The following is a 115,343-nucleotide window of genomic DNA, read 5'->3' on the forward strand; positions in this document are numbered from 1 at the left end:
AATTTTCTTTTCACAGGCTTTAACTTATAGTTTACGTGTGCTTCGTGCGTTCTCTCTCTTTGACTAATAAGCCGCCACCATTCTCTAAATATTCCTCAATGCCTTCAGCAGCCCGATATGCCAAGGCACCTGCAGTAGCAGTCGGGTTTGGAGCACCAAAATGCGGGAAAGCAGAAGCTCCTACGACGAACAAATTATCCATATCCCACATCTGCAAATAATTGTTCACTGCCGATGTGTCCGGAGAGTCCCCCATGATCGCCCCTCCGCTGCTATGTTGAAAAGTAAACCCAGTACTTTCCACCTCAAAGCGATCCATCTCCTCATTAGGTTCGATGATATCTGCTCCCATCTCTTCCAACATTTCTACACATAGATCGATACCAAAGTTAAATAGGCTTCGGTCGTGATCTGAAAAATCATAGGTCATGCGAATTAATGGGTCTCCATCACTGTCTGTATAGGTTGGATCAAGATCTAAATAATGATCTTGGTAAGGCATCGAATTAAACATAAAGTTTACAACTAAAGAACGATTGGCATAATATAACGATTTCTCCTTGAATTCCCGTCCCCAATTCGGGGTTCCATTTGGTACCTCATTATTTGTCATAGGGTTCGCTCCCCCTTGCTGATACCTCACCATGCCACCATGGATAAAATCCTCATCCGTATGGTCAAAATTGTCCCCGACAAAGTCATCATAAACGATGCCTAAAGCACCTGCACCCATATGCAAGTTAAACTTTTGATCTTCAAAAAAACCAATAGCAGCACAACTGGAATCCGGACCATGGTGATCTGTAAAATTTTTGCCAATCACACCTTCACCGGTTTCCGGGTCATACGGATCCCCAATTTCAGACAATAACAACAACCGTACATTATTAAACGTATAACTCGTCAAAACGACGATATCTGCAGGTTGTTCGAACTCTTCTCCAGTTTCCAGATCGGTAAATAACACGCCGGTGGCTTGATCACCTTCGTACAAAATTCGTGTCACATTTGATCCTGTGCGAAGTTCAAAGTTACCCGTCTCTTGAGCCGTTGGGATCACAGTAATAACAGGATCCGATTTTGCCGCAAAGTCGCAGCCATAATTTGCGCAAAAAGAACAATATTGACAAGCATAAATCGTTTGTCCATCCGGATTTTCATAGGTTTCCGAAATATTTGCCGAAGGTAATCTATACGGATGGTAGCCAAGATTATCAGCCGCTTCCCTAAACATACGCATTGGATACGATTCCTTCAATGGCGGTGTCGGATAAGGATTGGATCGCTCCGGACCGAACGATCCTTCTTCACCGGAGATCCCGGCTGTCTGTTCAAAACGATCATAATACGGTTCTAATTCATCGTACGTAATTCCCCAATCTTGGATGGTCATACCCTCGGGGATTTTTTCTTCTCCATACCTGTCTACGGTTTGACTGTAAATTTCAAAGTCATAGGGGAGGTACCGCCAAGTCTGTCCTGCCCAATGCTTGCCCCCACCGCCAGTATGGGTTCCATTTCTCAAATTGCTATTTTCACGAATCGGTAAAGCTTCCATATCTTGATTGTTACGATACGTAACTGTATCATTGGAAAGGCTATGCATCAATCCAATTCTCGAATCATATTTCAATTGATCTTTGCTATGAAGGTAGTCATCAACGGTTACTTCTCCGCCTCGTTCTAAACCTACAACTTGATAGCCGGCTTTGGAAAGTTCAGCTGCAATAATACCGCCGGTCCAACCGACACCAACTGTCACAACATCAACTTTATCCAATTGTGTTGGCATAATGCTGTCCTCCTTAGTTAGTATGATGATCGCTAATACTGATAGGATCCATCACGATAAATTCTTCTTCCTCAATTTCATTCATATATGACATAACAGGTCCCGGATACTCCTTCATGCGCCATCCATCCATATTTCGATTCCCACCATAGAGCGGGTCAGAATATGCTCCTTGTAACGTTCCTTGCAAAAGCATGTTAAAAAATGTTGGAGAGGTAACGCCTCTCATGTCTACTTCACCGTCTTCAAATGCTGATAAAATTTCATTTTGTTGTTCTTCTTCAAGATCAGCAAATGCTTCTCCGAATCCGTCTTGACTTACTTCATTGATTTGACGAACGCCCTGAAGAAAGATTTGTCCTCTTGTTAAAGCAGACTGAAACCCTTGACTATCTTCGCCCTGACTAAAAGGTCCCTGCATGTATTCATGAATGTTATCCCCCCATGAGCCAGCCAACTGCCGATCAATAAAATAAGGGACACCTAAACCAATGGCTCCCGGTCCGTTGTCATCTTCAGGGAATATTCTTTCCGTTGCCGCACTTAGCACATTAAAATCTGCGTCACGGGTAAAGAACATTCTCGCTTCATCAACACGATTCGTATCACCCTCTTCATCCGTGGCACCGCCGGTGTCCGTTTGCGTACCGGTTTGCCACTGATTGCCGAGAATGCCGCCAAGCAGTCCGCCCCCGACGATACCGCCGGTGACGAGCCCGGTATTTTTAATAAACGTCCGGCGACTGATTCCGGAATCGCCGTTGGTGTTGTTGTCGGTGTTATTGTTATCCGCCATCGTTTCACTCCTTTATTGTTCAGGCTTTATAAGTATATTGGTTCGTATTGTGCTTAGTTTTGTTAAAATCATACATCCCAGCCAGTATTTTTTGGAAGAATACATAAGGAGCAGGGAAAGCTTTATAAAAAGGGAGGTCTCAATCGTGGGCAAAAAATTATTGTACGGAGTTTTATCCGGGATGTTGTCATTTGCATTGTTAGTCGCATGCAACGGAGGTGGCGATGTAGATGACAGCGATATGAACGACGATATGCAAAATAATGACGAGCCGCAAGAGGACATGGAAGATATCAATATGGAAAACGATCGGCATGGCGGTGCTGGAGCTACGGAACAATCTCCGGGAGACGTTATTAATTAGAAAACTTAGCTTTTTGCCAAGCTTTTAAGGCGAAAAGCCTTAGGCCAACTTATGTAGGTAAAAATTTTTTACTTTCTTACCTACTAAAAAAAAGTTGAACAAAATCGAGATAATGGAAATTGAAACACAAGCGGGAAGGAGGATGATCTCCTCCTTCCCGCTTCAATGCGTTCTAATTTATTCCACTAGAATGTTTACATATATATTTTTGAAATTTCTCGAAGAATGCGATAGAATAATAGCAAACAAGCATTCCCGTCCGGGAGGTTGCAACGATGAGCGAGAACTTGTTGCGACAAATATTGTCTGAAGTACAAGGCTTTAAACCTGCTTCTCCGTAAAACTGCCATATGAAAAGACATATTAACCGTCTCATACATGTAGGCCAACGACTGAAACAAAACCTCTTTTTTAAGCGGACACACTGCCTCTTTGGATAAACTCCAAACTATTTTCTCCTTAATGAAACCCGGTCCCCTCGCTCGTTCCCTTTATTCTACAACTACGCCCTCTGGTGCTTCTGTGGCCGCAACGATGACAGCCCCTTTATCCAGTTCACTTTCCAGTTGCTTTGCTTCTGTCTCTGAAAAACCCAGCTTCTCCAATTTCGCCCTTAATTCATCTTCTTTTTTGCGAAAGATGTTTTTCACGGAAACCCCGAATCCTGTTTCATCCACCCCCACCTTATTAGCACCTGCCCGGTTTGCAACTCTATCTGTATGCTCGTCATCATGGGTAATCACGTAAATGTTATCCGTATTTACCTGTGTTTTCAGTTTTTTTATGGCGCGAACCGCTTCATCGTCGCTCATATATTCTTTGAATATAGGTTTCTGCATCTTTATCCCTCTCCTTTTAGATTGGTCATGATCTCTTTACCCGTCCCAAAATTTATACAAACACCTTCTTTTGCCTCACGTTTAAATGGAATGATTAGAGGGGATAGTTTAATTAACGTTAGCGAAAAGGAAATATATCATATGTCTTGGACAGAGTTTCTGATTCTTAGCATTTTACTTTTAAATATCTTTCTTGGCCTTGTCATTATTTTTCATGAACGTAAAAGTGCACAAGCCACGTGGGCATGGTTGATGGTTTTACTATTTCTGCCTGTGGCCGGGCTGATCTTTTATTTTATTTTTGGAAGAGAACTGAAAAACAACCCTTGGAATGAAAACTCCCTATTTAAAACGAATGCGCTGCTTCGCTATCAGCGAGAGGCGTTTGCAAAACGCACGCTTATTCGAAACACACCGAGCTTTGAGGGGCTGGAGGGCTTAATTTATATGCACCTTACCCACAACCATGCCCCGCTGACACATGCCCGATCGGTTGATTTGTTAACCGACGGAAAAGAAAAATTTGAAGCGTTATTTGAAGATATCCGCTCAGCGCAAGATTATGTTCACCTGCAGTACTTTGCCATTAATACCGATGAATTGGGCGGAAATTTCATTCGGCTGCTGACGGAAAAAGCGAGACAAGGAGTAGAAGTGATGTTGCTTGTCGATGGGCTTGGTTCTTATAAGCTAACGAATCGCTATTTAAAGAATTACCTCAATGCCGGCGGCAAAGTCAAGAGGTTCTTTCCCCCGAGATCCATGTTCTCGTATGGCAGTCTCAATCACCGCAACCACCGCAAGATCGGGATTATTGATGATGGCATCGCTTACATGGGCGGCTTTAATATCGGAGATAAATACACGACTGAAAACGATAATCTCGGGTATTGGCGTGATTCTCATCTGCGTATCACTGGAAGTGCCGTTCATCACCTCCATGACCAGTTTATTTCCGATTGGAATAAAGGGAGAAAAGTTGGATCTCACGAATTTCACAGTTATCAAGTGCCGGTTTTTTCCTCTTTAAATAGTGGCGTCCCTATGCAAATTGTGGCGAGCGGGCCGGGGCTCGAACACAATCAAGTGAAAAATGGATTTGTCCGGATGATTCAAAAGGCCAAGCACTATATCTATATCCAAACCCCTTATTTTATCCCTGATTTTGGTCTGTTCGATAACTTACGGGTCGCCATCCTAAGCGGCATCGATGTGAAAATAATGATTCCGAATAAACCCGATCACCCTTTTATCTATTGGGCGACGTACTTTTATATCGGTGAGCTCATTAAACTCGGTGCCACTGTATATATTTATGATCATGGGTTTATACACGCGAAAACGATGGTCGTAGATGATCAAGTAAGCACACTCGGAACAACAAATATGGATGAGAGAAGTGTCCGTCTAAATTTCGAGGTCAACACATTTATGTACGATGAAGCAATGGCCTTGCGTATGAAAGAAACATTCCAACATGACCTTGCCCATTGCCGCAAACTCCCCCTTGAAGAGTACGAACAGCGTTCTACATGGATTCGTATAAAAGAGAACTTCTCGAAGTTGTTGTCTCCATTGTTATAGTTTACGGGGGACGGTTTTCCCTTATGGTGCTGTCGATTCCTTTGTGAAATATTTGAAAGGAATATGATCCTATGGTTTCTTTCTGTATTTTTGACGGAGGTGATGGAGATTGACTTATTATGCATCCCCCTTATCGGATTTACGGGTGCTATTGTAGCAGGGATTTATCATATTTGGATCATTGGCGTATAACGGGGTATGGCAACGATTCCTGTATTTTCGGTCCATTTGCTTAAATTCAGCCGATAATAGTTCAAGGATTATCTAAAATACTTGCTGCCATGACAATGAGATTCTATACTTTTTTTGACTATAGGGAGTATTCCGAGATACGTGCAAAAATATAACACAGTGTGATGGAAACCTTGAAATCGGTACTGTAAGCAATGCGTCTGGGACATAACCCTGTAAAAATGAATAAACCGCGTGAAATCAAATTTTAAAACCTTGATTCCACGCGGTTTTATTTTTTGTTCTAACATCAATTAGTTTATACCTTCTGTTCCAGCCTTATTTTCCATATTCCCTTGTGTTCAGTCTATGATTTTGTCAACGCCGAATAGGATCTTCTTTACCTTTCTCAACCAACCATTCCGTACTTCTTTCTACCAACCCGAGGGTTAAAAAGCCATTGCCTTCTGCTTGATTCGCATAACCAATGGGGGTTGTCCGTCGAATTAACTGAGCGTAGATTTCTGCTTCTGAAAGGGATCGTTCAAAATCACGTTCAGCCATGTTGATCAGCATAGCTACGCCACCTGCGACATGGGGGGTAGACATGGAGGTTCCTGTTAACTCGGCATACTCCCCATTGATATACGTGGATAAAATGTTTACACCGGGAGCAACGAGGTCGATTTCATCATTCGTATTCGTAAATTCAGTGGTTTCCAGATCAAAGTTTACGGCGCCTACGGCGATCGTTTCGTTATAAGCACCGGGATATGCAAACTCATCTGTGTTCTCTTCGCCATCTCCTTCATTACCGGCTGCGCACACAACAGAAACCTCTTGCTCAACCGCATATTGAATGACGTCATGGAGTTGTTCAACGTCTTCAGGGCTTCCGAGCGACATCGTGATGACCCGAACCCGTTCTTCGTTGGGTCCTCTCCAATCGACCGCATAACGAACGGCTTCAATGATCCATTCCATCTGACCACTGCCATCCTCACTTAAAGCTTTTAAAATACAAAGATCCGCTCGAGGCGCAACACCTAAAACGCCATTCCCGGTCTTTGTAGCAGCAACTGTCCCAGCCACATGGGTACCATGTCCATTATTATCCGAAAAATTAGTTTCATCCCCGTTGTAATCAGTCGTGAAGTTTCTTCCTCCAATAATTCTTTCTTGCAAATCAGGATGATCCGTTTGACAACCCGTGTCAATGACCGCTATGACCTGCCCTTCACCTTTTTCTTCAGCCTCCCACAACATCGGAGCCTCGACCATTTCAATGCCTGTCGGTACTTCAGATGACGTCGTCACAACTCTTTCACGTTTAAAAGGAATCAGACGAGCTTTTTTCATCATTAACGCCTCCTTAACTATGGGTTATAGTATGTATTCCCACTTTCCTTTCAATAAAAACGTAAATTTGGTAAATTTAAGAATTTAGTGAACAATTCCATGTTGGTTTTATGGGTGTAGAACCAACATTTATGCACAGATACCAATGTAAATATGAACCATATGATCTTCCTAGTGCAGCCTGTCGAAAAAAAGCGGTCACACCAACGATCGGAAGACCGGATTAGGGCTTCAAACTGGGGTCAGTGATCGATTGGATTAAACCGCCACAGCCCGAATTAAGGTATCAAAGGCTATCGTCAATGACCGAATGGTTTCTTGCGAAGCAGGCTCCCCGGTCGCCATGAAACAGTTCATGGCGACCGAACACGAAAGCCAATCTCTCATTCGGTCGCCATGAGGCAGCCATGCCGACCGAATATCTTTGATACAAGCCTTTTCGGTCACCATGAAGCGGCTATGACGCCCGAACGCTTTCGATTCAGGCCATTACGGTCGTCATAAAACGGTTATGGCGACCGAACACGAGAACCGACCACTTTCTCGGTCGCCATGACGCGGTAAATTGTCCGTTAGGGAGCCAGAAGCGTTGCCGACCGAACTTCTGCCAACTGTCTCCATGATTAGGTAATTAAGCCACCTTGCACTAGTGATCCTATCTTTTTTAATACACCTTAATTCAATATACTATTTCTATTATGAATTTTTTCTATCCAAAAATGAAGGCAGCGCCCTGTTCCCGGCACTGCCTTTTCCGTTATTCACTGCTGTACTTTGTCCCGTAACGCTCTTTTCAAAAACTTTCCTACTGACGTTTTTGGGATTTCGTCCATGAACAACACGTCGTCCGGAAGCCACCATTTTGCAAATTGTGGTCGGAGGAAATCGTTAATGTCGTCTTTTGAGATCGATACTTTATCGCCATCTTTGACGACCACACATGCCACGGGGCGTTCTTGCCATTTCGGATCGGCCACCGCTACCACTGCCGCTTCCTGTACAGCATCATGGGCCATAATCGCGTTTTCCAACTCTACCGACGAAATCCACTCGCCCCCGCTTTTGATCAAATCTTTCGTGCGATCAACAATATTGATGGACCCTTCCTCATCAATGGTCACAACATCGCCGGTGTAGAGCCATCCATCCTGAAAAGCTTCCTCGCTGCGATTATCGTTATGATATTCATCGGCAATCCACGGGCCGCGAATGAGCAGTTCGCCCATGTCCTCCCCGTCCCATTTGATATCGCCGTTTTCATTGATCGCTTTGATATCGATGCCCGGAACCGCCATTCCCTGTGTCGAGCGAACATCCATCCGTTCGGCTTCAGGGAGCTCCTGTTGATGGCTTTTCAGACGGGATAGGGTCACAAGAGGCGTCGTTTCCGTCATCCCGTAAGCATGAACGAAAGGAATGTTGTATTCCTTTTCAAATTTCTCGATCATTCCTTTTGGTGCTGCGGAACCTCCGCAAAGGACCGCGCGCAAGCTGCTCATATCATAATTTTCTTGTTCCAACACTTGCAACAACCCGAGCCAAATCGTGGGAACGCCGGCAGTGATCGTTACGCCTTCACTTTGAATCAGTTCTGCTATCAACTTAGGTGTAAAGTTCGGTCCCGGCAACACTTGCTTTGATCCAAACCATGTCGACGAAAAAGGCATTCCCCATGCGTTAACATGAAACATGGGCACGACAGGCATACTGACATCATCCTCGGATGCCGCGGCCGAGTCGGCCAAGCCGAGGGACAATGTGTGCAACGCAATCCCCCGATGGGAATAGACGACGCCTTTCGGCAATCCTGTCGTCGCCGATGTATAGCACATCGCTGCCGGTTCATTTTCATCGATATCCTGTAAAAATTCGTACGTTTCGTCGCCGTCGCGGATGAGTGCTTCATAAGAATATATCGGCGCTAGCGACGTTTCCGGAAGCTCATCCTTGTCGGTCATCACCACGAACGTATGCACAGACGTGAGCTTATCCTTGACCCTCTCGATCAAAGGCAACAAGTCTTCATCAATCAAGAGCACACGGTCTTCGGCATGGTTAATGACGTGTACGAGGTGCTCTTCCGGAAGACGGATATTGATCATATGGATGATGCCGCCCATCCCGGGGACGCCGAAATACGCTTCCAAATGGCGATGGTGGTTCCACGCAAAAGAGCCGACACGTTCGCCTCTTTGCACACCGAACTTTTCAAGAACGCTCGCCAATGCGCGCGTGCGTTTGCCAATATCCCTGTATGTCAGACGATGCGTCGTATCCAATGTCCTGGAAACCACTTCCTTTTTCGGAAAATATGTTTCCGCGCGCTCCAACATTGGCGCTACCAATAGTTGTGTATTCATCATTGCTGATCACTCCCCTTTATAGTCATCGTTTAGTTCTGCCAATAGTTCATCCGTATGTTCCCCGAGCCGAGGTCCCTTTGAGTGAATAGACGCCGGACTTTCGGATAACTTAATCGGAGAACCGATGTGTTGTGCGCCATTTACGCTTTGGACCATCTCCCTTTCAAGCACGTGGGGATCACGTGTGACTTCTTCCATCGTCAGCAGCGGCGCCACACAAGCCTCTCGATCTTGAAACACGTCCATCCATTCCGATAAATCTTTTTCGGAAATAACGGCTTGGATCTCCGCTTTTAAGCGATGTTGCTCGGCTACTGAAGCATACTGCAGTGGGATCAATGATTCTTTTCCGACCCCTTCGCAAAACGCTTTCCAAAACTTCGGCTCCAATGCACCGACGGACAACCAGCGCCCATCTTTCGTTTCATAAACTTCGTAACAGGCATTTCTGCCGGCAAGCGGCAACTCCTCTTTTTGAACCGACTGTTTTTTTACAAAATGTTCCGGAAGGATGGTTTGCAGCCAAGCGATCACCCCGTCCAGCATGGATATATCGACCATTTGTCCGCGTCCGGTTTGCCTTTTTTCTAACAACGCGAGTAAAATGCCTGCGATAGCAGGAAGGGCGCCACCACCTATGTCCGCGATTTGAACGGAAGGGATCGACGGCTTTTCATACGTTTTGCCCATTAAGTGAAGAATGCCGGCGTAACTAAGATAATTAATATCATGGCCGGAGTACTGTGCGTAAGGCCCGGTTTGCCCGTAGCCGGTTATCGCGCAAAAAATAAGTCCGGGGTTGATATCTTTCAATGTTTCATAGCCGATGCCGAGCCTGTCCATGACACCGGGCCGAAAGGATTCAATCACCACATCGGCCGTCTTGGCCATTTTTAAAAAAGTGTCTTTTCCTTCTTCCGTTTTTAAATCAAGCGTGACGCTCTTTTTATTGCGATTCAAAGAATGAAAAAGTGCGCCATTTTCATCGACTATCGGCGGCATTACGCGCGCGTAATCGCCCACGTTCGTTTCTTCAATTTTAATCACTTCAGCACCAAAATCGGCGAGTAGCATCGTCGCGTAAGGACCGGGTAGAAGACGTGTGAGGTCAAGTACGCGTACATTACCGAGTGTATTGGACATGTCTTTCCCTTCTTTATCATTAAGTCTCTTTCAAGGCTTCACGCATTTTATATTTTTGTAATTTTCCTGAAGCATTACGCGGCAATTCCTCTACCACTTGTAGCTTTCGTGGAATCTTGAACGCGGCCATTTCATCACGACAGAACTCTTCCAGTTCCGCAAGGGTTATCGTCTCTCCCGGTTTGGGGGCAACAACGGCGGTCACAACCTCTCCCCATGTAGGGTCCGGTGTACCGACCACTCCGGCCTCCAATATTTTCGCATGTCCGTAAAGAACGTTTTCCACTTCCACTGTATAGACGTTTTCTCCGCCGGAAATGATCATATCCTTGCTTCGGTCAACGAGAGTGATGTATCCTTCTTGGTCACGCACGGTTAAATCACCGGTATGAAGCCACCCATCTACAATGGTGGTTGCTGTCGCTTCCGGTTTCTTATAATATTCCTTCATAATGGGATCCCCTCGCAAGAGGAGCTCCCCGACTACTCCGTCTGCTGCCTCCGATCCGTTCTCGTTTGCCACTTTCGTCTCTACAAATAGCATAGGGTAACGGCCGGACTTTCCAATGTGATCTTTATGATCTTCCGGCATAAGACCGATTCCACTCGGTCCTCCTTCCGTTAACCCACATAAATTGTAAAATTGGTTTGTATTAAATAACTTCATACTTTGGCGTACAACATCAGGAGCCATCGGTGCTGCGCCATATCCGCACAATTTGATTGAATCAAGTTCATATTCGTCTGCATTCGGCACTTGCAACAAATAGGAATACATCGTCGGAATTCCAAAGAAAAAGGTAATCCGGTGTTTTTCGATCATTTCAAGTACGGTTGTAGGATCAAAATCACGAAGAATGACGTGTGTCGCTCCTACATAAAGCCCTTGCAACAAAAAGAGATTTAACTGGGCAGAGTGAAACAATGGCGCCACATGAAGATGGGTTTCATTCGCGTGCAAACCCATCAGTCCCGTTACGCCTTGGGAAATGTACAAGATTCGTTTGTGATCAAATAGCGCGCCTTTCGGAAGCCCTGTTGTCCCAGAGGTATAAAGGATTTCAAAATCATCATCTTCGTCTATACGTACATTAGGTTCTTCATCTGACGCGTGAAAGACATTCTCAAATGAAAGATGCTTGTCTAGCTTTGCTGTCGGCACGGAAACAACATCACGTATCCCGGAAATGGAAGCGCTTGCTTCGTTGATAATTTTTTCGAACTCCTCGTCACAAACGACTGTAACTGTGTCCGACTGTTCCAAAATATATTGAACTTCATTCCCGATGAGCCGAAAGTTAATAGGCACAAGGACAGCACCAAGCTTTGCTGCTCCATAAAAGGCAATCACAAAATCATCTGAGTTTTTCATCATCAAGGCTACTTTGTCACCTTTGTGCACCCCTAACTGCGTCAAACCATTTGCGAAACGATTAATGCGTTGATTCAGTTCCCAATAGGTGTATGTTCGATCATTATAAATCAAAGCCATTTTCTCCGGGTGGCGACGAACGTTTTGAACAAAAACGGAAATGAGATTCATGTTTTGCCCCTCCCCCGCGTTAGATTGTTTATCTCAGCTTCCTCCCTAGACACTCCCTTTACAAGTATATTCTGAACATATACGATTATCCTCACGCTAATGGAGTCGTTATGCTCTTATCCTAGCAGTTTGTTGATAAATGGACAAGAGTATTTTCGACTGTCCCTCCCGGACAGGCTCTTCCTTCTCTTGCCTATATAAACTGCGAAAAAAAACAGCCCAAAATGGGCTGTTTTAAGCGAATGAAAGCTTACTGTTTTTCTTCTCCTTCAATCTCGACCTCTTCGTCCGGGAGCGATTGCTCGAATTCCTCGCGTTTTTCTTCAAGTTCACGCTTGGATTCTTCCTGGAAATCGGGTTCAAACTCTTGTTGTTTGCTCTCCAGACGTAATATATCGTACTCATTGCTTAACGCTTTAACGAGTGATATAGCCAACAGTATCACGACGAACGAGAATGGGAATGCGGCAATGAGCATCGCCATCTCCAAGGCTTCCAGACCACCGGAAAATAGAAGGACAGAAGCTGTTCCTGCAAGGATCACGCCCCAAATGATTTTAATGTTCAGGGGTGGATTAAGCCTTCCGCCGGTCGTAAGCATGCCTAGCACAAATGTCCCTGCATCGGCAGACGTCACAAAGAACGAGGCAATCAGCAACACGGCTATGCCGATTACAAGGGTTGCCAGTGGGAGATTTTCCAGAAACGCGAATAGGGCAACTTCGTCCCCTTGCGCTCCCACGAGGTCATATAACTGTCCTCCCAACGATTGATCCATCTCGATGCCGGCGACACCTAAAACCGCGAACCAAATCGCGCTAAACACGAACGGGACTGCCGTAACCCCGATGACAAATTCCCGGATGGTTCTACCCTTGGATACCCGGGCAATAAACGTTCCGACGAACGCCGACCAACCAATCCACCAAGCCCAGTAAAAGAGTGTCCAATCATTTAGAAAGTCCCGCTCTCCTGTGAAGGCATTCATGTCAAACGTCATGCTGGGCAGGTTTTGTAAATAATTCCCTGTTGTCGTCATAAACGAATCAACCATCTGCACCGTTGATCCGAGCACGAATACAAAAATCATCAAACCGATTGCTACAATGATGTTCATCCAGCTTAAATAACGGATCCCCCGATCGACACCGCTGACCGCCGAGGTAATAAAAAGGACGGTTATGATCAGAACGACGAGCAGCTGCGTCATGATAGTGTTCTCTATGCCATCAAAACTAAAGCTTAAGCCGGCGGTAATCTGCGTCGCGCCCAAACCTAGGGAAGTGGCAATACCAAAGATGGTGCCGAATACGGCCAACACATCAACCGCTTGTCCCCAGCCGCCTTTTGCCCGATCCCCCAATATCGGGGTGAGTGCAGAGCTTATCAAGATCGGCGCCTGATGCCTGAATTTAAAATACGCGAGGACCAAGCCAACAACGGCATATGTAGCCCACGGATGGATTCCCCAATGGAACAACGTATGTTGCAGCGATTCTTCCGCTGCTGCCATCGAACCGGGATCTTCCGATGGCGGAGCGTGAAAATGCGTCAACGGTTCCGTAACACCGAAGAATACGAGACCGACGCCCATTCCCGCTGTAAAGAGAAAGGCAAACCATGTAAAATAACTGTATTCCGGTTTCTCATCCGGTTTTCCGAGTGTAATCCTTCCATAAGGACTTACCACCATAAAGATGGCAAAAAGGACAAAGAACGTCATGACTAGCATATAAAACCAGCCAAGGTTTGAAGCTATAAAACCATCGATAAACCCAAGTACAGTTTCAACATTCTCGGGTAAAAAGGTACCCCATAGTATAAAAACCGTCGCGATGGCTACGGCCACCCAAAATACGGGCGTTAATTTACTATTTTTCTTTTGCATCCTAAATCCTCCTGACTTAAGTATGACGAAAACTCTACCTAGTGTATAACATCCACATGAAAACCTTCAAGGATTTCTTCCCAAAAAATGTCGAAAGTATGCATTTAAAATCAAAATTACGGATATATTATATAAATTAAAACAAGGCTAGTCACAATATGCGGCAACAGGAATAGGAATAATTTAAAACTTATGCTACTTCCTTCCTTGGCGGTTTTTTTATAATCCCCATCCATCTTCTTTTTATGCCGGTGTTCATCTTTAATGGTAATGAGGCTCACAAATCCTAAGATAACAATCCCCACCATCGCGATCCAACCGGAAATCGTATACACATGGCTAATCTTTTGCGTAACGAGTGAAAATACGACAATAAGCAGCCACAAAGTGAGGCCGCTTAAAAACCAATTGCGTTTTTTCCCCATATCCAATCCTCCGCCCCAAGTGCCTATTTTCGCTCCTGCAAGTCTGCCATAGACCCGCCTTTTCAGCCTATGCAGTTTTTATGTAGTTCAACTGCCCTTTCACTATCTAATTGTTCATCATACATTATTACTGATACATGTTGAAAGGGGGATTAAAATGTACGGAGCAGGCGGAGGATTTGCGCTCATTGTTGTGCTGTTCATCCTTCTGATCATTGTAGGAACATCGTTTGGCGGAGGAAAAGGTTACGGCGGCTATGGTTATGGCGGCGGTTTTTGCTAATCATTAGCCGCTCAACGTATAAAACTCCCACTGGTCAAGTGGGAGTTTATCTTCTCTTATACCATTTGACGATCCCAAAATCGATGGGCGGCAATCGCTTCGATGAACGGTTGGACAAAATCCGTATTATTATCTCCCTGCACGACGCCCACTCCATCGGCCAAGTTTATTTTTTTCAGCCAATGTAAACCCTCATTGCTTGCCGCTATTGGCTTGAAGTGCTCAAATGCTTGCCTCATAAACTTGGTCGCGCCTCTTTCAAACATGGCATCGGCATTTTTCCCTCCATCTACATAGACCGCATCAAACACGACCGAAGCATCGGTTTGAAAGGTATGCTTGGCCTCGACCTTACTGTCGCCCACCCCCGTGATCGGACCGATTTTGTCACTTAAAACCCTTGGATCGACGCCCGCTGCCGCCAAACCGTCGATCATGGCTTCCACTTTTTGGCCGTCATAGCCATCAGCGACAATAATTGCGACTCTACGCGTCTGCGCACTTTTCGTCGTATTCGCCTGACTGAGGGCTGACGATTGTTTCGTTACACTGGAACCTCCGGAAGTTGGCGGCGTGCTTCCAATCGTTTCGGCAAAGGCCGCGGTCATATCCACGTCCACATTGGCAAACATGTCAACGATTCTTTGCTTGACGTCTTTGCTTTTCACTTTGCCGACCTCAAAACGGAACGCATCAATAATATGCTGTTTTTCCGGTTCGCTCATGCTGTTCCAGAACAATTTTGCTTGCGAGAAATGGTCCTTGAAACTATCGCTGCGCGCGCGTATTTTATGCCCGTCGACTTTTTCTTGATAATGGCCATAACCCCCTTCTTCTTCGCTGACCGTGTAAGGGGAGCTGTTGGCTAACGCGTTTCGATGGTGGGCGACGTTCCCTACATTGATCGTCTGGCGCATAAACCCTTCGCGTTGATTATTAAAAAATGGACATACCGGTCGGTTTATCGGAATTTCGTGATGATTCGGGCTGCCGAAACGAAGGATTTGCGTATCCAAGTACGAAAAAAGACGGCCTTGCAACAACGGATCATTGGTAAAGTCAATGCCCGGAACAATATTAGCCGGATGAAAAGCTACCTGCTCCGTTTCTGCGAAAAAATTGTCAACATTGTGGTTCAACGTCATTTTTCCGATCATGCGCACCGGCACATCTTCTTCCGGCCAAATCTTCGTGGGATCGAGAATATCAAAATCAAACGCGAACTCATCTTTTTCATCAATGATCTGCACGCCTAGCTCAAACTCCGCGGGATTGCCCAAGTTAATATTGTCCCACAAGTCGCGACGGTTAAAATCAGGATCTGCCCCGCCGATGATTTCCGCTTCCTCCCAAGAAAGGGAGTGAACACCGAGAACAGGTTTCCAATGGAATTTTACAAAAGAACCTTTCCCTTCCTCATTGACGAATCGAAACGTGTTCACACCGAAACCTTCCATCATCCGAAAACTTCTCGGGATGGCACGGTCGCTCATGAGCCACATAATCATATGGGCGCACTCCTGATTTTGCGAGACCCAATCCCAAAACGTATCGTGGGCAGCGGTCGCCTGCGGGATTTCATTATCAGGTTCCGGCTTAATCGCGTGCACAATGTCCGGGAATTTAATCGCATCCTGAATAAAAAAAACCGGCATATTATTGGCCACCAAATCGTAGTTGCCTTCTTCTGTGTAAAATTTCGTCGCGAACCCGCGCACGTCACGCGCAGTATCTTTCGAGCCCCGTTGGCCGACGACCGTTGAAAATCGGACGAATACAGGCGTTTTCACGCTTGGATCCTGCAAAAACTTTGCCTTCGTAAACGGCTTCATCGATTCGTAGACTTCAAATTCGCCATGGGCGGCAAATCCGCGCGCGTGCACAACCCGTTCCGGCGTACGCTCATTGTCAAAATGAGTAACTTTCTCTCGGAAATGGAAATCATCCATAATCGTCGGACCGCGCTCTCCCGCTTTTAAAGAAAATTCATCCTCGCTCATTTTCAAACCTTGATTTGTCGTCAATGGCTTGTCCCGATTATCATAACTCCGAAACGCTTCCAGCTGTTCATTTTTGCTGTTTTCGCTAAAATTTTGTTCTTCCTCATTGATGTTCTTTTTATCCGCCACGTTGACACGCTCCCTTCCTTAGTAAAGCGCAAGCGTCCTTCGTCAAACGAGGCGCCTGCGCTGGACTTCACTCGACTATATCGTTTGTTGTTTCAAGACCGGATATATGGCTCCTACATTTTGAATATCCATGGCAGGGGCAGGCGCAAGTGGATAGTATCCCTTGTTCACCATGTATTGCCAAATATCATAGGAATGATGGCTACTATTTAAAAAGCAGTTCTCAAAAAACGTACGCAATTCCGGGTTCGCGCATTCTGTGGCTGCCTTTGCATAATTTGTGGCTGCTGCTTTTTGATTGAGCAAATAAGCCGTCGCGATTTCCCGATCATTCGGTTGTTGTTCCGTCAAACGCATTTCCACCGGGGGGAGTGGATTAACCGGCGTTTCGGTATAACTCGTTAAATTCGGCGTATACGTGTCCGGTTGAAACGTAGAGATATCGGGGGTGGAAGCGTCTTGTAAAAACTCCACCTTCATATTATAATCGTCAACATGCATCGGAAAATGTTGGGTTAGCATTTGCTGTAATTCCGGGTCTTGGGCTTGTTTCATCCAAGTCGACATACAAGAAACGGTGTTGAAACAACTCATGGTAAGTTCGCTTAATTCATGGAATTCATGTCCGGCTAATTGCATATACTTTTTCCTCCAAATGTCATAAATTATTTCGCAAACTTAGGCTATCCGTGCATATATGGATTTATTCATCCTTTATGAGGCGTCCATAAACTGAGAACAAGAGGGCTTCATACGCGTTTATCGGCCCTCTCATTCGCGCTTATCGAGCCGACGTTCAAGTTCGGCAATCTGCTGCTGTAACGCTTCTATTTTGGCATCCGTATCAGAGTTAGAGCTGGAGTTCGGGTTACCATTAGGTTCATCGAGGCCTGTAGGAAGTGGGATGTCCCCATTTATACCATTTTCATCGGGGTCCTCCGTCACTTCTTCCCTTTGCAGTTCCCGATACGCTATGCTGGCAGCTGAAAATTGGAGTCCTTCCCCGAGGACAGCCAACAATTGCCCAAAATATTCCAATTTAACGATAAGCGATTCGGGATCCTGTTCCTCGTTCGTTGTTTGCGTTTGCGGAGGGTGCCAACCATACATGGAAGAATAAGAACGTTTCCTGCCACCGAACACCATCATCACCTCGAATCCGCCCATTAGGTAGGGATTGCTGAACAACTGGCAGATATCAGCTGAAGCCGGGATGCCGCTTCCATGGCTTCGCTTTTTCGCGGACGAACGGTCAAGCCTCCTCGCGCAAAACCGGCGCTGCGGAGTCTTGACGCGTCCGTTTTTCCGCTGGAGTCCCGCCATTGCAGCGTCATCCCTTCGTATGTTTCCAGACGTGCAAGGGTTTTCTGCTTTTAGGATAGATTTCCGTGCATCCAGTTTTGACAACATCAACGGAAAATGCTTATGTGCCAATCTTTTTCCGTTATTCAGCAGCCCCTAGGTATATATCCCATTGTATGTAGGCATGCATGAAAAAGTGTACGTCAAACTGCACACTAAGGAGAGCCCATATAAGCGTCTGACTACGGGTCGTACTCGCTTAGGCCCTCCTTCACCGGTCTTCGAGCCGTCGCTCAAGCTCGGTAATCTGTTGTTGCATTGCTTCCATTTGTTGCGCCATCATTGTGATGGCATCTGTATCGGGATTACGGTTGGGGTCGGGGTTCGGTTCATCGAGCGGGGTAGCATCGAATTGTTGTAGTTCTCGAAGTGCTATACGGGCAGCTGATAACGAAATCCCACTACCGAGGAGAAATAACACTTGCGAAATGTATTGCATTTTTAGGATCAATGATTCGGAATCCCGCACACCGCTCATTGGTTGCGAGGACTGCTGTCCGTACTCGGAAGCGTAAGGCTGCCTATCATCGAACACCATCATCACCTCAAATTATCTGCCATTAGGTATTTATCCCATTGTATGTAGGCATTTATGAAAAAGTGTACACCCGGAATGACAGTCAAAACAGGAGGGAAAATAGATGTGCGGCCGCTTTACGTTATTCGATCAAATCAAAGCCATCCAAAAACGCTTCGGCATTAATGTCAGTAAATTGGACGAAGCAACACCCAGCTTTAATATCGCCCCCTCGCAATCTGTTATCGCGATCATTAATGATGGAGAGCGAAACAGGCTAGGTCAACTGCGTTGGGGACTCATCCCTTTTTGGGCAAAAGACACAAAAATCGGCTATAAAATGATTAATGCACGCGCGGAAACGATAACAGAAAAAAGCAGCTTTAAACACGCCTTCATCCGCAGGCGATGCCTCATTCCCGCGAATGGGTTTTATGAATGGAAAACCGTCAATGGACAAAAACAACCGTACCTTATTCAACTGAAAGGGGAAGGATTATTCGGATTCGCAGGCTTATGGGAGAAATGGACAGACGGGGAAGAAACCATTTTTTCTTGTGCGATTATTACGACCGAGGCAAATGAAATGATGAGCGACATTCACCACCGCATGCCCGTCATTGTTAAAAAGGAAGAAGAAGCATCATGGCTGGATCCAAACATTCAAGATCCAAACACACTCAAGCAATTTCTTCTTCCCATTGACTCAGACGAAATGAAAGCTTATGCGGTCTCCGCAGACGTCAACAGCGCGAAAAACAACCACGAGGGATTGCTGAATTCGCTATAAACGTGAATGTCAGGCTGTGCGATCGACCACCTCTTGGGATCGATCGCTGAATAGATTCCGTCGTCCCGGGCGCCGTGAAGTCCCATGACGACCGTATTCGATCAGGGTAGGCCTTTTCAGGCACCATAAAGCTCTCTTGGTGACCGTATTCGTGTCGGGACAGCCCTTTTCAGGCGTCATGAAGCTCTCTTGGTGACCGTATTCGTGCGGGACAGCCTTTTTCAGGTGCCATAAAGCTCCCTTGGCGACCGTATTCGTGCAGGGCAGCCCTTTTCAGGCGTCATGAAGCTCTCTTGGTGACCGTATTCGTGCGGGGCAGCCTTTTTCGGGCGTCATAAAGCTCTCATGACGACCGTATTCGTGCGGGGCAGCCTTTTTCAGGCGTCATAAAGCTCCCATGGCGACCGTATTCAATCGGAACACCCTTTTCAGGTGCCATGAAGGACTCCCTGTTCTATACGTCAGCCCTTTATCACTGTATGTTTTTGAATAAATTCCCTCAACTCTTCAACCGTAAGCCCTATTTTTTAGCCTCGCGCATGATTTTCACCCAATCTTCTTCCGCCCTTTCGCGATCCCTATTCATACGTACACCTTCCTCTGCGTATTTTTTATCTATCCATGGCTTGCGAGCGGATTAAAAAAATAAAAATTATGAATACAATTCGGCGTCTATTATCCCCTATATTGTTTTTTACTAAACCGATAGTCACCTATCCTATAGTATAGGCCTAAGCCTTCCCCGAAAAATGTAAAGCAACACGACGAAAACAGATTTATTTTCGATAAATTTGCATATTTCCGTGCTGAAAAAGGAGCCTCGCGTGGGCTCCTCTTTTTTAATCCGAATCTTCTTCGACAATATCCTGTTCTGCATCGAGTTCGTAATCCGCCCCTTCGGAATAGTCATTTGCCGCGTCCCAAAGAAGGAATTCGTAGATGCCATTATCATAAAGCGCCTGGATTTGCGCCTCTACTTCATCTGCGCCGTATTCCATCCAGTCGCCATCCTGCAAATAGGAAGCTGTGAAGTCCTGAAGCCAAGGCCTGGAGATTGGTGGATCTTCCATATCATCCATTAGTTCATTTTCCAGTTGGGCGTATTCGTCAACAATATTATACGGCTCAAGATCGGGTTGATCGATACCAAAATGCGGCGTCCAATGGCTCGGATAAATCATCGATGACATAATATCAACGTTTTCGGCGATTTCAGTGAAGTTTTGTCCAATGCCCGGGGTTTCCTCTACCGTTGCCGCGTAACCGAAAATATCACCCGAAACTTTTACCCCATAAGGCCTTAACTCTTCACGGGCATATTCAACAAAATCGGTGACAGCCGCTACGCGGTTTTGGATATTATCCTCGCCGGATTCGGCATAATTCCCTTCGCTATATTCGAGGTCATCATCGCGATTTTCAAATCCTTCCGGAAAACGTATATAATCGAGCTGTATTTCTTTAAAACCAGCTTCAGCCGCTTTTTTTGCCACTTCAATATTGTACTCCCATACTTCTTCATCGAACGGATTGACAAATGATTCGCCGCTGCTGTTTGACCACACGTCCCCGTTTTCCAAAAAGGAAAGCTCCGGCTCTTCCTCGGCCAACTCTGTATCTTTGAAAACGACGAGACGAGCGATGGGATAAATGTCGTTTTCCTCAAAAGTATCCATCATCCCCTCCATATCGTCGATGATTTCATTGGTATTGGCCTGGACACGCTCATCGTCTGAACCCGTGTCATAGGTAACAAACCCGTGATCATCCTTAACGTCAACCACAATGCTGTTCAAGGACGTTTCGTTGACAAAATTGACGAGATCATCAGCATTATCGCCCCCCATGGAATGGGCCGTCGAGAAAATCCCCTTGACCCCGTCTTCCGGGTATTCGATCTCAACACCGCTGTCATACGTGAAACGATCGGGAATTAAGTGTGGAAGCGCGAGCAAGTCATCGTCGTTTAGTTCAAATAACGCTTCTTCCTCTTCTGCCTCTTCCTCGCCATTCTCTTGTTCTTCCTCGTTTTCATCTGCAGCAACCGGATCATGATAGCCGCTGAAAGCAACCGTTCCGGCCAATAAAGCGATGGTTATTTTTTTGCTCATGAGCTCGCCTCCTCCGATATTTCGACGTCTTCAAGTGCGGCTTCCGTTGTGAGCAGCTCATCATGAATGCTTTCAAGCAGCTCGTGAACGTCTTCCTGGGCCTCGTTGACGGTTTCAATCCCATCAGCAAGAAATTCGAAATCGCTATCCTCGCCTAATCCGCTGAAATAGTCGTCTTGGGTCTGAAGTTCCGAGCCGTATGTTTCCACAAATTCGTTCAACTCATTATGTAAGGAAGCGGTTTGTTCATTTAACTGTTCCAATTCGTCCATGGGCAGCTCTTCACTGTCTCCATCTTCGAGCACCGTCGCTATGATATCATTTTCCATCTGCATGGCTTGCGCGGAATCGTTGATCGCTGCCAAATGGGATTCTCTTTCTTCAAGATTTGCGAACACTTGAGCTTCCCGTGCTGAAAAAAGTTCAGCCTCGTTTTCTGCCAAGTCTTCTTCAAATCCCTCTAGCATCTCTTCCTCTTGAGCCAATATCTCATTGATGTAAGCGATGACATTATCTTTTTGATTTTCTATTTCAGCCACCGACGACGTAGCATCTTCGATACCGACTGATTCGCTGCAGCCTGCAAGCGAAACAGCACCGATCGTGATGGCGGCCGTTTGCACCCATCTTTTCAATGGACCCCCTCCTTTTTCTATTAAAAAACTTAAGTCTAGTATATCAGCTTTACATTAATTACTAAATGATTTCTCTAACTTTTTTTTACCTACGATCGGCTTTATAATGGTATATAATGCTGTTTATCCGAATAAAGATTGATCGATCACGAAATGGGAGGGAACGATGCAAAAGTGGTATTATTTAGTTGATGACGGAGAAGTCATTGGACCATTCGCAGACATTGAAATGATCGAATTATATACAGGAGAAAAAATTCATAGCGAAACGTACGTCTGGAATGAACATTTGGATGAATGGCTTTATTTCCGTGATTCACCCCTTTTTAACGAGGAATGGAAAGAAAACGAACCAGAACCCGAACATCAAAAGATTCGGGAAGCATCGAGCCGCATCTCTTTTCGGGAACTGTTCTCGGAAGTACCCAAAAAGCATGCCGGAGGCAACTCCGAACGGGAATCTTCATTGCCACGCCCATGGATATTTTCCCGCGTCTTGCTTGTCATGATGCTCACGGCGGCCGCCCTTTTTTCTATGGCCTATCTATTCTATCTCCCCCAGTTTTTACCTGGGATCCTGATCGTCAGCGCTTTTTCTATTCCTTTCGCGCTCGTTGTCTTTTTTTGGGAAATAATCTCCCCGAAAAACGTACACCTTTATGACCTCGGGCAAATGTTTTTTATCGGCAGTCTCGTCGCGTTAGTTCTCATGCAAATCTTGTACAATTTGTTTCCATTGGGAGAATGGCGCATCCCCGGGGCAATTTTGATCGCCATCATCATGACACTAGGCAAATTAGCGCTCATCGCTGTATTTCTTCATCGATTGAACACACGCTATTATGTAAACGGATTGTTAATCGGTGCCACCATAGGCGCTGCGTTCGCCATTTTTGAGTCGTTGGGACACGCATTTCACGCATATGCATCCGGAGGATATGGCGAAATCCTGGACACACTGGCCTTGCACGGATGGTCAGCAGCCGGCTCCCACACGATTTGGGGAAGCCTCATCGGAGGGGCGCTCGCTTTCGTAAAACGAAACGATTCACTGAAAAAAAACCATTTCACCGACCCGGGCTTTTTAAAGTTACTTACGATCCCGGTTGTTTTGCACGCGGCTTGGAACATTTCTCTTCTTACCGATTATTATGTTTTGCTATTGATTGCATTAAGCGTCATTGTCTGGGTGTTTATTTTTCGGGGGATTCAACGAGATCTGGGCGAAAAACAGCGGGAGGTGGAAAGCTAGCCATGAAGATTTACGTAGACGCGGATGCTTGTCCGGTTAAAGATATTATTATTGAAGCGGGGCGCGCCGCAAATATTCCCGTTGTCTTGGTGAAAAGTTTCAACCATTACTCACCGGAAGAACAACCTCCCGGCGTCGAAACGGTTTACGTTGATACCGGCGCGGATGCTGCGGATTATCGCATCATGCAACTGGCCGACACCCATGATCTTATCGTGACGCAAGATTACGGTTTGGCTGCCCTTGGACTGGCGAAAAATTGCACGGTTCTCCATCATAACGGCTTCGTCTATTCGAATGAAAACATCGAACAATTACTAAGCAGTCGCCATGCCCAAGCAAAAATACGGCGAAGCGGCCAAAAAACCAAAGGGCCGAAATTGTTCACCGACGAAGACCGCGAGCGATTCAGAGCGACGTTGGAAGAAGCGCTTGATTCGTAAGGGCTGGGGCCATGAAACACTTCATGACGACTGAAACGGGTCGCGCTTTATTGCTTCGGGCACCATGAATGCTTCATGGCGACTGAAACGGGCCGTGCTTTCTTGCTTCGGGCACCATGATCGCTCCATGACGACTGAAACGGGCCGCACTTTCTTGCTTCGGGCACCATGAATGTTTCATGGCGACTGAAACGGGCCGCGCTTTATTGCTTCGGGCACCATGAACGCTCCATGGCGACTGAAATGGGTCGCGCCTTCGGTATAGTCCATATAATTGTGTAAAAAGAAAAAGGGTCAAGTCGACTCCCGTGTTACAATGTTTTCAGCGAAAAAAACAAACAGGAGGAATCGACAATGACCCAGTTCCATCTTACCCTAAACGCGGATCAATTAAAAGAAGAGCTCATGAATTCAGACATGAGTGCCGTCGCGAAATCCTCGATGGTCCTCGTCCTGAATCAAATCATGGAGCAGGAGCGCGATGATTACTTACAAGCAGCAGCCTATGAACGCAATGGCGCGCGTGTGGACTATCGAAACGGCTATTACGAACGTGATTACACGATGTCTTTTGGGAAAGTCACACTGACCGTTCCACGCACGCGCAACGGCGAATTCTCTCCCTCTGTGTTTGAGAAATATGCACGTTCCGAACAAGCCTTTCTCTTAGCGATGTTGGAGATGGTCGTTAACGGCGTATCCACGCGGAAAGTCACGAAGGCTGTGGAAGAGCTTTGCGGCGAGCGTGTGTCCAAATCTTTCGTGTCCTCGCTCACCGAAAAATTAGACCCGGTCGTCAACGAATGGGCCCAGCGCCCTTTGAACGTGAATGCCTACAGGTATGTCTACGCCGATGCCATGTATATTAAAGTCCGTGAGGATCAAAAGGTCGTCTCCAAAGCCGTTTATATCGCGCTCGGGGTCAATGACCAAAACAAACGGGAAATCATTGGTCTTCAAGTGAATCATGCCGAATCCAAAGAGGGATGGTTTCAATTCTTTCAATCGCTTCAAGCCAGGGGTCTGGCATCGCCACAATTGGTGATTTCCGATGCGCACGAAGGCCTGAAACAGGCCATTCAACAAGCGTTTGTTGGAACCTCGTGGCAACGGTGCACGGTTCATTTTAAGCGAAACTTGTTTGAACACATCCCCAAAAAAGGTTCAGAAGGCTTTCGTTCGCTCGTTAAGGAGCTCTTAAACGGGAGTTCTCCTGCAAGAGCCCGCCAGTTACGCACCGAGATCTTTGATCAATACGAGGGCGTCAAAGGTTATGAAAAAGCGTTAGAGAAACTCGATGAAGGATTTGAAGATGCGATTCAATTTATGAATGAACCCATCGCTTATCATGACCAATTGCGCACGACAAACAATCTCGAAGGGATAAATTCCGAGGTTCGCCGCCGCGAGCAAGTCATTCGGATTTTTCCAAATACCCAATCCGCCTTTCGATTAATTGGAGCGTTGCTCAAGGAACATGAAGAAAGCCTTGATCGTGGTAACCGAACGTTTTTAAAAGGAAAACCAACCGATTTGTAAGCAAATGAAAAGGCAAGAAAGCAAGGGTGATTCAGCAAAATTTTCCTTCTAGGGCGCCCGCGGGCGCCCTAGAAGGAAACACCCCAAGTTCAAAACCTATCTCCCACTCGCTGATTCATTGTGATACTTTTACACATAATTAAGGACTTGACTCGCGCCTTCTTGTTTCGGGAACCATGATCGCCAATCCATGGCGACAGACGCCAGTAAAGTTGGCGAGATCGCGGAATGGCGCCGTCGTTGCTCGAGTTAGACCTATACACCGTATCTTTATCAGCCGAAACCCCCTCAATATCAGCCAAATTTTGCAATATATCAGCCAAAAATATTCATATATCAGCTATTTTCCCACTAGCGACCCATGCCCATCTCATAGCGCCCCCAACTAAAAAAACGAGGCGTCCACGCCTCGTTTTTTCCTAATACGTTTGTTCTACGTTGTACATCTCATCGTTTTCCAATTCAATAAAGAGTTCCAATCTGTAAATGTCATCTTCATTAAGGTCTAATGCGGAAATTAACTCTTGGGCCATTTCCTCATCATCCTGTTGAGTATCAAGCTGAACGTTTCCGAGTATCTCTTCGATCTCTTCTCTCGCTTCGTCCCCTTCACGCTCATCATCGTCTTTTTCTACTTCGGCATCCACCTCGTCATTCTCCGCCTCATACTCGAACTCCCACTCGGTATCGTCCGTAAATTGGATTTCCAATTCCAATTCACGCACCCCTTTGTCAAGGGCCGTCTCTCCGTCACCAGCGCCATCTTCCCCGTTCATATCATCCATACCATCCATTTCATCTTGCCTATTCGCATCATCGCCAACCATATCGTTGCTTAAATCCTCGGTCATGTCCCCATTATCAGCATTATCCGTCGCTTCGCCGTTTCCATTTCCGTTCATATCACCGTTTTCATTCATCCCGTCGTCCCCATTTTGATCGTCAGCAGTTCCACAAGCAGAAAGCAAAAGCGCAAGGCCAAAGGTTGTCATTATTTTCCACTGCATAGAATTGTATCCTCCTTCTAAGTATGGGTGTAGGCTCTCGCTTAGCTTGCCCGCTCCCCACAAACTTAAACAACATTTCTATGCAGTTTCCTAATTTTTTTATTGCGCCGCAACGACCGAACGAACAGAGATGAGCAATGCCGGTAAATCTTCCATGCCCGCCTCATCGGCATGGCGATCCACACGAACCCCATATTCCTGCAAAAGCCGGCGCGTCTCCAATCCGACACAAACCACCGTTTTATCCGAACACCAAACCGCCAGCGCATCATCCAATTTCTGCGAAAAGGCATGCACTTGATCGGGCACCGTAAACAACACCGTATTAATCCAATCATCGGCAACCAACCGTGAAAACACATCATCTTTTACTCTAGAAGATTTCCGCTCCACGATTTGCCAATACGTATCCTCATCTTTCGGACACGCACCAACCGTTAACTCAGGCTCCCCGCCCCCCTCCGGCGACAACCCGTGCGCTTTAAGCGCCTCTTCCGTATCAACATCTGCCCCGGTCACATACGCGGGTAACCGGCGTACATCATGCCCCTCGTCTTTCCAATGCTGTAAAAAAAACCCGACACTACACGCATCCTCAAAATGCACACGCCGATAAGCCGGCAACGGCGCACCGAGACGTTCTCGGTTGAACGTAAACACATCCCCGGGATAAGAAAAAACATGAGCGCCGAGGCGCGTCAACATACCGGTTGTTTTTTCCCGGCCGGTAACGTCCCCACCGGCCCATAACACACTTGTGCCCTGTAGCGGCAAATTCTCATACCAGTGCAAATCCGCGTGAAACCGGGCTGTCTCCCCTACAATAACAAGCGCGGGGTTCGTTATACTTTTGGCTTCCACTTCGCTTACAATTGTCGTGATCGTGCCACTTGCCGTTTGCTGTTTCGGGGTCGTGCCCCATTGCACGACAACAACCGGCGTTTCATTGCTCCACCCTTCGCTTGCAAGCCGTCCCATCCAGAACGGAAGATAATGCATGCCCATATAAAAAATTAACGTATCTGCCCGGGGGAGGACCACCTCGGACAACGGCATCTCTTTACGGGCATGGCCGGTGACAAAAGCAACACTCGTGCTGAGCGAACGGTAGGTCGCCGGCACCCCCGCATAAGAAGCGCCGGCAAGCCCGGCGGTCAGACCGGGAACAACCTCATAAGAAATGCCTGCCGTTCGGAGCGCCTCCGCTTCTTCACCGAGATGGGCAAACACCCCCGGGTCGCCGCCTTTTAAACGGACGACAAATAGCCCTTCCCGCGCATAACGCGTGAGCATCACTTGGATCGTCGATTGCCGGGTGGCGTGGCCTCTCGGGATTTTGCCGCTGTATATACGTGTTGCCTCTTCTTTTGTATGTTCCAATAAAAGCGGGTGGACGAGCCGATCATACACAATCACATCCGCCCGTTCCAATAACGCTTTTCCCTTTTCCGTCAACAGTCCCGGGTCTCCCGGCCCGGCGCCGACAATGGCCACGCTCCCTTTCATCTTACATCCGCCTTTCCAAACTCACGATAGCCGCAAGAGGTCGTCAAGTTGTTCGACAAGCTCGCGCACGTTCTCCTCGGTTGAACGTTCACCCGTTTGCAATGTAATATCCGGGGCCGCAGGTGCCTCGTAAGGCGCGCTAATGCCGGTAAACGACGGGATTTCCCCGCTGCGCGCTTTTTTGTACAACCCCTTCGGATCACGGGCTTCGCACGTTTCAAGCGGGCAGTCGACAAACACTTCAATAAAACGCCCATTCGGTAATCGTTCCCGCGCCCTTGCCCGATCATCGGCATAGGGTGAAATAAATGCAGTGCTTACGATATGGCCCGCATCGACGAACAGACGGGCAACTTCGCTAATGCGGCGAATATTTTCGACCCGATCTTCTTCGGAAAAGCCAAGGTCGTTGTTCAAGCCATGGCGAACGTTGTCCCCGTCCAAAACGTAACTTCGATACCCGTGATCATGAAAGTAACGGTCGACGGCATTCGCGAGCGTTGACTTTCCCGAGCCGGATAAACCGGTAAACCATAACACAAATGCGGAATGGTTATTTTTTTGCTCCCGTTCGGTTTGGGAAACGGCAGCATCATGCCAAACAATATCTGCGTTGCTCATCTCTTCTCCTCCTATCCATATCTATTGAACCGGAGACCGGTAGGCTTCCATCAGCACGTTCACGACTTCACGCCTGCTAAATTCTTTCGGGGGAGCTTCCCCGTTTCCAAGCATCTCCCTCACTTTTGTGCCGGACAATATCACATGTTGCTCCGAATCATGGGGGCACGTTTTGGCGGTGGCCATCGCTTCACAAGCATTGCAATAAAAACTATGTTCAAAAAACAGCGGTGATATGCCAAGCGCTTCGACCGAAAACTGTTTTAATAGCGTCTGCGCTTCATAGGTACCGTAATAGTCGCCAACCCCGGCATGGTCTCTACCGACGATAAAATGGGTGCACCCGTAATTTTTGCGCACGAGCGCGTGAAAAATGGCTTCACGAGGCCCCGCGTAACGCATGGCAGCCGGGAATACGGAGAGCTGGACCCGGTCCTCCGGATAATAACCCGACAACAACACTTTATAACTTTTCATGCGCACATCGGCAGGAATGTCCCCTTTTTTTGTCGCACCGACAAGCGGATGCAACAACAAGCCATCTACCGTTTCCAATGCCGTTTTTTGGATGTATTCATGGGCACGGTGCACGGGGTTTCGCGTTTGGAAACCGACGACCGTTTGCCAATTGTTTGCCGCAAAAGCTTCCCGGGTGTCTTGAGGCGCCAATGCTTCGGCTTCAAAAAGCCCATGCTCGACGGGACGGGCAAGTGTAACGTCGCCACCCACGTATACGTCCGGTCGCGTAAAAAGTTGGGCAACGCCCGGATGGTCCTCATCGGCCGTTTTAAACACTTGCGTCGCTTCCTGTTCTTTATCGGGGCGATAAATGTCAGAAACCGTTATCCACCCGTAAGCCACTCCATCTTTTTCCAATAGGGCTGGTTCCCCAACGCTTAAATCAGCTGCCAACGCTTCCGTTACCGGCAAAGTGATCGGCAAGCTCCACACTAGGCCATTTTCCAGTTCCATGGAAGAAACGACACGTTCATAATCACGCGCGTTCAGAAAACCGGTTAATGGCGAGTACGCGCCGTTTGCAATTAATTCCAGGTCGGCAAGCGCCATTTCATCCAATGGGATTTGAACATTCGTCGCCGGCAAATCTGCCCCATACTGTCGTCTGTCGACCAATGAGCCCCCGTGGGGAATACTCGTCGTCATATGTCATCCTCCTCGGTATGTTTTAAATTACCAATGCAACCCGCATTCGGTTTTTTCCATTCCGCTCCATCTTCCGCTTCGTTCATCTGCGCCATCAAGCACTTGTGCCGTGCACGGAGCGCATCCAATGCTTGGATAATTCTGATCATGCAATGGATTATAAGGCAAGTCACGATCGCGAATATATGCCCATACATCTTCATGCGTCCAATGAATGAGCGGGCATATTTTCAAGAGTGAAAAACGATGATCTTTCCCGATAAACGGGGTGTCACGCCGGGTGGGCGACTGTTCCCGCCGCAATCCGGAAATCCAAGCTGTATAGTGAGACAATTCTTGTTGCAAAGGTTCAAATTTACGCATTTGGCAACATTGATCCGGGTTTCGTTCCCATAAACGATCGCCATACTTTTCCTTTTGCTCTTCGACCGTATGTTCAGGTGTCAGCGCTTTGATATTTAGGGTCGGAAAAGCTTTTCGTACGTCATCAAGCAATGTATACGTTTCTTTGAAATGCAAGCCGGTATCGAGAAAAATAACATTTGCTCCGGGATTCACGTCTTCGATCAAATCAAGAAGCACCATCCCTTCGGCACCAAGGCTGCAGGAATATACAAGTTGATCTCCGAACGTTTCATAAGACCAAGCCAATACATCGGCCGCTTTTTTATTCACCAATGCCTCGTTATTCAAATGCTTCAGTTCTTCATCACTGAGTGTCGATACGGTCATCAATGGGAGCGCCCCCTTTACAATCCTAACTAAATTTATAGGATTTATATGTTCTATGAGATTATTCTATTCAGAAACATTGAAAATGTCAATCCTTAATTTTGAATGCATCATTTAAAAGGGTTTTATTCTACCTCAAATTGGACAATTTCAATGTACCTCGGATTTGCAGTTTATTCCATTTCGAGGTGCGTTGTGGACCTTAAAAAGACCGTAACCACTGCTCGGAGGTACGATCGGTGTTAATCCGCTTTATCAATCTATCGGTGAAACGTGAATGGGTGTTTCGGAAAGAACATCTGATATAGACCACTAGTGCAGCCTGTCGGAAATAAGCGATCACATCGACGACCGGAAGCTCGGATTGGAGCTTCAAACTGGGGTTAGTGGTCGATTGGATTAAACTGCCGCAGCCCGAGTTAAGGTATCAAAGGCTATCGTCAATGACCGAATGGTTTCTTGCGAAGCAGGCTCCCCGGTCGCCATGAAACAGTTCATGGCGACCGAACACGAAAGCCAATCGCTCGTTCGGTCGCCATGAGGCAACCATGCCGACCGAACTTCTTCCATCTGTCCCCATGATTGGGTAATTAAGCCACCTTGCACTAGCTAGTTGACATGACACTTTTATTATTTTACTTTTCAGTAAATTGTTAGCAACCCCCCGCTATGGAGGTGTTCAAAACAGTGTCATTGGCCGGTAGTGAATCGGGTCTAAATTGGTGATCGTAATTCCGAGTAAGCGTACCCCTTTTTCTGCCATTCCGACCTCTTCCCAAATGCCTGCCGCCTGATCATTAATCGCTTCGGGTGTTTCAAAATAATGCGGGGCGCTCACTTGCCTCGTTAACGTTTCAAACGACCGATACCTAATTTTCAGCACAACCGTTTTCCCGTGTTTTTGTACGCGATTCAATGCAGTAACCACTTCTTGCGCGATCTTTCTAAGTTCATCCGTCACTTCGCTGTCGGTCGTCAAATTATGAAAATACGTACGTTCTTTGCCGACGGATTTTCGTTCCCGCTGCATGTTCAGCGGCTTGTTATCGATCCCGCGGGCCCGATGGTAATAAGAGGTGCCCGCCTTTCCGAACAGGGAAATGAGATCCATTTGTTCCATTTGATACAAATCTTCCCCGGTGTAAATGTTAAGGTCATGCATTTTTTGCGCTGTCTTCGGACCAATGCCAGGGAATTTCTCGATCGGTAATTGTTTCAAAAAAGGAAGCGCTTCATCGGGCGGGACGACAGTTAAGCCTGCCGGTTTTTTCATATCGGAGGCAATTTTTGCGATGAATTTATTATAGGAAACGCCGGCGGAGCTTGTCAGTTTCGTTTCCTGCCAGATGTCATTCTGAATTTGCTTGGCAAGAATCGTCGCGCTCGGGATTTTCTTATTGTTCGTCGTGACGTCCATATACGCTTCATCGATGGACACAGGCTCGACCATCGGAGTGTAGCGTTGCATGATCTCCCGAATTTGCAAGGAAGCTTCTCTGTATGCCCGGTAATTTCCGTCGATAAAAATCCCGTGCGGGCACTGCTCGTATGCTTTATAAGCGCTCATGGCCGAGTGGACGCCATACTTACGCGCTTCATAATTCGCCGTGGAAACGATCCCCTTCCCGCCGGTTTTTTTCGGATGTTTGGCAATAATCACCGGCTTCCCCTTCAAAGACGGATTATCCCGCTCCTCGACAGACGAAAAGAAAGCGTCCATATCAATATGTATGATTTTCCGCGATGTATCCCGCTGCGGCTCAGGAAGTTGAAAATCATGAGACTCATGCACGGCATTTCCCTCTTTTATCAAAAAGTCTATTCCTATTATATCGAACGTACGATCCTGGGTCAATCATACGACATAAAAAAACCCTAAAGCTCATTCACTTTAAGGATGGGAAGGGAAAGCCGAAAGCTTTCTTTTATTTATTTCTCGGCCGATCCAAGCTGCCCGGGTTCGATTTTTTCTTTTAAATCAAACGAACGTTTATAAAGAGATCTAATATCGCTTTCATGATGTTCGATCGTACCTTTAATGGTTGTCACATCTTCAGCAACGTGGACTAATCGTTCTCGCATTCCATCCTGCTTTTTCTCTACTGCATCAAATCGATCATTCACTTCGGTTCTAAAGGATTGGACCTCGGATCTCACCCCGGATATGTCTCCTCGAAGTTCGGATCTCACCCCGAATATTTCTTCTCGAAGTTCGGATCTCGCCCCGGATATCTCTTCTCGCAGTTCCGTTCTCATCCCCGTCATTTCCGTCTGCAATTCACGAATCGCATCCAAAAGCTGTTCGTTTGTTAAACTCATATGTTTCACCCCCTTCTTCATTTTAATTATACAGAACTAATGTTCCTCGCGCAAGCTTTAAAATGAAAAAAATAAGTAGGCATGGTCCGAACCGGGAACTGGCTCGGACATCTCACTACGACGGCGGCCTCGCCTCCAGAACAGCTTTCTGCATCATTTCCGCATACGGATAGCCATTGTCGCTGTATTGTTGCGCCACTTTTTCCACATCGTAAGGCACACGTTCAATGCTCACGCGAAAACGGTCTTCGTCTGCGTCAACAATGATATACGACGCTTTGCTTTGGCCGTCAAACGGTAAGCCTACGCTGCCCAAATTGGCTAAACACTTTCCGTCGATGTAGCGCACGTACGGCAAGTGAATATGGGCGTACAAATATAAATCGGCGTCTTCTTCAACCATGAGTTTTTTTTGTAAATCTCCGGGTGATTCATGGGGGAGCACGACGTCAAACAGGCTATCCGGCGTGGCATGGAACGTATGCAATTTCAAGTGCGTATTTAATTCCCAATGAAACTGAGTCGGAAGTTGTTTCAGGTAATCCAAATCTTCCGATTCCAATCGCGCCACCGTCCATTCCCGCTCTTCGTTCATCATCGCCACCTTCGCTTCTGGGACTTCGCCTTCCCGAACGCCGCGCACGACCCATTCATCCGCGTTGCCCTTAATCACCGGACATTCCAACGATCGAATGCGATCCAACGCCCGTTTAGGCTCCGGCCCCCGATAGCACAAATCTCCCAACACGGCAACGCTGTCCACATGGTGTTTTTTTATATCAGCAAGCACTGCATCCAAAGCGACCGCATTGCCGTGAATATCCGAAATGAACGCCATCTTCATTTGAAATCCTCCTTTTTGTACAGGATAGGAGGATTTGTAAAATAAAGCAATGATTAAGCGTCGCTCTTCGTCAGTTTCAGGAACGTAAACATCCCGATCGCACAGGTGATGAAGATCGTCGCGCCCATTGGTGCCGCTGAGTCATTAATGCCGGCGAGCGGGGCTGCAGCCGCGCCGATCAAAAGCGGCAACATCCCGAGCAACGCGCTTGCACTTCCCGCCCGGTGCCCTTGTTTTGCAATCGCGAGCGTAAAAGATGTCGTTAAAACAACCCCCATACAAGTCATGTAGATGAAAATGGGAATCACAATCATATACAACGGTCCCTCAACGATCGTCATCGCGAACAACAACGCGGCCGCAGCGGTACCGACGATGACAGCCGTACGCAAAAATGTCCGCTCGGGAATGACACCGGAAAAACGGCCGACGAGAAAACTCCCGGTAATAATCGCGGCACCATTCATGCCGAAAAGAATGCTAAACGCCTGTGGCGACACGCCATAGATTTCCTGGTAGACGAACGGCGTCCCTGACACATAGGCGAAACTGCCCCCATGCACAAACCCGAGCGTGAGCGCGTAGCCGAGAAACGAACGGTCTCGAATCAAATCCACGAGCGTACGCATCGTATGTCCGAGGGAACTCGGCATTCTTTTTTCTTTCGGCAACGTTTCGTCCAATTTCCAGGAGACCATTACGACGATGAATAGCCCTAACAAGGCCAAGAAGTAAAAAATACTCGTCCAATCGGTGAATGGGAACCATAAAATCCCACCGCCGGCAACTGGCGCAAGCATTGGCGCCACCGCGTTAATCACCATTAACAGCGCGAAAAACTTCGTCAACTCGCGCCCGCTGAACACATCACGCACGACCGCCCGGGAAACGACAATCCCGGCCGCCGCCGTAAATCCTTGCAAAAAACGGGCGGCAATAAGCGTCGATATATTCGGCGCGAAGGCGCAAAGAAGGGAGGCGAGCGCAAATAATAAAATGGAGATGATCAGCGGTTTTTTTCTTCCTTGCGCATCACTGATCGGACCGACCACCACTTGCCCGACGCCAAGCCCAATGAGACAAGCGGTTAAACTCAACTGCACAAGCGACGCCTGTGCATTCAAATCATCGCCGATTTCCGGAAAACTCGGCAAATACATATCGATATTCAGTGGCCCTAAAGTAGCCAACATCCCTAGCAATATGGCTAATCCAATCCGTTGCAAACCTGTCGGGTTGTGTATCAAGAAAAAAACGACCTTTCAAAGAATCATAGAATAAACATTGCTATTTTACGTGAGGATGAAGGGAAAATCAATCATCACACATGCTTTTTCTCGCTAAAATACCATGGTATGATCATAGATACAACGTTTCATACAAAGGAGATATTATTACATATGGACCGACAGCGAACTTTTCCATTTGCGTTTGTCCTCTTTCTTTTTTTATTTGCTTGCAGCAGTGATGAGACAGAGGAAACCGCTACCGAAGAGCCGAATGATGAACCTCCGGAAGAAGAGGAAACGGCAAGCAATATTGACCCTGTAGAACTTGATCAAGAAGCGATTTTGCAAGCGGGGCCCGGATTTCTTACGGAAGAATATTTGGCAGAGGAATATGAAATGGACGATTATGAGGAAGTTGAAGAGACAGTACTGGAAGATTTCGAGACTTATGCTGCCGAACAAACGGACGCTTCTTCCCCTGACGAATGGTTAAACGCAATGGTGCACGCTCTCGGGGCCGATCACAGGGAGGTGTTCGAGCCGATCGAAACGTTCGATGCCACTTACGAGGAATTTACGCTGCCGGACGGCCGGTCATTGCAGGAATTAGAGGATGAAGAAATTGAAGAAGAAATGGAAAAAGAAGTTAACGTTGCGATCCTCGTCGATGCGAGCGGAAGCATGAATGAGGACGTCGACGGAGAAGTGAAAATGGACCTGGCAAAGGACGCCGTTCAATCGTTTGCCGGTGACTTGCCGGAAGAAACGAACGTTATGTTGCAAGCGTACGGGCACGAAGGTGATAACACAAACGATGGCAAAGAAGAATCGTGTGCAGCGATTGAAAATGTTTATCCGTTATCCTCCATGGACAACGATGCCTTCGATGATGCGTTGGAAAGTTTTGATGCCACCGGTTGGACACCTCTGGCAGATGCGATTACGCAAGCAAGCGAAGACTTACAGGAAGGAACCGATGAAAACGCCGATCACTTCATCTATGTCATCAGCGACGGGATTGAAACGTGTGAAGGTGACCCGGTTGCCGCCGCAGAAAACTTGGCGGATACAGGCATTGATTTTAATGTCCATATTCTCGGGTTCGATATCGCCGATGATGAACACGAACAGTTGGAAGACATTGCTTCAGTCACCGACGGCGATTATTCCTCTGTTTACAATGAACAAGAGTTGGACGAAACGGTGAACGAGTCGTGGGCCGACGCGATCGGAACGTCCCAATGGCTATGGTGGGCATCCGGAAATATCTCGGACGCTAACTTTGAATCGGTTGATTTCCATTCAGAACTAAGAGATTTACGAAGCGACGCCACACAATTGCGACGACAGGAAAACAGCCGCATGCAAAAAGCATCGCGACTGCTCACGGAAGCGGAGCTGATCAGTGACGAAGAAAGGGACGAACTTGAAGCACTCATTGATGAACGCTATGAATACATCAATGAATATGTGGATGAGGCTTATGACGATACACATCAGGAAATCATTGACGAACGGGAACGCCTTCAAGATATTATCAGAGACATCCGCGACGAATATTCCGGTTGGGATCCTTCTTGACGTCGGGCTCGAAGCTGGGGCTTGGCGTTTTTTTGAAAAAACCGGCCAAGGCGACCCTGAGAAAGCGATTAGGCCGAGCATGGGGACCGTAAAACGATGATCTTACCGATTTTCGGCTTCATGACGGTTTATGGCGACCGATATCCGGGTTCTGGGCGCGTTTCGGACGCCATGAGCCGTGTACGGGGACCCATATCCGGGTTCAGCGCATGTTTGGGGCTCCATGAACCCTATTTGGGGACCATAAACCGATGTTCTTTCGGCCTTCGGGCTTCATGAGCACCCAAATTAGAAAAAAGCCCCCTTATCGCGAGCGGACTAAAATTTTTTTTTGACCAACAGTTCAGCGGTTCTCACGGCGAGTACCTACGTCGTTAAAATCGGGTTCGGTTCGCCGATGGAATTATAACGGACGCTATTTTCGGCAATATAAAGGGTTGGATTTTTCCGATATTGATGAGTTGTGCCGCCGCACTATCCAATATTTGCGCAGTTGGATAAGCGAGTGGAATAGAGATGGTAAAAAGTTACTGCTGAATCGTAATGTACTGATTCAGTCCATCAATGACATACACGTGTAAATCCGGAGCCAAATGGGATTCGTGTGAAGAGTCAGAAGGGACGATGGCGTCGGTAAGCGCCTGAAACGTGGACGCCACGTACGCTTGAGCGTTCGTGGAATCCAAAATGATGCGTTACCTCTTTTTGCAAAGAATACGATGCAACTATATGTATCTGAGCACCCCGTCCTTTATGTTACCTTTGTGGCAAAAAGGCGGGATTGGCCGTTGCCTGTGGCGGGTGAGGACAAATGATGGACGAGCCGCTAAACTTTGGCCGCACAGTCGCCGGGTGAGAACAAAACGCTCGCGTCATCCACCATTTTTGTCTTCACCTCACCCAATGACCGTTGAATCTGCACCTTTTCCATCAATTCTGGCACGTTCCTTTCGAACTATCCATCGTCACCCGACAAAAGTGCCCGACGGCGTTCGGCCGTCAGGCACTTCCTCTAAAAAAAAAACTACTCTTCGTCACTGCCTCGATAACGTTGATATGGGAGCGGATTCCATACGCGATATTCCAGTTCTTCGGAACGTAGGGCACCCGGGATATCGTTGAAAATTTTACGCGCGACACTTAATTCGCGTTCTGCTTCTCCCTTGTCTTGGTACATGAATTCATCAGAAGCTTTGTCTGCTGCTTTATTCACCTTCTCCTCCAAAGATTCGACGACCATTTCTTGTTGTTGATAGATGGATTCACGCGCATCGGCGATCCAATCGGCTTGTGTAGAACGCAGCGTGTCCGTAACATAGCTAAATTCATCAAAAATTTCTTTGTAAATCCGGTCGGCATTCGAACGAACATCCAAAATAGCTGCCTCTAAATCGTCGATCGTCAGCTTTCCCGCCTCTAACGGATGACTTCGCTCCGGCCCGCCCAACCGAGATCTATTTAGATAGTATGGAAATATGCTCTTGATTGTTTTCCCAACCGGGGAAACGGCCAAATTGTTCTCATCAACGCCTTTTGGTTGAATCCCTTGCATGGCAATTTGGGCTGATTCCGGCCGGACAATTTCCTTTGGAGGGAGAACGCCGTAACGCAGCAATTCCCTAATACCCGTACCGGAAATGTTAATTCTATACCGGTCATCATGCGGGCACGTTTGGTCCGATGCCGGACTGTCACAACGCGTGCAATAAAAAACTTCATGGAACAATCGTATCCCAATGCCTAATTCATCCGCTGTAAATTCATCAAAAATGGTATGGCTGGCGTACTTATCATAATAATCACCGATCCCTGCGTGATCTCGGCCAATGAACGCATGTGTGCACCCATAGTTTTTCATAATTAAGGCATGAAGGACGGCTTCACGAGGACCGGCGAAGATATACGTCACCCTTAATGGCGCAAGAATCGTTCTCTCTTTCGGATAATAAGCATTCAAAACACCACGGTACGATAACATCCGATACTCATGGCGTGTATATTCACGTTTTGCCATTTCTACAAGCGGCTGAACGAGCAAACCGTCCAACTCTTCCAATGCATTTCTATGAATATACTCATGCCCGCGATGCAAAGGGTTTGCGCCTGTTATAAAACCGCCAACAGAATTAAATTTCTTTTCCTCATAAAAAAGTTTCCATGTATCTTTTGGCTCCAATCGAATGCTTTCAAACGGGCCCCAATGTACTCGACGGAGCAATTGAATAGGACCGCCTAGTGCCGTTTCGCCCATCCTTCGATAAATGGAGTCTACCCCGGGATGGTTACGGTCAGTCGTGCCGAAAAGATGCCATGCGCGAAATTCCTTATCATATTCAAAGAGATCATCCAGTGCAAGAATAGCGACAGGGTCGTACGTTTCATCCACAAGCGCTACGTCATCCCCGACGGATAATGTTTCAATGATCTGCTCATTTCGATCCCCTACCGGCGCGAAACTCAGCGGGACCGGCCAAACGACGCCATTCTTTAATCGCCCCTTCGTAAGAACCGACTTGTATTCCTCTTCATTCATAAAACCTTCATTCGGAGACAATACACCTGTCGCGATCATTTCAAGCGTAATGACAGCTTCTAAGTCTACCATAATCATTGGCAACTTTTTCGCTTTCTCCATCGCATTCTCACGCTCTTTTCCCGTAAGAACACGATTAACCAATTTCCCGCCATGTGGCTGTTGTGGGTAACTTGCCAATTTCTCTTCATCCAATACATATGTTTCTTGACTCATTTTATTTCCTCCTCTTATTCTGCACCTAATCCCGTGTTCGTACGAACATCCATTTCTTCAAACTTCCCTTCCATTTTGTCCGGTTTCGTCATTATCGCGACAATGAAGGAAGTGAGGAAACCAACCGGAATACTGACAATACCCGGGTTTTCCAATGGGAAGAGGGCATTCGTCCCCATTATGTTCGGACCGATGATGACCAAGCCAACGGCTGTGAACAAGCCCGCAGCCATACCGGCGACAGCACCTTTCGTATTAAAGCGCTTCCAATAAAGGGAAAAGATAAGTGTCGGCAAGTTTGCACTGGCCCCGATCGCAAAAGCGAGTACAACCAGGTAAGCGACATTCAACCCTTGTGCCAAAATCCCCAACGCGATAGACAACGCGCCTACGACGATTGCAGTTATGCGGGCAACACGGAACTGCTCTTTGTCTGTCGCGTGGCCACGTTTGATGACATTCGTATAAATGTCGTGGGCGAATGCACCTGAAGCTGCAATGACCAAGCCCGCGACAACGGCAACAATCGTGGCAAATGAAACAGCAGCAATCGCCGCCATGAAAATTTCACCGCCGAGTGTTCCCGGTCCCCCGCCGAGGTACAATGCCAATAGCGGCGCGGCCATATTCCCACCCGAATCAGCTGCCGCGATCGTTTCCGGTCCGACGATCACATTCGCGCCGTACCCAACGATCGTAATCGTAATGTAAAAAATACCGAGTAAAGCCATCGCCCAGATGACCGACTTACGTGCATCCTGCGCGGTTGGCACCGTATAGAAGCGGATCAAAATATGCGGCAACCCGGCTGTCCCCAAAATCAGCGCCATCCCGAGCGACAGTAAATCGATCGGATTTGTATATAACTGACCAGGCATCAAAAATTCAAATCCGTTTTGAGCGGCCACTTCACCGAACAAGCTTGAAAGATTGAATTGATAAATAAACGCGATAAACACGAGCAAAAACACCGTGGCAAACATAAGTAAAAAAGCCTTAACAATTTGCACCCAACTCGTTGCAATCATGCCGCCAAAGGATACATACACGAGCATGAGAATCCCGATAAAGATAACGGCTATTTCGTAAGGAATGCCAACGAGAAGTTGGATGATCGCTCCGGCCCCCACCATTTGTGCCACCATATAACAGGTGCTAATGGCGATCGTGACTAGCGCTGCCGTCACACGTACCGGTTTTTGCCTTAACCGAAACGCCAATACATCCGCCATCGTGAATTTTCCGGAGTTCCGCATCGGCTCGGCAATAAGATACAAAACAACCACATAACCCATCAACCAGCCGATCGCATACATAAATCCATCATAACCACCCAAAGCAACTAAACCGGCAATCCCCAAAAAAGAAGCTGCACTTAAATAGTCACCGGCAATGGCAAACCCATTTTGCCAACCGGTCAAGCTTCGTCCCGCTGCGTAAAACCCTTTCGTTCCCGTCATTCGACGAGATGCCCAAAACGTGATGTACATCGTCAAGCCAACGATAAGGATGAAAAACAGGATGCCGACAACATCGCCTCCGCCCATCATGAAGCCCCCTTCTTATCCAAGTATTTGTCTAAAATAGCGCTTACTTTTTTATCAAATCCTGCAGCTTTTACAACATAGACGAAGGCGAGGCCCCAAGCGACGATATAATAAGCCATCCCGTACAAGTATCCGAAGGTGATATTGCCAAAAACCAATGTTCCCATAAATTCCTGCGCATAGGCTGCCAAGATGGGCAGCGTCGCATAGTATAGGACAAATAAAATAACGATCGGCCAAATAAACGTAAATTTCTGTTTTTTGAATTGCTTGTATTCTTCAGATGCAGCAATTCTCTCATATTCATTATAATTACTTTCCATATTAAACACCTCCACGTATAAACTTAGTTACTCACGAGAGAGTATACAGTAACACGTGAAGGTTTTGTGAAAGAATCATGTGAATTGTTTAAATATATTGGTGAATGGTTCTACTCCGTCAGTGAATGGTTAGGCATTCTCGATAATATCAAACAATCGTTTTCCCGCGGCTCTGCTGACAGGTATTTTACTTTCTTTTTCACCGTCCATCGTCAGATTGTACGTCCCATTAAACCACGGCGTGATTTCCTGGACGTAATCCAAATTGATCAAATATGCCCGATGCGAGCGAAAAAAAGGAAATCCACGTAATTTTTCTTCCAATTCCCGTAACGTCATTTTGCTTTGAAACAATTGGTCTTTCGTGTGGATCTCCAATACATTTTCTATCTTCGCCACATAAATGATCGACTCCGGCGCAAGAACGAATGAACTTTTTTCATCGGTAATTAACACCTTACTTGGACGTGGATGCGAAAGCGGAGGGGCTTGTCTCCCGCTCTCGTCCTTTGTGGCTATACGTTTACGCACCCGCTCCATCGCGATTTTAAAACGATTATCGTCGTATGGTTTTAAAAGATAATCCACCGCTTCCAGTTCAAACGCTTCCACAGCATAATCGTCGTACGCGGTTGTAAAGACGAACAAAGGAGCCATTCTCCCGCTTTCAACCCGCCGTAATCGTTTGGCCACTTCAACGCCAGACAGCCCGGGCATTTGAATATCGAGAAAAATAACATCAGGACAGTACTGCTCTTGCAATTCCAACAGCTGTTCACCTGTTTCCGCACTCGGACAGAGGAGGACATCGTCCTCCAGTTGTAATAAATAAGCCAATTCCTCCCGCACTAATCGCTCATCTTCCGCGATCATCGCTCGAATACGCATAATAGAACTGCCTCCTATTGATACGGAATCTGAAAAACAACCTCACATCCGCCCGTTGGCAGATTGTTTGCTTTTAGACGTGATTCTTCTCCTAACAACCGAATCAACCGCTGGTTCACATTATAAAGACCGGTTCCGCTGCCGTGCTCACTCGCGAGCGGCGTTTCACCCGCTTGACCAAGCATTTCCGCCGCAAAACCAGAACCGTTATCACGAACGGTAATTTGAAGCGCCTTCGGTTGTTTATGTAGAACAATCGAGACGACGCCGTCATTGGGCATGTGTTTTAACCCGTGATGAATGCTATTTTCCACCAACGGCTGAATCGTCGCGGGCGGAATAGGGGTCTCTCCTACGCCTTCCACGGAAGCAATGTTAAATGATAATCGTGAAAACCGGGTGCGAATGATTTCCAAGTACGCTTTTACATGTGCTAACTCCTTTTCCAAGCTTATGAGTGAATTCGAGGCCAAATGCAAGTTAAAGCGCATGTAATGACCGAGCTGCACCGTGATATGCCGGGCTTTCATCGGATCGGTGCGAATCAACATTTGAATTAAATGCAACGTGTTAAACAAAAAATGCGGATTAATTTGGGCTTGCAAGTTACGGAGCTCCGCATCGCGAATGAGCGTATTCATTTTTTCCGTCGCCAACGCGTTTAATTGGTTAGAAATCAACGTCCCCAACCCCCGGGCTAACACGATCTCCACCGGCCGAATATGTTGGGCCTTACGAAAGTACAACTTAATCAGTCCCGTCGTTTCCCCCATTTCCTTAATCGGAACGATAATCGCGGCTTGCAAAGGACAGTTTGGATTCGAGCATTTTATTTCTTCTTGTGAATAAGCAACTTGCACCTCGCCTGTCTCGATCGTCTGCACAGAAAGCCTCGTCAATAGCTGATCGCCTCGCCGGTGATGATCATCCCCTTTGCCGATATGTGCCAGCACATCGATATTGTCCGTAACGGAAACGGCCGCGACTTCCAATCGTTTATAAAGCAAATGCGCGATCCCCTCCGCTACTTCTAACGACGATTGTTTTTTTAAATAAGGCAGCGCCTCTTCAGCAATGGTGAGCGCCCGACTCGTTTCCAAACCAACTTCTCTCTCCTGCTCATGTAAAGAAGTGCTGATCATCGCTGTGAAAATGGCAATCGCCACACTGTTGGATAAAACCATCGGCAAACCAATAATATCGACAAGAGCCACCATCATCTCTGAATGCGGAACAAACACTAACAATAATCCGATATTAAGAATAGGAGGAAAAATACCGATAAACAACGCCCTTGAAGGCGCAATCACGCGCTCCTGCGAGAAAAACCGTGCCGTCAGTCCGGCCAATAACCCGGTAAGGACGTTGGCTAAACCGTTCGCCCACTGCCCGATGCCGCCCAATGAAAAAATGAATAACCCGGAGATAATTCCGGCACCCAGACCGACGGACGGCCCTCCCAACAACCCGGCAATAACGATGGCAACCAGACCTGTATTAACTAACAATTCATTTTCCCCAAGCGAAAAGACCGCTGAGCGATTAACAACGGCTTCTCCTTCGACGACCACGCCCATCATCGCGCCTACAATGCCAAACAAACCGAAAATGAGCGTGTGGACAATCGTCGTCTTCGCGTTCAATTCCCGGTCCAAAAGCGAACGAAAACCGCGGATGCGCGTTAAAATAAAAGCGAGAATGAGCAACAATCCCAAACGTTCAAACAAGACAATCGTCAGGAATTCCACGGCCGGCGCCCCCTTCGTCGGATGCCGGTTTGTGCCTGAACATACATGTGGGCAAACCGTTCTGTATCCGCTGGCTTACGAGATAATACCGTACCGAGGATTGCCCCTAGAAACCCGATCGGGATCGCGATAATGCCCGGATTGTGCAACGGAAAAAAAGCTTCCCGGGAGATCCAGCCATTCACGGGATCCATAATATGCGGCCCAAACAAGACGAGCAGCATCGACGCCAGAAAACCTGTCGTCATACCAACGATCGCCCCTGTTTGGTTAAAGCGCTTCCAATAAAGCGTGCATACCAGCACAGGAAGATTGGTAGAAGCCGCCACAACGAAAGTTAGTGAAACGAGAAAGGCAACATTCACATTTTCCAACCCGAGGGAAAAAAGCATCGCCAAAAGCCCAATGCCTGCCGCTGTCCATTTTGCCACCCGTAACTGTTCCACTTCCTTCGCAGCCCCTCGTTTGATGAGATGGTTGTACACATCATGTGCCAATGCTGTCGTCGAAGAGATAACAAGACCGGTGACAACGGCCACGATCGTGGCAAATGCAATCGCCGAAATGAACGCTAACAGAAAATCCCCACCCAGTTCTTGCGCCAGTAGTGGAGCGGCCAAGTTCCCCGTCGGATCAGCCGATTCCAATGCTTGGGAACCAATGACAGCGACAGTGCCTAACCCTAAAATGAGGGTCATGACATAGAAAAGCCCAATAATCCAACTCGCCGTGATCACGGAACGCCGCACCTCCAACGCATTCCGCACGGTAAACAAACGGATCAGGATATGGGGCATCCCGGCCGTCCCGAGAATTAAGGCCATTTTTAAAGAAAAAATCTCCACCGGGCTGTCAAACAAATTTCCCGGTAAAAAAAACTGTTCTCCCAATGGGGTCCCCTGCTGCACGTGTGCAAGTAAATGCATCACTTGCCAATCAAATCGGTTTAAGACGATAAGGGAAAGAAGGAACGTCCCCGACATTAAGAGCACCGTTTTCACGATTTGCACCCACGAGGTCGCCATCATGCCTCCCTGAACGACATACACCGTCATTAAACTGCCGATGATCAACACCGACAAAGAGTAATCAATACCGAGCAATAAGCGCAGCACAAGCCCCGATGCCACCAACTGCGGAATCAAGTAGAGAATGGAAATCATGAACGCGCCGACCGCCATCGCTAACCGAATTTTTCGATCGGAAAAGCGGGCAGCCATAACATCGCCGAGGGAATAACGACCTAAACGATGCACAGGCTCCGCGACCACGAGAAGCACAATCAAATAAGAGACGAGAAACCCGATCGAATATAAAAACCCGTCGTACCCACTCAACGCAATGGCGCCGATAATCCCCAAGAAAGAGGCCGCGCTAATATAATCGCCGGCAATCGCCATTCCATTCTGAAAACCTGTCAAACTTTGGGAGGCTGTGTAAAATTGATACACCGTCTTCTCCCGTCTTGCCGCCCAGTGCGTGATAATTAAGGTACAGCCGACAATACATAAAAAAAACAAAAAATACGTGACGTTCATCCCTGACTCCCTTTGATTTGTTCAACTAACCGATCAAAACGCTTTGACCTCCTCCAGTACAGCCAACCGACGCAAAACGTCATCACAAACTGTGAAAATGCATACAGCCACCCCCACGGCAATCCCATGACCGGTGACGCTTGCATCATTTGCGCGGGAAACAACCAAACGGATAAAGGCAAGGAAAAATAAAAGACGATAATAAAAAGCAAACTAGGAACGATCAATCTTCTTTTCTCCCGCCTTAACTGCACAAACGCCTCCGATTGAAGCAACATATGAATGTCGCGGTCATGCTGCATCACAGACACCACACCTATTATTCATATTATTTTTCCTATTTTTAAAATCTATCATTAAACAATATATACCACTTGCCGTTACTTTTATCAAGGTTTTGCGTGTGACCGTATTAGGCGTAGAGAGTTTTTTATGAAATTCTCCCACCACGCCGATTAAAAGATGATATAATAGCTATATAAACGATAGAAGGGAAGGTTTACATGAACTCAATGGAACGAAAAGTTGATAAGATACTCGAAGCTGTTACAGAGTTGCAGGAAACGAGTGCCGACATGCAGGTGTCCATTAAAGAACTACAGGATTCCCAAACCAGTATGCGCGAATCCATCTCGGAATTACAGCAATCCCAAACCGGCATGCGTGAGTCCATCTCAGAATTACAGCAATCCCAAACCGGCATGCGTGAGTCCATCTCAGAATTACAGCAATCCCAAACCGGCATGCGTGAGTCCATCTCAGAATTACAGCAATCCCAAACCGGCATGCGTGAGTCCATCTCAGAATTACAGCAATCCCAAACCGGCATGCGTGAGTCCATCTCAGAATTGCAGCAATCCCAAACCGGCATGTGTGAGTCCACCTCAGAATTGCAGCAATCCCAAACCGGCATGCGTGAGTCCATCTCAGAATTACAGCAAATCACACGAGCCCTTCGCGACGGCCAAGAAGAAACAGAAGCAAAGGTAGACGCCCTCGGAACCGATATACAGACTTTGCGAATTGACGTGAACACCGTTAAGGAAAAGATGATAACCAAAAAGGACCTTGAGTATTTTGATCGAAAAATAGGGGAACACGACCGAGAACTAGATAAACTGAAACGACGGTCTAGTTAAAATTGGATGAAAAAAAGACCACGAGCAAACCCTTGCTGTTTGCCGGTGATCCAAAAATCATTATTTTGACTCAGATTTTTCATCCTGAAGTCGATTATAATACTGCACGCTTGTCATGGCGCCTTCGTTCACCATGTTGGCATCCTCTATGTCTGAAGGCTTACCCAAGTTTTTAAGATACGATGAATCTTCTTTCCCATTTATTTTCGCTAGCTGTCTCTTTACTTTCTCGCGATTCTCACTCTTTGACAGGTACATTGCTCCGGCGACTGCCCCGGCGACACCCACTGCTTTTGTTACTTTCCCCATTGCTGTATCACCCTTCCATTAGATTCTTTAACTAATGATCGCAAAAGCCATCTATTGCTACTATACCCCTTTTTTATTCTCGTATAACTAGTATTACTAGACATGATCAGCGCTGCCCAATGGCCGACGGCCGGATAGATCGATCGGGCGGGAAAATAACGTTTAGATCTGATAGTCAAGTAGTTCCTGTTGTATCTTGGATGCCTTTCAAATATCATAATCCGAATATAATTCATCCGCGCCTTCATCTGAAAGATCTACCGTTAAATATCGAATGGTCATATCAGCGATGCTTCAGCCCTTTTAACGTATCATGATATTCTTCCATTCCCTCTTGCAGAATATCGAAAAACTCTGGATCCATACCATCGGACACATCCATTTGTTCCTTTTTCTTATGGATGCGAATTTCATTATCGATCACTTTGATCATCAGCACTCGCGCCGATCAATTTAGCGCCTCGGTCATGCTCACGCCAAGGCTGTTACCAATACGCGTGATTTTACGATTCATTGCGCGTTCCATTTTCATAATCTCCATACCTTTCTGTTATCTTACACAGAACCAAGAGATGTTACAATTGTTCAACCGTTTAGGCTACTATATCATGATAAAAAGCGATAGAAGAGATACACACCATATATGGAATAATTGAAGTTAAATTGGAAATTCGATTTTTAAATTGCAACATCCGGTCAATGTCCAATCATACGTCTCAATTTAAAGTGAACTAACGAACCGGTTGTGAAAAAACCTCATAACCATTCTCAAGAATTTCCTTGGCAATAGGGTGATCATCTTGAAAATCTTCACTAGTAAAAGGATGAGGCTCGATTCGAACATCCACCTCTCTACGGATTTTCATTAAACGCATGGTACCCTCAATAGAGTCCCCTGTGAAATCATTAGCGACAACCGCCACATCAATATCGCTATCTTCCGTTGCTTTTTTGGCGGAAGCAGCATTGCAACGACCTAATGGCTCCAACCGTATCAAAGTAAGAAATAATCGTTATCACCCGTGTTCAAATTTTGATTAATTTATTACCTTGAAATATTTGAATGCTAAAAAGACCCCAATTAGCATATCCCTTAAAGTCCCCTCATCTAATTCAGTCTCACTGTCACCCTCATGGATAATTTCATTGCGTATATCTCTCAGTTCATTTACTTTTTTATCAATGAATTCGCCGATTGAAGGAAGTTGTAACAGCTGTATAAGATTTGGTAATACTATATTATACCGGTGATTGAAAGTATTCTTTTTTTTATATAACTTATCAATCTCAGTATTTAAAGTTTTAGGTATAGTACCTTTGAGAAATGTAGACAATGATACTTCTAAAGAAGATTGAGCTGAAACAATTGAGTGTTTAAAACTCCCCTCATAATACTTTTCAAAAGCATCTACCATCAACATAACTGATATATCATTAACAAGATGATCGGGAACATACCAATAAAGAACATTCGCTTTTGCTATAGTAGCTTCTCCAATAAAATCCGCAGGATAAAGCGTGATTTGATTGGATCCAAAAGGTTTACGCGGAGAATTGCCATGTATTTCAATCGGGAGCACGCCCATACCTAAAGGAGTGTAATTAATATAAACCAATTTTCCTTTACCTATATCATCAGTCAGATCTAATTCGTATGGCTTCCCTGGAGTTAAGTCTATCTGTTTAAAATTAGATCTGCACCCGATTAAACTATAATGTTGACCTAAACTATAATAGTTAAATGCATGAGTAATCTCTTTATAGACATCAAAATCGTTCAAACAATAGGGACACCCTAATCTATCACCATAAAAGAATTTGTAAAAAATCCCTTCTTGAAAATCATACATCTCCCAGCATTTTTTACACATGTGATAAACAATAGGTGAAAAATTCATGGTTTTAGCCCCCTCAGCCAAGACCCGATTCTATTTAAGGAAGGAAACTCCCTCAAGCCTAGGTCATTCGATATATCAACCGCTTGATACGTCCGATACGACGGCGTGACATGATCCAATAAAGGCCTACCCATTGAAGCAATCTCTTCCCTTTCCAAATAGGAAGCAATTCATTATGATCACCAGCACGAATCATCCACCATTTTGTCATAGAATCATCTCTAAAGTCTCTACAAAAACTCCGCCCACTTTTAACGATGAGCGGAATCTTTGTTGTTTATTGTTGTTGTAGAACTTCTTTTAATAGCTTCTCGGCACTTTCTTCAGAAGGATCGTTTGTTCCGAGTTCACCTTTAAAAGCTTTAGATAGCAGAGATTGTTTCAAATGTTCCAGCTTGTCTGTTTCCAGTAGCCTATTGCTAATCTCCTGTTTCTCAAAAATAGATTCAACTATTCTCACGATCTCATTCTGTTCTTCTAATGGTGGCAATGGAAATAAGTAATTTTTCATAAAATCTTTAGGTACTCTTTGCTGACCTACTGCTCCTGTCATAACAGCTTTTGCTTCACTTCTAAACTTACGCGATCGTACTAATAAATGAATTAGCTTTTCATTGACATAGTCATTTGTTCGCAGTACATAAAATTCAGTTGAGCCATACCCAAATCCATTTCTTAGTCCTTTTAAAACAGCAGATTTTCCATTCTCCATACATGGAGTTATTTTCGCAAATATAACATCTCTTTCCCGAAAATACGTATACCCTTTTTTCACCTTTTCATACGGCCTTGTCTCTATACTCGTGGCTTCTCCTGTCGCATCACTTACAGACACCATGGGTATAAAGCTACATTGTTGTTCATCATTGACATCAGTTAGTTTCTCCTTAGGAGGATTAACTTCTAAAATGTCACCGAGGCGTACCCAAATCCAGGTGGCAGGTATCTTCTGGAGTTCTGCTTGCGAAAGCAACTCTTGTTCTTCCTTACTTTTCTTTTTTCTGTTACTAGATGATCTTATTCTCCGATATAAATTGTCTGCAGATTCGACTTCCAGATTTTCATAACGCCAACTTGAAGTCAATTCTCCACTAAAAGCCTTCTCCAAAATAGCAGACCTTCGCAGTTCAAAGGTTTCTTTTGCTTCTTCGATCAATTGTTTCGCTTCATCGACTTTATTTAAGAGATGTTCTACTTTATCAGCAATTCGCTTTTGTTCATGCAAAGGTGGTAATGGAACAGGAATATTTTTAAAGTCCGATCCTTTGACTGATGGGGAATTATCCCCCTTAGTATGTAGATTTAAATATATTGTAGCATCAGGAGATCGTAAGTAATTAAATAAATATTTAGGAACGTACCCACCTTTGTTTCTACATACATAGAAACCCGTTGATGCTATGTTAAGTTCATTATCTTCTTCGATTAGCGCTACGTTTACTAAATAGGGCCTTACTAAAGAAATAATTACATCACTTTTATTAACGGCACGTTTTGCTCTACTGGGAGCCTCGCTAAGAGGTAACTTTTTTTTCTTGCTAAGTGTTTGAGTTTCATTATCTATACTTTCTATATCAATATAGTTAAAAGTATCACTATCTAATTTTTTAGGATCACGACTAGTCATTGTTTTAATCAATGATTTGATTTTAACCCAATGCCAATTCCTAGGTACATGATAAGGCTGTTCTTCCTCAGGAACTAAGGCTTCTTCCAAAAGTTCTTCCACTGCATTTGTCTTTTTTTCACTCATGGTTATACACTCCTGGTGTCTCCGCTACTTTTTCACTTTTGTTATATTGACTGTTTCCATTCTCTATCTCTTTCAGTTCCTCCACCACTCCGTTTAATAATCCAACAGCTTGGTTCAGCTTTCCTATAGCTTCTTCTGCTGATTCAATTGGATCCGGGAGATTTTCATATACGGCCAGGGATTTATCAGCAATTAAACCAATGTCTAGGCTGTCATCTTTTTTGCGAATGTCCTCTCGAGTGAATACATTCCAGCGTTCATCTTTGATTTTGGTTCTGTCCTCAGCTAAATAGGCTTTGTTAAAGTCTCCAAAGTGCTTGTGGGTTAATGGCGTGCGTTTTCCGAAGGATGGCATGTTCGTTCTAAGATCGTAGACCCAAACGTTTTCGGTGTTATCTTTATCGGTTTTTTCACGGTTAAAAAACAATACATTCGTCTTTACACCTTGCGCATAGAAAATACCCGTTGGCAAACGCAAGATGGTATGGAGATTACACTTATCCATCAAATCAGCACGAATTTTATCTCCTACACCACTTTCAAAAAGCACATTATCTGGAAGGACAACGGCAGCACGGGATTTCCCGTCTGGTTTTAAAGAACGATAAATATGCTGCAGGAAGTTTAACTGTTTGTTCGTGGTCGTAAACGTGAAGTCATCTCTCGTTGGACGCTCTCCCCCTTGTTTGGTTCCAAAAGGCGGGTTCGTCATGATCACGTCATAATTATTCATATCTTTTCCAAGCTCTGATAACGTATCTCCAAGCGTAATATCTCCTTGAATGTCATGAAGCATTGCATTCATCAACGCTAAACGATGTGTATCTTTTACCAATTCAACCCCAGAAAAAGCCTTGTGTTTTTGAAATTCAGCTTCATTTTGACTAAGATCAAAATAATCATCTGTTTTTTTGCGAACGTTTCGGTCTGCGGCAATCATAAAACCGAAGGTTCCTGCAGCCGGATCATTACAGCGTTCTCCCGGATCTGGGTCTACCAATTTTACAATCTCATCAATCAAAGGACGTGGTGTGAAATATTGTCCTGCGCCGGACTTTGTTTCGCTGGCGTTTTTTTCCAGCAACCCTTCATACAAGTCCCCCAATCCTTCTTCTTTTGCACTGTACCAGTCCAAGTCATTGATCGAACGAATAATTTTTTCAAGGTTTTTTGGTTCATCAATATTGGTTTGGGCATTAAGATAAATTTGACGAAGGGTATCGTTGCTCTCTTGCCCCAAATCGATTAAGAGCTTCTGATAATGGGTTTTCAACTCAATCCCATGCCGTTCCGTTAAAGAATCCCAACGGTATTCTTCCGGGATATTTTGCTTTTCTTCCTCTCCTGTTTCTTTCATCATCTTTAAGAAAAGAATATAAGTTAACTCGGTGACGTATTGGTGGTACGTAATCCCATCATCCCGTAATACGTTACAAAGATTCCATAGTTTTTGTACGATTTCCTGATTGTCCATCTATGCTTGCTCCTTCTCATCATCGTTATTATATAGGGACTCATTAATTGTAGTAACAATTTCATCGAGTTGTCCATTGAATATTTTGTTTAACTGACGGTATCCTCCGCGACTTTTAAAAGGTTCCACTTCAAAAGCCTGCTCTGGGTCAGGGTCCAAGACAGATTCTTGCAGTAATTGGCTTTCTATACGCTCGAGCCATTTCTTTTGAACAGGAGGCCATACTTTCATTTGATAAATTTTATCCATGGCTTTTTCAATCCTTTTTTCATGACTCATTAATGGATCGCCAAGTGCCTGCTTTCGGATAAAGCTGATAATGTCGGCAGCAATGTCTTCATTTTTAGCTTCTCTCCAGGCCGTTTGTAGATGTGACTCCCGATACCCATTCTGATCCAAGGTAATTCGAAGTTCCTTTAATTGCTCTCTTGTGAGGTCTTTTGGACGCGTGCAGACGATATGCAAAGCGGGAATTTCATTCATGTTCTCTTTGATAAATTGGCTGAATCCTTCCAAATAATCTTCTGGCTTTTCCGCTTTTCCATACCCTCGTCTGACTTCTTTTAATTCATCCTCATGGGTGGAGATGTATTGGTAGATTGCTCTCTGTCTATTTTCATCTAAGTATTGAACAATGTTCTGATTGTTGGCCAGCTTCTCCACCACTTCATCATGAGAAGCCTTTTTCACCCATTCGGCAAACTCCTGAACGGACTTGCCGCCAGTTAGGACTTTAAAGTCCTCTTCTTCTTGTTCCGTCCATGCTGTCTTTTTGCGTTGAATTTTCGCTGCCAGCTCCTCTTTATGAGCCTTCTGCTCGGAAGCGTCTTCGAGTTGCTCTAGTTCATCTACGACCTGACCCACCGACACTTTTGGTCGATTGACTACTGGTTTCATGTCGCTATAAGATTTCAAGGATTCATACAATCCAACCGCATCAAAAATAGAAAAGTGATCTTTCCGAATTTCATCACAGCGTCTCGTTGCCCTACCCAGCATTTGTTCATACAAAATTCTTGAGCGTATTCTGCGCAGAAAGACAAGGTTTGTGATTGCAGGAACATCGATCCCTGTCGTTAACATATCAACAGTCACCACAATATTTGGTATTCGTTCATTCTTAAACTGTTTAATCGCAAACGAAGAATCTTTGATCTGGCTGGTAATTTTCTGCACTGCATTGTCTTCAATTGGTCCATGAATCTTTTCTAATTCCTCTTTCAGGATGTGCACAACCATATCCGCATGATCATCGGTGGCAGCAAACATAAGGGTCTTTCCCGTATCCGTTGGATCAATATAATTAGCTAATTCTTTGAGTATCACTCGATTAAAGTTTTCAGTGATGACTGTTTTATTAAAATGCGTGACATCCAGTTCGATTTCATCCTCCAGTACTTCTTTGTCCACCTGACCTGAGACAGTATCATAAACCTCAACCTCTTCCCCTTCATTCCAATGAATCCCTTGGCTTTTTAATGCGGTCTCAAATTGATAAGGTGGTTCGTGATCGATTAAATATCCATCAATAACAGCGTCGCGATACGAATAAGTAAAAACGGGTTCACCAAATATATCAACCGTGTGGATAGCCGGAGTGGCGGTTAAACCAATGCTTACTGCATCAAAGTATTCCAGCACCTGACGATATTTGCTGACATAGTCTTTATGGTCACGGAACATCATCTCGACCTCAGACATTTCCTTATCTAATGTATATCCACGATGAGCTTCGTCGACGACTATACAATCATACTGATCAACTGTTGGTATATTCGTATCCTCATCACTATAAAATAATCTTCGTACCATTCCCTGTACGGTAGCAATATGCACTTTCGTTTCAGGCTCGGGAGAAATGTCTTCTAAGGTCTGCAAGTTAAATATTTCTGTAAAAGACATGTAGCTCTCTAACTTTGAATCTTTAAAAGCGGCTTCTGCTTGTTCACCGAGGGCGGAACGGTCGACTAAGAACAACACGCGATTAAAGCGGTTATGTTTAATTAATCGATAAATCAACCCAATGGCTAAGCGGGTTTTTCCTGTCCCCGTAGCTAGGGCTAACAATGCTTCCTCTTTTCCTTCTTCTAATGCTTCCTCCACCGCTAAAATAGCATCTTCTTGATAAGAGCGCAGGTTTAGGTAATCCAATGGCTCGTCTTTTAAACCTTCGGTTGCTTGGTCAATATCCTTTTTTAGTAACTCTTTCAGCCCATCCGGTGTATACCAGGCTTTTAAGGGGCGAGGATGGTTGGTGGTACGCCTGGCATCCAAGAACCATATCCCTGATTTTTCTTCTACCTGCTTTAAGTAAGGTCTCCCATTGGTTGCGAAAAGAAACGGAACGAAAAAATCTCCGTAAGGACCTGTGATGATTTCATTTTCGTGTCTAACCACTTCTGTCGCATATGTCTTGGCTTGACCGATGTCAGATATGATATTTTTATTTTGCTTTTTCGCTTCAATAATACCTACGAATTCTAAACCTATAAAAAGCGCATAATCAGCTCTCGTATTTTTCAACGGCCACTCGGCAATCGCTTTGTTTTTATTTTTTTCTGGACGGTCCCCATGACTAAAACGTACAGTTTTTGTATCAGCAATCCATCCGGCCTGCTGTAGCTGTTCATCAATAATTTCTCTCGTTTCTGCTTCCGTTAATTGGATTTGACTGCCGACTAGTCTGGCTTGACGATGGCGTTGCTTTTTTTCCTCTTTATGTAAAGTTGCTTGACTTTTTCTTAATGCCTCTAATTCTTGTTCCAGGGCTGTCACTTTTACTTTATACGACTCGGAAAGATCATCTAATTCTTCTTGACTCACCGACTCTGTTCGAGAGGGAACCTGAAACTCTGGTGCTTCGAAATCCCAAGCCCCATAGACTTCCATCATCCATGTACCAATATGAAATGCCATGCCTAAAGTTCTTTTCGCTTCTTCCGTTGTTCCATACCCGGCCATATGAACCGCTTTATTTCCCTTTTTCCGAATGACATGGAACATCTCGATTAATTCTTCCGTTATCAAGTCTTCCCGTTTCAATGCCTGTAAGCGATCGATTTGCTTGGTATCTGGCGTTTCTTTTATTTCTTCGAATGCTAGAATGTATTTTGTGACAGTCTCCGCAAATACCCTTAGTTTCATCAACGTCGTATTTGGGTCCATATAAACATTACGCTCTGCTGTCTCTCCCAAGTTAGCCAAGATATCCCACTTTGCAGAAAGAAACTCGAAGTTATGATTCGCCAAGGTCACACCCTCCTTGCAAGCACTGCTTATCTTCCATTATATACAACAAATGGTACTGATGGAAAGAGATAAGTATGAGGGCCACTGATGCTGTGCACAGTAATTTCATAGCTTGATCTAATTACAAAAATTTATAGTATACATGATTTTGTGCGATGAAAGATTGTAGATAATTGTTAAAGTCAATTTCAGATAGTTCATTCGAATTATTTCATTCAAAATACCTAACACCTTTGATAAAGTTTAAAAAACGATCATCATTTAAAAATTCCATTAATAATTCAATCTTTTTGTTTTCTCGATTCGTTGGTTCCATTGGATTTTTTATAACAGTTCTCATCATCCCCAGAACTAGATCAGTTATTTCAAGACCTGGCTCCATCCCTTTTGAAGCGAAAATACTCTCTGATATCTTAAACGACCACCTGCTAAAGCAGGTGGATTTGGACATAAATGTCCGCGACTGAAAGTCGCTGTTCAGACTGAAGTCCGCTGAAAGACCTTAAGCTCAAGCTCACTAAATGAGACTGAACTCATTCATCAATCCCGAAGATATCATCCCTTCTCTCAGTTGATTGATTTTCGATATAGTTTCTAGTGATTTCTTCGGTCACATTTCCTACGGTGGTACAAAAATATCCTCTTGCCCATAAGTGTTGCCCCCAGTACCTCTTCTTCAGAGCTGGGAATTCATCTTGCAATAATCTCGATGATCTTCCTTTGAGATATTGCATGATTTTACTCGGAGCGATACTCGGCGGGCATGATAACAACAAGTGAATATGGTCCTTGCCTACGCTTCCTTGCAATATCGTAATATTCCTTGCTTCGCACCCCTGTCTAATCAATTCCCTGACACGGTGGGCGATATCTCCCCGCAACACTTGATATCTATATTTTGTTACCCAGATTACGTGGTACTTGATATCATAGACCGTATGACTGCTTTTCCGATATCCATCCATACTTTCCCTCAGTTTAAGTATGGACAGGGAAAAGCAAGGCTAAAAGCGTATCCCGTCTAAAGACGGGGGAGTTAGACCACGCTTCTGTAACTTAAAACGTTCACCCCTATACAATGATTGCATATTAAGTTGAGTTTTCATTTTTGAACTCAATTCTAACTGTCTATACTCATTCGCATCTTCAACAATAATTTTGACATTTGCGAATGCGTTTTTTCCGTGCTTTCTTATTAGCCCGTACACAATTCTTTCAGGGAACTTTGTATATATAGTCTGTTCTGACAAACCTTCATCCCAAAACGAATGACTATTTTCTTTAATTATTGATTGGTCATAGTTAATGACGTTCATGGTCAAAACAGGTGATTATTTGATAGCTTTATAAATTAAATGCTTAATTCCTTCTCTGGTGGCATGATGACCACCGAAATTAGTCCAGTGAATTTCATTTTCTTGAATAACTGCACTTAATTCATCGAAGAATGCAGGGTGCTTATAAATCTGAGTTGGCATGGCCATACCACCCATGAGATGCGGTTTATCATTGTTTTTTCCACTTTCATCAAAAAACACATTTACATCCATATAACTTGTCACAAAAATTCCCCCTTTACAATTGTAAATTTTTAAACCATAATAAAAGCAAACATGAGTTTCACTCACCGCATATGCGCGTGCGTGAAACTTACAACTATTAGCAGGAACTCTTCGCACAAGCGAAAGCGTTCCTGCCTTTTTTTAAGAGGCAGGACGTTTCCACTGGATTTACCAACTTTGATCCGACAACTTGGGAACTATTGTATACTATAGGTGAGGAAGAAAAAAACTTAAAAACGGAGGCGATCGGTATGAAACTGGACGGAAAGGTTGCTGTTATTACCGGGGCAGCGTCTGGTATGGGAAAGGCGATTGCGACTTTATATGCGAAGGAAGGTGCAAAAGTTGTTGTTGCCGACCTTAATCAGGAAGGTGCCGATGAAGTCGCGGCAGAGATCATTTCATATGATGGACAAGCAAAAGCGGTCAAGACAAATGTTGCCGAATCAGCGGATATTGACAATATGATCGATACGGCAGTAAGGGAATACGGTACATTAGATATTTTGGTGAACAATGCGGGGATTATGGATGGATTTGAACCGGTTGGCGAGATTGATGATGATAAATGGGAACTCGTTTTTGATGTCAACACAAAAGCGGTGATGCGCGCAACGCGCAAGGCTATGCCTATCTTTTTGGAAAAGAGGAACGGCGTGGTTATCAATACCGCTTCCACCGGCGGAATAAGTGGCGCACATTCAGGGGCCGTCTATACGGCATCCAAACATGCGGTTGTAGGCCTTACAAAAAATACAGGATATATGTACGCCGACAAAGGGATTCGCTGCAATGCGATTGCACCAGGCGGCGTCGAAACTAATATTAGCACGTCCATGACAGGGGTAAGCCAATTCGGGATGGAACGGACGAAAATACCTCAGTCGGTTATGCCTCGGACGGGTACATCGGAGGAAATTGCAAATGTAGCCTTGTTTCTGGCCTCGGATGATTCCACCTTTCTGAACGGAGTTGTTATACCAGCTGACGGAGGCTGGACGGCAGCTTTTTAGTGGTAGAGGAAGGCTTGGAATAACGAAAAAGCTATCCTTGCTGGGGGATAGCTTTATTTGCGTTGTCTCTTTGTATTTTTGATATAATTTATAACCAAATTAAGGATAAATGTTATACTACAATGACAACAGACTTGTGCTCGGGGTTCAGTTCACCAGTATATGAAGCGCTGATGCTTTGCACAGCAATTTCAACGCTTGTCTATTTCATTGCCAAAAAAAGCCAAAGCCTTTTCTTATACTATTATCCATGAATTTTTATTTCTGATAGTAAAAAAAAGTGACAACCCCGAGCGGCACAAGCTTAGAGGGGTAGTCACCTTTGATTGGGAATATTATACTACGCAGAGAGACTAATGTGCAAGAACACTATTCTTTTTATTTTTGGCGTGAGTGCTCATGGAAATATCTTATTCAACTGTACTTCAAAATCCGGGAAAAGACTCACCTTTACGACATCATTTTTCGTGAATACATCCACTCGCTCGAATGATTGATCTTGAAGCACAAAAACCTCCACCGTTTCATGGTGTGGGTCCACAATCCAGTATTCCTTAACGCCGGCTTCTTCATATTTATTATACTTTGTTAAACGATCAGTTCGTGCTGTAGCCGGGGAAAGGATCTCAATGACCAAGTCAGGTGCGCCAATGATTCGTTTTTCCTCGATCTTTTTAGGATCACAGACAATCATCAAATCAGGTTGAATCCAATTTTTTATCTCTTCGTTCGGTGTTTCCGGCGTTGCGAATAAGCAAACATCTAACGGTGCGGTTAAAATTTCACAATCCTTCTCACGTAAATATGAACCAATTTCTACGCTTAGTTCTACCTGAATCTTTTGATGACCGGGAGTGGGCGATGGCGTCATATTCACAATCATCCCATCAAATGCCTCACATCGAAGATCTTTGTTCCATTGCAAATAGTCGGCATAAGAGGATGATCCGTTTGTGTATTCTTGTGGCATTGACAATATCATCACCACCTGTTTTTGTTCATTATATCATACTAAGTCCATCCAAAGCTGCCGACTAATTTTCTCATGCTTCAATCGGATGATGTCGGCTGAACTCTTTAATTCAAATTTTCATAGCTTTCAAGTTGGGGTTCATATTCAAGCACCATTTCATAATCATCGCCCCACTTATCTTGAGCATTTTCAAGGATCCCTTGCTCTTCACCATCGAGATCCAAACTTTGAATCTCTTCGTATGCTTCCATTTGATTTCCATAGCCATATTGCACCATTTCAAAGTCCTCATCATACCGTCATCGCCTACCCCGAAATCTTTCAATGAGTGTCCATATCAAAAAAAGACCCCACTCAACGATGAATGGAGTCTATTTTCCTAAAATTACTACAGGGGTATATGCGTTCCCCTTTTATGTTATAATGCTGTCAGTGCCCCGGTTCCAGCAGTGACACCCGCCTTGCGAAAGGCAGATGAAGATATCGATTCTTTACACAATAGCGCTAAAAACACTAGGTTTGGGCGCCTTAAAGACAAACGGGCCAAGCGTTCTCGCAAATGGAAAAAAGCTGGCCGTTGTCTGTCCTTTTGCATCGATGTAATCATCAGGCTGTTGATGATCAGTCACATCATGCGATAAACCTCTTATTATAGGGTTCTTCCTGTGATGACCGATGCTTGTATACAGCCCTAACTGTCAGCAAGCAGTCACTGGGGGTGACTTGGGTTCGGTTCTCATGTGGAGCCCCTTTTTTTACAAAGAAAACGCCCAGTTCCCTAAAACCGGACGTTTTTGATTGGTATTCCCTTTACGAGAGATAGGTGAGTAACACCAATACACAATAGCTTATCTATACTCTTATTATATTCCTTTATTTTTGTTAATGCAAGGTCATGTGCTGTGTTATCGTTTATTTTCGTTCGTTTTTATTTTTCCCCACTTAATTCTACTAAAATTTTTGCCTGTGATTTATCATTGCTTAATGCTTCAAAACCTTGTTCCACAATGTCATCCAGTTGGATATGGTCTGTGATGACAGCTTGTGGCTTTAATTGTCCTGTGCCCATTAGATCCAATGTTTGTTGGAAGCTGGTCGGTGTGTAAGCAATGGTAGATTCAATATTTACACCTGTATTTGTAAGTTGGATTGGATTCCATTCAATGGGTTTCGCGAAAATAGAGACAATCACCATCGTTCCAAGTGCTTTTGTTACATCAATGGCCTGTTTAAATGTCGGGGCTACGCCAGCCACTTCAAAGGAAACATCCACACCATCCGGGGTAATCTCTTTGATTGCTTCTACCGGATCCCCTTCACCGGAATTAATGATGTGAGTTGCCCCTAACTCTTTTGCTTTTTTAAGACGAGCTTCTGATAAATCCAACACGATAATTTCGCTTGCGCCGGCTGCTTTTGCGGCAACAGCCGTTAACAAACCAATCGGACCTGCCCCAAAAACAGCAACCTTGTCTCCAAATTGAAGTTTGCCTTTTTTTACCGCTTCTACGGCAACGGCTGTCGGCTCTGCCAATGCTCCGTCTTGTAGGGTTAGGGTTTCAGGTAATGCGTAGACATTATTTTCCGGAACATTTGCATATTTGGTGAAACCGCCATCCCCATGCAATCCAATGAAGCTGAATCCATCATAGGGATCTTGTTCTTCCGGTTTATTGCCATATGTTAAGGTAGGGTTAATCGCTACTCTGTCACCTGCTTTATATTTTGTTACGTTTTTGCCGACTTCTTCCACTACCCCAGCGAATTCGTGCCCCATTGTTAACGGGGCTTTCTCATTGGTCAGAGGATCTTCTTTTTCAGCGGGCACGAAGACCGGCCCTTCTTCATACTCATGCAAATCACTGCCGCAAATCCCACCCCATGCAACTTTCACTTTAACTTCTGTATCTTTTAACGGTTTTTCTTCCACTTCTTCTATACGTATATCTTTCTCTCCATGCCATACTGCTGCTTTCATAGATGATTCTCCTTCCTAATTCTATACATGTACACACCTTTTATACCTTTAATTATTAAATTCTAAACATATAATTATAGATTTTTTACCCACATCAAATGAACGAAGAAACAAAAATAAACCCCCTCGCTAACATTAGCAAAGGGGGTGAGTTGGCTATTAATCCAAAACCGTTACTTCAACGTTTTGGCGTCCAAAGCTCTCAGCTTCTTCTGTCGTTGGAACATGAAGATCAATTTTTTCTCCATTGATGGCTCCGCCGGTATCTCCGGCAACTGCCTCGCCATAGCCCTCAACGTGTACAGTTGAGCCGAGGTCGATGACGCTAGGGTCAACCGCTACAACGTTTGCGTTAGGATCATTGTTAAGATCTATGCCAGTAGCAGTTACACCGCTACAACCTGCACAATCGGCAGTGTATGCTGTTGCTTCCATTGTAAAAGTATCGCCTTCCGCTTCGGAGGTAGAGCCTTCGGTTTCTGTGTTTTCTTCAGTTCCTTGTTCTTCAGTTCCTTCCTCTTCGGTTCCAGCTGCTTCTTCGGTTCCTTCGTCCGTCGCTTCATTGTTTCCATCGGAATTATCGGCCGATTCGCCAGTAATGTTATTAAGTGCTTCTTGGGTCTCAGGGCCTGCCACACCATAGAAGTTGCCGTCCGGAGAAGAAATCCCGTTATCCAACTGAAAATCCTGAACGGCACTTACTGTTCTGGGCCCAAAGGTATGCCCTGTTGAACCATTAAAATAACCAAGATCCTGGAGTGTGAGTTGAAGCTCGTTGACATCTTCACTTACATCTCCACTCGTCATTTGATATGTTTCGCTGAATGCAGCATCTGCTGCGTTTGGTGCTGAAAGCATACCTACTGTGCCTACTGTTGCTAACGCGCTCAATATATATTTTTTCATAAAAGATTCATTCACTCATCTACGTATTTTCGATGAAGTAAATGCGCACCTCCAATAACTATTTAATCTATGTTCGGATTATAGATGCAGTAGTTTCAGCTTTCAATACCTTTAATTGTTTTGTTGTCAATGTGTAATATCAGACTTTTGTTCCAGATGCCGGGAAATTTTTATTAAAAAGATGGAAATGACTATCACACGCGTGTTAACATGCATTTTGCTTATACAAAGTTAGCGACAGATGTAATGTTTTTGTAATTACTGTGTGATGAGGTGTTGCGTCACATAAAAAAATAAACCACCGAGAATGCTCCGATGGTTTGTTTTACTATTGATCCCCGCTTATTTGTATTGATGATGCTCTTCATCAGCCATTGCCATTTCTTTCGTTTCGTGTATGGTGCCATATGGATGCTCGGGCGGGGCGTAGATCGAGTAAAGTTTCAAAGGCCTGTTTCCCGTATTGGTGAGATTGTGCCACTTGCCTGCTGGAACCATAATGGCATAATCAGCATACACCCTTCTTTGAAAATCCATCTGCTCAGCATGATCTCCCATTTGCACAAAGCCCTGACCAGACTCAATCCGTAAAAATTGATCATGGTCATGGTGCACTTCCAAACCGATATCATCTCCAACATCGATACTCATTAACGTTACTTGTAAATGATCACCTGTCCATAAAGCGGTACGAAACGTACGGTTTTGTTTAGCGGCCTCTTTGATATCGACGACAAACGGCTGTGAACCATGATCCTTTGGGTGGTATTGTCTTTGAAAATCAGCCGGATTATGGATTGAGGGATACGCACCATAAGCATAGGGGTATACGGTCGGGATTGGAATATAGTACAACGAGATCATTCCCTTCATCAGTTTAAATTTACCTTATGCAAGTGTTTTGGGAATGTTCACTCGTATCGAAAATCCATATAACCCGAAATTTTTTAAATAACGATTGGTTTCGGCTACAATGAATGGAATACCCAACATGATCAAATAGCGGAATTTTGAATAAGCCTTTTTCTCAATTCTCTTATAGGGGGCACATAGTGCATAAAGTCCATCTGTACGTCCAACTGACGAGAGAGTTTGAGCAACGTCTCAAACGGCAGCTAACCGAAAAAGAAAAATCTCTTATTCATTGGATGGCTGAACGCCAAAGCGATATCGATAATGAAAAAACGATAACTAAACACTCATTTTTATGAACGGCGAAGGGATCACAAATGCAATCACTATCCGAATTAAGGTTGACAAAAATAGCGTTTTAGCTTGTTTTCCAAACTTTTGTTCGTTATGGCGCTAATTAAGGAGGCGAAAAAGCATGGCGATTCAACTAAAAAATCCGTCCAAATCAAACGTTGCAAAAACAATAGTTATATGAACAACGAGTTTTTGCTTCAACCGTAAATGAATGTGTGGAAAGAATGAAAAACGGCGAAAAGTCTCGTCTAAAATGTGGATGCTGATCTAAAGGCTGCGATTAAAAACGAAGCGATTCATTTGGCTAAAAAAGCTGTCACTGACGTCAAAAAGAAAAAGGCTAAGAACGTTCCAAGGTTTAAACAATCGCTTGGCGCGAAAATAAATTTCCAAAATTGAAACACCTTCGAAAAGAACGGTCACTGGCACATTTCATTCACCGAAAATAACAGAAAGAAAACAATGCCAGTAGCGGAAAATAGCACGTCAAAACGTATTTTCCATGGTTGACCAAAAAACACCATGATTATCGTGGAACGATCCAACTTTTAAGAGAGGGATGCCGTGATGTTATTCTGTCATTTTCCTAAGATAATCAATCTGGCATTTCCGTGTGTTATTCTGGCACTTTTAAACGTGTGAGCCTTTCAGGATAATTCATGAGCGCTTTTTTTATTTTTTCATTCATCATCCATAGTTCAATTAATCATCCAGCCCAGCGGTCCATTTTCATTGATCAAGTCCATGATCGAATAGATTGAAATGGGAAAATACGGAATCCCATATACGTAGGGCATTAGTTCATATAAATCAAAATAAATGACGAGTGTTTTGTCTGCCACATAAAACGGTTGATCAGTCGTAATTCCTTCATATGGACCGAGAACATTATCGAACCAGCCTCGTTCTTCCAGTTGAGCCTGGATAATGGCATTTACTTTCGGAATGAAATCTGCTCCCGGTGCGAAAAGCTCTGTGAGTGTATATGCCCTCCCCGTTCTTGAATCAAACGTTAAAGCCCGTTGAACCGTCATTCCATGTGCGCCGCCGGCAAACGAATATACGCTATGGGTCAAACTTAATACATGCCGTTGATTGTTTTTCAGGTCAAACCCACCCGTTAGATCTGAAATACCGTCCTCATACCCTTGATCACGCAGCAACTGTTGGAGTTGTTGACGGATGACTGCATTCATGTTTGCTTCCGCCTGAGGATTCGTCCAACCCGCCACTTCCGCGTAATACATATCCACAAGATTTTCCCTAATATGCCAGGGTACGATCCCTACCGGTAAAGCCGAAATGTTCACGTTATCACTCTCCCTAACGCATACATATGAGCAATCAACGTGAAACAGACTTGATGCGCCTGAAGTTGATAATGCGAAACTTCCATCAGACGTTTATCAGCCGAAAACGCCACTATATCAGCCGAATTTTAAAATATATCAGCCAAAACGAACGATTTATCAGCCATTCCCCTTTTCGGATTCTTCAACGCACCTCGGATTCGGGTTTTTCGCCTTTTAGAGGTATATTGGAATCGTTCATAAAACCTTTAATTTACTTATTTTCCCTTTTGATAGTATCACAGCTAAGGATTATAATAGATCGGCGAATTCGGCCCAAGATCCCAGCCGAAAAATACCCATACGAGCAAGAGTAGGGACCAGGCGATCAAGAAAAAGATCGAAAACGGCAACATCACGGATATAAGCGTTCCTATGCCCATTTTCTTGTCGTATTGCTGGGCAAAGGCAATGATCACGGCAAAATAAGTCATGAGCGGCGTGATGATATTCGTCGTCGAGTCCGCCACGCGATAAGTCGCCTGTGTGGCCTCCGGTGAGAAGCCGACCTGCATCATGATCGGGACGAAAACCGGAGCTAACATCGCCCACTTTGCCGAGGCACTGCCGACGAATAAGTTTATAAAAGCGGTAAGCAAGAGGAATCCGATCAAGACCGGGAAACCGCCGATATCGAGATTATTGAGGAATTCACCGCCGTAAATGCCGAGAATCAATCCGAGGTTTGTTTCATCAAAGTAAGCGATAAATTGGCCCGCGGTAAAAGCAAGCACGATGAACATTGCCATGGATGACATCGTATCGGACATTTGCTTGACGACATCCTTATCGCTTCGCGTTTCTTTTGTCACAATGCCGTAGACGAGGCCGGGGATGAAAAATAAAATAAGCAAAACGACGACGAGTGATTCCATAAATGGGGACTCTACAATCGGTTGCGGACCATCTCCTCGCATCGGCCCCCATTCCGGCACGACGAGCAAGCTCATCAACCCGACGCCGATGAACACAGAAACGAACGCCCACGTAACGCCTCTTTTTTCAGTAGAGCTGATCTGTTCCAGCTCGCCGTTAAATTCCCCGTCCCAGGCGCCAAGTCGCGGCTCTACAATTTTTTCTGAAACCCACGTCCCGACAATCGTTAATAAAAAGGTGGATACGATGATAAACCAATAGTTCATCGCGATGTTCATCGTTTCCGCGTATTGCGGATCAATTGTTGATGCTGCGTTCCGCGTAAGTTCGGCAAGCATAGGATCGGTTGCCGACAGCAACAAATTGGCACTGAAACCACCTGATACACCGGCAAAAGCCGTTGCCAACCCAGCAAGAGGGTGACGGTTGAGAGCTGAATAGATGAGTGCCCCTAGCGGCGGAAGGACGACGTAACCTGCATCGGAAGCGACGCTGGACATAATGGCTGCGAACATGAGACCAGCTGTTATTAAACGATTAGGGATGGCCAACACAAAACCTCGTAAGCAGGCGCTGATCAGACCGCTTTGCTCGCATACCCCAATCCCGAGCATCGTCGCGAGCACAACGCCGAGCGGAGCGAAGCCGATGAAATTATCGACCATACTCGTGAATATGTAGTTGATCCCCTCGCCGGAAAGCAAATTCAAGACTTCAAGCGTCTCGCCCGGTTCCGCCGGATCTTCCACGCTAATATCAAAACCGGCGACAATCGCGGAAATAATGATGACCATAACTGCTAAAATCGCAAATAATGTAACCGGATGGGGCAACCTATTGCCTGTTCTTTCAACAAAATCGAGAAAACGTTGGAAAAACCCTTTTCGTTTCGCATTCTCTGCCATACCAATTCCCCTTCTTCGGGATAAAAAAAGACCCTCTTTTTGGTATCATCACCAAAATGGGCCTTTCTATGTATGGCGGAGCAAATTAGAAAACTGCTTTTCGCCAAGTTTTTATGGCGAAAAGCCTTAGCCCAACTTATGTAGGTAAGAAAGTTGATTTATACTTTCTTACCTACCAAAAAAGCTGATCTCAATCGCGCGCATTGAAATCAGCCAATCCCAGGATTAATTAACGGCTTCCTTTATCCTATTAATTTCCATATCATGCTCTGCGACTTTATCTCGCAAATAACCAATGTCAACATTTTGGCTTCTTGATTCTTTAAGCAGCTCTTTGTGCAGTTGCTGTGACTCTGCGTGGCGCTGTCGGTTCAATCGTTTTTCCTCTGCGAATTCAGTTTCTATCCCCTCCATACGCGTGTCCATCCGATCCGTTCGCGAGAGCAGATCTTTGCTAACTTTGTTATTCTCAGCGACCATTTGAATCAATTGCTCGATGTGTCTTTCGATACGATCCAAGCGTTCTTCACTCATGCTTATTCACCTCTCTTTCGATTATTTTTGAGCGCATTCTATCTCTCTATAATCTATTATATAGAATATTCGTTCCCTTTTCAATAAAATTTTAGTCCTATTTATTTTCTCCCAACCCTTGGCGCAAATCCTCCGCCAACAGCGACAACAACCCTTCCTGATAGCCGGCTTTTCGCTTCTCCTGCATGTCGCGTATGACCGGCAGCAGTGCTTCGTTCGTTACATTCAAAAGCTTGGCCATGCGCTCTTCTTCCATATGATTGTCCGATAGAGACTTGTGATAGGACGCTATATCCATCCGCCATAATTGAGCGTGACGAGGGTAACGCGCAAGCAGTCGGTCAGCCATCGCGACACCTTCGGGATCGATATCACCGGCATAAAAAAGCGTCACGCCGGCGTCAACAAGCATGTCCATCAATTTTAACGCTGCCAGCTTGAATTGGCCGCGCGTGCAAATGAGCGGCGCGTCGGGAACAGCATCCAATAGACTCGAATACACACCGGAATTTTCCACGATCCATACACGGCCGGCAGTTATCGGATAAACGGCGCTCACCCGTTGCAATTCACGAAGGGGAATATTGAGCACGGAACGTGTATCCACAGCCGCCTGCCATAAGGGATGTACGTTTTCCCCAACATCCGCCAACAGATTCGCTACCGAGACATCGTTCGTAATATCATCACGAAGAATATAAAAAGATTCCAGAAGCCGTGTCGCCTCTTCACTCCCATTAACGGCAGGAAGCCCGCTTTTGACCTGTAAAATGTGCATCAAGAGTTTGCCGGCATCATGGTTCATGTCAAACGCGTGCGGATCCCCGCTCACCTTTTGACTAAACACGGGCAACCGGATTGGCTCCTCGGGAAGGTTTCGAACTGCATCATGAATCACCGGCAGCAACGCAGCTAACCTTCCATTTTCCAACAACCGATACACCCAATGGGTATCCGGACTACGCGCGCGTAAATAATCGAACCAGAATGCGAGGGCCGGATACTGCCCTTTCCATCGCTCAAGCGCGCGTTCTTCCATGGCGCGCTTTTGTTCATGGCTTTCTTTTTTGGAAACGATTTTTTCGTCAAAATAGCCTTCCAGCAACGCCCAAACATCTACACCGGCAAATCGTGTCTCGCCCAGCTTCTTTTCAAAGCGAAGCAAATAGATCTTCTTTTTTTGTAAAAGTACTTCTTTTGTACTGCCAAAAAAAGCAGCAATCTCCTCGAGCTCCGCGTCTTTGAAATCTGTTATATCGACAGATCCTCCCACGCGTCCGAGCGATTCCATTTTTTTGCGAAAAAGAGGAAAGAGCCGTCGAAAACCGCTCTTTCCTCGAAAATAGGCTAATGCTTCATCTAACATCTTTCTCACACCTCAACCGGTTCGGGCATTTGCATCGCTATTCTTTCTCCGTTCCAGCGATAACGGATCGTCGTCACGTAATCGGCATTCTTCGCACGCAATAATTCATAGATTGAAAGCGACGGAACCGTATCATAGTCGCCCCAGAGCACCTGTGAATTCATAATGTAATCGAACCCGAGTTGTTCGACGACTTCAAACATTTCCCGGATATTGTTCTCATCCACGCCCGCGAAGGCTTCGTCCAGGGAAATAATGTAAGGCGCTTGCGGGGACGCTTCTTGATAGCGGGAATAGCAAGCGGTAAAAAGCGGAATGTACATGGCCAATGCTTTTTCGCCCCCGCTGAATTTATAAAACTGATTATTGGAAAGTTCACGGACCGGTTCGTTCGTCCGTTGAAAATAAATCTTGAACGAAAACCATTTTCGGTAGTCGAGGACTTCTTTTAACACTTGCAAAAGGGTTTCCCCGTCCCCCTCGTCTTGAATCATCTGTTTCGCACGCGCAATCTTCGAACGAAAATGAGTCGTGATCCGCTCCAAATCTTCGTCTTTCAGCAATTGGGCGTCTTGTTTCAAATGATGTACGAGATCCCGGGTGTCCATCTCATCTTCCGACTCTGCCGTGCGCGGCTTCCATTTGATTGAAAACGTCAGGCCGGAAGAAATGTTGCGACTGCCCATGATTTTGTTCATTTCTTTCGTCCACATTTCTGCGCGGCGAATGCGGCTGCGCAGCTTCATGCCGACGGACTTAAATAATATTTCTTCGTACAGCTCTTTATCCGCTTCATTTAATATATCTTGCTGGCGTTCTTGCTCTTCTTTAACATAAGCGGCGACAGCATACGGACTGACAGATTGGCCGCGCATGTACAATTCGACCATGCGCCGTTCCGATTTCGTTTCCCACGTCCGGAGCATCATTTGTTCTTCTTCGGATTGATACGCTTCCAGCTCTTCAGGGAGACTTTCCGAGACCGTATAATCCTTCATGCGATATTCCATCAGATCCGTTTGCTGTTCGTGAAACTGGTTCGTCAGCTGCCGTTCAAACGTGGCAGCATTTTGGTCTTTTACGAGCGCCCCGTATTGCTTCATCGTTTCCGTTACAAGTTCGCTGAAGGATTGCGGGCCATCTTGGCCAAAAACAAAGCCGCGTTTCCACTCCTTCTCAACGGTCGCGTGCCAGAGGTTACGTAATTGACGTGTGAACGCAATCGCCCGTTCTTTCTCCTGGATCTCATTATCGCCATTTTCGGCATGGACGCGCTTGGCGGGGACGGTTTGTTTTTTCTCGTCAAGCCCTTTGCGCACCTCTTGTAAACGCGTTTGCACACGTTGGATTTCTTCGCGAAGGTCTTGGACGCCTGCAGAGGCCAGTTGCTTTTCCAGTTGTTCAATGTTTAAGCGAATGCTGCTAAGCTCAGCGTTTTCGTGATTGTACTCCCCTTTTAACTCATCGACGTCTGCTTTTAACTCTTCAAGCCGCTCACTGAGCTCTGTCAACCGTTCCGTCGTTCGCTCTTTGCGGTCGTGCAACCGTTGGAGCATGAGCAGGTCTTGCGTGTAGGCGGTCATGTTTTCCTTGGCACGGCGGTAAATTTGCCAATCAGCCTGGAGCTCGACATCTCTTGTCTTTTCCCCAACCTCCTGCTTTTTCTCTCTTAATTCCCGGTCCAATTGTTTCGAGGTTTCCACTAACCGTTCCACCCGTTGGTTCAAGTGGCTGAGATTAGCGCGTGTCGTTTCCAGTTGCCGCCAGATTTCCCGCAAATCGCTGTCATCAGGAAATGTTTGCAAGTTGGATTCCAAAGCTTTCATTTTTTCTTCCGCGGCATTCTTTATTTTTTCAACGTGCTCACGGGTCGATTGTACGCTTGTAATCTCTTCCTGCAGGCGTTCGATTTGTTCCTCGCGATACCTGGCACGGGCGGTGCGGCCAACGAAACGGACTTGCTCCAAAGGCTGGGCATGCCCTTTCAAGAGTCCAATCCGATAACTGCCATCAAGATCAAATGAGGCCCCTTCTTCATTTTCGCTGCCGATCATGATACTTCGGAGCGCGTCATCAATGGTTTCAGCGCTCAACTGGCTGTTGTCAGGTAGTTCCGGGCGAAGATAATCGGCAAGGGTTGGCACCATCATTTTCGGCTGCGGCATGAGCACACGGTCGTGGGTCAGGCTGAAATCGTTCCCGTCGGTTACGAGCGCATCTAACAGGCCGGCGTCAATGAGCGCGGATTCAATTCGAACGCGCGTGTCCTCCGGCACATCATCCAAAAATTCAACCGACGCATACAACGCTTCAAAGGCAACGCCCTTTTCTTTTAAGCGGCGGCGCGCTTCGATCGTTGCTTCCTGTGTATCCGGCTCAGGGTCCTTTTTCGTTTTCCAAGCGTGTAATTCATCTTCCAGTTCTGTCTTCTGTCTGTCGAGCTCGCCAATCTCGACATCACGTTTAGCGATGATTGTTTTTTGCTTGCTGACAAATTGATCGGTTAACGCGCGGAAAGGGGCGCGCACATCCTCGTAATTGCTATCGGCGTACAGTTGGTAGATCATGCGCGTGGCTTGCTGAAAAGCAGCTTCCCCGTCGTCACGTAACAGTTCAGAGGCTTCCAGCCACGTACGGATCGCCGCGGCTTGTTTTTCTTTTTCCTCATCGAAGGTTCGTGTCCACTCCCGTTCTTCATGGCGGACTTGCTCGAGGTGCTGCTGTTCCTCGTCCAACTCTTTCTTCTGAGCCATCACCTTTTCTTTCAAATCGGCAAACGCGCGCAACGTTTCTTCGCCGTCGGCGAGCAGGCGTTCGTGCTGTTTCGCTTCTTTTTCCCAGAGCATAAACTCGAAAATCTCGTCATCTGTTTTTTTGTAGTCATCCGCATTTTGCGTATGGCTCGAAAAAGCTGCGTCATCCGCCAGTGTTTCCAGCTTTTCCAATTGATCCTGTACGTCTTGATTCACGCGCGCGGCCTCTGCTTCTACCTCCCGAATGCGCGTCTTCGTATCAAGTTCTTGCTGTTCTTTGGTTTCTTGTTTTGCCTCGAGAGCTTCGACTTTTTGTTGCTGGCGTTTCTCGCGCTCGCGTTCGCCGCTCAATTCCTTTTCCATGTCCCACACTTCATGGGTGCTTAGGCGTTCTTCATGTTTGACGAGCGTATCTTGTTCAAGGCCGAGCTGTTCGATCTCCTCTTCCAAACCGGAAATGTCCGCGAGGAGGGTTTCCTGGCGTTCTTGCATCTCCACTAAAAGCTTCTCATCCTTGGCGAGGCGTTTATCCGCTTTTTGATATTCATCGACTTGATCGGCCAAGAGCCGTTGATTGTAACGGTCATAAGCTTTGTTCAACTTGCCTAATGCGTCCTGCTCCCGATCGAGTTGCTCCATTTGCTGCTTCGTTTGGTCCATCTGTTCAATCGTGTCCGACAAATGGCGCAAATCTTCGTCCGTGAGCGGAGGCAAAGCCGCTTCCAAAATTTCATAGATTGCCGTCGGCCGATAATCTTTTGATAGTTTCGGGCTGCGGATTTGTATTAAAAGCTTAATCAATTCTTCGTAAGCATCAAGCGTTGAGAAACCAAACACGTGGCGATTGACGAGTTTCATATAGTCATGTTGCGTTTGCACAACCGTCCCGCCATCCGCCATTCGATGTTCAAGTTCCACTCGGGAAAGGGGGATTTTTTTGTCTTTTTCTTTTTTATATAGAAAAAAATCCTTGCCAATACGACGATTATCAGTGATGACGAACCCCCAAAATTTCATCTGCTTATGGCGCTTCGCCTGCAGGCCAATGCCCGTCGTAACGTATTGATCGCTGTTCGCCCGTTTATATTCAATGAATAAATAACCGGTCCGTTCATCCCGATCAACGACTTCCTGCTCGCCGAGCAAGTAATCTTCCATGCGCCGCGCCCGGCTACCGAACGGGTCCAAACGGTCCGGCGACTTGCGGCCGTCGAGAAGCACCGGCAGGAAGCTTTGCATCGTTACCGATTTTCCCGAGCCGTTGCTGCCGCGGAGCAAGAGCTTACCGTCTTCGAAATCAAACGTTTCCTCATCGTAATACCAAAAGTTCAAAAGGCCTGCCCGATTCATTTGCCACTTATTTTCCGCACTCATGAGGACGCCTCCTTGTCGTAATCGCGGGGATAAACCCCGTACATCCGTCCGAATCCTGATTGCAACACGAGAATGCCCGCTTCATGTTCCAAGTAAGCCATTTCCCAACTTTCGAGGGTATCAATGATGTCTTGGGTAATCGCCCGCGACGTCGCTTCCCGGTAATGCTTGCTCCAGCCATGCCCGACTTTCGTCTGCAACTTCTCCGCCAATTGTTCAACTTCCGGGAGTGGCAAGCGGATGTCGCCTAATTCCGTCACCTCGTAACGATCGAGTTCCGTTCTAATCTCGGACGCCATATGCAAAAGAACATCCATAATCCCTTTTTGATCCGGAAACAGCGTATAGCGTTGTTTTCGTTCATGCATGACGAGCATCGCCGCATTTTTATACAATTCCAGCGAAAAAGGGGTGTGGGCTTCGAAGTCATCGCGCAGCCGGTTTCGATACTTGCGCAAGTAAGCAAAATCAAAATCCGATTCCGATTCCCGGTAAACGACCGGCGACAGCATCAATTTCCGATACACCCGCTTCCGGCGCTCGTCTTCGGCATGCCGTTCCCACTCGCTTTCGAGAAGGTCGTCGATGGACTGAAAGCGAACTAAATCATCCGAATATGTGCGCATGAAATAGCGGGCATACACGGTCACTTCATAGAGCACGTCTTCGTCTTCGTTATAGGCAAACTGATCGACATCGCCATCCACCGTCTTAATAATCGACAGCTCGACCATCATTTTCAACGCACGCACGAGCGCTTTGCGGTGTCGGTACATCGTCCAATCGAGGGGCAACGTGCCGGGATACATCTCGGCGATGTCATCAGCCAAATCGGAAAGCAAAAACTGCTCGTCGACAGAGCGCCGTTCGGTAAATGCCAGTCCGCAACAAAAAATGCCGTAATCCATCGGCTCCTTAAAAGCTTGAATTCCCATCCACTGTTTAGGTTCAACCGGTATTTTTTCAAGCTTGATAAAATGTTGGTGAATGATGAGGTCGAAGCCGAATTTATCGGCAACATAGCGCTTCAGGGCGTGTTCCCGCTCACGAATCATCTGGTAAGCGTCCGGATCCTTCGCCCGAACAATCCAAAAGCGCTCAAACAAAAGCGCGAGCGCGTCCGTCGCTTTTTCATCGAATTCCATCGGTGCTCACCCCCTTCTCGGGTCGGATATTCTGGCATTTTCCGAGCATAATCTGGCACTTCCGCGGGACGGGCTTCCCACTTCTCACATCCCACTTCCCACCTCTAAAAACTCAAACGTCACATCCGGCAACTCCAACTCGCCGTCATCACTATTTAGGGTCGTTTTTGATTCCGGGTGTACATGCACTTTCACATCTTGGCCAAACTCCGTTTTCACTCGCCGGTCCGTTTGCACCATCGCTTTTGATATCCATGCTAAGAATAACTTCCGTACCGGCGTTTCCACGAATGTAAGATCACTGAGCTGGATTTGATTGCCTTGCACGTAGTGTTCCAGAATTTCTTGTTCCCGTTGCCGTTGCTGCAAATGCTCGCGAAGTTGCTGTTCTTTCGCTTCACGGTGTTCGACGACCGCGCCTGCTTTCGTTTTTTCCCCGTAGTTCACGATTCTAGGAACGGTTTCATGCACACTTGCCGGCGCTTGCCACACGTCTGTATAAATATCTTCGGTTAACGCCGGATCGGCGAGTAAGTGCTTTGTATGAGAGACGCCGAACGCCACAGACGATAGCTTGTGAGCCTCGTTAATGTCCGGTAAACTGTCAAACCATTCGGCCAAATGCAAGTAATCTTGCCTCCGGCTTTGAAAATGTTGATTTCGCTCTCCGAGACGTTGCACCGTCCGTGTCACCCGGCGAATTGTTTCGTTTGTCCGCTCCTGCAGCTTGTCAAACTCGCTTTCGTACTGGGAAGACCCCAAAAACCAAGCGGCAAGATTCCCCCATTTTTCGCGATATTCAAGATACGGGTTTTCCTGCTCTTCCTCTTCGAAGCGAAAAACTTGCCTTTTGTGGCGAATGACCCGGTTGAAAAAGGCCTCCATCGTGTTCCCATCGAGGGTACGAAGCAGATCCTGTATTTGCAGAGCCGTTCGCTGCAGGGAAATAATAAAATCACGCAAATACGTCGTGAACTGGTCTTTATAAAGGAGGAACGCCTCCGTTTGCATGCGCTCATTCGCATTCTCGCTATCTATGTAAGCAAAATAATCCGACGTGTTTTGCGTAATTTGGCGAATGTACATCATAACGTCATCCCAAAGCTGGGCGCATTCTTCATCCGTTTCTTCTTTGTTCGAGCGTACGATCTCATCAATTCTGACGAGCACTTGATAGAGGCGTTCAAACTGCGAACGTTCAAGCGATCCGCCGAATTGATCGCCCTGTTGCTCCATGCGCAGCATCATGCGTTCAAACTCCACCGTGTAGGGCGTGCATTGATAACGAAAACGCTTCTTTTTAAATTCCTCGACCGTATTGACTTTGCCCGTCTCCTGCTGAGTCGACAAATTTCCCCATTTCACCAATTGCTCGAGATCTTGCTGGAGCTCTTCCAGTGAATAGTCCGCAAAGCTCGCGTCCTCTTGCAAATGAGCGTGAATCTCCTCTGCAAACAAAAACTGCCGCATGCGTTCATGTTGAATATAGCAATAACGTAAAATGGTCCGATAACTCGAAGCCTTTTCGGCGGCGAGGTACGTCGCTTCCCTCACACGCTTCTTCACACTATGCTGCACGGCGGAGCGCCTCCTCGGTCTTTTTCTATCATTTATTGTAACATGCATGCATGAAAAATAGAATATCGTCGGAGGATGGGCATCCCCCTTTCACTGCTGTTTTTTGCTCTTCGGATCTTTCGCCGACAGTTTCGCGTACATGTCTTCCCCGTACTCGGTTTGCAAATCCCTTACCGAAGAACGCTGCTGCTCATTTTCCGGTTCCGGCGGAGCCGTGGACTGATTTTCTTCATCCCCCGATGGGCTGTTGAAAAATCGCCGCCGCATATACATATGAAAGAAAATTTCACTCCCTGTTAAAATAAGCGCGACAATAAAAGATGGAATGCCTAAGGCCATCGGTTGTTCAATGAAAAAGAACCCAAGAATCCATACGCCCGCCCACGCGAGGAAAAAATCAGCGATAATTGCTGTTACATCTTTAATGCCCGGCAAAATGAATACATCTCCCAGAAACGATACAACGGTTAAAATCAAGCTAATGGCTAAAACATTTGAAAATGCAACGTCGAAAAATCCACCTAAAACGACCCAGATAACGACGAGCATCATCCCAAATTTTATGCCTATTCCTGCAAAATACTTCATTCTTTCCCTCCTTGATTTTCTATTATTATTGCCGTTGTATTTTTCTTTATCCCTATAAAAATTCACTGTTAATTTTTTGTTTTCTGAGTTATCTTCCTGTATAGTTTTACTTGATAGCTTTACGGGTATACAATCCCTACGACCAAAATAAAGGAGTGGATCGAATGCGCAATTATATGAAACATTACATTAATGGCGAGTGGGTTGAATCCACCGGCTCAGAGACAATGGATGTGATTAACCCGGCAACGGAAGAAGTGGTCGGAAAAATCAGCTTAGGCACTCAGGAAGACTTAGATCGTGCCGTACAAGCGGCGCGTGCTGCTTTTCCTTCCTTTTCCGCAACATCAAAAGAATATCGTGTTGAACTTCTTGAAACCATTGCCGAGGAATACAAAAAACGTAAAAAAGATATCGTGGCGGCGATCACCGAAGAACTGGGTTCGCCCGTAGGCATGTCGGATAACGTTCATTACCAAATGGGACTCGCCCATTTTGAAACAGCGGCACAGCAGCTGAAAGAATTTGAATTCACGGAAAGACGCGGCGAAACATTGATCAAAAAAGAACCGATTGGCGTTAGCGGCTTAATCACGCCGTGGAACTTTCCGACTAATCAAACGTCAACGAAAATAGCAAGTGCCTTCGCCGCCGGGAGTCCCGTCGTCCTAAAACCGGCAGAGCTCACGCCTTTCGCGGCGGTCATTTTAGCGGAAATCTTTGAAGCAGCCGGCGTTCCCAAAGGAGTCTTTAACCTCGTCAACGGGACGGGCGAGACGATCGGCAACGGCATCAGCTCTCATCCCGACATTGATTTTGTTTCCTTTACCGGCTCCGGTGCCGTCGGTCAAAAAGTGTCCGAAAACGCGGCCAAGACGATCAAGAAAGTCGCGTTGGAACTTGGCGGAAAATCCCCGATGGTCATTCTCGATGATGCCGATCCGAAAAAAGCTGCCAAAGCCGCTGTGACGAACCTCGTTATGAACACCGGCCAAGCGTGTAATGCCGCGACGCGCACGCTCGTTCCGAATGCCATGCACGATGAATTCATCGAGGCCGTAAAAGAAGTGTTGCCCGGCTACCCAGTCGGCGATCCCCATGGACCTAATATGGTCGGACCTTTAGCGGCTGAGAAACAATGGGACCGTGTCCAAGGGTATATAGATAAAGGCGTCGAAGAAGGCGCGAAAATCGTCATCGGCGGCACTGGGAAGCCTGATGGTCTTGAAAAAGGCTATTATGTAAAGCCGACCGTTTTCACCGATGTTAAAAATGACATGGTCATTGCCCAAGAAGAAATATTCGGCCCTGTAATGTCGGTGATTACGTACGATGATCTTGACGAAGCCGTCGATATTGCCAACGATACGATCTATGGGCTACAGGGATATGTTGTCGGTGAAGACGAAGAAACGCTCCAAAATGTTGCTTCCCGCATTCAAGCAGGCCGTATCACCATCAACAATGCGAAAATGGACTTTACCGCGCCGTTCGGCGGTTACAAACAGTCCGGTGTCGGACGCGAATGGGGCGACTTCGGCATTGAAGAATATCTCGAAGTGAAGGCTGTACTCGGAATGCCTTCTTAAAATCCCAAGCATCCTGCTTGCCTGCCCCTTTTGGGTCGGGCAAGTTTTTGTTAGGAATTGAGGTGGCCTATGTTCGGAAAACTACGGAACCCTTTCCAAAAACGACGTTGCCATTTTTGTAAAACAACAACCCCGTACATGCGCGATTATTACGATGAAAATGACAATCGTGTCGTTGTATGTGAAAAATGCCTGGAATACGCGGAGCGACGAGCGTTCAGAAGAGTGTGAACGGAGGGATAACATGCTTAGCGAAGATCAGGTTCAAACGTTGAAAAAACGATTATTGCAAACAAAAAACGAATTGGAGTCGCAAGCCGAAGAGTCCTATCGCCCGGAAGAAACCGGTGAACTCTCTCAGACCGGCAATCACCCGTGAGATCAAGGCACCGAATTGCACGAACAAGCAAAAAACGCCGCCTTGCAAAATCAATCGCAACAGCAACTTGAGGCTGTTCATGAGGCATTGCAGGCGATTGAAAACGGAACGTATGGCCGTTGTGCCGTTTGCGGGGAGCCGATTCCTTATGAGCGACTGGAAATCGTTCCGGAAACGACGCTATGTATCAAGCATGCCCGTGCGGAAGAAGCTACTGCAGAGATGCGCCGACCTGTTGAAGAAGATGAAATGGAAGGCACTTTAGAAGAAAAAGAAGTCTTCGACCAAGCGGATACGTGGGAAACCGTTAGTGAGCACGGGACATCCGAAACGCCATCGGATAGGCCGGATGAAGAAGAAAACGATAGCGATGGAGCAAACGAAGACCCGCCAAGCCAAAAAAGATAAACGAAGACATGAAACGGCGCACCGTAATCGATGCGCCGCTTTTTTTCCTCATTAAAATGAGAGAACGCCAAATCCCATCAAAACGACGATAACGAGCGTCACGACAACGAGCGTAAACCCTACGGCAGCGCCTTCTCCCCGCTTCGTTTTTCCAAGGGTCATTTCCATAAACCCGATGAGCAGAATCGCTAAAATGCCTTTGACGATATAAGTGGCCGGAAAACTTAATTCAAAAAGCAGGCCAACGCCTGACACGATCATAATGATATAAAAAATACCGAGAATAATTCGCAGGATTCTCCCGCCCGTCGGTTTTCCCGCGCGGTACAAGAAAAACGCGATCAAAAACAGAATCGGCAAAAATGCCCACGACCCCTGGTGGGACGCGAATAACATATCATACATGTTGGTTTCATCCTTTCCAATCGTTACAAAAAATGGTCATGCGTCAATAATGTATACCCATTCCATACCCATGTTACACATCTTTTCTTCAAAAGCATAGCACCGTTTTGTGAACACCGGATGAATATTTTATATTCATGTGGCAGAAACGACGGGAAATAGGATGCGAGTGGGGTGTTTTAGGGGGCTTGAGCTCCATGGTGACCGAAATGCAGTGCCGAGACAAGGTTCGGGACTCATGAGCGCTCCATGGCTACCGGAATCCACGGCCGAGACGAGGTTCAGGACTCATGAGCGCCCCATGGTGACCGGAATCCATGGCCGAGACGAGGTTCAGGACTCATGAACGCTTCATGGCGACCGAAATCCATGGCCGAGACGAGATTCGGGACTCATGAGCGCCCCATGACTACCGAACCACCAGCCTCCCTCCATAAACGAACGATCCCCTTCTATACACCAAAAAAGAACAAGCACCTTTTGCCTGTTCTTTTTCCGCTTCTATCATTCGGATTCCGTTAATCGTCTTAAATCTTCCAGGATCGGCTCTGTGTCAACGTCGAGCCCGTCATAACGCTGAATCACTTGGCTATTTTCGTCCACTAAAAAAATATCGGTGGAATGCACGATGTCTTCGTCATCGGCTGCCGGGGCGACAACACTGTGGAAGGTGCTTTCCGCAAATTCCTCGACCTCACCAAGGCTATAACCGGTTAGAAAGTCCCAGTTGGAATAATCGGCTTCATAGTGGTCGCCGTATTCTTTTAATACTTCCGGTGAATCATACTCCGGATCTACCGTAAAGGAAACGAGGTTTGCATCGATGTCCTCGGTCGCCAAATCTTTTTGTAATTGAGACATGTTCGGGGTCATTAAATTACAAACTGTTGGGCAACGGCTAAAGATCATGTTGACCAACGTGTACTCTCCCTCTAAATCCTCATTACTTACGACCTCATTCGATTGATTCGTATAAGAAAAGTCATGAAGATCCAAGCCATACTCCTGTAAGTCTTCCCCATTTTCTGCCGATGTTTCACTCACATTATCGAACCAACCGCAACCTGCCATTGCCAGTAGCAAGACGATCCCGCATAGCCACAACCCTGATCTTGATCGCAACGCACTTCCTCCTTTGTAAATCCACCTACAATGTAGACGGGTCTTTACTTTGAGGAATATGCAACTGCTTGGCAACTATGTCTGCTAAAAGACAAGTTTTAAAATTTATGGGGCTATATCAAAAAAAACGCTGTGGGTTCTCTCCCCCTACAGCGAGAAAATATTATTTTAACGCTTCCTTGATGTCGATTTCAATTTTTTCCGGATTGGTGCTCGGGGAATACCGATACAATATTGTTCCATCACGTCCGATGAGAAATTTCGTGAAATTCCATTTAATTTTATTTGAGCCTACACCCTTGGTTTCGTTTGTGAGTTGTTGGAATAAGGGAGATATGTTTTCGCCCCGCACCTCTGTTTTTTTAAAGATTGGGAATGTGACACCGTATTTTTCTTTAAAATAATCAGGGATCTCTTCACTATCCAACGGTTCTTGATTCATGAACTGGCCGCTCGGGAACCCCAATACATAGAAGCCTTGCTCTTTATACCGGTCATAGAGCTGTTGCAACGGTTTCATTTGCGACGCAAATCCGCATTTGCTGGCAGTGTTTACAACGAGCAAAACGTTCCCCTCATACGGTTGCAATGTTTGCATTCCTTCCCCTACCGATTCTACTTTTGCATCAAAAATACTCATCGCACAACCTCCTTTTTCATCTATACCCGAACGTATCCACATTCAATCATTTGTTTAAAAGGACAGGTTAGGCTTATAATAAAAAAATAACAGTTCGAAGGAGGAATAAATAATATGTCCATTTATAGAGCGTTAACGATCGCCGGTTCTGACGCAAGTGGCGGTGCCGGTATCGGAGCCGACTTGAAAACTTTTCAGGATCTGGGCGTTTACGGAATGAGCGCGCTGACGACGGTTGTGGCCATGAAACCGGAAACGTGGGAGCATCAAGTTTTTCCCCAAGATATCAAAACCGTAGAAGCACAGTTGGAAACCATACTTTCCATCGGTGTCGATGCCATGAAAACAGGCATGCTCGCGTCACTGGACGTCATTGAACTGGCCGCGCGCAAAATAGAGGAAAACGGCCTGCAAAGAGCCGTCATTGACCCTGTGCTCGTCTGCAAAGGGGAAGATGAGGTTTTGCACCCGGAAACAGCGGACGCATTGAGAGAAGTTCTCGTGCCGAAAGCGTTGGTCGCGACGCCGAATTTATTCGAAGCAGCTCAGCTGGCGCAAATGAAGACGATCACCACGGTTGAAGGAATGAAAGAAGCAGCAAAACGCATTCATAACAACGGCACACCATACGTCGTTGTCAAAGGCGGCAAACAGCTGGACGATGACCGTGCGATCGACGTCGTTTACGACGGAGACACGTTTAAAATGTTGGAAACCGAAAAAGTGGCCCACTCTTATAATCACGGTGCCGGCTGTACGTTTGCGGCTGCAATTACAGCCGAACTCGCGAAAGGAAACGATGTACACGACGCCATCGCAACCGCCAAACAATTCGTCACCGCGGCCATCACTCACGGCTGGCGCATGAATGAACACGTAGGAGCCGTCGATCACGGCGCTTATCGGAAGCACGGCGTCGAAACGAGTATCGAAAAACAGAAAGTGTGAGCATACGACCGGCAAAGCCCCTCCAATTAGTGTGGGGGCTTCTTTTTTTGAGGAAGCATCACTCCAAAACACCTCTGAATGAAGGAAAACTTCGATTAGGGTGCCGGGGCTTCAATTTCTCCTTGTTTGTTCCTCTCGGACCGCACCGACTGCCTTTTGAGGGGGCTACTCTCGCTTGGTTGTTCCTCTCAGATCAGGCCGGACGCCTTTTGAGGGACTACTCTCGCTTGGTTGTTCCTCTCAGATCAGGCCGGACGCCTTTTGAGGGACTACTCTCGCTTGGTTGTTCCTCTCGGACCGGACCGAACGCCTTTTGGGGGGCTACTCACGTTTTATTGTACCTTTGCTCGCACCGACTGCCTACCTCATTCATTATATGCAATGCCGTTTTCTTCACACCACCGGCAGGCGAACGCGAGGTATTCCTTTTCTTTAAATTCATGCCAATCATCTTCCACGTTTAAATCAACGATCCGGTCTTTAAACCTGCGAAACGCTCCTTTTCCTCGAATCGCCTCTGTCAAGGTTGCTTGCTTTTTTTCATCGCTAAGCGAGTCGATAAATATTTCCATCAATTGATAATCATTAACTTCATAAGACTCGGGGATCGGTTCGTAATCATCCTCATTGTCAATAATATCCTCTGCCAATGCCCGTTCTTCTTTTTGCCACTCATGCTTTTCATCAAAAGGCTCTTCCCGATTTGCTTTGCGCATCGTACTTTCGTTTACCACGACGATTTCACCCGTTTTTCGATTGACAAATTGGTAAAGTTCATCCGCATCAAAGTCGATCGCTTCAGCAACCTCTGAAAGATCAACCGGCTTGTTCATCCTATCTCCCCTTTTACATTAGAAAACTTGGCTTTTTGCCAAGCTTTTATGGCGGAAAGCCTTAGTTGCACTTATGTAGGCAAGAAAGTTGATTTATACTTTCTTACCTACCATAGCGAGGGAACGCTTTATAGCGTTCCCTCTTCTTTTTGTCATATGGCTTTTGCCTTTTCGTAATCTTTTTCTCGTTTTTTCTCGACTTCGATCATTTTTTCCACGTTTTCCCGGTATTCTTGATGGGTACAACCGTGTGCTTGCTGAATGCCTTTTTCCATCAGCTCATTTGATGCTTTCAAAAGAAAAGCCTCCTCAAATTATCCCCAATTCATAAGGGGTATGAAATTATTATACCCTTTTTCCCCTTATAATGAAACCTATTTTTCCTTATGGTCGATCCATTCGGAGAATGCACGCAATGAGGAGGCGATCATCGCTTTCGTGTCCTCGTGGGTAATGGCGCCGTTTTCATCTATTTTTTTATTCGCGTGTGCAATGAAGACACTTGGTTGTTGCATGACCGAAGCGCCGGCAGCTACGAGGGATTGTTTCAGTTGTTGTTGGGAAAAAGCGGTGCCGAACATCGTTGGCGATGCCCCGATCGTTGCCGCGGGCATGCCTTTGAGCACGTTATGATTGGCATCGCTCCCCGCCCAATCGATGGCATTTTTCAAAACGCCGGGCATGCCGTGATGATATTCCGGGGTGACGATGAAAATGCCATCACTATCCAATATCGCCCGTTTAAACTCGGCAACACTGGCCGGGTCACCCCCCTCTTCCAAATCCCCATTGAAAAGGGGGATTGCCGCCAAATCATAAGTATTTAACGCCACATCCGCTTCCGTAAGTTCGGTTGCCGCAGCTAATACGTGTCGATTGAATGAATCCCGTCGCAAACTGCCGCTGATTCCTAAAATGTTTCGTTTGTTTGCCATTTTGACCTCTCCTTCGTACGCACATTTTCTATGTATTCTATTTCCTATCCCACTTATCTTTAAACGTGTTTGACCCCCGATCCTTTTTTATAAATGAAAAGTGGTATATCATAGAAGGGGATGCTCGCGATAACGCACACAACATATTTTAGGAGAGATGTGAGATGAAATATCGGATTGAAAAAGACACGCTCGGCGAAATGGAAGTGCCGGCGGACAAGCATTGGGGCGCTCAAACGGAGAGAAGTGTACGAAACTTCCCCATCGGAAAAGAACAAATGCCCCGAGAAGTCGTTTACGGCTTTGCGACGTTGAAAAAATCAGCAGCACGTGCGAACGAAAGTCTCGGTAATTTGGACAGCGACAAAGCCGCCGCCATTGCCCAAGCGGCAGATGAAGTGCTCGCGGGCGATTGGGACAGCCACTTTCCGCTCGTTGTGTGGCAAACCGGCAGCGGTACCCAATCGAACATGAACATGAATGAAGTGCTCGCACGCCGGGGAACGGAAATCCTCCAAGAACAAGGAAAAGATGCAGCCATTCACCCGAATGACGACGTGAACCGTTCCCAAAGTTCCAACGATACATTCCCAACAGCGATGCACATTGCCGCGGTTACCGAAGTTCAGCGTAAATTGTTGCCTGTTTTGGAAACGTTAAAAAATACGGTCGCCGAGAAGGCGGAGAGCTTCAAAGACATTATAAAAATCGGACGAACGCACTTACAGGATGCAACGCCGCTCACAGTCGGCCAAGAGTTCAGCGGCTGGCAAGAAATGCTCCGCAAAAGTGAAAAAATGATCGCGGAAAGCATTGAATACTTAAATGACCTTGCTATCGGCGGCACGGCTGTCGGAACAGGCATCAATGCCCATCCCCAATTCGGGGAAAAAACCGCGGGATTTATTAGCGAAGAAACGGGTTTGTCTTTCAAGTCAGCCCCTAATAAGTTTCACGCGTTGACAAGCCATGATGACATTTCTCATGCCCACGGTGCTTTAAAGGCACTTGCTGCTGACTTAATGAAGATCGCCAATGATGTCCGTTGGCTATCAAGCGGTCCCCGTTCGGGCATTGGCGAACTGACGATTCCGGCGAACGAACCCGGGAGCTCCATTATGCCGGGCAAAGTGAATCCTACCCAAAGTGAAGCCCTCACGATGGTATGCACACAGGTGATGGGGAATGACGCCACGATCGGCTTTTCCGCCAGCCAAGGAAATTTTGAACTCAACGTCTTCAAGCCGGTCATTATTTATAACTTTTTACAATCCGCGCAATTGCTCACCGACGCCATGCAATCGTTCCATGACCGTTGCATCGTCGGCATCGAGCCGGAAAAAGAAAACATCGATGCCCACGTGCGAAATTCGTTAATGTTGGTTACAGCCTTAAATCCGCACATCGGCTATGAAAAAGCCGCGGTTATCGCGAAAAAAGCGCATACCGAAGGACTCACATTAAAAGAAGCGGCTGTTAACAGCGGAGAGCTTACCGAAGAACAGTTTAACGAATGGGTGGATCCTGCGAAAATGGTCCAGCCTTCTGAATAAGAAACACAAAAACTGCCCTTGGTCGCGGGTCCCGTACCGTGGGCAGTTTTTCACTCATCGTACGTAAAACGAACGACATATTTTTCATTTTTCAGCTTAATGATCTCCACAAGCGGACATATTTCATAGCCATTATGCCAGTTATCTTCCAGTTTGGCCTTCACACAACCGGCCTGGAATTTAGACCGGAAGGTCTGTTTCCAATAAATCCATCGCGGTCCGTTCATTTGTAATTGCTCCTTTGACGCCTTCTATTAGAAAAACTTGACTTCCATCAAGTCTTTACAGTGGAAGCCTTGGATCTTAAAGTGTAAAAAACATGATGTAAACTTCTTCATTATTTTACTGGCTTACACCTGCATTATGCAAGATCTGTGATTGATGTTTCGGGAATGGATGGTTGATATCTGGTTCGGACAATTTCCCGTCGCGCTTCACTGATTTATGTCCGAACGGGTACTCGGTTCGGACTATAATGGTTTCGTTTCCCGGGGTTATGTCCGAACTCACTTACCGTTCGGACAATTCCGGCCGTGTTTTCAGCTTTTATGTCCGAACTCGCACCCGGTTCGGACAATTACAGTCGCACGTCGCCAGTTTCTGTCCGAACGCTCCCTTTAGCGATTAAACAGCGGACATGATACAATGCTTTTAGTTATTTTTCAGAAATGAGGGTTTGCACATGGATGGAGAAACTCGCTCCTTAACGTTTACCAGCACTATTCTTGATCATGAATTCGACCTTTACGTCTACATACCGCCTAATTACCACGAAAGCATCTCTTACCATCTCATGATCGCGCAAGATGGGCAAGATGCTTTTCGGCTCGGAAAAATTGGCCGTAACGTTGAATCGATGATTTTAGAAGAAGCCGGTCCGGAAACAATTGTCGTCGGGGTGCCCTACCCTCGCGTATCCGCCCGGCGCAAGTGGTATCATCCTGATGGAGAGGAGACGCCCCAATACTTGCAATTTTTGACGGAGGAACTTCTCCCTTTTCTCACCGAGCAATTTTCTATTCGGGAAGATGCGGACGGGCGCACGCTTTTGGGTGATTCACTGGCCGGGTCGATGGCCTTGCTCGCGTGTTTGGAGCACCCCGATATGTTTAAACGCGCGATTATGTATTCGCCTTACGTCAATGACACGTTGCTATCCAAAATAGATGAAAGCAAATATCTCGATACATTTACCATCTATCATACCGTAGGAACGGACGAAGAAGAAGTAAAAGGAACCGATGGAACGATCATGGATTTCATGACGATGCACAACGATCTCCAAAACCGTCTAAAAGACAGTACTGGCAACTATCGCTCGAAAGTCATTGAGGAAGGCGACCATACGTGGCTCACGTGGGAGCCCGACCTGCATCAAGCACTGCATTTTATGTTCATCATGCATGGGGAGTGAAAAAATGAGCGTTCAAATTGCGAACACCGAAGAAGAAATGCAAACCGTGCGCGAGATTCGTTCAACGGTTTTTATCGACGAACAAAATGTTTCTCCCGAAGAAGAGTGGGACGAACACGAATACGAATCGAATAGCGTCCATCTCCTCGCGCGCACAGACAGCAAATGGGCTGGAGCGGGACGCGTCCGCTTCTCCGGAAACATGGGCAAAGCAGAGCGAATCTGTGTGTTAAAAGAATTTCGCGGCACCGGTATTGGAAAAGAAATCATGCAAGCGCTTGAAGACTACGTCGCTTCGCAAGGCGCGGGCTCCGTCCTTCTCAACGCACAGACCCATGCAAAAGACTTCTATGAACACTTGGGTTATGTCGTCACATCGGACGAATTCTTAGACGCCGGTATCCCCCATGTCGCGATGGAAAAACGGTTATGATGGAGCGCCGGGTTCCCGGCGCTTTTTGTTATACAGCCTTCCGTTCTTCATGATCGCTCCGATTTTACATCGTTGCGGCTGCTCCGGTCGGTATGATTCGGTCATGAGGTCCGAAATTCAGCTGAAGCAAGCTGTTCGGGCGCGGGCGCCATGCACAGCATTCATGAAACCCGAAATTCGGCGCAGCCATGCTTTTCAGGTGCCATGGAGCGTTCATGAAACCCGAAATCCGGCGCAGTCGTGCTTTTCAGGTGCCATGGAGCGTTCATGAAACCCAAAATTCAGCGTAGCCATGCTTTTCGGGTGCCATGAAACACTCATGAAACCCGAAATCCGGCGCAGCCGTGCTGTCTTGCAGTCTGTTTTTCATAATAGCCCCGATTTAAAGTTCCTTAATCCGCGCTCCATCACCAGATATACGCTCTCCATCCTCATGCCCTATAATGTTCTCTATTAAAAAAGCCGCCATGCGACATGGCGTGCCTGTTATTTTTGTGCCTTAAGCCAACGCATCAAAGCGGCGGCCTTTGCCGGTCAACTTGCGCTCGGATTCATGACGATGATAAGGCTTCACGTACACGCGGGAAGGGGATAGCTGTCCGTCTCGCTTATGGCGATCGACGCGTTTTGCCCTGACACGATCAATCGGAGGATTTGCCTTAATCAACGGTTGCGTGCCTTGTACGCGATTGCCGTATTGAGAAGCAATGTCGTTATGTTGCATCGGGATATAACCCATTCGCTCAACCCTCCCCTTCCTCTCCTGTATACCTATACCCCAAAAAAAGTGGCAATACGCCTATTTCTCATTAAAAGTCTCATTCGCGTGGGTCAGGGATACACGCATTAGGTAAAACGTACATAAGATGTAACGAACCTGAAGGAAAAGGAGTGATGAACGTGAGCTGCGGTTGTAAAGATCATGAATCGGGCCACTGTGTATGTGATGCGGTGCTTTCCATCAAGGAAGCACAAGATGCCGTCGACAAAAAAATGGATAACTGTATAAACAGTTGTCACACTAACTTGTTAGGCCCAAAAAGACCCGGGAAGATCCAGGACACGATTCCCTTTATGCTAAAAGATAAAAAAAGCAACTTGTTCTGGGCTACCGGCGGACTGACAGCGGACCTAACGGACGTGTTTGAAACAGTTTTCTTCCGAGTCGAAGATGTCGATGAAAAAAGTTGCTGTGCCACTTTGTCGTTGTTGCGCCCAACCAACGACATCAAGTTCACGCATAACTGTTGTGTCGACCCAACGTCACTTTCCGACGTCTATACGCTTGAAAAAACCCATTTCTGTATAGAAGTCGATCTGCGCTGCTTCTGCGCAATCCAATGCCTTGATCCGGACTTGATCGATAATGTTGTCAAGAAAGACAAAAAACATCATCATCACGAGAAGTGATCAAGGGATAATTCCTGCACATCGCCGTAATTGATCGTCACAAGATAAGGGGTTTGTTGGGTCTGCATCGTAAAATACTGCTCCTCAGCAGCAGTAACGGTGCCGACCCATGTTTGTTCTTTCGTTTTACATATACATGTCATTGGTGTGCGTTTCCGCATTTTTAAAAGAAAATCCACTTTCCCTTTCACGGATTTTTCTACAAAGACTTGGGGTTCTTCTCCCTTTTTGTCTTCGTTCTGATCATCGAGAAGGCGAGTGCCTAAATGATCATCAATCGGTTCTCTTTTGTTGGAAGATTCTTCTGACAATGCAGACGCCAGGCGATCTCTCGTACGATTGACATAATGCGACGGCGTGCTGCTTGCCTGCCAATCGTAACCTAAATGTTTCGATAAATTAAATGAACGTCTTCTTTCATTTTCTTCATTTTGAACGTCGCCTTCATGATTTTCTTCCGCGAGTTCTTCTTCTGCATTTAAATGGCTGTGTTTGTATAAAATCTCCACTTCTGTCCTTCCCAGGTAAGCAGCTTCATGTTGATCAGGGGTATCGATATATAGTAGCGGTTGAACACGGTTCCTCCGTTTTCGTGTACTCATCTCTTCTCCTCCCTCGGAAAACGTCTTGTTCCATTGTATTCAGTTGATAACAAGCTATGAATGAAAGGAAAAAAGAAAGTACTTCATTACACTATACGTTTCCTTCGTTAAATGAGACAGGGCGCCTGTAGTAGGCTGGTGCCTGTTTTATCATTGAACGACACTCCTGTGCGCATGACTGAATAACGTATAAAAAGAACGAAATTATCGTTCTTCCAGTCGCAGACGCGGAAGGGAGGAATTTAAATGTCTGGTGGATACGGATTTGGTGGAGGATTTGCGTTAATTGTCGTATTGTTCATTTTGCTCATCATCGTCGGAGCTTCTTACTGTTAATAAGCGCACGTGTTGTGAAATCATCCCCTAGCCCCCGGGATGATTTTTTTCATGAACAACTATCACCTTGTGCTAAGAGGGTAAAAACGGAAAAAAAACTCGTTTTTAAGCTCTTTATCAAAATCGATCGGTGCCCATAACGTTTTCATGATTATTTTGTTCTATTCTGTCAAATCGCTTTTCGATCCTATCGAATCTTTCATTAACCTAATTAAACTACTTATACCACTTTAAGTTATTGGAATGAAAAGCTAAAAAAAGAGCAAAAGGGATCCCCCTTTTACTCTTTTTCGGCTGCAGCGGTTTTCTTTTGTGAAGTACCGTACTGCGCGACGATTTCCTCCATATGGTGGCAGGCCGCGCGGTGGTCGCCGTTCGCATCGTCCGTCTCGCGAAGGTCCGGATCTTCCTGTTTACATATGTCCGTGGCGAACGGGCAACGGGTGTGAAACCGGCAACCGCTTGGCGGATCCAAAGGCGATGGGACATCCCCTTCCAGCACGATACGCTCGCTTTTCCTTTCGGGGTCCGGGACGGGGATCGCCGAAAGCAACGCGCGGGTATACGGGTGGCGCGGCTCGTCAAACAAGGCCTTTTTATCGCCGATTTCCACGATTTTGCCAAGATACATGACGACCACACGATCGGAAATGTGGCGAACAACGCCCAAGTCGTGGGAAATAAACAAGTACGTAAGGCCGTATTTCTTCTGCAAATCTCTGAGCAGGTTTAAGACTTGCGCCTGCGTGGACACGTCAAGGGCAGATACCGCTTCGTCGCAAACGATCAACTTCGGATCCACGGAAAGGGCGCGCGCGATCCCAATTCTTTGCCGTTGGCCCCCGCTAAATTCGTGCGGGTATCGCTCGGCTTGTTGCGGGCGAAGACCGACAACATCCATTAACTCGCGAATCCGTTTCGGGCGATCGTTTTTCGGGACGACGCCTTGAATTGCCATGGCCTCGTCGAGGATTTGTTTCACTTTTTGGCGTGGATTCAAGGAAGCAAATGGATCTTGAAAAATGATTTGCATATCTTTTCGTTTTTTCCGAAGATCAGCCTTGCTTAGATTGCGAAAATCTTCCCCTTCAAAATAGATTTCTCCATCCGTCGGTTCTTCCAACCGTAAAATCGCGCGTCCGGTCGTCGACTTTCCGCAACCGGACTCGCCAACAATACTCAACGTTTCCCCTTCATTTATGGAAAAAGAAATGTCATCGACTGCTTTGACATCAGCCATTTTGCGGTTGAGGACGCCGCCTTTTACCGGAAAATATTTCTTTAAATTTTTTGTTTCGAAAAGAGGCGTTGTCATGATTCTTGTTGCACCTCCTTATTCATCGGATGTTCTTGTTCCCATTCCTCGGTGTAAATCCAACAACGTACGGCCCCATCGTCCCTTTCTCCATCTAGGTTGTTTTTAGGCGTCCCCAAGGATGGATGCGTCTGGCAAATCTCGGAAGCGAACGGGCAACGCGAGGCAAACCGGCAGCCACTTGGCATTTCCGCCGGGCTCGGAACCGTTCCTTTAATCATTTCCAATTCATCAACATCCACATCATGACGCGGAATCGCCCGCATCAACCCTTGGGTATACGGATGCAACGGGCGTTTGAACAGTGTGTTCACATCGGCTTGTTCCACGACTTCCCCGGCGTACATAACAGCCACTTGATCAGCCGTTTCCGCAATCACGCCAAGGTCGTGGGTGATGATCATGACCGCCATGCCCGTTGATGCCTGCAGGCTTTTCATCAATTCAAGAATCTGTGCCTGAATGGTAACATCAAGCGCCGTTGTCGGTTCATCGGCAATCAACAATTCAGGCTCGCACGCAAGCGCCATCGCGATCATGACACGCTGACGCATCCCTCCGGACAACTCATGGGGGTAACTTTTCGCCCGGTTTTTCGGCGCGGGAATCCCCACAAGTTTGAGCATACGAATGACTTCCTGATGGGCTTCGCTTTTGCCCATTTTTTTATGAATCCTTACCGTTTCAGCCACTTGATGGCCAACGGTAAATACCGGATTTAAAGAGGTCATTGGTTCTTGGAAAATCATGGAAAGACGGTTGCCGCGGTATTTGGCAATCTCCGCTTTTGATTTTTGGAGTAAATCATCGCCGTTTAATTCGATCTTGCCGCCGACAATTTCTCCGGGGGATTGAATCAACTGCATCACCGATAATGACGTAATGCTTTTTCCTGAACCGGATTCCCCGACAATGCCCAGCGTTTCATTCGCGCCTACTTCAAAATCAACGCCATCAACGGCTTTCACTTCGCCGTCCGGTGTAAAAAATGACGTTTGCAACCCTTCGACTTTCAAAACAGGCGTTTGCTCGTTATTTGCCACCGCTCATGCCCCCTTTCTTTAATTCAATTCAATCCGTTTATTCAAGACGCGATAAAGGATATCGACGAGGAAATTAATGAGTACAAATGTTAACGCGAGGACGATAACCGTTCCTTGTACAACCGGAAAATCCCGTTGGGAAATGGCATCGACAACGAGTCGTCCCAATCCGTTAATGCTAAAGACCGACTCGGTAAGAACCGCCCCGCTCAAGAAATAGCCAAATTGCAGACCGATCACCGTGACGACCGGAATTAACGCGTTTCGCAAGGCGTGTTTATAAATGACGAGCCGTTCTTTTACCCCTTTTGCCCGCGCCGTGCGAACGTAATCTTCCCCGATGACTTCGAGCATGGCCGAGCGCGTCATACGAGCAATGATCGCCGCTCCGGCCGTTCCCATCGTAATCGCGGGCAGGAAGATTTGCTGCCAATCCCCCCAACCGGAGGTGGGCAACCACCCTAATTGGTTGGCAAACACATACATAAGCATAAGGCCAAGCCAGAAGTTTGGCATCGAGAGACCGATGACGGCAAGCGACATCGTCCCAAAATCACGGAACGAATTTTGCTTTGTCGCCGCGAGAATCCCACCGATAAGGCCAACGCCGACAGCGACGACAAGTCCCCAAAACGCGAGTTCCAACGTAATCCAGAAGCGCGGGGCGACCAATTCCATGACCGGTTGGCCGGTGCGCACGGATTCACCGAGCTCAAAGCGGAGAAGATCACCCAAAAATATCCCGTATTGGACATATAAAGGCTCGTTTAAACCCAGGTTCTCCCTCATTTGTTCCAATTGTTCTTCCGAAGCCGCTTCCCCGGCCATGACTTGGGCTGCATCCCCGGGGATCAATTGGATGATCAAAAAGGCAACGAGGGTCACGCCGATAATGACCGGGATCAGTTGTAAAAAACGGCGAATGATAAAAATGTGCATGTTTGCGCCTCCTTACTTTTTCGATCTTGGATCTAGCGCATCCCGCAAACCGTCTCCCAGCATGTTAAAGCCAAGGACGATGAGCACGAGCGCGATCCCCGGAAACAGGGTTAGATGAGGATTCTCCCACATGTAACTTCTCCCCGAGTTAAGCATAGCCCCCCATTCGGGTGTCGGCGGCTGGACGCCAAGCCCGAGGAAGGATAAACCGGCGGCACTGAGAATCGATACGGCAATCTGCAAAGATGCTTGGACGATAATCGGCGAGCTTACATTCGGAAGGATATGCTGAAAAATAATCTTCCCATCCCTTGCTCCCAGTGCTCGCACCGCCTCTACATACTCCACCGATTTTACTTCCAACACCGACCCGCGGGTAATCCTGGCAAAAACCGGGATATTATAAATGGCTAAAGCGATAATGACATTGTTCAGATTTGGACCAAGTGCACTTACAATCGCGAGTGCTAACAAGATGCCCGGGAACGCAAGCAATACATCGGACACACGCATAATGATGGAATCAATGATGCGTCCGTAATACCCTGCAAACAAACCGAGAATAATTCCGAACACCGCGCCGACCGCTACGGATAACACACCGACGTATAACGTTAAATGGGTGCCATAAATAATCCGGCTGTAGATGTCCCTGCCGTTATGGTCCGTTCCAAACCAATGGTCCGATGATGGCGACTGGAAATCGTTCAGCACATCGGTTGAATTCGGATTATGTGTCATTAAATCGAATGGAAGAATTCGTAATTGTGACAGTAATGTGCTTAATGCGATCAGGGTAAAAATGATTAAAATAATGCCGCCGATTAATGACGATTTGTTGCGTATTAATTTTTTCATCAAGTTCTTAAAGCGTGATTCCGGCGCTGCAAATGCCTCGCGTTCCGGTTCCTGCTTTACGGTTGACCCCATCCTCGCTCAACCCTTTCTCTTATTCTTCCAGTCTAACTATTTTAATAGGAAAGTAGACTCACCATGTTTACAATAAAGCATATATGCGCTTTCAGCAAGCAAAATTAAAACATTGTGTGAACTTATCTTTTTAAAATTAATGCATTAAGTTTACATGAAAGCCTCGTTATTGTAAATCGTAATTTTTTCCGTTTATAACTTTTATTTGCCATGAAAATAGGGTTGAAATTATTAAATTCGTAAGACGCAGTGGTGATTTATACATTACAACTGTTCCGGTTATTTGAGGGTTGATGTGCCGCGCTTTCTGATTTATATTTTAATCTTATGTCGTTCTCCTACTATTTTTGCCAAAAAAAATGTGTTGAAAGTTATTAATTCGTAAGATATAGTTAATTTAACTTTTAATTATTGTAAGGGGGAATAGCGTGTGAAGCGTTACAAACGTACCGGTTACTTCGTCGGAACTGCTCTTGCTACAAGCTTGTTGCTGGCGGCTTGTACAGACGATTCAGATGTGGACGGAGATAACGGAGAAACCGAAGGCGAGGAAACCGAAGAAACTGAAGATGGAGAGGAAGCTTCCGGTGAGCCTCAAGAAGGCGGGGACTTCATGATGTCTATGCCCGGGGAGCCCGTTACAATGGATCCTCACGGTTCCAATGATAACCCATCCGCCCAAGCACGTACATTAATGTATGAAACGCTCGTGACACAAAACCCTGAAACACTCGAAGTTGAAACCGAAGGTTTGGCAGAATCATACGACCAACCCGATGATAACACTTGGGTTTTTGAACTTCATGAGGGGGTCCATTTCCATAATGGGGAAGAGCTGACGGCTGACGGCTGACGACGTTGTTGCCACATTCGAGCGCGTGCTCGAAGAAGACCGCGCATCCGAAGCAGCTTTTCTATTTGAAATGATTGAAGATATTGAAGCCGTTGATGACTACACGGTTGAATTTACGACCGAGTATCCATTCGCTGCCTTGGACGCGCACCTTGCGCACAATGCGGCCGGCATTATGAGTGAAGCCGCTATCGAAGAAGAGGAAGAAGGCGATGAGCTCAACCTGGAAACGGAAGCTGTCGGCACAGGGCCTTTTGAATTTGAAGATTGGACACAAGGGGATTCACTGACATTTACTAAAAATGAGGATTACTGGGGTGACAATGCTTACCTGGACAGCGTAACCTTTGAAATTGTAGGTGAAGACCTTACGCGCGTCAGCATGCTTGAAAATAATGAATCACACTTTGCCGAAGACATCCAGCCAACGCTGATGGATCAAGTTGATGCCTTGGATAATGCAAGCGCCGAGACTGTGCCGGCTCTAAACATGACCTATATAGGTTTTAACACCCAAGAAGAACCTTTCGATGACCCTCAGGTTCGCCAGGCAATCTCAATGGCGATAGACAATGAATTGCTTGTAGATGGCGTTTACGAAGGCTACGGAGAAGCGGCAAACGGGCCTATCAATGATCTCGTCTTTGGTTATAATGACGATGTCGAAGATGCCGATGCGACGGACCATGACCCGGAACAAGCGCAAGAATTGCTTGCAGACGCCGGTTATGAAGAAGGCGACTTAGAGATTACGTTGTGGACAAACAATGAAAGCGATGTTCGTGAACAAACCACCGAACTCGTCCAAGATCAACTATCGGAAATCGGGGTCGACGTTTCCATTGAAAATGTTGAGTGGGGCGCTTATTTAGACCAAACCGCTGAAGGTGAACACGAGATGTTTATCCTTGGTTGGGGAACGGTAACCGCAGACGCTGACTACACGATGTATGCTTTACTCCATTCCGATAGCGTAGGAGCACCGGGCAACCGAGCCTTCTATGAAAACGACGAAGTCGACGACCTTATTATGGATGCACGACAGGAAACAGATGATGAAGCGCGCGAAGAGCTCTATGCCGAAATTCTGGATATTACAGTAGAAGAAGCGCCTTACATCTACACGGTCTTTGATGAACTTCGTTACGGAATCTCTGATTCGGTAGAAGGCTTTGTCTTCCATCCAAACCGTACCTTTGATCTTTCTGAAACTTATATTACCGAAGATGCTGAGGAAGGCGGCTACTAAACCTATCGCAAACATACCCATGCGTAAAATTTTGTGCGCATGGGTTTTTTATGAGTGTTCGAGAAGGACAGATAATCGCTTATTGCTTCCTCTGTTTACACAATCTGATATTAATCGCCCTTTTTCGTCGTATTATTTTTAAAATTACTAATAATTCGATATTGAAAGTTTTTAGTTCGTAAGATATAGTTAGTTTAGCTTTTATTTACTACAAAGGGGGAAAAGAAAATGAAGCGTTTCAAACGTCGTGGTTACCTCGTCGGAGTTATCTTGGCAACAAGCTTGCTACTCGTGGCTTGTACGGACGACTCGGATGTAGACGAAAGCCAGGATGAAGAGGCTGCCGGTGGGGACGCTGAAGAAAATGATGATGCAGAGGATAGTGACGAGGTTAGCGGCGAGCCCCAAGAAGGCGGGGACTTTCATATCTCATTGTCGGGAGAACCTGTATCCATGGATCCGCATGAATCCAATGACAATCAGTCAGCGAAAGCACGTTCATTAATGTATGAAACACTTTTAAACCATAACCCGGAAACGCTTGAATTGGAAGCGACTGGCTTAGCTGAATCGTACGAGCAGACCGAAGATGACACGTGGGTTTTTGAATTACACGAAGGTGTACATTTTCATAACGGCGAAGAGTTGACAGCCGACGATGTTGTTGCAACATTTAACCGCGTGCTTGAAGAAGAGCGTGCTTCCGAAGCTGCCTTTCTTTTTGAAATGATTGAAAATGTCGAAACGATTGACGATTATACTGTGGAATTTACGACTGAATTTCCATTTGCCCCATTAGGCGCTCACCTCGCCCATAACGCTGCCGGAATTATGAGTGAAGCCGCGATTGAAGATGATAATGAAGAAGAAATTAACCTTGATATCGAAGGTGTGGGGACAGGCCAATTTGTCTTTGAAGAATGGAATCAAGGAGATTCTCTCACCCTAACGAAAAATGAAGACTATTGGAGAGATGAAGCAAACCTTGATAGCGTAACATTCGATATTGTCGGGGAGGATCTCACCCGTGTCAGTATGCTTGAAAATAACGAAACGCACGTTGCCGATTTAATCCAACCGAACTTGGTTGATCAAGTGGAAGCCCTTGACAATGCCAATCTGATTGCAGAACCGAGCTTGAGCTTAACCTATGTTGGTTTTAATACAGAAAAAGAACCATTCGATGACGTGCGTGTCCGACAAGCAATTTCTCTAGCTGTCGATAATGAGTTGTTGGTGGATGGCATTTACGAAGGATATGGCGAAGCGGCTTACGGCCCGATCAATGAACTCGTCTTTGGCTATGATGAAGATTTGGAGGATATTGGATATGATCTGGATGAGGCAGAGGACTTGCTTGCCGAGGCCGGCTATGAAGACGGCTTTGAGACAACACTTTGGATGAATGACGATAACCCCGTACGCGAACAAACCGCTGAACTGATCCAAGACCAACTGTCCGAGATAGGTGTTGATATTTCGCTTGAAAACGTAGAATGGGGCGCTTACCTTGATCAAACAGCCGAAGGGGAACACGACATGTACGTGCTCGGCTGGGTAACCGTCACCGGTGATGCGGACTACGGCATGCACTCACTCTTCCACTCCGATAACTTTGGGGCACCCGGAAACCGCTCGTTCTATGAAAATGAAGAAGTCGACGCTTTGCTTGATGAAGCTCGGCAAGAAGAGGATGAAGAAACACGGGAAGACCTATACTCGGAAATCCAAGAAATTCTCGTCGATGAAGCACCGATGATCTATACAGTCTTTGACGATCTCCGTGTTGGTGTTGCTGACTCCGCAGAGGATTTCGTACAGCATCCAAACGGAACCTTTGATTTAAGTGAAACTTCTATTACCGAAGACGCTGAAGGCAGCTACTAAGGCTTTCCTTTTAACCATGCCCGGGCAACCGGCATGGTTTTTTTCTGTTTGGATGCTTTAAATACAACCTCCCCTTACCTGGCTCTCTGATTGTCATATGCTTCTTGCTTCAGACAGTTCCCCTCTCCCAGAACTCGTTTGTGTCAGAACTGGCACCTCCTTCGGCCGACTCCCCTTTCCGGCTCACATTTTTGTCCAAACTCGCTCCTTCCCCGACTAATTTCATCTTCTTTAAGTCCGTAAGCTTTTTGTATTTTTTTTATTAATACTGTAGTATTATATTTGCATATTTTGTATATTATTGTAAGGATCGGTTGAGAAAGGAATGACAAAACAATGAAAATGCCAGTATTTTTATTCGGAGCTTTATCGACGTTTGTCATCGCGGGATGTGCGGCCAATTCCGCTAAAGACACGTATCTTGAGGCAATGGACACGAAAAATGAAGGGGACGCTTATCACCTCGGAGCTTCTGCTGATGTTGAAACGCCGGAAGCGATTGATTCCGAAATGGCTTCCACCCTCGCTTTATCGCTGGATAACTTTAATTTTGCTTTTGAGATCCGGGGAGAGCATGATGGAGAAAGTTATGAAATAGAACAGGACTTCCCGGGAAGTGCGTTAACAACCTATGAACCATACCCCATACATATCGAAAATGGTGTGCTCGATGACACGACCTATTACCAACCCGTAGAATCAATGATCGATTTTTTTAATGAAACGGGCGCATATGGATTTGAGGTACAATTAAGCGAAGAAATTGAAGGTATGCATATTGAACTCCCATTCGAAACCGGAGAGCATTCATTCGATGATTTTTTTCATGAAGATGAAGAATTCCTGGAACTCGTTAGTGACTTAGACGATGATCGCTTTGAAGAAAACGACGGAGAAATTTCTTTTAGCCTGGAAGGCGAGGAAGCGAGACCTTATTTGGAAAAGAAGTTTTTTGCGTTTAGCCAAGTAGCCCTCCCTGGGAGTGAACAACTGTATGATTTGGAGAATGGGGACGAACAAATGTCAGTTGGAGAAGTAGAAATCAGAGCATCGCTGACGGAAGACGGTGTCCTAAGCGCCGAAGAATACGTTATACCTATAGAAGAAAACGGACGAGAATGGCTCGCTGAACTACGCCTTGATTATTATGACCTTGACTATGATGGGGAAATCTTAATGGTTGAAGACATAGACCCCCTCACGGAAGAGGATTTCAATGATTACATGATGGAAGAACAACAGCGAGATCTTGGGGAACTGATCGATGAAATGGATGAGATGGAAGATGAGTAAGCATTGATAATCTTGATGAGCGGCTATGGGCAGGCCGCTCTTTTGCTAAGCATGTGGTTGATAAGGAGGAGAAATCGTGAGGAGATGGCTACCCATTTCGATAAGCATTCTTATTGTAGGGATGGGAGGGGTTTTTTTGGTGAACGAATGGTGGAAGACCGGCACTCCTGCCCTGGATCATGATTTTACGAGTGAGTTTATTGATGAGGAAGCAGATACGGGGACAGAAGGATTTTATTTGTTTGAGTCGGGAACAGGACAATTTCAGATGGACTTCCCTGGGGAGTTTGAGATGCTTGAAAGTTCCGGACTCTATTCAATCGTTGAGAACAGATTCGAAATATTTAATGCTCAAAAAGTGAGACAAAATGAAAATAAAGGTTTATCTAGTATGTTTAAAGTAACGTATAATGGCGAGTTCAGTGAACGTGAAAAAGAATTGGCATTTGAAAATCTTTTAAAAGAATTTAGCTATGAGGGTCAATATGAACCTTTTGAAACTGAAGATGTATATGGTTATTATGGAGAATCCATTGGAGAATTAAAAGGGTCTGAAATGCAAATTTCTGATCCGAATAGCGGTACGACAAATCAATATTATGCTTTTATCGAAAATAAACATTCAAATGATGTCATCAGTTTGACCTATACATTAGTTTGTGAGAACGGTTCTGAACAAACCTGTGTTATTGATGAAGAAAAAGATAAAGCTTTATTTACTCATATAATCGAAAGTATTCAGTTTAATAACAACGAAGGGAAGTAATTTGTTGGCGGAAAAGGATCCGGAATAACCGACTTATCGTATAAGCGACGGTATATTGGACAATTTGGCAACTTCTTATCCGATTTTTATATAATAAATGCATAATATGGGTATTAATTGTTTCTTTGTGAGGGCGTGACAGTCGTGAAAAAATGGTTAATTATTTCGATAGGCATCCTTATTTTAGGAATCGGGGGGTTCTTTTTGGTTAAAGAATGGGCAACAACTGGCGTCCCTGCTTTAGATCATGATTTTACAAGTGATTTCATTAATGATGAAGCAGACACTGGCACGGATGGATTTTATTTGTTTGAGTCGGGAACAGGCCAATTTCAGATGCACTTCCCTGGGGAGTTTGAAATGTACGACCGCACTGGTCGTTATTCTATCGCTGGCGATAGGTTTGAATTATTCAATGCTCAGAAAGTAAGAGAAAATGAAAATGATGGAATAACAAGCATCTTTCAAGTAACATATAATGGGGAATTCAATGCCTGGGAAAAGGAATTAAATTTTGAAAGACTATTAGAGGATTTTAGCTATGAAAGTCAATACGACTCCTTTGAAACTGACGATGTATATGGGTATTTCGGGGAATCAATTGGAAAACTTATCGATAGAGAAGTGCAAATTTTCGACCCAGATGAAGGAGAAACAAATCGATACTTTGCTTTTGTTCTAGATAAACATTCAGATAGGGTAGTAACAGTTACTTATAGATTAGTTTGTGGAAATAACCCTGAAAACTGTGTGATTAATGAAGAAGAAAATGCAGCATTGTTTACTCATATGATCAAAAGCATTCAGTTTAATAACAACGAAGGGAAGTAATTTGTTGGCGGAAAAGGATCCGGAATAACCGACTTATCGTATAAGCGATAGTATTTTAAACAATTTGCGCAACTTATCCGATTTTTGTATAATAAAATGCATATTATGGGTATTAATTGTTTCTTTGTGAGGGCGTGACAGTCGTGAAAAAATGGCTAATTATTTCGATAGGCATCCTTATTGTTGGTATAGGAGGGATTTTCTTGGTAAAGGAATGGGCAACAACCGGCGTCCCTGCTTTAGATCATGATTTTACAAGTGAGTTTATTGATGAGGAAGCAGATACTGGGACGGATGGATTTTATTTGTTTGAGTCGGGAACAGGACAATTTCAGATGGACTTCCCTGGGGAGTTTGAGATGTATGACCGCTCCGGTCGTTATTCTATTGTTGAGAATAGGTTTGAATTATTCAATGCTCAGAAGGCAAGAGAAAATGATAATGATGGTTTAACAAGCAGTTTCCAACTCAGATATATGGGAAACCTCAACGAAAGAGAAAGAGAATTAGAATTTGAAATGCTATTAGATGATTTCAGCTATGAAGACCAATATAAACCTTTTGAGACAGATAATATATACGGTTATCATGGTGAATCAATCGGGGAATTTAACATGGCCGAGAAAGAAACACAAATTTTGGATCCAAATACGGGAACAACAAACCGATACTTCGCCTTTATTGTAGATAAACATTCAGAAAAGATTATTAGGATTACCTATTCATTGAATTGCGAGGACAACCCTGAAAAAAATTGTGTTATTGATGAAGAGGAAGATGCAACATTATTTGCACATATGATCGAAAGCATTCAGTTTGAGAATAACATGGGGGAATAATTTTGTTATTGGATGAAAGTACCCGAAATAAATTGACCGATTTACAATATGAACGCCCAGACGACGGAACGACCTTTGATACGGATTCCGTAAAAACCGTTATTAATCAACAGAAGGGTTTAGATCTGGACACCCAAAATATTAATATTTATTCAAGCAGTGATGAACAACTTGGTCCATCAGGCGGATTTGATGGGCATGCCCTGCACCTTTATAATCCCGACCAAAATATCAATGATGTTTATTATATCTTTCGAGGAACGGAAGTTCAGGATCTTCATGATATCGTTTATAATGCTATAGGTATCGGTAGTGGAACGAATACAGAACAACTTCAAGCTGCTGAAAGGTTCTTTGGTAACGTAGAGGGTAAAATACAAGACCATCTTGAATATGAAGAATACAATAATTTAACAAGAATGGGAGACGGTCACTCCCTTGGCGGGAACCTCGTCGTTAGCCTCGCACTTTTGACTAAAAACTTTACTGATGTCAGAGGATTAAATGATGCTCCTGTGAACGTTCAACATCTCATCGATCATGACCAAGATTTTAGCGACTATTTAGAAATCAAAGTAGGTGATGATATAAACGATATAAGTGAAGATGAACTCTCCCGTCTTGCCTTAGATTTTTATTCTGATGAAGCAAAGAATATTAGTCACACGCGCGTGCGCGGAGAGGCGCTTTATCCCCAGAGCATTCCGGATACCTTATTTATAGGAAATGAGGTTCATTATATCGGAGACCCCGATATCTCACATTTTCCGGATATGCTTGCCAAACAAGACATTACATGGAGAGACTATGTTTTGCCTAATGGCCACTCCCCCTTTCATAAGCGCACACACAACAAGGGTATAGACCGCTTACACAATGATTTAGGGCACCTCGGTGAAAATATGACAGTGGACGACATCGTCAATCATGTTGAAAATCCTTCTTTAAGCACTTTAGGATTGGCGGCACGATTAGGCGTTATAGGTTTTTCCGATAGGCATGAAATTGTGTCTTTTTTACTTAATCCTTATATGCTGTCCAATTTTTCTGATGCTGCCTCTGTTTGGGATACACTCCATAAACACAGCATGGAAACGTTCATTGATTATTTTGATAATGGCCCCCATCCAATACAGTCCTTTCACCAAGTGATTGATCCCGTGTCCGGTGAACGCATTAAATTGTCCGCCGATGTATTGTTAATCGCGCTCAATCATATGCGTAAAGCGCTGGAAACGAAACGTGATGCGATGCAAAAATTACACAATTATTGGGAAACGGAAGTACCGGAAATCACTTCAAGCCATCGTTCCACGGTTAATAGCCTTATGGATGATAAAGAAGCCAGCGGGCGGGCGTTCGTGACCGAGGAACACTCGATAGGATGGATGGAAAACCTCCAGCCGGGATTGCAAGCAAAGGGAGTACAGTTTGAACGTTCGTTTGACCCCTTGAGCGAAGCGGTAGATTCATCGTTGGAACAGGCGATGGAACGCTATCAAATAGAAATCAACCATTTAGACCAGTTGCAGGAACGGTTCTCTCAACATATGAACACATTATTTGAAGCCGATGAGGATGTATCCAGGCAAATCCAGATGTTAGGAGGTTAATGAACATGAGTTTTTTTGATATGTTGAACCCAAAGTCTCATTCTTATACGTTTCCCTTCGATCAAGACGCTTTTCTTGAAGAGCGTAAAAATCAGTTAAAACAAATTCAAGCTCTTTTTGAAAATGGCGCGGCTGAAGCAAGACACGTGCGTGATATCCTTGATTCCCAGAACGGAGAATTTATCAATGCCGTGATTGAAGAATTGGACAAGCTGGACGCCACCCATCGCTCCAACGAAATGCTGGTAGACCAACAACTCTACCAACATGGGTTGAACTTTTCATTCGGCATAAACGATTTCTATACACAACGGTACACGATTCAATATGAACTCGACCCGGATAACGAACCGGTGGATGTCAACATACGAGGGCGAGGGTTGTGAACATTTAACTTGATCCCCTGCCCTCCTGCCTTCTTCACTCCCCTTTTAGTTTTTCCATCTCTGAGCAGATTTCGTGTTGCCATTCATAGTCTTCGGTCGTATAAGCGATGTACGACATGGCGGCTAGTTTTTCTTTTTCCCTATAAAAATTTTTTAAGTACTGTTTGCTTTCCATATATTCTTGTTGTTCATGATCGGTTAGCGGTCGATGATCCGCTTCGAGCACCAAACGAACAAGTCTTTCTGCTACGACAGAGTACAAAAATCATCACTCTCTTCCATTTATCGCTCCTTGTAGCATCTCCCAGAGAATGTAAAAATATAGCTTTTTTCTTTAAATATTTGTGTTGATACTTTGGCTATATGAGCACTGCTCACAGGCTTTATCAGCCAAAAGTGACGGTTTATCAGCCAAAAAAAGCAATATATCAGCCAAACTAAAAAACTGCCCGCAGGCAGTCTTCCGGGCTTCTCCCATCACCCCAAGCCGATAATGTGGTAACCTCCATCAACGTGGAGCGTTTCCCCGGTCATTCCTTTCGACAAGTCACTCATTAAAAAGAGAGCGGTGTTGCCGACTTCTTCTGTGGTGACCCCCCGTCGCAACGGCGCCTTTTCCTCCATTTCCTTCAAGGAACTGTTAAAACCGGCGACGCCTTTGGCAGACAGCGTGCGGATCGGACCTGCAGAAATGGCGTTCACACGGATGCCGTGTTGGCCAAGGTCGTTCGCGAGGTAGCGAACATTTGCATCCAACGCCGCTTTCGCAACTCCCATCACGTTATAATTTTTTACGACCCGTTCGCCGCCGAGGTACGTCATCGTCATGATTGATCCGTTTTCGGCCATCATGTCATTTTTTTGCACGGCGTTCGCTACAGCTATCAACGAGTAAGCGCTAATGTCATGTGCAACTTGAAATCCTTCCCGAGACGTTTCCACGAACGCGCCTTCTAGGTCTTCTTTTTTTGCAAACGCGATGCAATGGGCTAGTCCATGAATCGTGCCTACTTCCTCTTTGATTTGCCGAAAGGTGGCGTCGATTTCCTCGTCATCCGTGATATCACATGGATAGACAAACGTTTCCGTTTCCAATGTGTCCGCGAGTTCCCGCACATTTTTTCCGAGACGTTCACCTGCATATGTAAAAACAATTCTTGCGCCGGCATCTGCCAGGCTCCGGGAGATGCCCCAGGCAATGCTTCTTTTGTTCGCGACACCCATCACAACATAGGTGCGCCCTTCCAATGATAAACTCATTTTCGAAAAATCTCCTTTCTCAACATCCTTGTCCCGAGTATAGCACTTTTTTACAAACTGGTCATTTCTATTTTAGGCTATTTTTTGCTATGATTTCAAAAGGTGATGCAAATGGTGAAAGGTTTGGATTTTATCGGAGATATCCATGGATGCAGGCAAGAGCTCCACGCCCTCTTGCAAAAGCTGGGCTATGAAAAGAAAAAAGGAATGTACACGCATCCCAAAGAGCGTAAACTTGTGTTTATCGGCGATCTCACCGATCGGGGGCCGGATTCTGTTAATGTTATTGACGATGTCGCCGCGCTCGTTAACGACCGAATAGCCTATTATATCCCCGGCAATCACTGCGATAAACTTTATCGTTATTTTCTCGGCCGGCCGGTGCAAATCCAACATGGCTTGGAAACGACGGTCGCTGAACTGCACGCGCTCCCGCAGGCTTCTTATCAACGGATACGCCATACGTTTATGCGTTTATTTGAAGAAGCCCCTTTGTATTTACCGTTATGGAAAAACGAAGTCGTTGCCGCCCATGCCGGCATCCGTAAAAAAGACATCGGCAGGACAGACAAGGCCGCGCGGGCGTTCGTTCTCTACGGAGACGTGGATCGCAATGGGCAACGGGCAGGACAACTTCCAAAACGGCGGGATTGGGTGTTAAAAGAACCCAATGGCTTTCCTTGGATTGTTTACGGCCATACACCTGTCCAAACGCCGAGAGTGTTTCGACGTACAATTAACATCGATACCGGCTGTGTCTTCGGCGGAGCGTTAACTGCTTTTCGTTATCCGGAACTAACGACCGTTGATGTCCCCTCCCGCCAACCGGAGCAACCGGAAAAATTTCGCACCTTTGAGCAAACGGAAAATTTAAGTGCTTACAGATGAATTTATTTACAGAGAAAGGAACTCAAATCAATGAAACATACCTGGATTATCAGTTTAACAAGTCTTTTGTTTATTTTAACGGCTTGTGCCCCTGAAGCCGAAATCGGCCATATTGAAGAGGAAACAGAAATTTTTCTGTTTAGCGAGGGGGGTGATGCATCGATTTCTCTCAACGCCTTGATGAATAACCAGTCGGAGCGCCCCTCGGACGAGCTGATTTTACACTTGGAAGTAAACGATGAGGAAGCGCGGGATTTGTTCAGCGAACCTGAGTTGCTGACGGAATCCGAAGACGAGACGTTTGCCATTGGCGGCGGAGAACGCTTTATGGTCAGTGAAACGTATTTGCTTGATGAAGCGCCGGAAGACCCGGAAACCCTTAGCGGCGTCATCGATGGCGTCATCATCAATGAAGATGGCGAGGAAGTGTACCGCTTTACCTTCGATCAAGTGGAGGAAGCCTGACCTTTCACTCGCCGATAAACGATTCCTTCACACGCTTCCAAAATGGAAAAGGGCGAAAGCGGGCAAAGCGTACATGTTCCGTTGCCACACGGCATTGTATCGAAGCGATGTCTTGATGAACAAAAGACTTATGGTCAACGGTCAGCTGCAATCCTACATCGTTCAATGGTTTCAATAAACAAGTGTGGTGTTCGGGCAGGATTAAAGGTGAACCAATCGTCCGGTACACTCGATTGTTAATGGATGCCATTTCCGCGATTTGCATGGAGGCAAGGGATGGGTGCAAAATCGCCCCTCCCAACGCTTTGTTATAGGCGGTGCTCCCCGATGGGGTTGAAATACATAGTCCATCCCCCCTAAACGTTTCGAAGACTTCCCCTTTGATCTCAACATTGCAAACGAGCGAGCCTTCCGTTGTTTTTACGGTACACTCGTTTAACGGAAGATAACGGTCTGAATCATTGTTCTCTCCATGGTAGCGGACGACGACTTCCAGAAGGGGGTATTCAACGACCTGAAAAGGTGTTTTTGCAATATGAATGATTAATTTGTCCACCTCTTCCGGTTTCCAATCGGCATAAAACCCCAAATGCCCGGTGTGAACACCGACAAAACAAGTATCCTCCAACCGATGCTTATGCTCGTGAAAAGCTTCGAGAAGGGTCCCGTCTCCGCCGACAGAGATAACGACCTCCGGTTTTTCTTCGTCGAACGTGAGCCCATGTCCCTTCAGTTCACTTTGGATATGGCCCGCGATCTCATTCGACACATCATCTCCCCGCGACGTAACATCAAAATGCATGGCTCGTTCCCCCCTTTCACTTATAGGTTCCTTTGTTTTCTTCCCGACGTTTCGTAATGATCGATTGTGCCTCCCGAACCTCATCTTGAATCTTGGACATCTCTTCATCCAGATTGTAGGCAGCTTCCGCGGCACGAACGAGACGTCGTTTCACATGTTCCGGAATTTCCCCGCTGTATTTATAATTGAGCGAATGTTCAATGGTCGCCCAAAAGTTCATCGCCATCGTACGAATTTGAATTTCCGCAAGGACATGTCTCGTTCCTTCGATCGTGTGCACCGGATAATCGATCACCATATGATACGAACGATATCCGCTTGATTTTTTCTCTTTTATATAATCTCTTTCACTCATCACCGTAATATCATTTCGCGACCGCAACATGTCTACAATTGTATCAATGTCTGTAACAAATTGACAGACGATGCGAAGACCCGCGATATCTTGCATCTCTGTATGCAGGCTTTCCAAGGCTATATTTTTCCGTTTGGCTTTCTCCTGGATGCTCGTCATTGGTTTTACACGACCGGTAACAAATTCAATTGGTGTATGTTTTGAAGATCGTTGATATTGATCTCTCAAGCTTTTGAATTTTACTTTTAACTCTTCAACCGCCTGGTGGTAAGGAGATAGAAAAATCGCCCATCCGTTCATAAGACCCCTCCCTCAGTCGTCTGTCGGAACCGGGAAATGTTTTTCAACAGCGCCAACCATTTCAGGTCCGTAATTATTGTTCCCTTGGATGATATCGAGAAACATGTCCAGTTCCTCATGAATATCCGCAAATTCGACACTGGATATATCAAGGTATACGGGCGTCCGGTCCCGATGGCTTTTGTTAAGGTCCGGCCAAAATTCTTCCGGGATATGTACTTGGACAAACGCGCCTTCCCGGTCAAAAATATAAACGAGCGCAAAATTGTCCGAATCGGCCAACAGACGACCTGTTGGTGTTAACGGTTGCTCCGTGTTACGGTCCGTTTCCAGATAAAGGCCATTTTCTTTATGTCGCGCAACCTTCACATTGATTGCATCCATGTTTATCCGGCTCCTTTTCTATCGTTGTTGTCCCATCATCTCTGTGTCATAATGCCGGCAGGAGGATGATCACATGAATCGTTCATTTGACGAACTTGAAATTGAGGGCAAACGTCTTCTTGATGTACAAGAATTTATGAATATAAAGACGTATTTTCAATTAAACGAAGATGATTTTATCATCCAACACAATCACTATTTTGACACATCCGATTTCCAATTAAAAGAACAAAACGCCGCTTTGCGCATTCGTTATAAAAACGGGGCACATATACTCACGCTAAAGGTGCGAAGCGAAGCCGGGGTGATGGAGAAACATCAACCGCTCGGCCCCCGCGAATGGAGCGAAGGCGATCCGCTTACACAGCTCAACAAGGGAGGTTCCGTCCAAGCGTACTTGGAAAAAGAATGGCAAATTCCTTTTCACACGTTACGCTCTTTGGGACGGCTAACGACATGGCGGGCGGAACTGCCATATGAACAAGGCCTCCTCGTCTTGGATGAAAGCCGCTATTTCGGCGAGGTTGACTATGAACTGGAATTCGAGGGAGATTCCCAAGAACACGTGCAAAGAGTTCTGACACAAATCGCCGTTCGTGCTGGACTCGATTCGCATAGCCCCGAACCACAACCGAAAATTCAACGGTTTTTTTCTGTCGCAAAGGGGCGCATCTAGGACTTTGATCTTTTTTTCCGGGAAAGTCTTGTTTTTAACACAAGCTCTGCTATAGTCAAATTATATCATTAGTTCGAGGAGTATTGAAATGAACGACATGCACACCTTGCTTTTAAGCCTTCAACACTCAGCGCCTGTTTCCGAACCGAAAAAAAACCTGTCGGAAAAACAACCGTCTGTTGACTTCGCTACGCTTCTTGCCCGTATTGAGTCCGAAGAATCCGGAGAAAAGAACGAAGAATCTTTCCCTTTTGATGTTGCGAGCGAGCGATCGCTCTACTACCATCCGATGAATGAACCGGCTATTCCTGCTTCCGGAGGGTTGGCCGGAGACGAAACAATCGATCCTGGATTGGAAGGGGAAGGCCGGGTTGACGGTGTTTTGCCGGACTCGCCTTATAACCAACTGATCGAAGCTTCTGCAGACAAACACGGCGTGGACGCCGGCTTGATCTATGCCATTATTAAGCATGAATCCAACTTTCAATCGGATGCCACAAGCCATGCCGGGGCAACTGGGCTTATGCAATTGATGCCGGAAACCGCCCGTGGCTTGGGAGTGACAGATGCGAAAGATCCGGCCCAAAACATCGATGCGGGCACCCGCTATATCCGCGATATGCTTAACCGTTATGACGGCGACCCGGAAAAAGCCCTCGCCGCCTACAATGCCGGTCCCGGGAATGTGGACAAATATGGCGGCATCCCCCCCTTCGATGAAACAACCGCCTATGTCCCGAGCGTCATGGATAGCTATCAGAGCTTGACATAAAGGCAGCAGCGTATCTCTAGCAATAGGGGACGCTGTTTTTTGTGTGGGTGGCTGTCCCCCGTACAATGTACTTCGGACACTTTTGTAAGCATCAACGCTTCATGACACCTGAGTTGCTTACTTTCGTGGGATTTGAGGGGTCATGATCGCTCCATGGCACCTCAGTTGCTTGCTTTTGTCAGACTTGGGGGCTCATCAACGCTCCATGGCACCTCAGTTGCTTGCTTTCGTGGGATTTGAGGGGTCATGAACTAACCAATCGTCTTTCCAAGCAGCATGAAAACCATGTCACCAAAAATTCTTATCGAAGCACGCCCAATTGAAACATTTTAATTCGTCTCCGTCATGTCTCTATCCCTTGTAAGCTTAGAATTTGAACCTTTCTCCGTGCCTTGCTACAATAAAGTGAAACTACCGGCAAAGGTTGTTTCCGAAGGTTATGCGTGAATGAAATAAATTGAAAAAGTGGGAGAATGATGGAATACCTTAAAGGAACATTGTATGACGCTCTCGGCGGCGAACATGCCATCACGACGATCGTGGAGCAATTTTATAACAGGGTAGGCGAACATCCGGAATTAATCCCATTGTTCCCTGACGATCTTACAGAAACTAGACGAAAACAAAAACAGTTTCTCACCCAATTTTGTGGAGGCCCTGCCCTCTTCACGAGGGAACACGGACATCCGCGATTGCGGGCTCGTCACCTGCCATTTCCAATCACACCAGTCAAAGCAGAAGCCTGGTTGGATTGTATGGAACGTGCGCTACAAGCAAGTAAACTTGAAAACGATAAAGCCGTTCAAGAATTGTATCAACGGTTAACTTTAACGGCACACCATATGATAAACACACCGAGCTAAAACGGGAAGGAGCGTATACCTTTGGTGAAGACGAATCAACAGGGCTGTAATGATAGCCTAGGCGTTTGTGGCGTTGACATGGACGAACAAAAGCAAACGACGAACCAGAAAAAATTGGAAATTTATATCTTTACAGATCCTCTTTGCCCAGATTGCTGGGGATTTGAACCAGTCATAAAAAAATTCAGGCTGGAGTACGGCCATTTATGCAAAATGCGCTTTTTCATCGTTCCCGAAGCCGCAAGTTGGTGTGTGAATGAACAAAACCAAAAGTCGCTTGCCGACCTTTGGGAAGAAACCTCATCACGTACCGGGATGTGTTGTGACGGAGACATATGGCATGAAAATCCGCTTACACAATCAGAAACCCCCGCCATTGCCGTAAAGGCAGCCGAAATGCAAGGCCGGCAATATGGCCTGCGCTATTTGCGACGGTTGCGTGAAGCCCTCTTTCTTAAAAAGGAAAATATTTCAGAAGAAGATGTTTTACTAGACTGTGCTGAACGGGCAAATTTGGATGTTCATGAATTCCATAAGGATCTCCATTCGGATTTGGCACGCAAAGCTTTAGACGCAGACATCAACACAACACATGAGATGGGTGCCCGGGATGTGCCTACAATGATTTTTTTTAACGATTGCATTGAAGATGCCGGGTTAAAAATTTCCGGGTTACACGATTATCCTGTATACGTTGATATACTGGGGAAAATGCTCGGATCGCCCCCGAAACCAAAGCAAAAAATGGACATCGATGAATTTATGAAAACCTATGAACTCGTTGCCACTCGGGAAGTTGCACAAGTTTACGATTTGTCCATGAAAGAAGCAACTTCCCGGTTAAAAGCATTACAATTACAACAAAAAATCGAAAGCGTCCCCGTAAAAAAAGGGACCTTTTGGAAAGCAGACAAAGCACTGCAAGATTAGTGACACGTTGGTTCCCGCTCATCTGTCCCGGTTCGGAATGAACCGGGACAGATTTTTTATGATCTCTGTTTACCTCGATTCACACGGTTTTGTGGCAACCGAAGCATGCCCCATCCTCCTTTTTCGGGCGCCATGACCACCCTCTCCCTTTCAATAAACGCCTTCCTCCCCCCAAAATAACTCCGTAGCCGTTTTTTCAAGTGATGAACCCGGAAGCGTCCATCATATACTTAGGACAGACACCACAACGAGGGGGATCGACGATGCAAAACGTGATCATAAGTATTCTTACAATCTTGATTGGATATATTTTATTTCTCGTCTCGGTTTTGCGCTTATTTCCATTGGTGATCGCTGTACCTTTGTTTTTTGCGTCCATCATCATTAGCGTCCATTTCCTCAATGAACGCGGGAGGTTTAAAGGCTTTTCTTAGTTAGAAAAACTTGGATTTTATCTTATACTTTAATCCTTAATCCTTTAGCAAAGTTAAACATTCTTAAAGTGCAAAAAAAAGAAAACCCTCCTGACGAGGGTTCCCCTTTCCCTATTTCCCCATTAAATCATCAGCAATTTGCTCTGCTTGTTCCAATAACGTTTCAAACTGGTTCATCGCCGCTTGAATAGGCGCCGGTTCGGTCATATCAACCCCTGCTCCCTTCAACAGCTCGATTGGATAGTCGGAACTTCCGGACTTCAAAAACGATAAATACCGCTCAACCGCCGGCTCTCCTTCTTCCAATATTTTGCTGCTTAGCGCAACGGCAGCACTATAGCCGGTCGCGTACTGATAAACGTAGAAATTCATATAAAAATGGGGAATTCGTGACCATTCGTAGGCGATTTCATCATCATAAACGATCTCTTCCCCGAAATATTTTTTATTCAAATCAAGGTATGCGGATTTCAGATTTTCCGGAGTCAACGCCTCCCCTTCGGCCGCTCTTCGGTGAATCAATTGCTCGAATTCGGCAAACATCGTCTGTCGGAAAATTGTTCCTTTAAATCCTTCCAACTGTTGATTGAGCAAATAAAGTGTGTCGGCTTTACTTTCGCTTTTTTGCCTTAGCGAATGAGAAAGCAAGAGCTCGTTGACAGTGGAAGCCACTTCCGCAACGAAGATCGTATAATCTCCATATGGATACGGTTGGTGTTTATGGGTGAAATAACTATGCATGGAATGGCCGAGTTCATGGGCAAGAGTGTACATTTCGTCAATACTGTCTTGCCAATTCATTAAAATATATGGTTGCGTCAAATACGCCCCCGAAGAATACGCACCGCTCGTCTTCCCTTTATTTTCATGCACGTCGACCCATCCGTTTTTTTCCAACCCAGCGGTCATGGCTGCGGTATAATCGTTCCCCAACGGTTTTAAGGCTTGGATAATTTCCGTTTTCGCCTCTTCGTACCCGTAATCAAAAGATTCACTTTCCACTAACGGGACGTATAAATCACAAAAATGAAGCTCTTCCAATTGCAACAACTTTTTCCGTAACCGTAAGTATCGTTGAAACAAATGAAGGTGATCGTTAACGACCGCCACGAGCTGGTCATAAACCTTTTCGGGAATATGATTGGTATGCATGGCTTGTGCTCGGGCTGACGAATAATTTCGCGTTTCGGCGTAAAATTGATTTCGTTTCACCTGGCCGCTTAACAAACTGGCCAGTGTATTCTCATGGCCCCGATACGAACGATACAATGACGCAAATGCATCTTTTCGCACGTTGCGATTTTTATTTTGCAACAATTGAATAAAGCGACCGTTGCTCACGGCTGTTTCGTTTCCATTCTCATCTTCGATCGAATCAAAGGTCATATCCGCATCCGAAAGCATCGAAAAGGACTGTCCCGCTAGGTCCGTCACCTCGGAAGCTTTGGCGAGCAGCCCTTCTTCTTTTTCCGATAGAACGTGAGGTCTGCGTTCGTTCAGCAAAACCAATTCATGCGCATACAATTGTAACGGTTCATATTCGTTCGCCCAACGCGTAAGTGTTTCTTCCGATACGGACAAAATCTCCGGTTCATAAAATGCGATTGAAGCACTAAAACGGGTGATCAACGAACGTGCGCGGTCAAACAACCCTTGATAATAACTATCGGACGTATCTTCATCGTTTTTCAAATGGGCATAAACAACAACTTTTTCGAGTTCCATGCCGGCTTCATCCCGCTGTTTTAACCCTTCATACAGGGTCTCTGCCGAATCCGCGAGTTTCCCTTGAAACGATTGAAGGTTCGGCAATTGGTTTTCCACGCTTGTAAATGCTTGCTCCCATTCATCTGCATCAGCAAAAATCGCTTCCACATCCCATTTGCGTTCAGCGGGAATGTCGGAACGTTCAGGTACTTTTGTGCTGCTTGCTGTCATGGCGATTCCTCCTTCTTCCCTCTATCATAATGGAAAGGAGCCGCTCGGGGCAATGGAATCGCCTAGGGCGCATAGCCTCGATGCATAGCGTTGGTCCATCGCAAATCCTTCATCGACCGATCGAGGCAAACGCGGCGTCTGCATGAGCGTAAAGGTATCATCCATGTGGCCCATCAACACCCGAAGCCGCGCTAAAAACCAAAGATACGCATCGATTAAGACCTGCACGCGCGCAACAGGGAGTTGTAGATGGATTGAAAGCAGCTGCTTCTCTCTTTCCAAGCTTTGCGAAGCGATAAATGTTTGATGATGAAAATAAGGAATTATTTGTAAAAAAAGCCAAGATTGCCAAAGAACCGGCGATTCATTTACCCACGTTTGCCAGGGCAAAAACCAGCCTGCTTCCGCAGGATGCAATTGAATGGGAATTTTCTTGCGAAGCAACTCTTCTTGAACGAACGTTGAAAACGGGGTCGAAGGTGGCCGTTTTCCGTATCGAGTCTCTTTTTTATAAGCGAGAAGCGCACTTCGTTGGCCATCATCCGGAACGACGACGGGCGTGCGCACACGTTCCAGTGTTGGTTGCGGCAGTCGATGGGCAACAAAACGGGCATGAGCTTTTTTCGAAGACAAGTAAGCGTTGATGTGTGCGGCCCAGAGGATTGATGGCGGTTGAAAATAATAGAGCGAGGGCATTTTATCGAAATCCGGAGCTCCTGACGCATGATAAGCAGCTTCCCACTGCCATTCCTTTAGATAGATGACGTTTCCTTTTCGCCGTAAATGGTCAAACGGCATCACCCAAAGGACTTGAACGCCAATGGATTGATACAACATGGTTCGCCTCCGGATGAGTTCGCGGTCAACGGTAGAGCATTGGTACTCAAGGGCAAGCGTTTCGTTTTTGTTTTTGACGAGAAGGTCGGCACGTTGATTGCTTTCAGGCAAAAAGGCTTCCAGACGAACGTCAACTCCATGGGATTTCAACCACTCAAAAAGCAAAGCCTTCCCTTCAAGATGACGTTCGGATTCAGGATTGGACGACGGGCAACGGGTGTTGGGATGGTGGGCAAAGTGAGCCCTGCGTTTCCTCCCTTTTTTCAACTGCAGGCGTTCCTTGCAAATCGGGCAATACCATTCGGCGTTCGCCTCAATATACGCGCGGTCCGCATCATTTAATAGCGAAACCGTCCGCCCTGAGTAGGAGGTGGCGGTGAACAATGGGGATCATCCTTTCGTGGGGAGTTGTTGCGAGGGATTTCGTGCTCCTTTCTATATTCACCGCGCGTGCTTGATTTTCCTTCTTTTTATATAAAAAAAGGTCAACACCAAAAATAATGACCGAAATGTACATGAAAAAACATGGGAATGACATTTAGTGGAACGTTTCAGAAATTCTTTCGTCGCATAGAACGGAGCATTACACAATTGTAGACAAAAATGAAGAATAAGCGACCATTTTGTCCTGAAATGAGAGAATACATGACAAAATGAGAAACGACCGTCAAAGTTTTGTCTTCCAAACGCTTGTATGATGACAAAAATACGAAATAATACGAAAGTTTGTCCTCAAAAACCGCGCGTAAATCGTTAGTACTCTGCATTGAACACATTAATGAAAGAACTTCTGAAAAACACCACTAGTGCACCATGGTTGAACTTCCCCGCTCGCACTTTGGTTCAACGCAGCTATGATCAAAAATAGACACCACTGACTTGATGTAACAAGCGCAAAGTGGTGACCAATATTTGGTTCTGACCCTTTTTTAGCGCCACAACGAAAGGTGATCACTTTTTTCCGCAGCGGTTTTGTCATAGATTTCGGTAAGGAGCAAAAAAACGCTGCCCCAAAATTGGGATCAGCGCGCGTTTCAGTTCTATGAGAAGTAAGAGTTCAATACTTCCAATCCGTTTTCGGAAACAACCGTTTTGCCGTATTCGCGAATGCGATGGATGGATACATCCGATTCATTGCCATATTCCAATACTCTGCTCAAGATGTTATCTTGCTCTTCTTCATCATAATAATCATCAAAAACGATATGAAGATAATAAACATTTTCCATCGCGTAAATTTCATTTTGAACATAATCCAATTGAACGGCTTTGCTTAAAGAAAGCATATCTTCCAAATCTCCGAAAGCGATGACGATGCTGAGCGGATCTTCAGCGTTTGCGTCTCTGCCTTTATGCTTCGAACGCAACTGCTCGTCGAGCATGTCAACAATGTTGTCGTCTACGTCATTATCATCTTTATCTTTGCCTACCGGTATTTCCAGTTTCACATTTCCATCACTCATATGGCCACGGGTGACAACGATCTCCAGTCCGTTATTAAATGCCTGGACTTGAATCCACAAAGGTCCTTCTATTTCAAAGTTCTCATGATCATACGCTTCGTTTATCATTTCAAAGAAGAACTCTTCTCCCCGCTCGCGGTTATACCAGATTTCATCGCTATCAAAGCCTCTGTCCTCGATATCCGCATACGTCACATAAAACTTAATGGTCGTATCATTGATTCTTTCGATTTCCACGATTTCTCCCTCCTCGGGTCAAAGTGGACCAGTAACATATTCTTTCACCAAGCGTCCTTTCAGGGTTTCGTCCATTCTCTGCAGTATTCTAAATGATGTTAACGTAAGTGTACCATTTTATATGGGTGGAATGCCATCCTTTCGTATCTTCAACTTTCATTTTTCTCGTCCATATCCGTCCGAAGGGCTCTGGAAACGGGTCTTTGTTTACTGTATAGAATTTCAGGTATGCTTATGCACATTCTTTCCTTGTTAGAAAAACTTGACTTATCGCCAAGGATGGCGAAAGTCAAAGTCTTTTCTTATACTATCACCCGAACAATGTATACATTCTGATAGTGTAAAAAAACTTCTATCTGTAATGGATAGAAGTTTGGTTGTCTAGTGCATTAATTCACGAGCTTTTGAGCTTCTTGCAAAAAGTATGTCCGTATTTTTCGAGGTAAGAACCGGCGAATTTCAGCTTCATTATAGCCGACTTGAAGCCGCTTATCATCATAAATAATCGGTCTTCTCAATAAGCCGGGATGTTCACTGATGAGCTCGAACAGCCGATGCAGGGATAATGTATCTACATCAATGTCCAACTCCTGAAAAATTTTCGAGCGTTTGGAGACAATCTCATCCGTTCCGTCCTCCGTCATGCGGATAACATCTTTAACCTCTTCCACGGAAAGCGGTTCTGCAAACACATTCCTTTCCTGAAAAGGGATATCATGCTCCTCCAACCACCCTT

At 45.7% G+C, this 115,343-nt stretch carries 111 protein-coding genes and 1 pseudogene (1 of these 112 only partly in view); 36 read left to right on the forward strand and 76 right to left on the reverse strand.

Features of this window, described 5'->3' with window-relative positions; genetic code table 11:
- Window positions 1–31: 31 nt before the first annotated feature.
- Together HUG15_RS15510 and HUG15_RS15515 are read right to left on the reverse strand one after the other, a co-directional pair.
- The gene (locus tag HUG15_RS15510; RefSeq protein WP_200123953.1) at window positions 32–1,792 is read right to left on the reverse strand and encodes a GMC family oxidoreductase; all 1,761 of its coding nucleotides are present in this window, start codon (window positions 1,790–1,792) and stop codon (window positions 32–34) included.
- A 13-nt stretch (window positions 1,793–1,805) separates the two neighbouring features.
- Window positions 1,806–2,588, reverse strand: a complete 783-nt coding sequence (locus tag HUG15_RS15515) for a gluconate 2-dehydrogenase subunit 3 family protein (protein WP_200123954.1) — start codon at window positions 2,586–2,588, stop codon at window positions 1,806–1,808.
- A 145-nt stretch (window positions 2,589–2,733) separates the two neighbouring features.
- Between HUG15_RS15515 and HUG15_RS15520 the strand changes: the two genes are divergently transcribed.
- A complete protein-coding gene (locus HUG15_RS15520) occupies window positions 2,734–2,952 on the forward strand; it encodes a hypothetical protein (protein WP_200123955.1) in 219 nt (72 codons plus the stop codon).
- Window positions 2,953–3,443: 491 nt separating this feature from the next.
- On the opposite strand, the gene HUG15_RS15525 is transcribed toward HUG15_RS15520, so the two are convergent.
- A complete protein-coding gene (locus HUG15_RS15525; protein WP_200123956.1) occupies window positions 3,444–3,791 on the reverse strand; it encodes a YflT domain-containing protein in 348 nt (115 codons plus the stop codon).
- A gap of 141 nt (window positions 3,792–3,932) precedes the next feature.
- On the opposite strand from HUG15_RS15525, the gene cls reads away from it, so the two are divergent.
- Window positions 3,933–5,375 carry a cardiolipin synthase gene (gene cls / locus HUG15_RS15530; protein WP_200123957.1) on the forward strand — a complete coding sequence of 481 codons (1,443 nt, stop codon included), beginning with the start codon at window positions 3,933–3,935 and terminating at the stop codon, window positions 5,373–5,375.
- Window positions 5,376–5,924: 549 nt separating this feature from the next.
- On the opposite strand, the gene HUG15_RS15535 is transcribed toward cls, so the two are convergent.
- From HUG15_RS15535 to HUG15_RS15565, 6 genes are all read right to left on the reverse strand, one after another.
- Window positions 5,925–6,905 carry a S8 family peptidase gene (locus HUG15_RS15535; RefSeq protein WP_281393513.1) on the reverse strand — a complete coding sequence of 327 codons (981 nt, stop codon included), beginning with the start codon at window positions 6,903–6,905 and terminating at the stop codon, window positions 5,925–5,927.
- A gap of 761 nt (window positions 6,906–7,666) precedes the next feature.
- Window positions 7,667–9,268, reverse strand: coding sequence for a long-chain fatty acid--CoA ligase (locus HUG15_RS15545; protein WP_200123960.1), 1,602 nt, complete (start codon window positions 9,266–9,268; stop codon window positions 7,667–7,669).
- Between the two features lie 6 nt (window positions 9,269–9,274).
- A complete protein-coding gene (locus HUG15_RS15550; RefSeq protein WP_200123961.1) occupies window positions 9,275–10,411 on the reverse strand; it encodes a CaiB/BaiF CoA transferase family protein in 1,137 nt (378 codons plus the stop codon).
- Between the two features lie 19 nt (window positions 10,412–10,430).
- Window positions 10,431–11,954 (reverse strand): long-chain-fatty-acid--CoA ligase, encoded by a 1,524-nt coding sequence (locus tag HUG15_RS15555; protein WP_200123962.1) that lies wholly within the window; start codon window positions 11,952–11,954, stop codon window positions 10,431–10,433.
- A 250-nt stretch (window positions 11,955–12,204) separates the two neighbouring features.
- The gene (locus HUG15_RS15560) at window positions 12,205–13,842 is read right to left on the reverse strand and encodes a BCCT family transporter (protein ID WP_200123963.1); all 1,638 of its coding nucleotides are present in this window, start codon (window positions 13,840–13,842) and stop codon (window positions 12,205–12,207) included.
- Between the two features lie 116 nt (window positions 13,843–13,958).
- Window positions 13,959–14,267, reverse strand: a complete 309-nt coding sequence (locus tag HUG15_RS15565; RefSeq protein ID WP_200123964.1) for a hypothetical protein — start codon at window positions 14,265–14,267, stop codon at window positions 13,959–13,961.
- Window positions 14,268–14,424: 157 nt separating this feature from the next.
- On the opposite strand from HUG15_RS15565, the pseudogene HUG15_RS15570 reads away from it, so the two are divergent.
- Window positions 14,425–14,508, forward strand: a pseudogene (locus HUG15_RS15570) (YjcZ family sporulation protein); the annotation flags it as partial.
- Window positions 14,509–14,606: 98 nt separating this feature from the next.
- On the opposite strand, the gene HUG15_RS15575 reads toward HUG15_RS15570, so the two are convergent.
- The 4 genes from HUG15_RS15575 to HUG15_RS15590 all read right to left on the reverse strand — a co-directional run bounded on the left by HUG15_RS15575 (window position 14,607) and on the right by HUG15_RS15590 (window position 18,576).
- The gene (locus tag HUG15_RS15575; protein WP_246516365.1) at window positions 14,607–16,679 is read right to left on the reverse strand and encodes a catalase; all 2,073 of its coding nucleotides are present in this window, start codon (window positions 16,677–16,679) and stop codon (window positions 14,607–14,609) included.
- 75 nt (window positions 16,680–16,754) lie between these two features.
- On the reverse strand, window positions 16,755–17,318 hold the full coding sequence (locus tag HUG15_RS15580) for a spore coat protein (RefSeq protein WP_200123966.1): 564 nt from the start codon (window positions 17,316–17,318) through the stop codon (window positions 16,755–16,757).
- Between the two features lie 132 nt (window positions 17,319–17,450).
- Window positions 17,451–18,002 carry a hypothetical protein gene (locus HUG15_RS15585; protein ID WP_211202237.1) on the reverse strand — a complete coding sequence of 184 codons (552 nt, stop codon included), beginning with the start codon at window positions 18,000–18,002 and terminating at the stop codon, window positions 17,451–17,453.
- Between the two features lie 250 nt (window positions 18,003–18,252).
- Complete coding sequence (locus HUG15_RS15590) at window positions 18,253–18,576, reverse strand: hypothetical protein (RefSeq protein WP_211202238.1); 324 nt, start codon at window positions 18,574–18,576, stop codon at window positions 18,253–18,255.
- A 106-nt stretch (window positions 18,577–18,682) separates the two neighbouring features.
- Here HUG15_RS15590 and HUG15_RS15595 point away from each other — a divergent pair, with 106 nt between their 5' ends.
- Window positions 18,683–19,348 (forward strand): SOS response-associated peptidase, encoded by a 666-nt coding sequence (locus HUG15_RS15595; RefSeq protein WP_200123969.1) that lies wholly within the window; start codon window positions 18,683–18,685, stop codon window positions 19,346–19,348.
- A gap of 839 nt (window positions 19,349–20,187) precedes the next feature.
- On the opposite strand, the gene HUG15_RS15600 is transcribed toward HUG15_RS15595, so the two are convergent.
- Both HUG15_RS15600 and HUG15_RS15605 read right to left on the reverse strand, forming a co-directional pair.
- Window positions 20,188–21,459 carry a putative glycoside hydrolase gene (locus HUG15_RS15600; protein ID WP_200123970.1) on the reverse strand — a complete coding sequence of 424 codons (1,272 nt, stop codon included), beginning with the start codon at window positions 21,457–21,459 and terminating at the stop codon, window positions 20,188–20,190.
- Window positions 21,456–22,094 (reverse strand): YkyA family protein, encoded by a 639-nt coding sequence (locus tag HUG15_RS15605; RefSeq protein WP_200123971.1) that lies wholly within the window; start codon window positions 22,092–22,094, stop codon window positions 21,456–21,458. The genes HUG15_RS15600 and HUG15_RS15605 overlap by 4 nt, the downstream gene beginning before the upstream one ends.
- Before the next feature lie 166 nt (window positions 22,095–22,260).
- Between HUG15_RS15605 and HUG15_RS15610 the strand changes: the two genes are divergently transcribed.
- From HUG15_RS15610 to HUG15_RS15620, 3 genes are all read left to right on the forward strand, one after another.
- A complete protein-coding gene (locus HUG15_RS15610; RefSeq protein WP_200123972.1) occupies window positions 22,261–23,346 on the forward strand; it encodes a PrsW family glutamic-type intramembrane protease in 1,086 nt (361 codons plus the stop codon).
- A gap of 2 nt (window positions 23,347–23,348) precedes the next feature.
- Window positions 23,349–23,789, forward strand: a complete 441-nt coding sequence (locus HUG15_RS15615) for a YaiI/YqxD family protein (protein WP_200123973.1) — start codon at window positions 23,349–23,351, stop codon at window positions 23,787–23,789.
- Window positions 23,790–24,143: 354 nt separating this feature from the next.
- Window positions 24,144–25,328, forward strand: a complete 1,185-nt coding sequence (locus tag HUG15_RS15620; RefSeq protein WP_200123767.1) for an IS256 family transposase — start codon at window positions 24,144–24,146, stop codon at window positions 25,326–25,328.
- A gap of 419 nt (window positions 25,329–25,747) precedes the next feature.
- Here HUG15_RS15620 and HUG15_RS15625 read toward each other — a convergent pair whose 3' ends face one another.
- The 9 genes from HUG15_RS15625 to HUG15_RS15670 form a co-directional block, all read right to left on the reverse strand.
- Window positions 25,748–26,335, reverse strand: coding sequence for a YusW family protein (locus tag HUG15_RS15625; RefSeq protein WP_200123974.1), 588 nt, complete (start codon window positions 26,333–26,335; stop codon window positions 25,748–25,750).
- Window positions 26,336–26,434: 99 nt separating this feature from the next.
- Window positions 26,435–27,841 (reverse strand): uroporphyrinogen-III C-methyltransferase, encoded by a 1,407-nt coding sequence (gene cobA, locus HUG15_RS15630; protein ID WP_200123975.1) that lies wholly within the window; start codon window positions 27,839–27,841, stop codon window positions 26,435–26,437.
- A 21-nt stretch (window positions 27,842–27,862) separates the two neighbouring features.
- Window positions 27,863–28,462, reverse strand: coding sequence for an adenylyl-sulfate kinase (cysC, locus tag HUG15_RS15635; protein WP_200123976.1), 600 nt, complete (start codon window positions 28,460–28,462; stop codon window positions 27,863–27,865).
- Between the two features lie 21 nt (window positions 28,463–28,483).
- Entirely contained in the window at window positions 28,484–29,626 is a 1,143-nt protein-coding gene (sat, locus tag HUG15_RS15640; protein WP_200123977.1) for a sulfate adenylyltransferase, read from the reverse strand.
- 27 nt (window positions 29,627–29,653) lie between these two features.
- Complete coding sequence (locus HUG15_RS15645) at window positions 29,654–30,358, reverse strand: phosphoadenylyl-sulfate reductase (protein WP_200129011.1); 705 nt, start codon at window positions 30,356–30,358, stop codon at window positions 29,654–29,656.
- A gap of 679 nt (window positions 30,359–31,037) precedes the next feature.
- On the reverse strand, window positions 31,038–32,078 hold the full coding sequence (dinB, locus tag HUG15_RS15655) for a DNA polymerase IV (protein ID WP_200129012.1): 1,041 nt from the start codon (window positions 32,076–32,078) through the stop codon (window positions 31,038–31,040).
- Between the two features lie 209 nt (window positions 32,079–32,287).
- Window positions 32,288–32,677 (reverse strand): hypothetical protein, encoded by a 390-nt coding sequence (locus tag HUG15_RS15660; RefSeq protein WP_200123979.1) that lies wholly within the window; start codon window positions 32,675–32,677, stop codon window positions 32,288–32,290.
- 115 nt (window positions 32,678–32,792) lie between these two features.
- Complete coding sequence (locus HUG15_RS15665; RefSeq protein ID WP_200123980.1) at window positions 32,793–33,521, reverse strand: metallophosphoesterase family protein; 729 nt, start codon at window positions 33,519–33,521, stop codon at window positions 32,793–32,795.
- 53 nt (window positions 33,522–33,574) lie between these two features.
- On the reverse strand, window positions 33,575–34,768 hold the full coding sequence (locus tag HUG15_RS15670; protein ID WP_200123981.1) for a Bcr/CflA family efflux MFS transporter: 1,194 nt from the start codon (window positions 34,766–34,768) through the stop codon (window positions 33,575–33,577).
- 153 nt (window positions 34,769–34,921) lie between these two features.
- On the opposite strand from HUG15_RS15670, the gene HUG15_RS15675 reads away from it, so the two are divergent.
- Complete coding sequence (locus HUG15_RS15675; protein ID WP_200123982.1) at window positions 34,922–36,331, forward strand: VWA domain-containing protein; 1,410 nt, start codon at window positions 34,922–34,924, stop codon at window positions 36,329–36,331.
- A 527-nt stretch (window positions 36,332–36,858) separates the two neighbouring features.
- On the opposite strand, the gene HUG15_RS15680 is transcribed toward HUG15_RS15675, so the two are convergent.
- The 8 genes from HUG15_RS15680 to HUG15_RS15715 all read right to left on the reverse strand — a co-directional run bounded on the left by HUG15_RS15680 (window position 36,859) and on the right by HUG15_RS15715 (window position 45,426).
- The gene (locus tag HUG15_RS15680; RefSeq protein ID WP_200123983.1) at window positions 36,859–37,017 is read right to left on the reverse strand and encodes a hypothetical protein; all 159 of its coding nucleotides are present in this window, start codon (window positions 37,015–37,017) and stop codon (window positions 36,859–36,861) included.
- A 338-nt stretch (window positions 37,018–37,355) separates the two neighbouring features.
- On the reverse strand, window positions 37,356–39,080 hold the full coding sequence (locus tag HUG15_RS15685; protein ID WP_200123984.1) for a sulfate adenylyltransferase: 1,725 nt from the start codon (window positions 39,078–39,080) through the stop codon (window positions 37,356–37,358).
- A gap of 14 nt (window positions 39,081–39,094) precedes the next feature.
- A complete protein-coding gene (locus tag HUG15_RS15690) occupies window positions 39,095–40,627 on the reverse strand; it encodes a solute symporter family protein (RefSeq protein ID WP_200123985.1) in 1,533 nt (510 codons plus the stop codon).
- Window positions 40,627–40,950, reverse strand: a complete 324-nt coding sequence (locus HUG15_RS15695) for a DUF485 domain-containing protein (protein WP_200123986.1) — start codon at window positions 40,948–40,950, stop codon at window positions 40,627–40,629. Before HUG15_RS15695 ends, HUG15_RS15690 begins: the two co-directional genes overlap by 1 nt.
- A gap of 129 nt (window positions 40,951–41,079) precedes the next feature.
- Window positions 41,080–41,838 carry a LytR/AlgR family response regulator transcription factor gene (locus HUG15_RS15700; RefSeq protein ID WP_200123987.1) on the reverse strand — a complete coding sequence of 253 codons (759 nt, stop codon included), beginning with the start codon at window positions 41,836–41,838 and terminating at the stop codon, window positions 41,080–41,082.
- Between the two features lie 14 nt (window positions 41,839–41,852).
- Window positions 41,853–43,586 (reverse strand): LytS/YhcK type 5TM receptor domain-containing protein, encoded by a 1,734-nt coding sequence (locus HUG15_RS15705; RefSeq protein ID WP_200123988.1) that lies wholly within the window; start codon window positions 43,584–43,586, stop codon window positions 41,853–41,855.
- Window positions 43,574–45,124, reverse strand: coding sequence for a solute symporter family protein (locus HUG15_RS15710; protein WP_200123989.1), 1,551 nt, complete (start codon window positions 45,122–45,124; stop codon window positions 43,574–43,576). Before HUG15_RS15710 ends, HUG15_RS15705 begins: the two co-directional genes overlap by 13 nt.
- Entirely contained in the window at window positions 45,121–45,426 is a 306-nt protein-coding gene (locus HUG15_RS15715) for a DUF485 domain-containing protein (protein ID WP_246516674.1), read from the reverse strand. The genes HUG15_RS15710 and HUG15_RS15715 overlap by 4 nt, the downstream gene beginning before the upstream one ends.
- Window positions 45,427–45,627: 201 nt before the next feature.
- Here HUG15_RS15715 and HUG15_RS15720 point away from each other — a divergent pair, with 201 nt between their 5' ends.
- The gene (locus HUG15_RS15720) at window positions 45,628–46,263 is read left to right on the forward strand and encodes a hypothetical protein (protein WP_211202239.1); all 636 of its coding nucleotides are present in this window, start codon (window positions 45,628–45,630) and stop codon (window positions 46,261–46,263) included.
- A gap of 60 nt (window positions 46,264–46,323) precedes the next feature.
- On the opposite strand, the gene HUG15_RS15725 is transcribed toward HUG15_RS15720, so the two are convergent.
- The 9 genes from HUG15_RS15725 to HUG15_RS15770 form a co-directional block, all read right to left on the reverse strand.
- Complete coding sequence (locus HUG15_RS15725) at window positions 46,324–46,572, reverse strand: hypothetical protein (RefSeq protein WP_200123992.1); 249 nt, start codon at window positions 46,570–46,572, stop codon at window positions 46,324–46,326.
- Between the two features lie 283 nt (window positions 46,573–46,855).
- Window positions 46,856–47,005: a hypothetical protein gene (locus tag HUG15_RS15730; protein ID WP_200123993.1), complete on the reverse strand. Its 150-nt coding sequence runs from the start codon at window positions 47,003–47,005 to the stop codon at window positions 46,856–46,858.
- Between the two features lie 298 nt (window positions 47,006–47,303).
- Window positions 47,304–47,570 carry a nucleotidyltransferase domain-containing protein gene (locus HUG15_RS15735; RefSeq protein WP_211202240.1) on the reverse strand — a complete coding sequence of 89 codons (267 nt, stop codon included), beginning with the start codon at window positions 47,568–47,570 and terminating at the stop codon, window positions 47,304–47,306.
- Between the two features lie 39 nt (window positions 47,571–47,609).
- On the reverse strand, window positions 47,610–48,470 hold the full coding sequence (locus HUG15_RS15740; RefSeq protein WP_200123995.1) for a hypothetical protein: 861 nt from the start codon (window positions 48,468–48,470) through the stop codon (window positions 47,610–47,612).
- Between the two features lie 277 nt (window positions 48,471–48,747).
- Window positions 48,748–50,223, reverse strand: a complete 1,476-nt coding sequence (locus HUG15_RS15745; RefSeq protein ID WP_200123996.1) for a restriction endonuclease subunit S — start codon at window positions 50,221–50,223, stop codon at window positions 48,748–48,750.
- On the reverse strand, window positions 50,216–51,697 hold the full coding sequence (locus HUG15_RS15750) for a class I SAM-dependent DNA methyltransferase (RefSeq protein WP_200123997.1): 1,482 nt from the start codon (window positions 51,695–51,697) through the stop codon (window positions 50,216–50,218). The genes HUG15_RS15745 and HUG15_RS15750 overlap by 8 nt, the downstream gene beginning before the upstream one ends.
- Window positions 51,698–54,946 carry a type I restriction-modification system endonuclease gene (hsdR, locus tag HUG15_RS15755; protein ID WP_425504012.1) on the reverse strand — a complete coding sequence of 1,083 codons (3,249 nt, stop codon included), beginning with the start codon at window positions 54,944–54,946 and terminating at the stop codon, window positions 51,698–51,700.
- Window positions 54,947–55,479: 533 nt separating this feature from the next.
- Window positions 55,480–55,911 (reverse strand): IS200/IS605 family transposase, encoded by a 432-nt coding sequence (tnpA, locus tag HUG15_RS15765; protein ID WP_200124000.1) that lies wholly within the window; start codon window positions 55,909–55,911, stop codon window positions 55,480–55,482.
- A gap of 366 nt (window positions 55,912–56,277) precedes the next feature.
- Window positions 56,278–56,508 (reverse strand): hypothetical protein, encoded by a 231-nt coding sequence (locus HUG15_RS15770; RefSeq protein ID WP_200124001.1) that lies wholly within the window; start codon window positions 56,506–56,508, stop codon window positions 56,278–56,280.
- A 251-nt stretch (window positions 56,509–56,759) separates the two neighbouring features.
- Here HUG15_RS15770 and HUG15_RS15775 point away from each other — a divergent pair, with 251 nt between their 5' ends.
- Window positions 56,760–57,521 (forward strand): SDR family oxidoreductase, encoded by a 762-nt coding sequence (locus tag HUG15_RS15775; RefSeq protein WP_200124002.1) that lies wholly within the window; start codon window positions 56,760–56,762, stop codon window positions 57,519–57,521.
- Window positions 57,522–57,918: 397 nt separating this feature from the next.
- On the opposite strand, the gene HUG15_RS15780 is transcribed toward HUG15_RS15775, so the two are convergent.
- The 5 genes from HUG15_RS15780 to HUG15_RS15800 form a co-directional block, all read right to left on the reverse strand.
- A complete protein-coding gene (locus tag HUG15_RS15780; protein WP_246516675.1) occupies window positions 57,919–58,491 on the reverse strand; it encodes a Uma2 family endonuclease in 573 nt (190 codons plus the stop codon).
- A 107-nt stretch (window positions 58,492–58,598) separates the two neighbouring features.
- Complete coding sequence (locus HUG15_RS15785; RefSeq protein WP_211202241.1) at window positions 58,599–58,772, reverse strand: hypothetical protein; 174 nt, start codon at window positions 58,770–58,772, stop codon at window positions 58,599–58,601.
- Window positions 58,773–59,422: 650 nt separating this feature from the next.
- Window positions 59,423–60,472 carry a 2,3-butanediol dehydrogenase gene (locus HUG15_RS15790; RefSeq protein ID WP_200124005.1) on the reverse strand — a complete coding sequence of 350 codons (1,050 nt, stop codon included), beginning with the start codon at window positions 60,470–60,472 and terminating at the stop codon, window positions 59,423–59,425.
- A 159-nt stretch (window positions 60,473–60,631) separates the two neighbouring features.
- Window positions 60,632–61,378, reverse strand: coding sequence for a 3D domain-containing protein (locus HUG15_RS15795; RefSeq protein ID WP_211202242.1), 747 nt, complete (start codon window positions 61,376–61,378; stop codon window positions 60,632–60,634).
- Between the two features lie 342 nt (window positions 61,379–61,720).
- Entirely contained in the window at window positions 61,721–62,251 is a 531-nt protein-coding gene (locus tag HUG15_RS15800) for a cupin domain-containing protein (RefSeq protein ID WP_200124007.1), read from the reverse strand.
- 179 nt (window positions 62,252–62,430) lie between these two features.
- On the opposite strand from HUG15_RS15800, the gene HUG15_RS15805 reads away from it, so the two are divergent.
- On the forward strand, window positions 62,431–62,589 hold the full coding sequence (locus HUG15_RS15805; RefSeq protein WP_200124008.1) for a hypothetical protein: 159 nt from the start codon (window positions 62,431–62,433) through the stop codon (window positions 62,587–62,589).
- Window positions 62,590–63,282: 693 nt separating this feature from the next.
- Here HUG15_RS15805 and HUG15_RS15815 read toward each other — a convergent pair.
- From HUG15_RS15815 to HUG15_RS15850, 8 genes are all read right to left on the reverse strand, one after another.
- Entirely contained in the window at window positions 63,283–63,894 is a 612-nt protein-coding gene (locus HUG15_RS15815; RefSeq protein WP_200124010.1) for a DUF3298 and DUF4163 domain-containing protein, read from the reverse strand.
- A 284-nt stretch (window positions 63,895–64,178) separates the two neighbouring features.
- A complete protein-coding gene (locus HUG15_RS15820) occupies window positions 64,179–65,714 on the reverse strand; it encodes an AbgT family transporter (RefSeq protein ID WP_200124011.1) in 1,536 nt (511 codons plus the stop codon).
- A 225-nt stretch (window positions 65,715–65,939) separates the two neighbouring features.
- Window positions 65,940–66,248, reverse strand: coding sequence for a hypothetical protein (locus HUG15_RS15825; protein ID WP_200124012.1), 309 nt, complete (start codon window positions 66,246–66,248; stop codon window positions 65,940–65,942).
- Between the two features lie 97 nt (window positions 66,249–66,345).
- Window positions 66,346–67,614 carry a TIGR02679 family protein gene (locus tag HUG15_RS15830; RefSeq protein WP_200124013.1) on the reverse strand — a complete coding sequence of 423 codons (1,269 nt, stop codon included), beginning with the start codon at window positions 67,612–67,614 and terminating at the stop codon, window positions 66,346–66,348.
- A 5-nt stretch (window positions 67,615–67,619) separates the two neighbouring features.
- Entirely contained in the window at window positions 67,620–71,741 is a 4,122-nt protein-coding gene (locus tag HUG15_RS15835; RefSeq protein WP_200124014.1) for a TIGR02680 family protein, read from the reverse strand.
- Window positions 71,738–72,886 carry a TIGR02678 family protein gene (locus HUG15_RS15840; protein WP_200124015.1) on the reverse strand — a complete coding sequence of 383 codons (1,149 nt, stop codon included), beginning with the start codon at window positions 72,884–72,886 and terminating at the stop codon, window positions 71,738–71,740. The genes HUG15_RS15835 and HUG15_RS15840 overlap by 4 nt, the downstream gene beginning before the upstream one ends.
- Window positions 72,887–72,970: 84 nt before the next feature.
- Window positions 72,971–74,464, reverse strand: coding sequence for a TIGR02677 family protein (locus HUG15_RS15845; RefSeq protein ID WP_246516366.1), 1,494 nt, complete (start codon window positions 74,462–74,464; stop codon window positions 72,971–72,973).
- Window positions 74,465–74,554: 90 nt separating this feature from the next.
- Window positions 74,555–75,052: a YndM family protein gene (locus HUG15_RS15850; protein ID WP_200124017.1), complete on the reverse strand. Its 498-nt coding sequence runs from the start codon at window positions 75,050–75,052 to the stop codon at window positions 74,555–74,557.
- 164 nt (window positions 75,053–75,216) lie between these two features.
- Between HUG15_RS15850 and HUG15_RS15855 the strand changes: the two genes are divergently transcribed.
- From HUG15_RS15855 to HUG15_RS15860, 3 genes are all read left to right on the forward strand, one after another.
- Window positions 75,217–76,641 (forward strand): aldehyde dehydrogenase family protein, encoded by a 1,425-nt coding sequence (locus HUG15_RS15855; protein ID WP_200124018.1) that lies wholly within the window; start codon window positions 75,217–75,219, stop codon window positions 76,639–76,641.
- A 244-nt stretch (window positions 76,642–76,885) separates the two neighbouring features.
- Entirely contained in the window at window positions 76,886–77,020 is a 135-nt protein-coding gene (locus HUG15_RS23405) for a TraR/DksA C4-type zinc finger protein (protein WP_281393515.1), read from the forward strand.
- Between the two features lie 15 nt (window positions 77,021–77,035).
- On the forward strand, window positions 77,036–77,428 hold the full coding sequence (locus HUG15_RS15860; protein ID WP_200124019.1) for a TraR/DksA C4-type zinc finger protein: 393 nt from the start codon (window positions 77,036–77,038) through the stop codon (window positions 77,426–77,428).
- A 51-nt stretch (window positions 77,429–77,479) separates the two neighbouring features.
- Here HUG15_RS15860 and HUG15_RS15865 read toward each other — a convergent pair whose 3' ends face one another.
- From HUG15_RS15865 to HUG15_RS15875, 3 genes are all read right to left on the reverse strand, one after another.
- Window positions 77,480–77,833, reverse strand: coding sequence for a DUF1516 family protein (locus tag HUG15_RS15865; RefSeq protein WP_200124020.1), 354 nt, complete (start codon window positions 77,831–77,833; stop codon window positions 77,480–77,482).
- A 504-nt stretch (window positions 77,834–78,337) separates the two neighbouring features.
- The gene (locus tag HUG15_RS15870; RefSeq protein WP_246516367.1) at window positions 78,338–78,955 is read right to left on the reverse strand and encodes an SCO family protein; all 618 of its coding nucleotides are present in this window, start codon (window positions 78,953–78,955) and stop codon (window positions 78,338–78,340) included.
- Window positions 78,956–79,118: 163 nt separating this feature from the next.
- The gene (locus HUG15_RS15875; RefSeq protein ID WP_200124021.1) at window positions 79,119–79,595 is read right to left on the reverse strand and encodes a glutathione peroxidase; all 477 of its coding nucleotides are present in this window, start codon (window positions 79,593–79,595) and stop codon (window positions 79,119–79,121) included.
- Between the two features lie 114 nt (window positions 79,596–79,709).
- Here HUG15_RS15875 and pdxK point away from each other — a divergent pair, with 114 nt between their 5' ends.
- The gene (pdxK, locus tag HUG15_RS15880) at window positions 79,710–80,543 is read left to right on the forward strand and encodes a pyridoxine/pyridoxal/pyridoxamine kinase (protein ID WP_200124022.1); all 834 of its coding nucleotides are present in this window, start codon (window positions 79,710–79,712) and stop codon (window positions 80,541–80,543) included.
- A 365-nt stretch (window positions 80,544–80,908) separates the two neighbouring features.
- Here pdxK and HUG15_RS15885 read toward each other — a convergent pair whose 3' ends face one another.
- From HUG15_RS15885 to HUG15_RS15895, 3 genes are all read right to left on the reverse strand, one after another.
- On the reverse strand, window positions 80,909–81,376 hold the full coding sequence (locus HUG15_RS15885; protein ID WP_200124023.1) for a UPF0158 family protein: 468 nt from the start codon (window positions 81,374–81,376) through the stop codon (window positions 80,909–80,911).
- A gap of 152 nt (window positions 81,377–81,528) precedes the next feature.
- A complete protein-coding gene (locus tag HUG15_RS15890; RefSeq protein ID WP_200129112.1) occupies window positions 81,529–81,672 on the reverse strand; it encodes a YuzK family famiily protein in 144 nt (47 codons plus the stop codon).
- 78 nt (window positions 81,673–81,750) lie between these two features.
- A complete protein-coding gene (locus tag HUG15_RS15895) occupies window positions 81,751–82,311 on the reverse strand; it encodes an NADPH-dependent FMN reductase (RefSeq protein ID WP_200124024.1) in 561 nt (186 codons plus the stop codon).
- Between the two features lie 164 nt (window positions 82,312–82,475).
- On the opposite strand from HUG15_RS15895, the gene fumC reads away from it, so the two are divergent.
- Window positions 82,476–83,864 carry a class II fumarate hydratase gene (fumC, locus tag HUG15_RS15900; protein ID WP_200124025.1) on the forward strand — a complete coding sequence of 463 codons (1,389 nt, stop codon included), beginning with the start codon at window positions 82,476–82,478 and terminating at the stop codon, window positions 83,862–83,864.
- A gap of 50 nt (window positions 83,865–83,914) precedes the next feature.
- On the opposite strand, the gene HUG15_RS15905 is transcribed toward fumC, so the two are convergent.
- The gene (locus HUG15_RS15905) at window positions 83,915–84,091 is read right to left on the reverse strand and encodes a hypothetical protein (RefSeq protein ID WP_200124026.1); all 177 of its coding nucleotides are present in this window, start codon (window positions 84,089–84,091) and stop codon (window positions 83,915–83,917) included.
- A gap of 455 nt (window positions 84,092–84,546) precedes the next feature.
- On the opposite strand from HUG15_RS15905, the gene HUG15_RS15910 reads away from it, so the two are divergent.
- Entirely contained in the window at window positions 84,547–85,278 is a 732-nt protein-coding gene (locus tag HUG15_RS15910) for an alpha/beta hydrolase (RefSeq protein WP_200124027.1), read from the forward strand.
- A gap of 4 nt (window positions 85,279–85,282) precedes the next feature.
- Entirely contained in the window at window positions 85,283–85,711 is a 429-nt protein-coding gene (locus tag HUG15_RS15915; protein WP_200124028.1) for a GNAT family N-acetyltransferase, read from the forward strand.
- A gap of 499 nt (window positions 85,712–86,210) precedes the next feature.
- On the opposite strand, the gene HUG15_RS15925 is transcribed toward HUG15_RS15915, so the two are convergent.
- Window positions 86,211–86,450 carry a hypothetical protein gene (locus HUG15_RS15925; protein ID WP_211202243.1) on the reverse strand — a complete coding sequence of 80 codons (240 nt, stop codon included), beginning with the start codon at window positions 86,448–86,450 and terminating at the stop codon, window positions 86,211–86,213.
- A 161-nt stretch (window positions 86,451–86,611) separates the two neighbouring features.
- Between HUG15_RS15925 and HUG15_RS15930 the strand changes: the two genes are divergently transcribed.
- Window positions 86,612–87,121, forward strand: coding sequence for a CotY/CotZ family spore coat protein (locus tag HUG15_RS15930; protein WP_246516368.1), 510 nt, complete (start codon window positions 86,612–86,614; stop codon window positions 87,119–87,121).
- Here the strand turns inward: HUG15_RS15930 and HUG15_RS15935 are convergent.
- A complete protein-coding gene (locus HUG15_RS15935) occupies window positions 87,109–87,723 on the reverse strand; it encodes a CotO family spore coat protein (protein ID WP_200124032.1) in 615 nt (204 codons plus the stop codon). The genes HUG15_RS15930 and HUG15_RS15935 overlap by 13 nt on opposite strands.
- Before the next feature lie 246 nt (window positions 87,724–87,969).
- On the opposite strand from HUG15_RS15935, the gene HUG15_RS15940 reads away from it, so the two are divergent.
- Window positions 87,970–88,059 (forward strand): YjcZ family sporulation protein, encoded by a 90-nt coding sequence (locus HUG15_RS15940; RefSeq protein ID WP_200124033.1) that lies wholly within the window; start codon window positions 87,970–87,972, stop codon window positions 88,057–88,059.
- A 280-nt stretch (window positions 88,060–88,339) separates the two neighbouring features.
- Here HUG15_RS15940 and HUG15_RS15945 read toward each other — a convergent pair whose 3' ends face one another.
- Genes HUG15_RS15945 through nikC form a run of 4 tightly spaced genes read right to left on the reverse strand, consistent with a single transcriptional unit; the run spans window position 88,340 to window position 92,286 of the window.
- On the reverse strand, window positions 88,340–89,374 hold the full coding sequence (locus HUG15_RS15945) for an ABC transporter ATP-binding protein (protein WP_200124034.1): 1,035 nt from the start codon (window positions 89,372–89,374) through the stop codon (window positions 88,340–88,342).
- A complete protein-coding gene (locus HUG15_RS15950; protein WP_200124035.1) occupies window positions 89,371–90,417 on the reverse strand; it encodes an ABC transporter ATP-binding protein in 1,047 nt (348 codons plus the stop codon). The genes HUG15_RS15945 and HUG15_RS15950 overlap by 4 nt, the downstream gene beginning before the upstream one ends.
- 18 nt (window positions 90,418–90,435) lie before the next feature.
- Window positions 90,436–91,356 carry an ABC transporter permease gene (locus HUG15_RS15955; RefSeq protein WP_200124036.1) on the reverse strand — a complete coding sequence of 307 codons (921 nt, stop codon included), beginning with the start codon at window positions 91,354–91,356 and terminating at the stop codon, window positions 90,436–90,438.
- Between the two features lie 12 nt (window positions 91,357–91,368).
- Window positions 91,369–92,286, reverse strand: a complete 918-nt coding sequence (gene nikC, locus HUG15_RS15960) for a nickel transporter permease (protein ID WP_200124037.1) — start codon at window positions 92,284–92,286, stop codon at window positions 91,369–91,371.
- Between the two features lie 430 nt (window positions 92,287–92,716).
- Between nikC and HUG15_RS15965 the strand changes: the two genes are divergently transcribed.
- The 9 genes from HUG15_RS15965 to HUG15_RS16005 all read left to right on the forward strand — a co-directional run bounded on the left by HUG15_RS15965 (window position 92,717) and on the right by HUG15_RS16005 (window position 102,003).
- Window positions 92,717–93,139, forward strand: coding sequence for a hypothetical protein (locus HUG15_RS15965; RefSeq protein WP_200124038.1), 423 nt, complete (start codon window positions 92,717–92,719; stop codon window positions 93,137–93,139).
- 25 nt (window positions 93,140–93,164) lie between these two features.
- Window positions 93,165–94,388 carry an ABC transporter substrate-binding protein gene (locus HUG15_RS15970; protein ID WP_200124039.1) on the forward strand — a complete coding sequence of 408 codons (1,224 nt, stop codon included), beginning with the start codon at window positions 93,165–93,167 and terminating at the stop codon, window positions 94,386–94,388.
- Window positions 94,389–94,616: 228 nt separating this feature from the next.
- Window positions 94,617–96,275: a glutathione ABC transporter substrate-binding protein gene (locus HUG15_RS15975; RefSeq protein ID WP_200124040.1), complete on the forward strand. Its 1,659-nt coding sequence runs from the start codon at window positions 94,617–94,619 to the stop codon at window positions 96,273–96,275.
- A gap of 336 nt (window positions 96,276–96,611) precedes the next feature.
- Window positions 96,612–97,568, forward strand: a complete 957-nt coding sequence (locus HUG15_RS15980) for a hypothetical protein (protein WP_211202244.1) — start codon at window positions 96,612–96,614, stop codon at window positions 97,566–97,568.
- 139 nt (window positions 97,569–97,707) lie between these two features.
- Window positions 97,708–98,334: a hypothetical protein gene (locus tag HUG15_RS15985; protein WP_200124042.1), complete on the forward strand. Its 627-nt coding sequence runs from the start codon at window positions 97,708–97,710 to the stop codon at window positions 98,332–98,334.
- Window positions 98,335–98,478: 144 nt separating this feature from the next.
- Entirely contained in the window at window positions 98,479–99,165 is a 687-nt protein-coding gene (locus HUG15_RS15990; protein ID WP_200124043.1) for a hypothetical protein, read from the forward strand.
- A 143-nt stretch (window positions 99,166–99,308) separates the two neighbouring features.
- Window positions 99,309–100,004, forward strand: coding sequence for a hypothetical protein (locus HUG15_RS15995; protein WP_211202245.1), 696 nt, complete (start codon window positions 99,309–99,311; stop codon window positions 100,002–100,004).
- A gap of 2 nt (window positions 100,005–100,006) precedes the next feature.
- Window positions 100,007–101,617 (forward strand): DUF6792 domain-containing protein, encoded by a 1,611-nt coding sequence (locus tag HUG15_RS16000; protein ID WP_200124045.1) that lies wholly within the window; start codon window positions 100,007–100,009, stop codon window positions 101,615–101,617.
- A 5-nt stretch (window positions 101,618–101,622) separates the two neighbouring features.
- A complete protein-coding gene (locus HUG15_RS16005) occupies window positions 101,623–102,003 on the forward strand; it encodes a hypothetical protein (protein WP_200124046.1) in 381 nt (126 codons plus the stop codon).
- 34 nt (window positions 102,004–102,037) lie between these two features.
- Here HUG15_RS16005 and HUG15_RS16010 read toward each other — a convergent pair whose 3' ends face one another.
- Window positions 102,038–102,265 (reverse strand): DUF7667 family protein, encoded by a 228-nt coding sequence (locus HUG15_RS16010; protein ID WP_200124047.1) that lies wholly within the window; start codon window positions 102,263–102,265, stop codon window positions 102,038–102,040.
- A gap of 215 nt (window positions 102,266–102,480) precedes the next feature.
- Window positions 102,481–103,263 carry an enoyl-ACP reductase FabI gene (gene fabI / locus HUG15_RS16015; RefSeq protein WP_200124048.1) on the reverse strand — a complete coding sequence of 261 codons (783 nt, stop codon included), beginning with the start codon at window positions 103,261–103,263 and terminating at the stop codon, window positions 102,481–102,483.
- A 114-nt stretch (window positions 103,264–103,377) separates the two neighbouring features.
- Between fabI and prpE the strand changes: the two genes are divergently transcribed.
- Both prpE and HUG15_RS16025 read left to right on the forward strand, forming a co-directional pair.
- Window positions 103,378–104,151 (forward strand): bis(5'-nucleosyl)-tetraphosphatase PrpE, encoded by a 774-nt coding sequence (prpE, locus tag HUG15_RS16020; RefSeq protein WP_246516369.1) that lies wholly within the window; start codon window positions 103,378–103,380, stop codon window positions 104,149–104,151.
- A gap of 30 nt (window positions 104,152–104,181) precedes the next feature.
- Window positions 104,182–104,616: a hypothetical protein gene (locus HUG15_RS16025; protein ID WP_200124050.1), complete on the forward strand. Its 435-nt coding sequence runs from the start codon at window positions 104,182–104,184 to the stop codon at window positions 104,614–104,616.
- Window positions 104,617–104,620: 4 nt separating this feature from the next.
- Here HUG15_RS16025 and HUG15_RS16030 read toward each other — a convergent pair whose 3' ends face one another.
- From HUG15_RS16030 to HUG15_RS16040, 3 genes are read right to left on the reverse strand one after another with little or no spacing between them, the layout of a single operon-like run.
- The gene (locus HUG15_RS16030; protein ID WP_200124051.1) at window positions 104,621–105,418 is read right to left on the reverse strand and encodes an NAD kinase; all 798 of its coding nucleotides are present in this window, start codon (window positions 105,416–105,418) and stop codon (window positions 104,621–104,623) included.
- Window positions 105,419–105,434: 16 nt separating this feature from the next.
- Window positions 105,435–106,073: a GTP diphosphokinase gene (yjbM, locus tag HUG15_RS16035; RefSeq protein ID WP_200124052.1), complete on the reverse strand. Its 639-nt coding sequence runs from the start codon at window positions 106,071–106,073 to the stop codon at window positions 105,435–105,437.
- 12 nt (window positions 106,074–106,085) lie between these two features.
- Window positions 106,086–106,457, reverse strand: coding sequence for a UPF0738 family protein (locus HUG15_RS16040; RefSeq protein WP_200124053.1), 372 nt, complete (start codon window positions 106,455–106,457; stop codon window positions 106,086–106,088).
- A 73-nt stretch (window positions 106,458–106,530) separates the two neighbouring features.
- On the opposite strand from HUG15_RS16040, the gene HUG15_RS16045 reads away from it, so the two are divergent.
- The 5 genes from HUG15_RS16045 (at window position 106,531) to HUG15_RS16065 (ending at window position 110,132) form a co-directional block, all read left to right on the forward strand.
- Window positions 106,531–107,133, forward strand: coding sequence for a CYTH domain-containing protein (locus HUG15_RS16045; protein WP_200124054.1), 603 nt, complete (start codon window positions 106,531–106,533; stop codon window positions 107,131–107,133).
- A gap of 88 nt (window positions 107,134–107,221) precedes the next feature.
- Window positions 107,222–107,905 (forward strand): lytic transglycosylase domain-containing protein, encoded by a 684-nt coding sequence (locus HUG15_RS16050; RefSeq protein ID WP_246516370.1) that lies wholly within the window; start codon window positions 107,222–107,224, stop codon window positions 107,903–107,905.
- Between the two features lie 476 nt (window positions 107,906–108,381).
- Window positions 108,382–108,768, forward strand: a complete 387-nt coding sequence (locus HUG15_RS16055) for a globin domain-containing protein (RefSeq protein ID WP_425504013.1) — start codon at window positions 108,382–108,384, stop codon at window positions 108,766–108,768.
- A 24-nt stretch (window positions 108,769–108,792) separates the two neighbouring features.
- Window positions 108,793–109,698, forward strand: coding sequence for a ClpXP adapter SpxH family protein (locus HUG15_RS16060; protein ID WP_211202246.1), 906 nt, complete (start codon window positions 108,793–108,795; stop codon window positions 109,696–109,698).
- A 263-nt stretch (window positions 109,699–109,961) separates the two neighbouring features.
- Window positions 109,962–110,132: a hypothetical protein gene (locus HUG15_RS16065; RefSeq protein ID WP_200124057.1), complete on the forward strand. Its 171-nt coding sequence runs from the start codon at window positions 109,962–109,964 to the stop codon at window positions 110,130–110,132.
- 111 nt (window positions 110,133–110,243) lie between these two features.
- Here the strand turns inward: HUG15_RS16065 and pepF are convergent, their stop codons facing one another.
- From pepF to spxA, 4 genes are all read right to left on the reverse strand, one after another.
- On the reverse strand, window positions 110,244–112,070 hold the full coding sequence (pepF, locus tag HUG15_RS16070; protein ID WP_200124058.1) for an oligoendopeptidase F: 1,827 nt from the start codon (window positions 112,068–112,070) through the stop codon (window positions 110,244–110,246).
- Window positions 112,071–112,094: 24 nt separating this feature from the next.
- The gene (locus tag HUG15_RS16075; RefSeq protein WP_200124059.1) at window positions 112,095–113,291 is read right to left on the reverse strand and encodes a competence protein CoiA; all 1,197 of its coding nucleotides are present in this window, start codon (window positions 113,289–113,291) and stop codon (window positions 112,095–112,097) included.
- A 656-nt stretch (window positions 113,292–113,947) separates the two neighbouring features.
- Window positions 113,948–114,607: an adaptor protein MecA gene (gene mecA, locus HUG15_RS16080; protein WP_200124060.1), complete on the reverse strand. Its 660-nt coding sequence runs from the start codon at window positions 114,605–114,607 to the stop codon at window positions 113,948–113,950.
- Between the two features lie 389 nt (window positions 114,608–114,996).
- Window positions 114,997–115,343: the 3' portion of a transcriptional regulator SpxA gene (spxA, locus tag HUG15_RS16085; protein ID WP_114371765.1), read on the reverse strand. It continues 49 nt past the right edge of the window; 347 of the gene's 396 nt are visible here — the last part of the coding sequence; the start codon falls outside the window, past its right edge; its stop codon occupies window positions 114,997–114,999.

Origin of the sequence: Salicibibacter cibarius (genome assembly GCF_016495725.1) — a bacterium.
Taxonomy (GTDB): domain Bacteria; phylum Bacillota; class Bacilli; order Bacillales; family Marinococcaceae; genus Salicibibacter; species Salicibibacter cibarius.

Excerpts from the sequence above, each read along its gene's own strand:
- HUG15_RS15510 (WP_200123953.1), bottom strand. The coding sequence starts at position 1,792 with ATGCCAACACAATTGGATAAAGTTGATGTTGTGACAGTTGGTGTCGGT.
- HUG15_RS15515 (WP_200123954.1), bottom strand. The coding sequence starts at position 2,588 with ATGGCGGATAACAATAACACCGACAACAACACCAACGGCGATTCCGGA.
- HUG15_RS15525 (WP_200123956.1), bottom strand. The coding sequence starts at position 3,791 with ATGCAGAAACCTATATTCAAAGAATATATGAGCGACGATGAAGCGGTT.
- cls (WP_200123957.1), top strand. The coding sequence starts at position 3,933 with ATGTCTTGGACAGAGTTTCTGATTCTTAGCATTTTACTTTTAAATATC.
- HUG15_RS15535 (WP_281393513.1), bottom strand. The coding sequence starts at position 6,905 with ATGAAAAAAGCTCGTCTGATTCCTTTTAAACGTGAAAGAGTTGTGACG.
- HUG15_RS15545 (WP_200123960.1), bottom strand. The coding sequence starts at position 9,268 with ATGATGAATACACAACTATTGGTAGCGCCAATGTTGGAGCGCGCGGAA.
- HUG15_RS15550 (WP_200123961.1), bottom strand. The coding sequence starts at position 10,411 with ATGTCCAATACACTCGGTAATGTACGCGTACTTGACCTCACACGTCTT.
- HUG15_RS15555 (WP_200123962.1), bottom strand. The coding sequence starts at position 11,954 with ATGAATCTCATTTCCGTTTTTGTTCAAAACGTTCGTCGCCACCCGGAG.
- HUG15_RS15560 (WP_200123963.1), bottom strand. The coding sequence starts at position 13,842 with ATGCAAAAGAAAAATAGTAAATTAACGCCCGTATTTTGGGTGGCCGTA.
- HUG15_RS15565 (WP_200123964.1), bottom strand. The coding sequence starts at position 14,267 with ATGGGGAAAAAACGCAATTGGTTTTTAAGCGGCCTCACTTTGTGGCTG.
- HUG15_RS15580 (WP_200123966.1), bottom strand. The coding sequence starts at position 17,318 with ATGCAATTAGCCGGACATGAATTCCATGAATTAAGCGAACTTACCATG.
- HUG15_RS15585 (WP_211202237.1), bottom strand. The coding sequence starts at position 18,002 with ATGGCGGGACTCCAGCGGAAAAACGGACGCGTCAAGACTCCGCAGCGC.
- HUG15_RS15595 (WP_200123969.1), top strand. The coding sequence starts at position 18,683 with ATGTGCGGCCGCTTTACGTTATTCGATCAAATCAAAGCCATCCAAAAA.
- HUG15_RS15600 (WP_200123970.1), bottom strand. The coding sequence starts at position 21,459 with ATGAGCAAAAAAATAACCATCGCTTTATTGGCCGGAACGGTTGCTTTC.
- HUG15_RS15610 (WP_200123972.1), top strand. The coding sequence starts at position 22,261 with ATGCAAAAGTGGTATTATTTAGTTGATGACGGAGAAGTCATTGGACCA.
- HUG15_RS15615 (WP_200123973.1), top strand. The coding sequence starts at position 23,349 with ATGAAGATTTACGTAGACGCGGATGCTTGTCCGGTTAAAGATATTATT.
- HUG15_RS15620 (WP_200123767.1), top strand. The coding sequence starts at position 24,144 with ATGACCCAGTTCCATCTTACCCTAAACGCGGATCAATTAAAAGAAGAG.
- HUG15_RS15625 (WP_200123974.1), bottom strand. The coding sequence starts at position 26,335 with ATGCAGTGGAAAATAATGACAACCTTTGGCCTTGCGCTTTTGCTTTCT.
- cobA (WP_200123975.1), bottom strand. The coding sequence starts at position 27,841 with ATGAAAGGGAGCGTGGCCATTGTCGGCGCCGGGCCGGGAGACCCGGGA.
- cysC (WP_200123976.1), bottom strand. The coding sequence starts at position 28,462 with ATGAGCAACGCAGATATTGTTTGGCATGATGCTGCCGTTTCCCAAACC.
- sat (WP_200123977.1), bottom strand. The coding sequence starts at position 29,626 with ATGACGACGAGTATTCCCCACGGGGGCTCATTGGTCGACAGACGACAG.
- HUG15_RS15645 (WP_200129011.1), bottom strand. The coding sequence starts at position 30,358 with ATGACCGTATCGACACTCAGTGATGAAGAACTGAAGCATTTGAATAAC.
- dinB (WP_200129012.1), bottom strand. The coding sequence starts at position 32,078 with ATGGACGCTTTCTTTTCGTCTGTCGAGGAGCGGGATAATCCGTCTTTG.
- HUG15_RS15660 (WP_200123979.1), bottom strand. The coding sequence starts at position 32,677 with ATGAGTTTAACAAACGAACAGCTTTTGGATGCGATTCGTGAATTGCAG.
- HUG15_RS15665 (WP_200123980.1), bottom strand. The coding sequence starts at position 33,521 with ATGAAGATGGCGTTCATTTCGGATATTCACGGCAATGCGGTCGCTTTG.
- HUG15_RS15675 (WP_200123982.1), top strand. The coding sequence starts at position 34,922 with ATGGACCGACAGCGAACTTTTCCATTTGCGTTTGTCCTCTTTCTTTTT.
- HUG15_RS15685 (WP_200123984.1), bottom strand. The coding sequence starts at position 39,080 with ATGAGTCAAGAAACATATGTATTGGATGAAGAGAAATTGGCAAGTTAC.
- HUG15_RS15690 (WP_200123985.1), bottom strand. The coding sequence starts at position 40,627 with ATGGGCGGAGGCGATGTTGTCGGCATCCTGTTTTTCATCCTTATCGTT.
- HUG15_RS15695 (WP_200123986.1), bottom strand. The coding sequence starts at position 40,950 with ATGGAAAGTAATTATAATGAATATGAGAGAATTGCTGCATCTGAAGAA.
- HUG15_RS15700 (WP_200123987.1), bottom strand. The coding sequence starts at position 41,838 with ATGCGTATTCGAGCGATGATCGCGGAAGATGAGCGATTAGTGCGGGAG.
- HUG15_RS15710 (WP_200123989.1), bottom strand. The coding sequence starts at position 45,124 with ATGAACGTCACGTATTTTTTGTTTTTTTTATGTATTGTCGGCTGTACC.
- HUG15_RS15715 (WP_246516674.1), bottom strand. The coding sequence starts at position 45,426 with ATGCAGCATGACCGCGACATTCATATGTTGCTTCAATCGGAGGCGTTT.
- HUG15_RS15720 (WP_211202239.1), top strand. The coding sequence starts at position 45,628 with ATGAACTCAATGGAACGAAAAGTTGATAAGATACTCGAAGCTGTTACA.
- HUG15_RS15725 (WP_200123992.1), bottom strand. The coding sequence starts at position 46,572 with ATGGGGAAAGTAACAAAAGCAGTGGGTGTCGCCGGGGCAGTCGCCGGA.
- HUG15_RS15730 (WP_200123993.1), bottom strand. The coding sequence starts at position 47,005 with ATGATCAAAGTGATCGATAATGAAATTCGCATCCATAAGAAAAAGGAA.
- HUG15_RS15740 (WP_200123995.1), bottom strand. The coding sequence starts at position 48,470 with ATGAATTTTTCACCTATTGTTTATCACATGTGTAAAAAATGCTGGGAG.
- HUG15_RS15745 (WP_200123996.1), bottom strand. The coding sequence starts at position 50,223 with ATGAGTGAAAAAAAGACAAATGCAGTGGAAGAACTTTTGGAAGAAGCC.
- HUG15_RS15750 (WP_200123997.1), bottom strand. The coding sequence starts at position 51,697 with ATGGACAATCAGGAAATCGTACAAAAACTATGGAATCTTTGTAACGTA.
- tnpA (WP_200124000.1), bottom strand. The coding sequence starts at position 55,911 with ATGGATGGATATCGGAAAAGCAGTCATACGGTCTATGATATCAAGTAC.
- HUG15_RS15775 (WP_200124002.1), top strand. The coding sequence starts at position 56,760 with ATGAAACTGGACGGAAAGGTTGCTGTTATTACCGGGGCAGCGTCTGGT.
- HUG15_RS15780 (WP_246516675.1), bottom strand. The coding sequence starts at position 58,491 with ATGCCACAAGAATACACAAACGGATCATCCTCTTATGCCGACTATTTG.
- HUG15_RS15785 (WP_211202241.1), bottom strand. The coding sequence starts at position 58,772 with ATGGTGCAATATGGCTATGGAAATCAAATGGAAGCATACGAAGAGATT.
- HUG15_RS15790 (WP_200124005.1), bottom strand. The coding sequence starts at position 60,472 with ATGAAAGCAGCAGTATGGCATGGAGAGAAAGATATACGTATAGAAGAA.
- HUG15_RS15795 (WP_211202242.1), bottom strand. The coding sequence starts at position 61,378 with ATGAAAAAATATATATTGAGCGCGTTAGCAACAGTAGGCACAGTAGGT.
- HUG15_RS15800 (WP_200124007.1), bottom strand. The coding sequence starts at position 62,251 with ATGAAGGGAATGATCTCGTTGTACTATATTCCAATCCCGACCGTATAC.
- HUG15_RS15820 (WP_200124011.1), bottom strand. The coding sequence starts at position 65,714 with ATGGCAGAGAATGCGAAACGAAAAGGGTTTTTCCAACGTTTTCTCGAT.
- HUG15_RS15825 (WP_200124012.1), bottom strand. The coding sequence starts at position 66,248 with ATGAGTGAAGAACGCTTGGATCGTATCGAAAGACACATCGAGCAATTG.
- HUG15_RS15830 (WP_200124013.1), bottom strand. The coding sequence starts at position 67,614 with ATGTTAGATGAAGCATTAGCCTATTTTCGAGGAAAGAGCGGTTTTCGA.
- HUG15_RS15835 (WP_200124014.1), bottom strand. The coding sequence starts at position 71,741 with ATGAGTGCGGAAAATAAGTGGCAAATGAATCGGGCAGGCCTTTTGAAC.
- HUG15_RS15840 (WP_200124015.1), bottom strand. The coding sequence starts at position 72,886 with ATGGAATTCGATGAAAAAGCGACGGACGCGCTCGCGCTTTTGTTTGAG.
- HUG15_RS15850 (WP_200124017.1), bottom strand. The coding sequence starts at position 75,052 with ATGAAGTATTTTGCAGGAATAGGCATAAAATTTGGGATGATGCTCGTC.
- HUG15_RS15855 (WP_200124018.1), top strand. The coding sequence starts at position 75,217 with ATGCGCAATTATATGAAACATTACATTAATGGCGAGTGGGTTGAATCC.
- HUG15_RS23405 (WP_281393515.1), top strand. The coding sequence starts at position 76,886 with ATGCTTAGCGAAGATCAGGTTCAAACGTTGAAAAAACGATTATTGCAA.
- HUG15_RS15865 (WP_200124020.1), bottom strand. The coding sequence starts at position 77,833 with ATGTATGATATGTTATTCGCGTCCCACCAGGGGTCGTGGGCATTTTTG.
- HUG15_RS15875 (WP_200124021.1), bottom strand. The coding sequence starts at position 79,595 with ATGAGTATTTTTGATGCAAAAGTAGAATCGGTAGGGGAAGGAATGCAA.
- pdxK (WP_200124022.1), top strand. The coding sequence starts at position 79,710 with ATGTCCATTTATAGAGCGTTAACGATCGCCGGTTCTGACGCAAGTGGC.
- HUG15_RS15885 (WP_200124023.1), bottom strand. The coding sequence starts at position 81,376 with ATGAACAAGCCGGTTGATCTTTCAGAGGTTGCTGAAGCGATCGACTTT.
- HUG15_RS15895 (WP_200124024.1), bottom strand. The coding sequence starts at position 82,311 with ATGGCAAACAAACGAAACATTTTAGGAATCAGCGGCAGTTTGCGACGG.
- fumC (WP_200124025.1), top strand. The coding sequence starts at position 82,476 with ATGAAATATCGGATTGAAAAAGACACGCTCGGCGAAATGGAAGTGCCG.
- HUG15_RS15905 (WP_200124026.1), bottom strand. The coding sequence starts at position 84,091 with ATGAACGGACCGCGATGGATTTATTGGAAACAGACCTTCCGGTCTAAA.
- HUG15_RS15910 (WP_200124027.1), top strand. The coding sequence starts at position 84,547 with ATGGATGGAGAAACTCGCTCCTTAACGTTTACCAGCACTATTCTTGAT.
- HUG15_RS15915 (WP_200124028.1), top strand. The coding sequence starts at position 85,283 with ATGAGCGTTCAAATTGCGAACACCGAAGAAGAAATGCAAACCGTGCGC.
- HUG15_RS15925 (WP_211202243.1), bottom strand. The coding sequence starts at position 86,450 with ATGGGTTATATCCCGATGCAACATAACGACATTGCTTCTCAATACGGC.
- HUG15_RS15935 (WP_200124032.1), bottom strand. The coding sequence starts at position 87,723 with ATGAGTACACGAAAACGGAGGAACCGTGTTCAACCGCTACTATATATC.
- HUG15_RS15940 (WP_200124033.1), top strand. The coding sequence starts at position 87,970 with ATGTCTGGTGGATACGGATTTGGTGGAGGATTTGCGTTAATTGTCGTA.
- HUG15_RS15945 (WP_200124034.1), bottom strand. The coding sequence starts at position 89,374 with ATGACAACGCCTCTTTTCGAAACAAAAAATTTAAAGAAATATTTTCCG.
- HUG15_RS15955 (WP_200124036.1), bottom strand. The coding sequence starts at position 91,356 with ATGCACATTTTTATCATTCGCCGTTTTTTACAACTGATCCCGGTCATT.
- nikC (WP_200124037.1), bottom strand. The coding sequence starts at position 92,286 with ATGGGGTCAACCGTAAAGCAGGAACCGGAACGCGAGGCATTTGCAGCG.
- HUG15_RS15975 (WP_200124040.1), top strand. The coding sequence starts at position 94,617 with ATGAAGCGTTTCAAACGTCGTGGTTACCTCGTCGGAGTTATCTTGGCA.
- HUG15_RS15980 (WP_211202244.1), top strand. The coding sequence starts at position 96,612 with ATGAAAATGCCAGTATTTTTATTCGGAGCTTTATCGACGTTTGTCATC.
- HUG15_RS16005 (WP_200124046.1), top strand. The coding sequence starts at position 101,623 with ATGAGTTTTTTTGATATGTTGAACCCAAAGTCTCATTCTTATACGTTT.
- fabI (WP_200124048.1), bottom strand. The coding sequence starts at position 103,263 with ATGAGTTTATCATTGGAAGGGCGCACCTATGTTGTGATGGGTGTCGCG.
- HUG15_RS16025 (WP_200124050.1), top strand. The coding sequence starts at position 104,182 with ATGAAACATACCTGGATTATCAGTTTAACAAGTCTTTTGTTTATTTTA.
- HUG15_RS16030 (WP_200124051.1), bottom strand. The coding sequence starts at position 105,418 with ATGCATTTTGATGTTACGTCGCGGGGAGATGATGTGTCGAATGAGATC.
- yjbM (WP_200124052.1), bottom strand. The coding sequence starts at position 106,073 with ATGAACGGATGGGCGATTTTTCTATCTCCTTACCACCAGGCGGTTGAA.
- HUG15_RS16040 (WP_200124053.1), bottom strand. The coding sequence starts at position 106,457 with ATGGATGCAATCAATGTGAAGGTTGCGCGACATAAAGAAAATGGCCTT.
- HUG15_RS16045 (WP_200124054.1), top strand. The coding sequence starts at position 106,531 with ATGAATCGTTCATTTGACGAACTTGAAATTGAGGGCAAACGTCTTCTT.
- HUG15_RS16050 (WP_246516370.1), top strand. The coding sequence starts at position 107,222 with ATGAACGACATGCACACCTTGCTTTTAAGCCTTCAACACTCAGCGCCT.
- HUG15_RS16055 (WP_425504013.1), top strand. The coding sequence starts at position 108,382 with ATGGAATACCTTAAAGGAACATTGTATGACGCTCTCGGCGGCGAACAT.
- HUG15_RS16065 (WP_200124057.1), top strand. The coding sequence starts at position 109,962 with ATGCAAAACGTGATCATAAGTATTCTTACAATCTTGATTGGATATATT.
- pepF (WP_200124058.1), bottom strand. The coding sequence starts at position 112,070 with ATGACAGCAAGCAGCACAAAAGTACCTGAACGTTCCGACATTCCCGCT.